Annotated in this window: 103 protein-coding genes and 1 other RNA gene (1 of these 104 running past the window's edge); 34 read left to right on the top strand and 70 right to left on the bottom strand. The window is 62.9% G+C overall.

Going from position 1 to position 114,646, the window contains the following annotated elements; translation table 11 throughout:
- The 4 genes from coaE to yidD all read left to right on the top strand — a co-directional run.
- Window positions 1-177, top strand: the end of a protein-coding gene (coaE, locus tag AC56LV_RS19515; protein ID WP_499560063.1) for a dephospho-CoA kinase. It extends 429 nt beyond the left edge of the window; 177 of the gene's 606 nt are visible here — the last part of the coding sequence; its start codon lies off the left edge, out of view; it ends in the stop codon at window positions 175-177.
- Window positions 178-264: 87 nt separating this feature from the next.
- Window positions 265-1,020: a cell division protein ZapD gene (gene zapD / locus AC56LV_RS19510; protein WP_258836503.1), complete on the top strand. Its 756-nt coding sequence runs from the start codon at window positions 265-267 to the stop codon at window positions 1,018-1,020.
- 22 nt (window positions 1,021-1,042) lie between these two features.
- A complete protein-coding gene (locus AC56LV_RS19505) occupies window positions 1,043-1,243 on the top strand; it encodes a DNA gyrase inhibitor YacG (protein ID WP_499560062.1) in 201 nt (66 codons plus the stop codon).
- A 1-nt stretch (window position 1,244) separates the two neighbouring features.
- Window positions 1,245-1,700, top strand: a complete 456-nt coding sequence (yidD, locus tag AC56LV_RS19500; RefSeq protein ID WP_499560061.1) for a membrane protein insertion efficiency factor YidD — start codon at window positions 1,245-1,247, stop codon at window positions 1,698-1,700.
- Between the two features lie 90 nt (window positions 1,701-1,790).
- Here yidD and AC56LV_RS19495 read toward each other — a convergent pair whose 3' ends face one another.
- Genes AC56LV_RS19495 through argJ form a run of 3 tightly spaced genes read right to left on the bottom strand, consistent with a single transcriptional unit; the run spans window position 1,791 to window position 4,335 of the window.
- The gene (locus tag AC56LV_RS19495) at window positions 1,791-2,210 is read right to left on the bottom strand and encodes an NUDIX domain-containing protein (RefSeq protein ID WP_499560060.1); all 420 of its coding nucleotides are present in this window, start codon (window positions 2,208-2,210) and stop codon (window positions 1,791-1,793) included.
- Window positions 2,207-3,097, bottom strand: coding sequence for an ATP-binding protein (locus AC56LV_RS19490; protein WP_499501023.1), 891 nt, complete (start codon window positions 3,095-3,097; stop codon window positions 2,207-2,209). Before AC56LV_RS19490 ends, AC56LV_RS19495 begins: the two co-directional genes overlap by 4 nt.
- Window positions 3,097-4,335, bottom strand: coding sequence for a bifunctional glutamate N-acetyltransferase/amino-acid acetyltransferase ArgJ (gene argJ / locus AC56LV_RS19485; RefSeq protein ID WP_499560059.1), 1,239 nt, complete (start codon window positions 4,333-4,335; stop codon window positions 3,097-3,099). The genes AC56LV_RS19490 and argJ overlap by 1 nt, the downstream gene beginning before the upstream one ends.
- Window positions 4,336-4,583: 248 nt before the next feature.
- Here argJ and AC56LV_RS19480 point away from each other — a divergent pair, with 248 nt between their 5' ends.
- From AC56LV_RS19480 to AC56LV_RS19465, 4 genes are all read left to right on the top strand, one after another.
- Complete coding sequence (locus AC56LV_RS19480; protein ID WP_499560058.1) at window positions 4,584-7,436, top strand: type VI secretion system Vgr family protein; 2,853 nt, start codon at window positions 4,584-4,586, stop codon at window positions 7,434-7,436.
- Complete coding sequence (locus tag AC56LV_RS19475) at window positions 7,436-8,989, top strand: hypothetical protein (RefSeq protein ID WP_499560057.1); 1,554 nt, start codon at window positions 7,436-7,438, stop codon at window positions 8,987-8,989. The genes AC56LV_RS19480 and AC56LV_RS19475 overlap by 1 nt, the downstream gene beginning before the upstream one ends.
- A 20-nt stretch (window positions 8,990-9,009) precedes the next feature.
- A complete protein-coding gene (locus AC56LV_RS19470; RefSeq protein WP_499560056.1) occupies window positions 9,010-9,984 on the top strand; it encodes a hypothetical protein in 975 nt (324 codons plus the stop codon).
- A gap of 357 nt (window positions 9,985-10,341) precedes the next feature.
- Window positions 10,342-11,181, top strand: a complete 840-nt coding sequence (locus AC56LV_RS19465; protein WP_499560055.1) for a hypothetical protein — start codon at window positions 10,342-10,344, stop codon at window positions 11,179-11,181.
- Between the two features lie 349 nt (window positions 11,182-11,530).
- Here AC56LV_RS19465 and secA read toward each other — a convergent pair whose 3' ends face one another.
- Entirely contained in the window at window positions 11,531-14,317 is a 2,787-nt protein-coding gene (gene secA / locus AC56LV_RS19460) for a preprotein translocase subunit SecA (protein WP_499560054.1), read from the bottom strand.
- A 279-nt stretch (window positions 14,318-14,596) separates the two neighbouring features.
- On the opposite strand from secA, the gene AC56LV_RS19455 reads away from it, so the two are divergent.
- Complete coding sequence (locus AC56LV_RS19455) at window positions 14,597-15,088, top strand: DciA family protein (RefSeq protein WP_499453511.1); 492 nt, start codon at window positions 14,597-14,599, stop codon at window positions 15,086-15,088.
- A gap of 28 nt (window positions 15,089-15,116) precedes the next feature.
- Here the strand turns inward: AC56LV_RS19455 and lpxC are convergent, their stop codons facing one another.
- From lpxC to mraZ, 18 genes are all read right to left on the bottom strand, one after another.
- Complete coding sequence (gene lpxC / locus AC56LV_RS19450) at window positions 15,117-16,052, bottom strand: UDP-3-O-acyl-N-acetylglucosamine deacetylase (RefSeq protein ID WP_499560053.1); 936 nt, start codon at window positions 16,050-16,052, stop codon at window positions 15,117-15,119.
- A gap of 51 nt (window positions 16,053-16,103) precedes the next feature.
- Complete coding sequence (locus AC56LV_RS19445) at window positions 16,104-16,946, bottom strand: DMT family transporter (RefSeq protein ID WP_499504300.1); 843 nt, start codon at window positions 16,944-16,946, stop codon at window positions 16,104-16,106.
- Window positions 16,947-17,173: 227 nt separating this feature from the next.
- A complete protein-coding gene (locus AC56LV_RS19440; protein WP_332533075.1) occupies window positions 17,174-17,677 on the bottom strand; it encodes a peroxiredoxin in 504 nt (167 codons plus the stop codon).
- A 126-nt stretch (window positions 17,678-17,803) separates the two neighbouring features.
- Entirely contained in the window at window positions 17,804-19,003 is a 1,200-nt protein-coding gene (gene ftsZ, locus AC56LV_RS19435; protein WP_499501015.1) for a cell division protein FtsZ, read from the bottom strand.
- A gap of 163 nt (window positions 19,004-19,166) precedes the next feature.
- Window positions 19,167-20,399, bottom strand: coding sequence for a cell division protein FtsA (gene ftsA / locus AC56LV_RS19430; protein ID WP_183557224.1), 1,233 nt, complete (start codon window positions 20,397-20,399; stop codon window positions 19,167-19,169).
- Window positions 20,400-20,412: 13 nt separating this feature from the next.
- Complete coding sequence (locus AC56LV_RS19425; RefSeq protein ID WP_183557221.1) at window positions 20,413-21,249, bottom strand: cell division protein FtsQ/DivIB; 837 nt, start codon at window positions 21,247-21,249, stop codon at window positions 20,413-20,415.
- Window positions 21,250-21,254: 5 nt separating this feature from the next.
- Complete coding sequence (locus tag AC56LV_RS19420) at window positions 21,255-22,244, bottom strand: D-alanine--D-alanine ligase (RefSeq protein ID WP_499560052.1); 990 nt, start codon at window positions 22,242-22,244, stop codon at window positions 21,255-21,257.
- Window positions 22,245-22,246: 2 nt separating this feature from the next.
- On the bottom strand, window positions 22,247-23,635 hold the full coding sequence (murC, locus tag AC56LV_RS19415; protein ID WP_499560051.1) for a UDP-N-acetylmuramate--L-alanine ligase: 1,389 nt from the start codon (window positions 23,633-23,635) through the stop codon (window positions 22,247-22,249).
- The gene (gene murG / locus AC56LV_RS19410; RefSeq protein WP_499560050.1) at window positions 23,632-24,717 is read right to left on the bottom strand and encodes an undecaprenyldiphospho-muramoylpentapeptide beta-N-acetylglucosaminyltransferase; all 1,086 of its coding nucleotides are present in this window, start codon (window positions 24,715-24,717) and stop codon (window positions 23,632-23,634) included. Before murG ends, murC begins: the two co-directional genes overlap by 4 nt.
- Window positions 24,714-25,931 (bottom strand): putative lipid II flippase FtsW, encoded by a 1,218-nt coding sequence (gene ftsW, locus AC56LV_RS19405; RefSeq protein ID WP_183557212.1) that lies wholly within the window; start codon window positions 25,929-25,931, stop codon window positions 24,714-24,716. Before ftsW ends, murG begins: the two co-directional genes overlap by 4 nt.
- The gene (gene murD, locus AC56LV_RS19400) at window positions 25,931-27,424 is read right to left on the bottom strand and encodes a UDP-N-acetylmuramoyl-L-alanine--D-glutamate ligase (RefSeq protein ID WP_499560049.1); all 1,494 of its coding nucleotides are present in this window, start codon (window positions 27,422-27,424) and stop codon (window positions 25,931-25,933) included. The genes ftsW and murD overlap by 1 nt, the downstream gene beginning before the upstream one ends.
- Window positions 27,424-28,593 (bottom strand): phospho-N-acetylmuramoyl-pentapeptide-transferase, encoded by a 1,170-nt coding sequence (mraY, locus tag AC56LV_RS19395; protein ID WP_499560048.1) that lies wholly within the window; start codon window positions 28,591-28,593, stop codon window positions 27,424-27,426. The genes murD and mraY overlap by 1 nt, the downstream gene beginning before the upstream one ends.
- A gap of 1 nt (window position 28,594) precedes the next feature.
- Window positions 28,595-29,965: a UDP-N-acetylmuramoyl-tripeptide--D-alanyl-D-alanine ligase gene (locus AC56LV_RS19390; RefSeq protein ID WP_499560047.1), complete on the bottom strand. Its 1,371-nt coding sequence runs from the start codon at window positions 29,963-29,965 to the stop codon at window positions 28,595-28,597.
- Entirely contained in the window at window positions 29,965-31,500 is a 1,536-nt protein-coding gene (locus tag AC56LV_RS19385; RefSeq protein ID WP_499560046.1) for a UDP-N-acetylmuramoyl-L-alanyl-D-glutamate--2,6-diaminopimelate ligase, read from the bottom strand. The genes AC56LV_RS19390 and AC56LV_RS19385 overlap by 1 nt, the downstream gene beginning before the upstream one ends.
- A complete protein-coding gene (locus AC56LV_RS19380) occupies window positions 31,500-33,275 on the bottom strand; it encodes a peptidoglycan D,D-transpeptidase FtsI family protein (RefSeq protein WP_499501008.1) in 1,776 nt (591 codons plus the stop codon). Before AC56LV_RS19380 ends, AC56LV_RS19385 begins: the two co-directional genes overlap by 1 nt.
- On the bottom strand, window positions 33,272-33,544 hold the full coding sequence (gene ftsL, locus AC56LV_RS19375; RefSeq protein WP_499501007.1) for a cell division protein FtsL: 273 nt from the start codon (window positions 33,542-33,544) through the stop codon (window positions 33,272-33,274). Before ftsL ends, AC56LV_RS19380 begins: the two co-directional genes overlap by 4 nt.
- Window positions 33,541-34,500 (bottom strand): 16S rRNA (cytosine(1402)-N(4))-methyltransferase RsmH, encoded by a 960-nt coding sequence (rsmH, locus tag AC56LV_RS19370; RefSeq protein WP_499560045.1) that lies wholly within the window; start codon window positions 34,498-34,500, stop codon window positions 33,541-33,543. Before rsmH ends, ftsL begins: the two co-directional genes overlap by 4 nt.
- 7 nt (window positions 34,501-34,507) lie before the next feature.
- Window positions 34,508-34,936, bottom strand: a complete 429-nt coding sequence (gene mraZ / locus AC56LV_RS19365) for a division/cell wall cluster transcriptional repressor MraZ (protein ID WP_499560225.1) — start codon at window positions 34,934-34,936, stop codon at window positions 34,508-34,510.
- A 504-nt stretch (window positions 34,937-35,440) separates the two neighbouring features.
- Here mraZ and AC56LV_RS19360 point away from each other — a divergent pair.
- The 5 genes from AC56LV_RS19360 to udk all read left to right on the top strand — a co-directional run bounded on the left by AC56LV_RS19360 (window position 35,441) and on the right by udk (window position 37,903).
- Window positions 35,441-36,076, top strand: a complete 636-nt coding sequence (locus AC56LV_RS19360; RefSeq protein WP_499560044.1) for a response regulator — start codon at window positions 35,441-35,443, stop codon at window positions 36,074-36,076.
- Window positions 36,077-36,133: 57 nt separating this feature from the next.
- Window positions 36,134-36,256, top strand: a complete 123-nt coding sequence (locus AC56LV_RS19355) for a hypothetical protein (protein ID WP_499560043.1) — start codon at window positions 36,134-36,136, stop codon at window positions 36,254-36,256.
- Window positions 36,246-36,635 (top strand): response regulator transcription factor, encoded by a 390-nt coding sequence (locus AC56LV_RS19350; RefSeq protein WP_499560042.1) that lies wholly within the window; start codon window positions 36,246-36,248, stop codon window positions 36,633-36,635. Before AC56LV_RS19355 ends, AC56LV_RS19350 begins: the two co-directional genes overlap by 11 nt.
- A 283-nt stretch (window positions 36,636-36,918) precedes the next feature.
- Window positions 36,919-37,176, top strand: coding sequence for a hypothetical protein (locus AC56LV_RS19345; RefSeq protein WP_499560041.1), 258 nt, complete (start codon window positions 36,919-36,921; stop codon window positions 37,174-37,176).
- Window positions 37,177-37,261: 85 nt separating this feature from the next.
- Window positions 37,262-37,903 (top strand): uridine kinase, encoded by a 642-nt coding sequence (udk, locus tag AC56LV_RS19340; RefSeq protein ID WP_499501002.1) that lies wholly within the window; start codon window positions 37,262-37,264, stop codon window positions 37,901-37,903.
- A gap of 32 nt (window positions 37,904-37,935) precedes the next feature.
- On the opposite strand, the gene AC56LV_RS19335 is transcribed toward udk, so the two are convergent.
- Window positions 37,936-38,343 carry a response regulator gene (locus AC56LV_RS19335; RefSeq protein WP_499560040.1) on the bottom strand — a complete coding sequence of 136 codons (408 nt, stop codon included), beginning with the start codon at window positions 38,341-38,343 and terminating at the stop codon, window positions 37,936-37,938.
- Window positions 38,344-38,503: 160 nt separating this feature from the next.
- Window positions 38,504-40,063, bottom strand: coding sequence for a diguanylate cyclase (locus AC56LV_RS19330; RefSeq protein ID WP_499560039.1), 1,560 nt, complete (start codon window positions 40,061-40,063; stop codon window positions 38,504-38,506).
- A 257-nt stretch (window positions 40,064-40,320) separates the two neighbouring features.
- Here AC56LV_RS19330 and AC56LV_RS19325 point away from each other — a divergent pair, with 257 nt between their 5' ends.
- Window positions 40,321-42,660, top strand: coding sequence for a putative bifunctional diguanylate cyclase/phosphodiesterase (locus AC56LV_RS19325; RefSeq protein WP_499560038.1), 2,340 nt, complete (start codon window positions 40,321-40,323; stop codon window positions 42,658-42,660).
- Here AC56LV_RS19325 and AC56LV_RS19320 read toward each other — a convergent pair.
- From AC56LV_RS19320 to rnpB, 6 genes are all read right to left on the bottom strand, one after another.
- Window positions 42,624-43,631, bottom strand: a complete 1,008-nt coding sequence (locus AC56LV_RS19320) for a Csu type fimbrial protein (RefSeq protein WP_499560037.1) — start codon at window positions 43,629-43,631, stop codon at window positions 42,624-42,626. The genes AC56LV_RS19325 and AC56LV_RS19320 overlap by 37 nt on opposite strands.
- A gap of 4 nt (window positions 43,632-43,635) precedes the next feature.
- Window positions 43,636-46,089, bottom strand: coding sequence for a fimbria/pilus outer membrane usher protein (locus AC56LV_RS19315; RefSeq protein ID WP_499560035.1), 2,454 nt, complete (start codon window positions 46,087-46,089; stop codon window positions 43,636-43,638).
- Between the two features lie 14 nt (window positions 46,090-46,103).
- Window positions 46,104-46,829, bottom strand: a complete 726-nt coding sequence (locus AC56LV_RS19310; protein WP_499560033.1) for a fimbrial biogenesis chaperone — start codon at window positions 46,827-46,829, stop codon at window positions 46,104-46,106.
- Between the two features lie 12 nt (window positions 46,830-46,841).
- On the bottom strand, window positions 46,842-47,351 hold the full coding sequence (locus tag AC56LV_RS19305) for a Csu type fimbrial protein (protein WP_499560031.1): 510 nt from the start codon (window positions 47,349-47,351) through the stop codon (window positions 46,842-46,844).
- Window positions 47,352-47,531: 180 nt separating this feature from the next.
- Entirely contained in the window at window positions 47,532-49,025 is a 1,494-nt protein-coding gene (glpK, locus tag AC56LV_RS19300) for a glycerol kinase GlpK (protein ID WP_499560029.1), read from the bottom strand.
- A 58-nt stretch (window positions 49,026-49,083) separates the two neighbouring features.
- Window positions 49,084-49,431: RNase P RNA component class A (gene rnpB, locus AC56LV_RS19295), an RNA gene on the bottom strand.
- Window positions 49,432-49,576: 145 nt separating this feature from the next.
- On the opposite strand from rnpB, the gene AC56LV_RS19290 reads away from it, so the two are divergent.
- From AC56LV_RS19290 to yghU, 6 genes are all read left to right on the top strand, one after another.
- Window positions 49,577-51,274, top strand: a complete 1,698-nt coding sequence (locus AC56LV_RS19290; RefSeq protein ID WP_499560027.1) for a thiamine pyrophosphate-binding protein — start codon at window positions 49,577-49,579, stop codon at window positions 51,272-51,274.
- Between the two features lie 99 nt (window positions 51,275-51,373).
- Complete coding sequence (gene ftsY, locus AC56LV_RS19285; RefSeq protein WP_499560025.1) at window positions 51,374-52,540, top strand: signal recognition particle-docking protein FtsY; 1,167 nt, start codon at window positions 51,374-51,376, stop codon at window positions 52,538-52,540.
- Window positions 52,541-52,563: 23 nt separating this feature from the next.
- On the top strand, window positions 52,564-53,235 hold the full coding sequence (locus AC56LV_RS19280; protein ID WP_499560024.1) for a cell division ATP-binding protein FtsE: 672 nt from the start codon (window positions 52,564-52,566) through the stop codon (window positions 53,233-53,235).
- Window positions 53,232-54,152: a permease-like cell division protein FtsX gene (gene ftsX / locus AC56LV_RS19275; protein WP_499560022.1), complete on the top strand. Its 921-nt coding sequence runs from the start codon at window positions 53,232-53,234 to the stop codon at window positions 54,150-54,152. The genes AC56LV_RS19280 and ftsX overlap by 4 nt, the downstream gene beginning before the upstream one ends.
- Window positions 54,153-54,738: 586 nt before the next feature.
- Window positions 54,739-55,629 carry an RNA polymerase sigma factor RpoH gene (gene rpoH / locus AC56LV_RS19270; protein WP_183557105.1) on the top strand — a complete coding sequence of 297 codons (891 nt, stop codon included), beginning with the start codon at window positions 54,739-54,741 and terminating at the stop codon, window positions 55,627-55,629.
- A 284-nt stretch (window positions 55,630-55,913) separates the two neighbouring features.
- Complete coding sequence (gene yghU, locus AC56LV_RS19265) at window positions 55,914-56,756, top strand: glutathione-dependent disulfide-bond oxidoreductase (protein WP_499560020.1); 843 nt, start codon at window positions 55,914-55,916, stop codon at window positions 56,754-56,756.
- A 55-nt stretch (window positions 56,757-56,811) separates the two neighbouring features.
- Here yghU and AC56LV_RS19260 read toward each other — a convergent pair whose 3' ends face one another.
- The 6 genes from AC56LV_RS19260 to pstS form a co-directional block, all read right to left on the bottom strand.
- A complete protein-coding gene (locus AC56LV_RS19260) occupies window positions 56,812-57,339 on the bottom strand; it encodes a hypothetical protein (RefSeq protein ID WP_499560018.1) in 528 nt (175 codons plus the stop codon).
- A 20-nt stretch (window positions 57,340-57,359) separates the two neighbouring features.
- Window positions 57,360-58,778 carry a hypothetical protein gene (locus AC56LV_RS19255; protein WP_499560016.1) on the bottom strand — a complete coding sequence of 473 codons (1,419 nt, stop codon included), beginning with the start codon at window positions 58,776-58,778 and terminating at the stop codon, window positions 57,360-57,362.
- A 5-nt stretch (window positions 58,779-58,783) separates the two neighbouring features.
- Entirely contained in the window at window positions 58,784-59,353 is a 570-nt protein-coding gene (locus tag AC56LV_RS19250) for a hypothetical protein (protein ID WP_499560014.1), read from the bottom strand.
- Window positions 59,354-59,479: 126 nt separating this feature from the next.
- Entirely contained in the window at window positions 59,480-62,167 is a 2,688-nt protein-coding gene (locus AC56LV_RS19245; RefSeq protein ID WP_499560012.1) for a bifunctional diguanylate cyclase/phosphodiesterase, read from the bottom strand.
- Window positions 62,168-62,188: 21 nt separating this feature from the next.
- Window positions 62,189-62,851, bottom strand: coding sequence for a winged helix-turn-helix transcriptional regulator (locus tag AC56LV_RS19240; RefSeq protein WP_499560010.1), 663 nt, complete (start codon window positions 62,849-62,851; stop codon window positions 62,189-62,191).
- A 90-nt stretch (window positions 62,852-62,941) separates the two neighbouring features.
- Window positions 62,942-63,970, bottom strand: a complete 1,029-nt coding sequence (gene pstS / locus AC56LV_RS19235; RefSeq protein ID WP_499560008.1) for a phosphate ABC transporter substrate-binding protein PstS — start codon at window positions 63,968-63,970, stop codon at window positions 62,942-62,944.
- A 177-nt stretch (window positions 63,971-64,147) separates the two neighbouring features.
- On the opposite strand from pstS, the gene AC56LV_RS19230 reads away from it, so the two are divergent.
- Both AC56LV_RS19230 and ggt read left to right on the top strand, forming a co-directional pair.
- Window positions 64,148-64,576: a hypothetical protein gene (locus AC56LV_RS19230; protein ID WP_183557095.1), complete on the top strand. Its 429-nt coding sequence runs from the start codon at window positions 64,148-64,150 to the stop codon at window positions 64,574-64,576.
- Window positions 64,577-64,578: 2 nt separating this feature from the next.
- Window positions 64,579-66,345 carry a gamma-glutamyltransferase gene (gene ggt, locus AC56LV_RS19225; protein WP_499560007.1) on the top strand — a complete coding sequence of 589 codons (1,767 nt, stop codon included), beginning with the start codon at window positions 64,579-64,581 and terminating at the stop codon, window positions 66,343-66,345.
- Between the two features lie 494 nt (window positions 66,346-66,839).
- On the opposite strand, the gene AC56LV_RS19220 is transcribed toward ggt, so the two are convergent.
- The 8 genes from AC56LV_RS19220 to AC56LV_RS19185 form a co-directional block, all read right to left on the bottom strand.
- Window positions 66,840-67,241, bottom strand: coding sequence for a hypothetical protein (locus AC56LV_RS19220; RefSeq protein ID WP_499560005.1), 402 nt, complete (start codon window positions 67,239-67,241; stop codon window positions 66,840-66,842).
- An 80-nt stretch (window positions 67,242-67,321) separates the two neighbouring features.
- Window positions 67,322-71,461: a CheR family methyltransferase gene (locus AC56LV_RS19215; RefSeq protein ID WP_499560003.1), complete on the bottom strand. Its 4,140-nt coding sequence runs from the start codon at window positions 71,459-71,461 to the stop codon at window positions 67,322-67,324.
- Between the two features lie 227 nt (window positions 71,462-71,688).
- Window positions 71,689-74,532: a PAS domain-containing protein gene (locus AC56LV_RS19210; RefSeq protein WP_499560001.1), complete on the bottom strand. Its 2,844-nt coding sequence runs from the start codon at window positions 74,530-74,532 to the stop codon at window positions 71,689-71,691.
- A 94-nt stretch (window positions 74,533-74,626) separates the two neighbouring features.
- Window positions 74,627-76,243, bottom strand: coding sequence for a methyl-accepting chemotaxis protein (locus AC56LV_RS19205; protein ID WP_499560000.1), 1,617 nt, complete (start codon window positions 76,241-76,243; stop codon window positions 74,627-74,629).
- 381 nt (window positions 76,244-76,624) lie between these two features.
- Window positions 76,625-77,209 carry a TerD family protein gene (locus tag AC56LV_RS19200; RefSeq protein WP_499453423.1) on the bottom strand — a complete coding sequence of 195 codons (585 nt, stop codon included), beginning with the start codon at window positions 77,207-77,209 and terminating at the stop codon, window positions 76,625-76,627.
- A 12-nt stretch (window positions 77,210-77,221) separates the two neighbouring features.
- Window positions 77,222-77,917, bottom strand: a complete 696-nt coding sequence (locus tag AC56LV_RS19195; RefSeq protein ID WP_499453422.1) for a TIGR00266 family protein — start codon at window positions 77,915-77,917, stop codon at window positions 77,222-77,224.
- Between the two features lie 63 nt (window positions 77,918-77,980).
- Window positions 77,981-78,556 (bottom strand): TerD family protein, encoded by a 576-nt coding sequence (locus AC56LV_RS19190; protein ID WP_367610557.1) that lies wholly within the window; start codon window positions 78,554-78,556, stop codon window positions 77,981-77,983.
- Between the two features lie 118 nt (window positions 78,557-78,674).
- Window positions 78,675-79,721: a DUF475 domain-containing protein gene (locus tag AC56LV_RS19185; protein ID WP_258836550.1), complete on the bottom strand. Its 1,047-nt coding sequence runs from the start codon at window positions 79,719-79,721 to the stop codon at window positions 78,675-78,677.
- Window positions 79,722-79,836: 115 nt separating this feature from the next.
- Between AC56LV_RS19185 and nhaR the strand changes: the two genes are divergently transcribed.
- The 5 genes from nhaR (at window position 79,837) to AC56LV_RS19160 (ending at window position 84,980) form a co-directional block, all read left to right on the top strand.
- Window positions 79,837-80,745: a transcriptional activator NhaR gene (nhaR, locus tag AC56LV_RS19180; RefSeq protein ID WP_499453419.1), complete on the top strand. Its 909-nt coding sequence runs from the start codon at window positions 79,837-79,839 to the stop codon at window positions 80,743-80,745.
- Window positions 80,746-80,804: 59 nt separating this feature from the next.
- Window positions 80,805-82,145 carry a hemolysin family protein gene (locus AC56LV_RS19175; protein ID WP_332533028.1) on the top strand — a complete coding sequence of 447 codons (1,341 nt, stop codon included), beginning with the start codon at window positions 80,805-80,807 and terminating at the stop codon, window positions 82,143-82,145.
- Window positions 82,146-82,231: 86 nt separating this feature from the next.
- The gene (locus tag AC56LV_RS19170; protein WP_499559998.1) at window positions 82,232-83,035 is read left to right on the top strand and encodes an alpha/beta fold hydrolase; all 804 of its coding nucleotides are present in this window, start codon (window positions 82,232-82,234) and stop codon (window positions 83,033-83,035) included.
- A 6-nt stretch (window positions 83,036-83,041) separates the two neighbouring features.
- Entirely contained in the window at window positions 83,042-84,592 is a 1,551-nt protein-coding gene (locus AC56LV_RS19165; RefSeq protein ID WP_499559996.1) for a hybrid sensor histidine kinase/response regulator, read from the top strand.
- A gap of 28 nt (window positions 84,593-84,620) precedes the next feature.
- Entirely contained in the window at window positions 84,621-84,980 is a 360-nt protein-coding gene (locus AC56LV_RS19160) for a hypothetical protein (RefSeq protein ID WP_499559994.1), read from the top strand.
- A 45-nt stretch (window positions 84,981-85,025) separates the two neighbouring features.
- Here the strand turns inward: AC56LV_RS19160 and AC56LV_RS19155 are convergent, their stop codons facing one another.
- The 10 genes from AC56LV_RS19155 to paoA form a co-directional block, all read right to left on the bottom strand.
- Window positions 85,026-86,708 (bottom strand): alkaline phosphatase D family protein, encoded by a 1,683-nt coding sequence (locus AC56LV_RS19155; protein ID WP_499559992.1) that lies wholly within the window; start codon window positions 86,706-86,708, stop codon window positions 85,026-85,028.
- Window positions 86,709-86,860: 152 nt separating this feature from the next.
- Window positions 86,861-87,889, bottom strand: coding sequence for a glycerophosphodiester phosphodiesterase family protein (locus tag AC56LV_RS19150; RefSeq protein ID WP_499559990.1), 1,029 nt, complete (start codon window positions 87,887-87,889; stop codon window positions 86,861-86,863).
- 372 nt (window positions 87,890-88,261) lie between these two features.
- Window positions 88,262-88,828, bottom strand: a complete 567-nt coding sequence (locus AC56LV_RS19145) for a DUF3617 domain-containing protein (protein ID WP_499559988.1) — start codon at window positions 88,826-88,828, stop codon at window positions 88,262-88,264.
- Window positions 88,829-88,988: 160 nt separating this feature from the next.
- Window positions 88,989-89,669 (bottom strand): carboxymuconolactone decarboxylase family protein, encoded by a 681-nt coding sequence (locus tag AC56LV_RS19140; RefSeq protein ID WP_499559986.1) that lies wholly within the window; start codon window positions 89,667-89,669, stop codon window positions 88,989-88,991.
- Window positions 89,670-89,802: 133 nt separating this feature from the next.
- Window positions 89,803-90,321 carry a (R)-mandelonitrile lyase gene (locus AC56LV_RS19135; RefSeq protein WP_499559984.1) on the bottom strand — a complete coding sequence of 173 codons (519 nt, stop codon included), beginning with the start codon at window positions 90,319-90,321 and terminating at the stop codon, window positions 89,803-89,805.
- Window positions 90,322-90,423: 102 nt separating this feature from the next.
- The gene (locus tag AC56LV_RS19130; protein ID WP_499559982.1) at window positions 90,424-92,868 is read right to left on the bottom strand and encodes a membrane-bound PQQ-dependent dehydrogenase, glucose/quinate/shikimate family; all 2,445 of its coding nucleotides are present in this window, start codon (window positions 92,866-92,868) and stop codon (window positions 90,424-90,426) included.
- Complete coding sequence (locus tag AC56LV_RS19125) at window positions 92,865-93,896, bottom strand: SMP-30/gluconolactonase/LRE family protein (protein WP_499559980.1); 1,032 nt, start codon at window positions 93,894-93,896, stop codon at window positions 92,865-92,867. Before AC56LV_RS19125 ends, AC56LV_RS19130 begins: the two co-directional genes overlap by 4 nt.
- Before the next feature lie 57 nt (window positions 93,897-93,953).
- Window positions 93,954-96,164: an aldehyde oxidoreductase molybdenum-binding subunit PaoC gene (gene paoC / locus AC56LV_RS19120; protein ID WP_499559978.1), complete on the bottom strand. Its 2,211-nt coding sequence runs from the start codon at window positions 96,162-96,164 to the stop codon at window positions 93,954-93,956.
- Complete coding sequence (locus AC56LV_RS19115) at window positions 96,161-97,120, bottom strand: FAD binding domain-containing protein (RefSeq protein WP_499559976.1); 960 nt, start codon at window positions 97,118-97,120, stop codon at window positions 96,161-96,163. The genes paoC and AC56LV_RS19115 overlap by 4 nt, the downstream gene beginning before the upstream one ends.
- Window positions 97,117-97,767, bottom strand: coding sequence for an aldehyde dehydrogenase iron-sulfur subunit PaoA (gene paoA, locus AC56LV_RS19110; protein WP_499560223.1), 651 nt, complete (start codon window positions 97,765-97,767; stop codon window positions 97,117-97,119). The genes AC56LV_RS19115 and paoA overlap by 4 nt, the downstream gene beginning before the upstream one ends.
- A 248-nt stretch (window positions 97,768-98,015) precedes the next feature.
- On the opposite strand from paoA, the gene AC56LV_RS19105 reads away from it, so the two are divergent.
- The 3 genes from AC56LV_RS19105 (at window position 98,016) to AC56LV_RS19095 (ending at window position 99,548) form a co-directional block, all read left to right on the top strand.
- On the top strand, window positions 98,016-98,972 hold the full coding sequence (locus AC56LV_RS19105) for an AraC family transcriptional regulator (protein WP_499559974.1): 957 nt from the start codon (window positions 98,016-98,018) through the stop codon (window positions 98,970-98,972).
- Window positions 98,973-99,002: 30 nt separating this feature from the next.
- Window positions 99,003-99,164 carry a hypothetical protein gene (locus AC56LV_RS19100; RefSeq protein ID WP_499559973.1) on the top strand — a complete coding sequence of 54 codons (162 nt, stop codon included), beginning with the start codon at window positions 99,003-99,005 and terminating at the stop codon, window positions 99,162-99,164.
- Window positions 99,165-99,302: 138 nt separating this feature from the next.
- The gene (locus tag AC56LV_RS19095; protein ID WP_499559971.1) at window positions 99,303-99,548 is read left to right on the top strand and encodes a glutaredoxin domain-containing protein; all 246 of its coding nucleotides are present in this window, start codon (window positions 99,303-99,305) and stop codon (window positions 99,546-99,548) included.
- 115 nt (window positions 99,549-99,663) lie between these two features.
- Here AC56LV_RS19095 and AC56LV_RS19090 read toward each other — a convergent pair whose 3' ends face one another.
- On the bottom strand, window positions 99,664-100,086 hold the full coding sequence (locus AC56LV_RS19090; RefSeq protein ID WP_499559969.1) for a hypothetical protein: 423 nt from the start codon (window positions 100,084-100,086) through the stop codon (window positions 99,664-99,666).
- Window positions 100,087-100,498: 412 nt separating this feature from the next.
- Window positions 100,499-100,798, bottom strand: a complete 300-nt coding sequence (locus tag AC56LV_RS19085; RefSeq protein WP_499559967.1) for a putative quinol monooxygenase — start codon at window positions 100,796-100,798, stop codon at window positions 100,499-100,501.
- 201 nt (window positions 100,799-100,999) lie between these two features.
- Here AC56LV_RS19085 and AC56LV_RS19080 point away from each other — a divergent pair, with 201 nt between their 5' ends.
- On the top strand, window positions 101,000-102,100 hold the full coding sequence (locus AC56LV_RS19080) for an NADH:flavin oxidoreductase/NADH oxidase (protein WP_499559966.1): 1,101 nt from the start codon (window positions 101,000-101,002) through the stop codon (window positions 102,098-102,100).
- A gap of 153 nt (window positions 102,101-102,253) precedes the next feature.
- Window positions 102,254-102,430 carry a hypothetical protein gene (locus AC56LV_RS19075; RefSeq protein ID WP_499453381.1) on the top strand — a complete coding sequence of 59 codons (177 nt, stop codon included), beginning with the start codon at window positions 102,254-102,256 and terminating at the stop codon, window positions 102,428-102,430.
- Window positions 102,431-102,497: 67 nt separating this feature from the next.
- Here the strand turns inward: AC56LV_RS19075 and budC are convergent, their stop codons facing one another.
- The 7 genes from budC to AC56LV_RS19040 form a co-directional block, all read right to left on the bottom strand.
- Window positions 102,498-103,259, bottom strand: coding sequence for a meso-2,3-butanediol dehydrogenase (budC, locus tag AC56LV_RS19070; RefSeq protein WP_499559964.1), 762 nt, complete (start codon window positions 103,257-103,259; stop codon window positions 102,498-102,500).
- A gap of 152 nt (window positions 103,260-103,411) precedes the next feature.
- Window positions 103,412-104,491, bottom strand: coding sequence for an AI-2E family transporter (locus AC56LV_RS19065; protein ID WP_499559962.1), 1,080 nt, complete (start codon window positions 104,489-104,491; stop codon window positions 103,412-103,414).
- Between the two features lie 29 nt (window positions 104,492-104,520).
- On the bottom strand, window positions 104,521-105,111 hold the full coding sequence (locus AC56LV_RS19060) for an SCO family protein (protein WP_332533013.1): 591 nt from the start codon (window positions 105,109-105,111) through the stop codon (window positions 104,521-104,523).
- Between the two features lie 13 nt (window positions 105,112-105,124).
- Window positions 105,125-106,018: a heme o synthase gene (cyoE, locus tag AC56LV_RS19055; RefSeq protein WP_258836573.1), complete on the bottom strand. Its 894-nt coding sequence runs from the start codon at window positions 106,016-106,018 to the stop codon at window positions 105,125-105,127.
- Window positions 106,018-107,175 (bottom strand): COX15/CtaA family protein, encoded by a 1,158-nt coding sequence (locus AC56LV_RS19050; protein ID WP_499559960.1) that lies wholly within the window; start codon window positions 107,173-107,175, stop codon window positions 106,018-106,020. Before AC56LV_RS19050 ends, cyoE begins: the two co-directional genes overlap by 1 nt.
- A 24-nt stretch (window positions 107,176-107,199) precedes the next feature.
- Window positions 107,200-107,808 carry an SCO family protein gene (locus AC56LV_RS19045; RefSeq protein WP_499559958.1) on the bottom strand — a complete coding sequence of 203 codons (609 nt, stop codon included), beginning with the start codon at window positions 107,806-107,808 and terminating at the stop codon, window positions 107,200-107,202.
- Window positions 107,786-108,511: an SURF1 family protein gene (locus tag AC56LV_RS19040; RefSeq protein ID WP_499559956.1), complete on the bottom strand. Its 726-nt coding sequence runs from the start codon at window positions 108,509-108,511 to the stop codon at window positions 107,786-107,788. The genes AC56LV_RS19045 and AC56LV_RS19040 overlap by 23 nt, the downstream gene beginning before the upstream one ends.
- A gap of 33 nt (window positions 108,512-108,544) precedes the next feature.
- Here AC56LV_RS19040 and AC56LV_RS19035 point away from each other — a divergent pair, with 33 nt between their 5' ends.
- Window positions 108,545-108,745 (top strand): twin transmembrane helix small protein, encoded by a 201-nt coding sequence (locus tag AC56LV_RS19035; protein ID WP_183557020.1) that lies wholly within the window; start codon window positions 108,545-108,547, stop codon window positions 108,743-108,745.
- Window positions 108,746-108,760: 15 nt separating this feature from the next.
- Here AC56LV_RS19035 and AC56LV_RS19030 read toward each other — a convergent pair whose 3' ends face one another.
- From AC56LV_RS19030 to AC56LV_RS19000, 7 genes are all read right to left on the bottom strand, one after another.
- Window positions 108,761-109,636: a cytochrome c oxidase subunit 3 gene (locus AC56LV_RS19030; RefSeq protein WP_183557018.1), complete on the bottom strand. Its 876-nt coding sequence runs from the start codon at window positions 109,634-109,636 to the stop codon at window positions 108,761-108,763.
- Between the two features lie 48 nt (window positions 109,637-109,684).
- On the bottom strand, window positions 109,685-109,894 hold the full coding sequence (locus AC56LV_RS19025) for a DUF2970 domain-containing protein (RefSeq protein WP_183557016.1): 210 nt from the start codon (window positions 109,892-109,894) through the stop codon (window positions 109,685-109,687).
- Complete coding sequence (locus tag AC56LV_RS19020) at window positions 109,881-110,462, bottom strand: cytochrome c oxidase assembly protein (protein WP_183557014.1); 582 nt, start codon at window positions 110,460-110,462, stop codon at window positions 109,881-109,883. The genes AC56LV_RS19025 and AC56LV_RS19020 overlap by 14 nt, the downstream gene beginning before the upstream one ends.
- Window position 110,463: 1 nt before the next feature.
- Window positions 110,464-110,571, bottom strand: a complete 108-nt coding sequence (locus AC56LV_RS19015) for a cytochrome oxidase small assembly protein (protein WP_332533005.1) — start codon at window positions 110,569-110,571, stop codon at window positions 110,464-110,466.
- A gap of 10 nt (window positions 110,572-110,581) precedes the next feature.
- Window positions 110,582-112,195 carry a cytochrome c oxidase subunit I gene (ctaD, locus tag AC56LV_RS19010; protein ID WP_482897439.1) on the bottom strand — a complete coding sequence of 538 codons (1,614 nt, stop codon included), beginning with the start codon at window positions 112,193-112,195 and terminating at the stop codon, window positions 110,582-110,584.
- 39 nt (window positions 112,196-112,234) lie between these two features.
- Window positions 112,235-113,428, bottom strand: a complete 1,194-nt coding sequence (gene coxB, locus AC56LV_RS19005; protein ID WP_499559954.1) for a cytochrome c oxidase subunit II — start codon at window positions 113,426-113,428, stop codon at window positions 112,235-112,237.
- Between the two features lie 298 nt (window positions 113,429-113,726).
- Window positions 113,727-114,641 (bottom strand): methyltransferase domain-containing protein, encoded by a 915-nt coding sequence (locus AC56LV_RS19000; RefSeq protein WP_499559952.1) that lies wholly within the window; start codon window positions 114,639-114,641, stop codon window positions 113,727-113,729.
- Window positions 114,642-114,646 lie beyond the last annotated feature (5 nt).

Here is a 114,646-nt window from a genome sequence, read left to right as displayed (position 1 = left end):
GTCATGCAGCGCAGCCATCTCTCCGCTGACGAGGTGCGCGCGATCATGGCGACCCAGGTCACGCGCGCCCGGCGCCTGGCCGAAGCCGACGACGTCGTCGACAACGACGCCGGCCTGGAGGCCCTGCAGGCGCAGGTACAGGCATTGCATGAACGGTATCTCGCGTTAAGTCTGTAACAATAGTGATGCAGGGTTTGTAATTTCGGCCCGCATGGTTCAGAATCACGCAGTTGCCTTCCAGCCTACATTCAGAGGAATGTCATTTTGATCGTCTACGAATACCCTTTCAACGAGCGGATTCGCACGTTGTTGCGGCTGGAAGACCTGTACGAGAAATTCAAGTTCTTCGTGCATCAGGAACACCCGATGCAGCACCATGTCGCGCTCGCGACGATCTTCGACATGCTGGAAGTGGCCGGCCGCGCCGACCTGAAATCCGACCTGCTGCAGGAACTCGAGCGCCAGAAGCAATCGCTGCTGGCCTACCGCAGCAATCCGGCGGTCGTCGCCGAAACCCTCGACGCCGTGCTGGCCGAACTCGATGCAGCCAGCAGCGCGCTGGTCGCGAGCCAGGGCAAGACCGGGCAGAACGTGCGCGAGAACGAATGGCTCATGAGCATCCGCGGCCGCACGATCATCCCGGGCGGCGCCTGCGAGTTCGACCTGCCGTCGTACTTCGCCTGGCAGAAGCGCCCGTTCGACAAGCGTTTTGACGACATCATGGGCTGGTTCGGCCCGCTTTCGCCGCTGCTCGAGGCGCTGTCGCTGGTCCTGCGCCTGCTGCGCAATTCAGGCGCGTCGGTCAAGATGTTCGCCGCCGCCGGCAGCTACCAGCAGATGTTGCAGGGTAAAATCTACCAGATGCTGCGCCTGACGCTCGACGAAACGACCGGCGCGATCCCCGAGATCTCGGCCAACAAGTACATGCTGTGGGTGCGCTTCACCAGCCAGGACGGCGATTGCAAGCCCAAGCCCCTCGAAGCCGATGTGCCGTTCGACCTGACGCTCTGTAACTTTTAACTGATTGGTAATTGACCGTACGATGACCGTTGTCTCCTGCCCTACCTGCAGCAAGAAAGTCGAATGGACCGAGGCGAACAAGTATCGCCCGTTCTGCTCCGAGCGCTGCAAGCAAATCGACCTGGGCGCCTGGGCCGAAGAAAAATTCGTCATTCCCGGCGCCGTGCCGGCCGACCCGCTCGATCCGTTCGACGAGCCGCCACCGCCGCCACCACAGCGCTGACATGGCGCGCGCGCCGCATTCCACCGGCACGCGCCTGGCGCTGTGGGCAATTCGCCTGTACCAGCGCCACCTCTCCCCCCTCAAGGGTTTTTCCTGCGCCTGGCGCGCCACCACTGGCCGCGCCAGCTGCTCGGGCCATGGCTACCGCGTCATTGCGCGCCATGGCTTGAGGCTGGGGTTGCCGCTCCTGCGGCGCCAGTTGCGGCGTTGTGGTGCTGCACACGACCGCGCGCTGGCTGCACGTGTGGTTGCGGCGCCCAATCCTGTCTTGCATTACCAGCGTGGGGAGTGCGACCTGTTGCCGTGCGATTGCTGCAGCAGGCCGCTGGGCAGTGCTCTGGCGAGCCTGGGTTGCCAGGCAGCGGGAGAATGCGCGTGCGACAAGGTCGACCGCTGGCTCACGCGCTGGCTGCGCGGCTGGGGCGACGCGCGCAAGAAGTCACGGCAGCAGCGCTGATTTGTCATCCTGACGCCGTCGCGGAACGACACACCCAAGACCCTTCGCCGGTTGAAGTCGGCGCTCGCAAGGGGCCTGCGCTACCGAACTTTACGTTATGCGATCCAGAAAACGGACACGGTCGAGCCATTCGAGCAGCGGGATGGTGGCCGGTAGCAGCGGGCTGACGCCATACGCGCCCTGCCAGGCAAACGCCTGCCCTTCCAGGCTTTGCGGCTCGCCGATCCACTCGCGGCAGATGTAGAAATGCAGGCGCACGTGGGCGTGCTCGTAGACGTGTTCGACGCAGCACCAGGCCTCGCCCTGGACAACCTGCACCCCGAGTTCTTCCATGAACTCGCGTTGCAGCGCCGCGAAGATGTCTTCGCCCGCTTCGACTTTCCCGCCCGGGAATTCCCAGTAGCCAGCGTAGGGCTTGCCGTCCGGGCGCTGGCCGAGCAGCACGTCGCCATTCGGGCGCATCAGCACACCGACGGCGACATCGACGGGTTTGGCTTTCACATTACTCATGCGGCTTGATCCGGCAACTTGCCTGCGTAGTCCTTCGCGAACTGCCAGGCGACACGGCCCGAGCGCGAGCCGCGCTGCAAGGCCCACTGCAGCGCTTCGGGCCGCGCCGCCGCGATCTGCTCCGGCGTGCAGCCGAAGCTGGCCAGCCAGTGGCCGACGATGCCCAGGTAATCATCCTGGCGGAACGGGTAGAACGACAGCCACAAACCGAAACGCTCGGACAGCGAGATTTTCTCTTCGACCGTCTCGCCCGGATGCAGGTCGCCATCCGCGCCATGCTGGTAGCCGGCGTTGTCCGACATTTTCTCGGGCATCAGGTGGCGCCGGTTCGACGTTGCGTAGATCAGCACATTGTCGGACTGCGCCGAGATGCTGCCATCGAGCGCCACCTTCAGCGCTTTGTAGCCGGCCTCGCCCTCTTCGAACGACAGGTCATCGCAAAAGATCACGAAGCGCTCGGGCCGGCCGGCGACCAGGTCGACGATGTCGGGCAAGTCGGCCAGGTCGGCCTTGTCGACTTCAATCAGGCGCAGGCCCTGGTCGGCGTAGCCGTTCAGGCAGGCCTTGATCAGCGACGATTTGCCGGTGCCCCGCGCGCCGGTGAGCAGCACGTTGTTGGCCGGGCGGCGCGCGACGAACTGGCGCGTGTTCTGCTCGATCTGGCGCTTTTGCGCGGCCACGTGGTGCAGGTCGTCCAGGTTGATGGTCGACGCGTGCAGCACCGGCTGCAGGTAGTTGCCGGCACCGCCCGCGCGCCGGCGCCAGCGGAAGGCCGTGCTGCGCTTCCAGTCGGGCTCGCGGGCATGCGCGGCCGGCAGCACCGCCTCGAGGCGCTCAAGCAGCCCTTCGGCGCGGCGCAGGAACTGGTCCAGTGGCGACGTCACCATCAGGACCGGTAGTCGGCGTTGATCGTGACGTAGTCGTGCGACAGGTCGCAGGTCCAGACCGTGGCCGTGGCGTCGCCGCGCGCGAGCTTGACGCGCACCGTGATCTCGGACTGCTTCATGATGCGCTGGCCGTCTTCTTCCCTGTAGTCGGGATTGCGCCCGCCCGCCTTGGCGACCCAGACGTCGTCCAGGTACAAGTCGAGCTTCGTGACGTCCAGGTCGTCCACGCCGGCATAGCCGACGGCGGCCAGGATGCGGCCCAGGTTCGGATCGGATGCGAAGAACGCGGTCTTCACCAGCGGCGAATGCGCGATCGCGTAGGCGATCTTGCGGCATTCCGCCACGTCGGTGCCTTCGTCGACGGTGATCGTCATGAACTTGGTGGCGCCTTCGCCGTCGCGGATGATCTGCTGCGCCAGGTTGCGCGAGATGTCGGTCACGGCATCCTTCAACGCTTCATAATCTGCGCCTTCGGCCTTGTCGATCACGAGCGAACCGGCGCCGGTGGCGACGATGATGAAGGAGTCATTGGTCGACGTGTCGCCGTCGATCGTGATTGCATTGAACGAATGGTCGGCCGCATGCCTGACCAGTTCATCGAGCACCGGCTGCGCGACCTTGGCGTCGAACGCCAGGTAGCCCAGCATCGTGGCCATGTTCGGCTTGATCATGCCGGCGCCCTTGCTGATGCCGGTCATCGTGACGGTGTGCCCGCCGATGGTGACGATGCGCGATGCGGCCTTCGGCTGCGTGTCGGTGGTCATGATCGCCTCGGCGGCGTTGTACCAGTTGTCCGCCTTCAGGTTCGACACGGCGGCCGGCAGGCCGGCGACGACTTTCTGCAGCGGCAGCTGTTCCAGGATCACGCCGGTCGAAAACGGCAGCACCTGGCCCGGCTCGATGTCCAGCAGCTTGGCCAGCTCGGCGCAGGTGGCCTGCGCATTGGCCAGGCCCTCTTCGCCCGTGCCCGCATTGGCGTTGCCCGTATTGACCACCAGCGCGCGGATCGGCGCGCCGCCATGCTTCACGGCGGCCAGATTGGCCTTGCTGACCTGGACCGGCGCAGCGCAGAAGCGGTTCAGCGTGAACACGCCGGCGACAGTGGCGCCTTCGGCGACGCGCATGACGAGGATGTCCTTGCGATTGGGCTTCTTGATGCCGGCTTCGGCGAAACCGATCTCGATGCCGTTGACGGGTTTCAGGTCGGCTGCGACTGGCAGGGGGGAATTGACGGCCATGGTGATCTCGTTGGAAAAATTGCGAATCTCTTATTGTAACGCCAGCGTCGCCGCCACGCGGCAAGCATGCGGCCGCAGGTGCGCATGGATTGAACATGCGACCGTCTTGGCTGCAGGGCATCTGCCCGTTCCTGCCCAGCCGGCTGTGGTATTTCCTCACAGCGATATCAAGGCAACGACAAAAGTCAAGGTTGGTGGATTCAGTGTCGGGCATGTTTATGAGCTAGTTCTTCAGCGAAAGATCTCATATGAACAGCCTGAATCTGAATGGAACCATATTCGAATACAGCCAGCGCAATCGAGCTATCCGTCTGCGTCTCGCCCACGGCGAAGTAGACATGGAGGATGTGCTTGTCGTGGCTCGTCTGAGCGGACAAGAAACACTGTGTGGAGGTCTTGAATACCGCGTGGATTGCTTCTCGACGAAGTCGAATCTTCCTCTAAAAATGTTGATTGCACTGCCCGCAGAGCTGCAATTCGTGACTGATCGCGGCACATTGCATTCGGTGTGCGGGATTCTCGCGCAGGTTTGCGCCGGACCGAGCGATGGTGGCCTGGCTACCTACCATTTGGTGATTCGCGATGCGCTGGCATTGATGGAGCAGCGCGTGAACTCGCGTGTTTTCCAGAACATGCACGAAGTCGATATCTCGACGGTGCTGGTACGCGAGTGGCGCCTGAACAATCCGGTGCTGGCGATGGCATTCGAGCTTGATACGACTGGCATCGCCAAGGAGGGTCCATCTCGGGAGCTGACGATGCAGCACAATGAATCCGATGCGGCGTTCCTGCGCCGTCTGTGGAAGCGGCGTGGCATTGCCTGGTTTTTTCGGCCAGGGAAGGCAGCCCAGCCCGCGTTCCCTGGCACACCCACTCATGTCCTGACACTGTTTAACAAACCACTCGCGCTCGCAGAAAATGCCGTGGGCATTGCGCGGTTTCATCGCGATGCGAGCACTGAAGAGCGCGACAGCGTCATCGGCTGGAGCGCTGTGCGTACGTTAAAGCCTGGCCGTGTTTCCCGCCAAAGCTGGAATCCCTTGCAGGGCCGGATGATGTACGCCTACTCTCCCACCCTCACGAAGCAGGGAACTGCAGGCACTCAATTTTCAGCCGGCCTTGAGGATTACCAGATCGATCCGCCCGGTATCGCGATGGATGCGGCCGACTATCGAACGCAGGGTGATTTACGCATTCAACGATTCGAATATGAGAGCAAGTGCTTTCACGGCGAAAGTGGCGTGCGCGATTTGCGTATCGGCGAGTGGTTTCGCCTCGACGGGCACCCCGAGATCGACCGTCACCCGGAAACCGAGCGGGAGTTCGTAGTCACAGACCTCTCGGTAGTGGCCGAAAACAACCTGCCCAAGGACGTTGATGAACGCATACGGCGTTTGTTCGCCGCCGATTTGCTGGCCAACGCGTCGATTCACAAAGGGTTGGAACAAGCAAGCCAAGAGCGTGACGTGAAATACACCAATCGGTTCACCTGTGTGCGACGCGGGATACCGATCGTCCCGGCCTACGATCCGCGTACCGATCTGCCCCGCATAAAACTGCAGTCAGCCCTCGTGGTTGGGCCTCCTGGTGAAGAAGTACATTGCGACACTCTGGGACGGATCAAAGTGCGGTTTCCCGGCAACCGGGAGCAAGACCATCAGGACCGCGGCGGCGCGAGCAATACCGACCGGGATTCCCCCTGGGTGCGTGTGGCCACTTCCTGGGCCAGCAACCACTGGGGTGGCATTAGCTTGCCACGCGTCGGCGATGAGGTATTGGTCGACTTTCTTGGTGGCGACCCGGATCGCCCCATCGTCGTCGGCCGGGTATTCGGTGGCGCTTCTCTTCCCCCTGCGTTCAGTCATTACGGCACATTACCTGGGAATCGGTTCCTGGCTGGCATCAAGAGCAAGGAGGTAAAAGGCACGCGCTATAACCAGCTCCGACTGGACGATACGCCCGGACAAATCAGCGCGCAACTGGCCAGCGAACATGGACATAGCCAGTTAAATCTGGGATGCCTGACCCATCCCAGGAACGATGGGAATGGCGAACCGCGGGGTGAAGGTGCGGAACTGCGCAGCGATCATTCGGTCGTCGTGCGTGCAGCGCAATTGATGTTACTGACCACACAGGCGATGCTTGGTGCGACCGGCAAGCAACTCGAGCGCGAGCCTCTGCTGGCACTGCTGGAAAGTTCACAGGCCCTGCTTAAGGAACTCGGAGAATTCGCTGCACAGCATCAGGCATTGCCAGTCGATCTGACATCCCATCAGCAGCTGGCGGATAGCCTCAAGAGCGCTGGCGGTGCGTCTGGTTCGGATGCGAATGGCACCAGACAAGCAGCAGGGCTGATCGCCCAATATGCCGATGGGGGTTTCGTCAACGCCACGCCGAAATCGACCGTCAGCTATAGCGGACGCCAACAGAATATTCTCGCGCAACAGCACATCCAGGTCGTTGCGGGCCAGCGGATCAATTTTAATGCCGGCAAAGGCATTTCGTTGTTTGCGCATCAGGATGGAATGAAGCATATCGCGCGCTCAGGAAAGCTCGAACTCCAGGCGCAGCAGGACAGTGTCGGCATTGCTGCTGATGTCGATGTCAGGATCACTGCCAGTCAGGGCGAAGTCGTCATCGCAGCAAAGAAAAGCCTGACGCTGCTATGCGGCGGTGCGTATATCAAAATCTCTGATGGAAAGATCGAGCAAGGCTGTGTTGGCGACTTTACCGTAAAAGCCGCCAATCATCGATTTAACGGCCCCGCACAACAAGAGGCGAAATTGCCTTTCTTCCCTGCTGCCGAGCACACCAACTGGCTGAAACTCGATCTGGACGGACACGAAGGCGCGCCAATGGCTGGTGTCCCTTACACCCTGTACATGGCCGGCGGCCAGCAAAAGGACGGGACGCTCGATGGCAACGGCATGGCCGAAGAGCGCAACCTACCGGACACCATCGACAAGGTGGTTTATCACAACGCACCATCAGCGCAGGATGAACCGCGCGCGCAGATCGACGAGTTGCTGGCGTCCATCGATCGACTGGTGAGCGAGGCGCCGCGCCTGACAGATGAGCAGCCAATCAGGGGAGACGCGTGATGGCCACCAGCGATCAAACACTGAGCGCCCTGAACGAAGTGCGCGGCTACCAGAAACCGGATGATGTGGGAATCGGCGAGTGGATATGGGGCGCATTGCAAGGGGATTTTAACCCGGACAGAACGAATGGACAGATCGGCTTCGACATGGGGGTGTCGCTGGTTCCGGTCGTCGATACGATTCTTGACCTGCGGGATCTGGTCGCAAATATTCGCCTCTACAGAAAAGACCCCGATAACAAAGTAACGATGTTTCTTATTGCAACAACGGCTATCGGCTTTATTCCCGAGATCGGTACCGTGGCCAAGAGTGGACTGCGCCTGGTGTGGGTCTATCTGAAGCCATTGATCAAACACGCAGACGATTTCACCAATGTTAGCAAGCTGGTCGCTTTGACGAATCGCGCGTGCGATCTTGCCCTGCCGAGGTTGACGGAATACCTCCAGCATAACCAGATTGCAAAATGGGCGACACGGGGGAAAATACCAGACGTTTACAAATTCATTTCAAAGAAAATCATAGAGGTTGCGGCGAGCATCAGTCCATCCGTCCTCAAAAATCTGATAAACGAGAAGTGCGATGCGCTGAAAGAACTTCTTAAAAAAATACGACTGATTGTTCCCACGGGTATTCGCGCGCTAGTGGATGACAATCTGAAAATGCTCGATGAGTTTCGGAAAGCAGTTGGTGAGTGCGTTGATGATTATGTGCAGCCTGTCAGAACCGTACTCAAAGTCGTTGCAAAGAGGCTTGATGACCAAGCATGGCGGGTGGAAATATATCGAACGAATCGCGGGTGGATTGCACCGATTTCAGAAGCTGGCTCCGCAAAACTGATCAATGCACAGCCTCCAGTTTGGGTTAAACCGTTTAAAAAAATCTTGGACTTTCCCCCGCTACAGTTAAGTGATGTAGAAGCTGCAAATCTGATGAAAATATATCCTAACCATCCAAAAATTACAGCCGGAAACGCGGCTACTTTCAGCAATATAGGTCCTGGAATGGAAGCAAAATATATTACTGGCCCAGAAAAATTGTATCGAATTGTCGACCCTTCCAATGAAGGTGCGGGCATTTTTTGGATCTCCGAAGCAGAGTTCAAAGCCACAAAAAGTCTCGCTGAGTGGCGCCGCCGTTTTGCAGTCAAGCCTGAATGGAATCAAAATGGTTGGTTTGTAGAATACGAGGTACAAGCCGGAGAAACTCTTGCAGTCTGGAGGGGGCCGGCTGCAAGTCAGGAACTAGGAGGAACAAACTATTATCTGGAAGGCGGAGCAGAGCAAATTTTATTTTTCCCAGGCAAACGGGATGAGATGCACAATATAATGCCAAGAGTAGATCCTAAAACTGGCGATGACATCATGGACTACGCTGGAAATTTGGATCGTCGTGTTGAATTTACCGACATTGCCGGTGAAAAAGCTCCTGCTAAATTGCGCAAGCGGATTGTCGACCCTCACATAAGGGGTCCAATTGAAACTGGCTGGGGCGCAACCCATTATTCCCCGGAAGAAGCGAAAAGAATTCTTCTCAACTTACCTGTAAAGCCATGAGTGAAAAAGAAAGGAATGTAATGAGAAATATCAACCTCGAAGCTGCAATCTGGTATTTATTTACATCGCCAGAATTTTTCGAGAAAGCAGCACTAGATACTGATTCCACATTGAGGTGGTTTGAGAATTTGGCCGTCTCTCGCAACGTTTCAAACTTTGGTAGAAATAATCAAATTTACGACACATTCAAATCTCTAGGTAATAATTTGAGAAGAGGATCAGCCTTAGCTAGACTTGGGGACTACCAACTCATTTTCGACACGGCGCGCTCATTCACGGGAAGTGCCCGAGGAATGCTTGAGCAGCCACTACATAGTTGGATGACAGAAAAGGAGCATCACGAGTTTGAATGGGTAAGGATTTCGAGGGCCACAGCATATACTAATCTAATAAAGATCTCGTTACATAACGCAATATGGGGCGCAGAAAGTTATTTTAGTCAAGATTTAACATGTCAAAATCGACGAAATGATGATAATGGTTTTCCCGGAAGAAAAATCGTGGATTGGTACAATGATGAAGCTAACTATTATGAAACTCCATTTTTCCCTCCGCTGCCAGATCCCGCTATCGAGTACGTCGTTGATAAATCAATTTCTTGCCATACTGGTGACGAGGTGCCATGGACAGGCGTATGGTATCCCGGCACAGGCTTACAAAATCACAGTCTCACCTTTGCAATTAAAGGAATGAGAATGCAGCCAGTGTATAAGGTGATTAAAACAACGGAAGAACTTAGAACAGAAACACGCATGTTTCCCCCGCCTGAAACAGTGGCGATCGCTACAACTTGGAACCCGGTCATTCCTGCCCCACCAAAAACGCACGTCCCAATCGAACTGTGGTCAAAAGCTGGCCAGCAATGTCCAAAGGAAGGCGTGTGGCAGCCGACCGACCCGGGTGCAGCGCAGCGGTATTATCGAGTCGGAGACGTGATGCTCAGCCTCGGCTCCACATATGGCTACACTGTCTGGCGCTGGGTATCGGAACGTTAGTATGCAGTTTCCGTCACTTCGCACCAATCGCAGATTAAACCGGCACAAGCCCACTTCACATTAACTCGAATCTAAATATATAACGGGCTTCCATGGCCAATTATTACATACCAGCACCAAGTAGATCCACGCGAGATTTTCGGGCACAAGGTATGAAACAATTTATCCAGCAAATAATTAAAAGTTTCAAAATTAAATCAGACCTAATTTTTCAGATGCATTTACCGAAAAATCACTTGCCAAGTTGCGCGAGAAAATTCCTAGTCGAAGCATAAAAAGGCAAATCGAAACTAGTTGGAGGGCAACCCACCATTCAGCTAAAAAAGAGAAAATAATTTTCAATCCGACGATTGGCTCATGAAAAAAATCGAAAGAAATAAAATGCGAAACATTAACTTGGAAGCTGCTATCTGGTATTTATTTGCATCTCCAGAATTCTATGAAAAAGCAGCGGAGGATGCAGATTCAACGATGAAGTGGTTCGAGAACCTGGCTAGCGCCCGTCAAGTGTCAAATTTCGGCAGAAACAATCAAATTTACGAGACATTCAAACGACTCGCCTCCAATTACAGACATGGGGCAGCGTTGTCAAGGCTAGGTGATTACCGATTGATTTTCGACACTGCCGGCTCAGTCGCGGGCAGTGCTCGAGGAATTATGGAACAACCATTGAATAGCTGGATGACCGAGAAGGAATTCCAAGAATTCGATCATGGCCGGCTTTCAAGAGCGATGGAATATTCAAACATAATAACGTCGACCTTGCACAACGCAATATGGGGCGCCGTTAGCTATTTCAGTGAGAATATAAAGTATCCAGAGCGGCGCAATGATGATGATGGACTTCCGGGCGATGATATTCTGGGGTGGTATGAGAGCTATATGAAGTGCAATGAAAATCCAGTGTTTGCGAGATTACCAGATCCTCTACGCAATTATATTATAGATGAATCGATTTCTTGCCATACTGGCGATGAAGTTCCATCGACCGGTGTATGGTATCCCGACACAGGCCTGGAGCATCATAGCCTTACCTTTGCAATCAAAGGGATGAGAATGCAACCAGTATATAAGGTGATCAAGACAACAGAAGAGCTGAGAACAGAATTGCAAATGTTCCCACCTCCACAAACAGTCGCAATCGCCACCACCTGGTACCCACTCAGAGTCGCACCACCTAGCACCGCCCCCAACTGAATAGTAGTCAAAAGCCGGCCAGCGATGTTCGACGAAAGGCGTGTGATAACCAACCGCCCCGGTGCAGCGCCGCGGTACTATCGAATCGGGAAAGTGATGCCCAGCCTCGGCTGCGCATATGGCTACACGGTTTGGCGCTGGATATTGGAAGGTTCAACACAATATCCAGCACTCTGCGCCCTTCTGCACGGCAGTAAACCATGGCTGCCTGACACTGGACGTGCGATAGAGTCGCCTTGATGCCCTGTCAGAAGCGATCAACTTTCATTAGGAAGAAAGCGAATCAAGCACCAAAAGAAAAACGGCCGGGTTTCCCCGGCCGCCTCTACATGCTACCTGCCTGCTGCGCTTACGCCAGCTTGCCGTGGCACTGCTTGAACTTCTTGCCGCTGCCGCAAGGGCATGGATCGTTACGACCGACCTTCACGCCCATGTAGCTGCTGTGGTCTTCCGCCGACACCGCGTCGCCTTCGCCGCCCTTGTTCGGGTTCGGATTGAACAGCTCTTCCGGCGCAGCCGACGGGTTGTAGTCGGCGTGCTGGTAGTTGACGTTCTCGAGCTGGGCTGCTTGCGCTGCCATCGCTGCTTCGGCTGCTTCGACTTCTTCACGCGACTGGATATGCACCGTCATGACGGTGCGGATCACTTCGTTCTTGATCAGATCCAGCATGTTCGAGAACAGCTCGAACGCTTCGCGCTTGTATTCCTGCTTCGGGTTCTTCTGTGCGTAGCCGCGCAGGTGGATACCCTGGCGCAGGTGGTCCAGCGCCGCGAGGTGTTCGCGCCAGTGGGTATCGACGCTTTGCAGCATGACGTTGCGCTCGAAACCACCGAACGATTCGCGGCCCACGATGCCGACCTTGCTGTTGTACGACGTTTCGGCCGCCGTCAGCACGCGCTCGAGCAGGTCGTCGTCGTTCAGGTTCGGCTCGTCCTGCAGCATCTGCTGCAGCGGCACGTTCAGGCTCCACTCGCCTGCCAGCGTCGTTTCCAGCGCCTTGACGTCCCACTGTTCTTCGACCGATTCGGCCGGCACATGGATGCGCACCTGGTCGGTGAACACGCCCACGCGCAGCGAATTGATCATCTCGCTGATGTCGGTCGCTTCGAGCAGTTCGTTACGCTGGGTGTAGATCACCTTGCGCTGGTCGTTGGCGACGTCGTCGTACTCGAGCAATTGCTTGCGCACGTCGAAGTTGCGGGCCTCGACCTTGCGTTGGGCCGACTCGATCGAGCGCGAGACGATGCCTGCTTCGATCGGTTCGCCTTCCGGCATTTTCAGGCGGTCCATGATCGCGCGCACGCGGTCGCCGGCGAAGATGCGCAGCAGCGCGTCGTCCAGGCACAGGTAGAAGCGGGACGAACCCGGATCGCCCTGACGGCCCGAACGGCCGCGCAGCTGGTTGTCGACGCGGCGCGATTCGTGGCGCTCGGTGCCGATGATGTGCAGGCCGCCGGCATTGACCACGTGGTCGTGCAGCGATTGCCATTCGTCGCGCAGCGTCTGCGACTGGGCCGCTTTCTGTTCCGGGCTCAAGCTGCCATCGGCTTCGATGAGCTGGATCTGCTTGCCCATATTGCCGCCCAGGACGATGTCGGTACCACGGCCGGCCATGTTGGTGGCGATGGTGATCATCTTGGGACGGCCCGCCTGCGCCACGATTTCCGCTTCGCGTGCGTGCTGCTTCGCGTTCAGGACGTTGTGCGGCAGGTTGGCCTTGGTCAGGATGCCCGACAGGAGCTCGGAGTTCTCGATCGAGGTGGTGCCCACCAGAACCGGCTGGCCGCGCTCGTAGCAATCGCGGATGTCCATGACCATCGCGTTGTACTTCTCGTCGGACGTCTTGTAGACCTGATCCTGGCGGTCCTTGCGCTGCGACGGCCGGTTCGGCGGGACGACGACGGTTTCGAGACCGTAGATTTCCTGGAATTCGAACGCTTCGGTGTCAGCGGTACCGGTCATGCCGGCCAGCTTGCCGTACATGCGGAAGTAGTTCTGGAACGTGATCGAGGCCAGGGTCTGGTTCTCGTTCTGGATGCGCACGCCCTCTTTCGCTTCGACGGCCTGGTGCAGGCCATCCGACCAGCGGCGGCCCGTCATCAGGCGGCCCGTGAATTCGTCGACGATGACGACTTCGTTGTTCTGCACCACGTAGTGCTGGTCCTTGTGGTACAGGACGTGGGCGCGCAGCGCCGCGTACAGGTGGTGGATCAGCGTGATGTTGCCGGCGTCGTACAGGGACGCGCCTTCGGGCAGCAGGCCCATCTCGGTCAGGATCGCTTCGGCGTGCTCGTGGCCCGATTCGGTCAGCAGCACGGTGTGCGCTTTCTCGTCCTTCAGGTAGTCGCCCGGGACTTCGATCTTGCCCTTGCCGTCCGGGGTTTCTTCGCCGATCTGCTGGACCAGCTGCGGCGGGACCGCGTTCAGGCGGATGTACAGGTCGGTGTGGTTCTCGGCCTGGCCCGAGATGATGAGCGGCGTGCGCGCTTCATCGATCAGGATCGAGTCGACTTCATCGACCACCGAGAAATTCAGGCCGCGCTGGACGCGCTCGCGCAGGTCGTAGACCATGTTGTCGCGCAGGTAGTCGAAGCCGAATTCGTTGTTGGTGCCGTACGTGATGTCCGAGCTGTAGGCTTTCTGCTTGCTGTCGTGGTCGAGCTGCGACAGGTTGACACCGGTCGTGAGGCCCAGCCAGCCGTACAGCTGGCCCATCTGGTCAGCATCGCGCTGCGCCAGGTAATCGTTGACGGTAATGACGTGCACGCCCTTGCCCGACAAGCCGTTCAGGTAGACCGGCAGGGTGGCCATCAGGGTCTTGCCCTCGCCCGTGCCCATCTCCGCGATCTTGCCCTGATGCAGGACCATGCCGCCGATCAGCTGGACGTCGAAGTGGCGCATCTTCATCACGCGCTTGGCCGCTTCACGGCAGACGGCGAATGCTTCCGGCAGGATCTCGTCGAGGGTCGTGCCCTTGGCCAGCCGGTCCTTGAATTCAGGCGTCTTGGCTTGCAGTTCCGCGTCCGAGAGCTGCTCCATCTGTGGCTCGAGCGCGTTGATGACACGCACGGTCTTTTGATATTGCTTGAGCAGTCGCTGGTTGCGACTGCCGAAAATCTGGGTCAGGAATGACATGCTTGGTTTCTAGTATTAAATACGCCGCAATAGACGCCAATGAGGGAGCCAAGATGATATCAACAGATTTCACCAAAGACCGCGTTAGGCAAATAACCACTGATTTTATCATGCGATTCGGCCACACTTGGGGATCGTGGGCAGGATAACAAGTCCCGCAGGGACAGAAACGTTATCAGACTGCCTCGTATGGCCTGCAAAATCCCACCCTGCATTGCCCGCGACCCGGCGCTGTGCCGGGGTTTCCCCATCTGCCGCGCGCTGTGGTATGTTCCGAGCATGCAGCAACCTCCCCCAAAGCGCCCGGTCCACATCTTCGGCACCAAGAACCGGCAGACCTCGCACGCCGCCACCGACTTCCTGCGCTCGAACGACCGCCTGGCCAGCCTGATGCCGGCCATCACGCGCATGGCGCGCCTGCAGGCCGATTGCGCCGCGGCGCTGCCGGCCGTGTTTCACAATTGCGATGTGCTGTCGTTCCAGGAAGGGGTATTGATTCTGGCTGTGCCCAGCTCGGCGCTGGCGGCGCGGCTCAAGCAGATGCTGCCCAAGCTGCAGAGCACGCTCATCGGGCGCGGCTGGCAGGTGGAGTCCACCCGCATCAAGGTGCAGGTCACGCGCGCGCTGCCCGACAAACCCGAGATGCGCACGCTGGAGCTGCCGCCGACGGCCGTGCGCGCGTTCGAGGAACTGGCCGCGTCACTGCCGGACGACAAGCACAATCACGATCTGGTGGCCGCGCTCAGGGCGCTGGCAGCGAAGAGAAAATAAGAGAAAATAAACGCAGGCAGCGCAGGGATCAGCTCTGCGCCCACTCCCGCGTCATCTGCTTGACGTACGACGGCGGCGCTGTATCGAGCGCATCGAAGCTGACGATCTCGTACGAATCCGGCTGCGCCAGCAAGGCGCGCAGCAGATCGTTGTTGAGCGCGTGGCCCGACTTGTGGGCCGTGTAGCTGGCCAGCAGCGGGTGGCCCACCAGGTACAGGTCGCCGATCGCATCGAGGATCTTGTGGCGCACGAATTCATCTTCGTAGCGCAGGCCGTCGGCATTGAGGATGCGGTATTCATCCATCACGATCGCGTTCTCGAACGAGCCGCCGCGCGCCAGTCCCATGCCACGCAGGCTTTCCACGTCCTGCATGAAGCCGAAGGTGCGCGCACGCGCCACGTCGCGCACATAGGTGATGTCGCCGAAGTCCACGCTCGCGCGCTGCATCGTGCCATCGACCGCCGGATGATTGAATTCGATGAAGAAGTCGAGCTTGTAGCCGTTGTGCGGCGACAGGCGCGCCCACTTTTCGGCCGCGCCGCTGCCCTGGCGCACTTCGACGTCCTTCAGCACGCGGATGAACTTGCGGGCCGACGACTGCTCTTGCACGCCGGCCTGCTGCAGCAGGAACACGAATGACGACGCCGAACCGTCCATGATCGGGATTTCCTCGGCCGTCACGTCGATGACGAGGTTGTCGATGCCCAGGCCCGCGCAGGCCGACATGACGTGTTCGACGGTCGAGACGCGCGCATCGTCCTTGATCAGGACCGACGCCATGCGCGTATCGCCCACGACGTGCGCGGAGCTTGGGATGGACACGATCGGGTCGAGATCGACCCGGCGAAACACGATGCCCGTGTCCGGACCGGCCGGGCGCAGCGTGAGTTCGACCTTGCGGCCCGAGTGCAGTCCGACGCCCGTGGCGCGGACCAGTTCCTTGATGGTTCGTTGTTTCAGCATGGATCGATTATAGCCCAGCGCTCCCGGCGCTGCTGCGCCCTCCCCTGCTCGTCAAGGATGCTCGGCTTCGACGTGCTCTTTCTCGTGGCGGATCAGATACAGGCCGCTGCCGATGATGATCGCCGCGCCCAGCAGCGTGTAGCTGTCGGGCAGCGCGCGCCACAGCAGCCAGTCCAGCCCCACGCCCCAGGCCAGCGCCGAATACTCGAACGGCGCCACGCTCGACGCCTCGCCGCGCGAAAACGCTTCGGTGATCGCCAGCTGGCCGATGAAACCCGACACCGCCAGGCCGCACAGGATCGGGATGTCACGGGCCGACATTGGTACCCAGTCGGGCGCGGCCAGGGCGCCGGCACCGATGGCGATCAGCACCATCAGCCAGAACACCGTGTGCTCGCTGCGGTCGGTCCGTGACAGCACGCGCACCGTGATCGCCGAGACGGCGTAGCAGGCGGCCGACCCCAGCACCGCCAGGCCGCCCACCGTCAGAAAACCCGCGCCGCTGGGACGCAGCACCACCAGTACGCCAATCAGGCCGACGCCGATCGCGAGCCAGCGCGCCAGGTCGACGCGCTCGCGCAGCAGCAGCACCGACAAGGCCGTAATCAGGGCCGGCGCAATGAAGAAGATCGAATAGGCTTCGGCCAGCGACAGCTTCTGCAGGCCGAAGGCGAACAGCGCCAGCATCAGGATGCCCAGTCCGGCGCGCAGCAGGTGCATCGGCCAGCGTACGCGCAGGATGCCGGCAAACGCGCCGCGCCAGGCCACGTACAGGGCAATCAGGGGCAGTGAACAGATGGCGCGCAATGCGGCGACCTGCAGCGCCGGATAGCGCGCCGACAGCAGCTTCATGGCCGTGTCCATCAGGGCAAACATGAAGACGGCAAGCAGCATCGCGTAGATGCTGTACAGGTTTCCTGATGGGCGCTTCACGGTGAGGTTGTCCTGGTTGGAGGTAAAAAAAAACGGCGCCGCGGCGCCGATGTCGTTCAGTCAGAGTTTGTTGAACGCGTGGACGGGAAACCCGTCCACCCTACGAACTGCCCTGCACCGTAGGGTGGATGGCTATGCCGTCCACGCGTTCAACGCACCGTGGCACGCCACGAAAAGGATGACCGGAATCAGCCCAGCTTTTCAAGCATCGCTTCGGCGCTCGAGGCTTCGACGCCCTTGGCATCCAGGTCCAGCGTCTTGACCACGCCATCCTCGACCAGCATTGCGTAGCGCTTCGAGCGCACGCCCATGCCGTGGGCCGAGTAATCGTTGTCCAGGCCCAGCGCCTTGGTGAACGTGGCGTTACCGTCCGCCATCATGCGCACGATGCCGGTGGCTTTCTGGTCGCGGCCCCAGGCGCCCATCACGAACGCGTCGTTGACCGAGATGCACCAGATTTCATCGACGCCCTTGGCTTTGAGCGCGTCAGCGTGCTTGACGTAGCCCGGCACGTGCTGCACCGAGCAACCCGGCGTGAACGCGCCCGGCAGGCCGAAGATCACGATCTTCTTGCCCTTGACCAGATCCGCGACCTGGAACGTGTTCGGGCCCAGGCTGCAGCCTGCGGTTTCGTTCTCGATGAATTCGGCCAGCGTGCCGTCGGGCAGGCGTTCGCCAATCTGGATGCTCATGTTCGCTCCTGTGAAGGTTGTGTGAATCCGGCCATTATCGCCGATCCGGGCCCCGGACGTAAAAAGGGCCAGCTCGCGCCGGCCCTTTCAACGGCAGCTGGCTCGCGCCAGCCGTCATGCCAAAACTCAATCCGCCTGCTTGCGCAGGAACGCCGGAATGTCGTAGGTCTCGACGCCATTGCGCTGCATCGCCTGCACCTGCTCGGATGCCTGCTCGCGGCGCCACACGGCCGGCTGCTTCATGCCGCCCAGCGCGTCGGCGCTGGCCTTGCCGGCGGTCAGGCCGCCCGGCACGGCTGCGGCGCCCTGCATCACTGGCGCGTCGTAGGTACCGGTGCGCATGACCTGCTGCGGCTGGACCAGCTGAATCGACTTCTTGTTCTTGCCCAGGCCCGTTGCGACCACGGTCACGCGGATTTCGTCGCCCATGCTGTCGTCGTAAGCGATACCCTGTGCGATCGACGCGTCCGGCGCGGCGAAGGCGCGCACGGCGGCCATGACTTCCTTGATCTCTTTACCTTTCAGGCCACGGCTTGCGGTCACGTTGACCAGCACGCCCTTGGCGCCCGACAGGTCGATACCGTCGAGCAGCGGCGAGGCGACAGCCTGCTCGGCGGCGATGCGCGCGCGGTCGACGCCGGCGGCAGTCGCGGTGCCCATCATGGCCTTGCCCTGCTCGCCCATGATCGTCTTGACGTCGTTGAAGTCGACGTTGATATGGCCTGGCACGTTGATGATCTCGGCGATACCGGCGACCGCGTTGTTGAGCACATCGTCGGCGTGCTGCATCCAGTCGAGCATGCTTTCGTCTTCGTAGATGTCTTCGAGCTTTTCGTTCAGGATGACGATCAGGGAGTCGACGTGCTTGGTCAGTTCTTCGAGACCCGCTTCGGCCACGTCCATGCACTTCTGGCCTTCGTACGAGAACGGCTTGGAAACGACAGCCACGGTCAGCGCGCCCATCGCCTTGGCCACTTCGGCCACGATCGGTGCGGCGCCGGTACCGGTGCCGCCGCCCATGCCGGCGGCGATGAAGACCATGTGCGCGCCGCGCAGTGCGTCTTCGATGCGCGAGCGCGATTGTTCGGCGAGCTGGCGACCGACTTCAGGACGCATGCCTGCGCCCAGGCCAGAGTCACCGATCTGGATGATGTTGCCGGCGCTCGATACGGCCAGCGCTTGCGCGTCCGTGTTCGCGGCGATGAACTCGACACCGGATACACCTTTATTGATCATGTGCTGAACCGCGTTGCCGCCGGCGCCACCGACGCCCACGACCTTGATCACGGTCCCCAGTGCTGCGTTATCGACCATATCGAACTCCATGATGTGCTCCCTAATTTTCAAAGTGCAGTTCCGGGAACGAGGCCTGTGCGTATCTGGTTCGCCGCCTCAAACCGGTATCTGCGATTGTATGTAAAAAACTGTAATTCGTGATGAAATTTCGCTACCTAATTTGTTACCAAGTGCTAGTGCGATTGCATGTGCGTCAGAAGTTCCCCGCGATCCACTCCTTCATGCGCTGCCAGACTGCCTTCACCGAACCATCCTGGCGCGTGACGATGTGCCCGCGCAGGTACTGTTTCTTTGCTTCGAGCAGCAAGCCAAGCACGGTGGCGTAGCGGGGGCTGCGCACCACATCGGCCAATTGCCCGCGGTAGTCCGGCGTGCCGAGGCGTGCCGGTTTGAGGAAGATGTCTTCCGCCATTTCGATCATGCCGGGCATGATCGCGCTGCCGCCAGTCAGGACGATGCCGGACGACAGCACGCCTTCGTAGCCCGATTCGCGCACGGCCTGGTGCACCATCGCGAACAGCTCCTCCACCCGGGGCTCGATCACGGCCGCCAAAGCCTGGCGCGACAGCGCGCGCGGGCCGCGGTCACCGAGACCTGGCACTTCGAGTGTCTCGCCCGGGTCGGCCAGCACCTGCTTGGCCACGCCGTAGCGGATCTTGATATCTTCGGCTTCGCCGGTCGGCGTGCGCAGTGCCATCGCGATGTCGCTGGTGATCTGGTCGCCCGCGATCGGGATCACGGCCGTGTGGCGGATCGCGCCGTCCGAGAACACCGCGATGTCGGTGGTGCCCCCGCCGATGTCGATCAGCACCACGCCCAGTTCTTTCTCGTCGACCGTCAGCACCGCGTCGGCGGACGCCATCGGCTGCAGGATCAGGTCCGAGACCTCGAGACCGCAGCGGCGCACGCACTTTACAATGTTTTGTACTGCGGAGACCGCACCGGTGACAATGTGCACCCGCACTTCGAGGCGGATGCCGCTCATTCCGATCGGCTCGCGCACGTCTTCCTGGTTGTCGACGATGAATTCCTGCGGCACCGTGTGCAGCAATTGCTGGTCGGTCGGGATATTCACCGCCTTGGCCGTCTCGATCACGCGCGCCACGTCGGTCGCCGTGACTTCCTTCTCCTTGATCGCCACCATCCCGCTCGAATTGAACGAGCGGATATGGCTGCCGGCGATGCCGGCGTAGACGTTGCGGATCTTGCAATCCGCCATCAGCTCGGCCTCTTCCAGCGCGCGCTGGATCGATTCGACGGTGGCCTCGATGTTGACGACCACGCCTTTCTTCAATCCCCTGGACTCGTGCTGACCCAGCCCGATCACCTCGTGGCGTCCGTCGGACATCACTTCGGCGACCACGGCCACCACCTTGGAGGTGCCGATGTCGAGACCGACGATCAGGTTTTTCGCGTCTTTTGTCATTGCTGTAGCCTGCTCAGATTTGCTTGGTTGTTGTATTGGTTTTTGTATTCGGTGCGGCTTTGGGCTTCTTGGCTGCCTTGACCGGCTTGGTCGCATCCAGCGGCACGTTCAGCGCCGCCGACGACAAGGCCAGTCCATTCGGATAGCGCATATCGATCGTATCGATACGGCCCTCCTGCAGCCGGGCCACCAGCTGCGGGTACACGCCGACCAGGCGCGCGACGCGCTTGTTCAACGTGTTGCGATCCTGTTCGCGTCCCAGTTCGACGCTCATGCCATTATCCAGCTTCACGGTCCATGCATAGCGATTCGATAGCGACAACGCGTGCGGCACCAGCGCCACCTTGGCAAACGCCGTGCGCAATTCGTTAAAGCGCGCCAGCACATCCTTCTCGCTGCCCACCGGTCCATCGAACTCCGGCAGCGTCTGTTCATCGTCGGCTTCGGCGATATTGGCCGTAAACACGTCGCCCTTGACCGACAGCAGGCGGCCTTCGTCGCCCCAGGTGCCGAGCGCCTCGTGTTCCTCGACCTCGACCACCAGCGCGTTGGGCCATTCGCGGCGCACCGTGGCGCGGCGTACCCAGGGCACGGTCTCGAACGTCGCGCGCACCTGCTCCAGGTCGGCGGTAAAGAAGTTGCCGCGAATTTTACCGACCACGCCGTTGCGCACGGTCAGTTCGTTCACGTGTTTCAGGTCGATCCCGTACATGCTCTCCACCGTCACCGAGCCCAGTGCGAACATCGGGCGCTGCGACAGCCACCAGACGCCGGTCACCAGCGCGGCGAGCACCGTCAGCGCCGTCAGGAAGCTGGCGGTTGCATTGAGGGAGCGGACGTCATGCCACATTGCGCTCAGTCCTTCACGTCGGGTTGCGCACCCCGGTTGCCCATCTTGAGCCGGGCCGAACGCAGGATCTCGACGCACAGATCCTCGTAGCCGATGCCCACCGCGCGCGCCGCCATCGGCACCAGCGAGTGCGTCGTCATGCCCGGGGACGTGTTCACCTCGAGCAGGAACGGGCGCATATCGCTCTCGCGCACCAGCACGTCGACGCGCCCCCAGCCTTCGCAGCCGAGCGCCCGGTAGGCATTCACCGCGTGACGCTGGATCTCCTGCGTCAGTTCTTCCGGCAACGCCGCCGGGCAGTGGTACTTGGTGTCGTCGGTGAAGTACTTGTTCTGGTAGTCGTACTTGCCTTCGGGCGCGACGATCTCGACGATCGGCAGCGCGCGGGCAGCGGCGCCCTGCCCCAGTACGGCGACCGTGAATTCGCGGCCGGTCACGAACTGCTCGATCAGCACCGCATCGTCCATGCTGGCCACGAGCGCGATCGCGTCCGCCAGCTGATTGCGGTCGGTGACCTTGGTAATGCCGATGCTCGAGCCTTCGAGCGGCGGCTTGACGATCAGCGGCAGGCCCAGTTCGGCCACCAGCGCATCCAGATCGGTGTCGGCGTCGACCGTCGCGTACTTCGGCGTTGGCACGCCTTCCATCAGCCACAGCTTCTTGGTGGTGATCTTGTCCATGCCGACGCTCGAGGCCATCACGCCGCTGCCGGTGTACGGAATGCCCAGCTGTTCGAGCGCGCCCTGCAGGCTGCCGTCTTCGCCGTAGCGGCCGTGCAGCGCGATGAACACGCGGTCAAAGCCCTGCGCAGCCAGGTCGGCCAGGCTGTGCGTGCCCGGATCGAACGGGTGCGCATCGATGCCGCGGCTTTTCAGCGCCTGCAGCACGCCGTTGCCGGAAATGAGCGAGATTTCGCGCTCGGCCGAGCGGCCGCCGAACAGGACGCCGACCTTGCCGAAGACGGTGGCATCGAGAAGTTGAATGGTCGTCGTCATGCTTAGCCTTTCGCGTTGGTCAGTTGTTGCGGGATGCCGCTGATCGAGCCGGCGCCCATCGTCAGCACGACGTCGCCGTCGCGCGCCACGTTCAGGATCGCGTCGCGCATCTCGGCAATGGACTCGACGAAGATCGGCTCGAGCTTGCCCGAGGTGCGCAGTGCACGCGCCAGCGCGCGGCCATCGGCGGCCACGATCGGCGCTTCGCCGGCCGGGTACACATCGGCCAGCAGCAGCACGTCCGGCGTGGCCAGCACCTTGACGAAGTCTTCGAACAGGTCACGCGTGCGGCTGTAGCGGTGCGGCTGGAAGGCCAGCACGAGGCGCCGGCCCGGGTAGGCGGCGCGCGCAGCGGCCAGCGTGACTTCGGTTTCCACCGGGTGGTGGCCGAAGTCGTCGACCAGCGTGAAGCTGCCGCCGGATGCCAACGCCACGTCGCCGTAGCGCGTGAAGCGGCGGCCCACGCCGCGAAATTCCAGCAGGCCCTGCGCGGTGGCTGCGTCGTCGATGCCGATTTCGCGCGCAATCGCAATCGCCGAGCAGGCATTGAGCACATTGTGCATGCCGGGCTGGTTCAGCACGAACTTGGTGTCGGCATAGCCTTCCTGGCGCACGGTGAAGTGCATGTGCGTGCCATCGGCGTAGGCATCAAAGGCGCGCACTTCGGCTTCTTCCGAAAAACCGTAGGTGGTGACCGGCTTGGTCACCTGCGGCAGGATCTCGCGCACGTGCTTGTCGTCGATGCACAGCATGACGCGGCCGTAGAACGGCAGGCGGTGCGTGAAATTGACAAATGCGCTCTTGAGCTTCTCGAAGTCGTGCTCGTAGGTTTCCATGTGATCGGCGTCGATGTTCGTGATCACCTCGATCATCGGCGACAGGTTCAGGAACGACGCGTCCGATTCATCGGCTTCGGCCACGATGTAGTCACCGCTGCCCAGCGCTGCATTGGCGCCGGCGGCGGTCAGGCGGCCACCGATGACGAAGGTCGGATCGAGTCCGCCCTGCGCCAGCACCGATGCGACCAGGCTGGTGGTCGTCGTCTTGCCGTGCGTGCCCGCAATCGCGATGCCGCGCTTTAAGCGCATCAATTCGCCCAGCATGATCGCGCGCGGCACCACTGGCACCTTGTTGGTACGGGCGGCCACCACTTCCGGGTTGGCTTCGTTGACGGCGGTCGAGGTCACGACGACGTCGGCGCCCGTGACGTGGTCTTCGTGGTGGCCCAGGTACACCCTGGCGCCCAGATCGGCCAGGCGCTGGCTGGCGGCATTGCTGCCCAGGTCCGAGCCCGACACCTGATAGCCGAGATTGAGCAGCACTTCGGCGATGCCGCTCATGCCGCTGCCGCCGATGCCCACGAAGTGGATGTTCTTGATCTTGTGTTTCATGCTGCTTTGACCCTTGCTGCCAGTTGTTCGAGTTCGCGCGCGATCGCCTCATTGGCGTCGCGCTGGCCGACGCGTGCTGCCGCCTGCGCCATGGCCAGGCACTGCTCGCGCGTCGTTTGCAGCAGACTTTGCAGCCGCTGTGGATTCAGTTCGCCCTGCGGCAGGTGCACGGCCGCGCCTTGCCCGTCCATCCAGATCGCGTTGTCGCGCTGGTGGCTGGTGGTGCTGGCCACGAACGGCACCAGCACGCTGGCCACGCCGGCCGCCGTCAGTTCGGACACCGTGATCGCGCCGGCGCGGCAGATCACCAGATCGGCGTCGGCATACGCCGCCGCCATATTGTCGATGAAGTCGACCACATTGGCCTGCACGCCTGCCTGCGCATACGCGGCGCGCAGCGCATCGATATTCTTCTTGCCCGACTGGTGCGTGACGATTGGCCTTGCCGCCGGGTCGATCAGGCTCAGCGCCGCCGGCACGCCATCGTTGAGCACCTTGGCGCCCAGGCTGCCGCCGACGACCAGCACGCGCAGCACGCCCGTGCGACCGGCGAAGCGTTCGGCGGGCGTGGGCAGATCGAGGATCTGCTGGCGCACCGGATTGCCGGTGACGACGGCCTTGCCGGCCGCCTTGCCGAAATCGGCCGGGAAGCCGAACAGCACGCGCTGCGCCAGCGGCGTGAGCGTCTTGTTCGACAGCAGCAGCGCGGCATCGGCATTGATCAGGGCCAGCGGGATGCCGGCGGCGCGTGCCATCATGCCGCCCGGCACCGTCACGTAACCGCCCATGCCCAGCACCACGTCGGGCCGGCGCACGGCCAGGTAGCGCCGGCAGGTCGCAAAGGCGGCTGCCATCTTGAGCGCGCCCTTGAGCGTGTGCGCCAGGCCCTTGCCGCGCAGGCCGGCGAAGTCGATCGTGTCCATGTCGATGCCGGCCTTCGGCACCAGATCGGTTTCCATGCCGTGGGCGGTGCCCAGCCAGCTCACTTCCCAGCCGCGCGCGCGCATCGTCTGCGCGATCGCGATGCCGGGGAAGATGTGGCCACCGGTGCCGGCGGCCATGATCATCAGCTTTTTGGTCATGTGCGGCCTCCGCGCATGCGCACGCGATTTTCATAATCGATGCGCAGCAGGATCGCCAGACCGACGCAGTTGAACAGCACGCCCGAACCGCCAAAGCTCATCAGCGGCAAGGTCAGGCCCTTGGTGGGCAACAGGCCCAGGTTCACGCCCATATTGATGAAGGTCTGCACGCCGATCCAGATGCCGATGCCTTTGGCGGCCAGGCCCGCGAACACCTGTTCGAGCGCGATCGCCTGGCGGCCGATGTCGAAGGCGCGCTTGACGAGCCAGTAGAACATCGCCACCACGACCAGCACGCCGACCAGGCCCAGTTCTTCGCCGATGACGGCCATGATGAAGTCGGTATGCGCTTCGGGCAGGTAGAACAGTTTCTCGACCGAGCCACCCAGGCCCACGCCAAAGATCTCGCCGCGCCCGAACGCGATCAGCGAGTGCGTCAGCTGGTATGCCTTGTCCAGTGCATTGCCCTCTTCCCACGGATTCAGGTAGGCGAACATGCGCGCCCGGCGGAATGGCGAGAGCGCGATGATCGCGCTGAAGATCACGACCAGCAGCGCGCCGATGCCGCCGAACCAGATAATGTTGATCCCGCCCAGGAACAGGATGCCCATCGCGATGCAGACGATCACGCCAAACGCGCCCAGATCCGGCTCCATCAGCAACAGGCCGCCCACGAGGCCAATGGCCACGACCATCGGCACGAAGCCCTTGGTCAGCTTGTGCATGTACTCTTGCTTCCTCACCGTGAAGTCGGCCGCGTACAGCACCACGGCGATCTTCATGATCTCGGATGGCTGCACCATGAACACCTTGAGCGAGAGCCAGCGGCGCGCGCCGTTGACCGACACACCCAGGCCCGGAATCAGCACCAGCACCAGCAGCACCAGCGTGCCGATGAAGATCATCGGCGCATGCCGCTGCCAGACCGCGATCGGCACGCGGAACACGACCGCGGCAGCCACCATCGAAACGAGGATGTAGACCGCCTGGCGGTACAGGAAGTATTCGTTGCGGTCTTGCAGATAGCGGAATTTCGGCGAATCGGGCAGCGCAATCGACGCCGAGTACACCATCACCATCCCGAACAGCATCAGGAGCAGCGTGACCCAGACCAGCGGCTGGTCGTAATCCATCATTTTCGACGGCCGGCTGCGCCCGTCGACGGTGGCGTCGACAGCATTGCCGGAAAACTTGAAGGGCAGCTGGAAGGCCATCAGATCTCCTGCCCTTTATCGAGTGCGATGTCGCGCACGGTCTCGACGAACACCTGCGCGCGGTGCGCGTAATTGGTGAACATGTCCAGGCTGGCGCACGCAGGGGAAAGCAGTACCGCGTCACCGGCACGCGCCAGACCGGCCGCGCGGCGCACTGCCTGCGGCAAGTCGTCGAGGTCGAACGCCGGCACGCCGGTCGCGTCGATCGCGGCGCGCACGGCGGGCGCATCGCGGCCGATCAGCAGCACGGCGCGGGCATACGCCGCCACCGGCTGGGCCAGCGGCGAAAAGTCCTGCCCCTTGCCGTCGCCACCGGCGATCAACAGGATCTGCTGGCCGGCGCCGGCGAAGGCCTTGCCCAGGCCCTGCAGCGCAGCGACGGTGGCGCCCACATTGGTGCCCTTGCTGTCGTCGTAATAGTCAACGCGGTCGATCGTGGCCACCAGTTCGACGCGGTGCGGTTCGCCCGCATACTCGCGCAAGCCGTGCAGCAGCGGCGCGAGCGGCAGGCCGCAGGCGCGGCACAGCGCCAGCGCGGCCAGCGCGTTGGCGGCATTGTGCAGGCCGCGAATCTTCAGGGCATCGGCCGGCATCAGGCGGCCCACGATGGCGTCGACTTTTTCGCGGGTTTCGCCGCGTTTGAGCTTCTTGTCGCTCGCCTCACCCGCCACGGAATTGGCCAGCCACAGCACGCCGCGTTCGTCGATCAGGCCGAAGCTGTCGGCGTCGACCGGTTCATCGGTCCCAAAGGTGAACAGCGGCGCATCGACCGCCATGCGCATCACGCGCGCATCGTCGCGATTCAGGACGCGCACGGTGTCCGGGCCAAAGATGCGGGCCTTGTCGGCTGCGTAGGCATCCATCGTGCCGTGCCAGTCAAGGTGATCCTGGGTCAGGTTCAGCACCGTGGCGGCGTCAGCCTTGAGACTGAACGTTGTATGCAACTGGAAGCTGGACAACTCGAGCACCCAGGCTTGTGGCAATTCGTTCGCATCGATCGACTCGCGCAGCACGTCCAGCGCGGCCGGGCTGATATTGCCGGCCACCCGCGTGGTCAAACCCGCGCGGCGGCACAGCAGGCCAGTCAGGCTCGTCACCGTCGTCTTGCCGTTGGTGCCCGTGATCGCGATGACCTTCGGCACATAGCCGTTGGTCTCGCGCAGGTGCGCCAGCGCCTGGGCGAAGAGTTCGATCTCGCCCCAGACGGGGATATCGCGCGTAGCAGCGGCCGGCATGATGGCGGCCAGTTCGCGATCCGGTGCAAGGCCCGGGCTGACGGCGACGAAGTCGACGCCCTCGAGCAGGTCGGCGCCAAATTCACCGGCGACGAACTGCGCATCCGGCGCGGCCGCGCGCAGCGCCGGCAGGCGTTGCGGTTCAGCGCGCGTATCGGCCACGCGCACGCGTGCGCCGCCCCGCGCCAGCCAGTGCGCCATCGCGAGCCCGGATTCACCGAGGCCCAGTACCAGTGCGAGTTTGCCGTCGTAGTTCATCAACGAAGTTTCAGTGTAGAGAGACCGACCAGGATCAGCACAATGGTCACGATCCAGAAGCGGACCACGACCTTGGTTTCGTTCCAGCCCTTTTGTTCAAAGTGGTGGTGCAGCGGCGCCATCAAAAACACGCGGCGGCCGGTGCCATAGCGCTTCTTCGTGTACTTGAACCAGGTCACCTGGATGATCACGGACAGCGTTTCGGCCACGAACACGCCGCCCATGATGAACAGGACGATTTCCTGGCGCACGATGACGGCGATCGTGCCGAGCGCGCCGCCGAGGGCCAGCGCGCCGACGTCGCCCATGAACATCTGGGCCGGGTGCGCGTTGAACCACAGGAAGGCCAGGCCCGCGCCGGCCATTGCGCCGCAGAAGATCAGCAGTTCGCCGGCGCCCGGGATGTACGGGATCAACAGGTACTTCGAGAACGTCACGCTGCCGGTCAGATACGCGAACAGGCCCAGGGCCGCGCCGACCATCACGGTCGGCATGATCGCCAGGCCATCGAGGCCGTCGGTGAAGTTCACGGCATTGGACGCGCCCACGATCACGCAATAGGTCAGCGCGATGAAGCCCCAGACGCCCAGCGGATAGCTGATGGTCTTGAAGAACGGGACGATCAGGTCGGCCTTCGGCGGCAGGCTCATCGAGAAGCCCGACTGCACCCAGGCGTAGAACAGCTGCGCGACTTCCCACGGGTTGGCGGCCGAGACCGAGAACGCCAGATAAAGAGCAGATGCGATACCTATGAGCGACATCCAGAAGTATTTTTCGCGCGAACGCATGCCTTCCGGGTCCTTGTAGACCACCTTGCGGTAGTCGTCGACCCAGCCGACGGCGCCGAAGCCCATCGTCACGACCAGCACCGGCCAGATCAGCCGGTTCGACAGGTCGCACCACAGCAGCGTCGAGATGCCGATCGCGATCAGGACCAGCACGCCGCCCATCGTCGGGGTGCCGTGCTTGGTCAGGTGGCTTTGCGGACCATAGGTACGCACGGCCTGCCCGACTTTCAGTTCGGTCAGTTTGCGGATGACGATTGGGCCGGCCACCAGGCCAATGGTGATGGCCGTGATGGTGGCGAACACCGCGCGGAACGTGAGGTAGTTAAACACGCGCAGCGGACCGATGTAGTCCTGGAAGTATTGTGCGAGCCAGAGAAGCATATTAGTGGGCGTCCTTGCCAAGGGGGGTTGATCCGGTCAGGTGCTGGACCACGCGTTCCATCTTCATGAAACGCGAGCCCTTCACCAGCACAGTCGCGTCCGTATTGCTGCCCAGTTTTTTATCCAGTGCTGCCAATAACTCGTCGAACTGCTCGTAATGCTGTGCTCCCGACGCGGCCAGATGGCGCGCCAGCTCGCCCGTCGCGAGCACGGTGTCGATGCCACGCGTGTGTGCGTAAGCCCCGATTTCTTCGTGAAATTCTTTTCCCTGCGCGCCGACTTCGCCCATGTCGCCCACCACCAGGATGCGCGGTGCGGGATACGCGGCCAGCACGTCGATCGCCGCGCGCATCGAATCCGGATTGGCGTTGTAGGTATCGTCAATGACGGTCGCGCCGCCCGCGGCCTGCTTGCGCTGCAGACGTCCGCCGACTGGCGCGAAGGCTTCGAGGCCGCGCACGATGGCGTCCGGTTTGACACCGGCGCCGACGGCGCAGGCGATCGCGGCCAGCGCGTTGCGCACATTGTGTTCGCCGGCCGCGGCCAGCTTGATGGTGAATTGCGCGCCGCGCGCGCTCACCTGCAGGTCGCTGCCAAAGCCGTTGCTCGTGTAGTCGGCGCGCACGTCGCAGGTGTCAGAAAGGCCAAACGTGATGACGTCGCAGGCAGCCAGGCCGCGCCACAAATCGGTGTACTGGTCGTCGCCCGGGAATACGGCCACGCCGTTTGGCGCCAGCGCTTGCAGCACGGCGCCATTCTCGCGCGCCACCGCTTCCACGGTATGCATGAATTCCTGGTGCTCGCGCTGCGCATTGTTCACCAGCGCGACCGTCGGCGCGGCGATGGCTGCCAGGCGGGCGATCTCGCCCGGATGGTTCATGCCCAGTTCCACCACCGCGGCGCGATGGGAGGCCGTCAGGCGGAACAGCGTGAGTGGCACGCCGATTTCGTTGTTCAGATTACCCTGCGTGGCCAGGCGCGCGTCCTCGCCCACTGCCGCCGCCAGGATAGCCGCGATCATTTCCTTGACCGTCGTCTTGCCGTTGCTGCCGGTGACGCCGATGACGGGCAGGTCGAACCCGGAGCGCCAGGCATGCGCGATGCGGCCCAGCGCAACCAGCGTGTCGGGCACGACGATCGCCGGCAGCGTCCAGCCGTCCGGCAGCGTCGACACCACGACAGCGGCCACGTCGCGCGCGGCGACCTGATCGAGGAAATCGTGGGCGTCGAACGACTCGCCGCGCAGCGCGACAAACAGCGCGCCGGCATCGACCTTGCGGCTGTCGGTCGACACGCCGCCAAAGGCGACATCCGCGCCGACGAGGCGCGCGCCGGGAATGGCCGCCACGAGTTGTGCAAGCGTACCGCGCATCAATGCGTCCTCAACATGGTAAGCCGCGCCGTCAATGCGAGCGAAGCGTGGTCCGTATCCGAAAACGGCATCTTGCGTCCCTTGATTTCCTGGTAAGGCTCATGGCCCTTCCCGGCCAGCAGGATCACGTCCTGTTTGGCCGCCTGTTTCACGGCCAGCAGAATGGCCGACGCGCGGTCTTCCACCGTCTGCAGGCGCGAGCCTGGGGCATTGGCATCCATCCCCGCCACGATCTGGGCGATGATGGCGCTTGGCTCTTCGCTGCGCGGGTTGTCGCTGGTGACGAGCACCTGGTCGGCGGCCTGCGCGATGCGGCCCATTTGCGGGCGTTTGCCCGGGTCGCGATCGCCACCGCAGCCAAACACGCACCACAGCTGGCCGCCGCGATCAGCCGCTACCTGGCGCAGCGCGTCCAGGGTTTTTTCCAGCGCGTCCGGCGTGTGCGCGTAGTCGATCACGACCATCGGTGCATCCTGCCCGCCCATCTGCTGCATGCGCCCTGGCGCCGGGACCAGCGATTCGATCGCCTCCACTGCGCTTTTGAGCGCCACGTCGCGCGCCAGCAAGGCGCCCAGCACCGCCAGCGTATTGCTCACGTTGTAGTTGCCCACCAGGCGGCTGCGAATGGTCGCGCTGCCCGCTGGCGTCTCGACCTGGCATTCGGTACCGGCGTTCTTGCTGCGCATGCCGCTCGCGCGCAGCACGGCCACACCTTCCGGCACAGCAGCATTGGCGTCCAGCGTATAGCCCGTCACGGCCAGTGCCGGGAAGTTCGCGCGCAGATGCGCCACCAGGCGCTGCCCGGCCGCATCGTCGAGGTTCACGATCGCGTGCTTCAGGCCCGGCCACTCGAACAGCTTGACCTTGGCCGCCTCGTAGCTGGCCATGTCGCCATGGAAGTCGAGGTGGTCGCGCGTCAGGTTCGTGAAGATCGCCACGTCGACATGCATCCCGGCCGTGCGCTGCTGCACCAGGCCGATGGACGAGGCTTCGATCGCCAGCGCCGTGACGCCCTTGCCATTCAGGTCCGCCAGCGTCTGCGCCAGCAGCACGGCGTCCGGCGTCGTGTAGCCGGTGACGTCGAACTGCGCTTCGGTCTTTGCCTTGGGCGCGATGACGCCCACGCCCAGCGTGCCGATCACGCCCGCGGTCTCGCCCAGGCGCGCCAGCGCTTGCGCGGTCCACAGCGCGCACGAGGTCTTGCCGTTGGTGCCGGTGACGGCGACGGTAAACATCGCGCTGTCCGGCTGGCCCAGCACCGCGTGCGCGATCGGGCCGGCCAGTTGCCTCAGGCCCGCCACGGCCAGGTGTGGCGTGGTGACTGTCTCGGGCCACGTGAAGTCCTGATCGTCATACACGATGGCGGCGGCGCCCGCGTCGGCAGCCGCGGGGATGAAGCGGCGGCCATCCTGCGCGTCGCCCGGACAGGCAAAGAACACGTCGCCCGGCTGCACGCGGCGCGAGTCGGAAACGAGACGGCCGCCCGGTGCGGCGGCGGCGATCCAGCTGCGGATGTCGTTCAGGCCTGGGCTCATCACATGCTCTCCTCTAATGGGACTTCCGGAATGATGATGTCCGTGATGGAGGAATCAGGCGGCACGTTGGCCGCGCGCAGCGCGCTGGCAAACAGGTCGGCGGCCGTCGGTGCGGCCACGCTGCCGCCGGTGCGCAGGGCGCCGCTCGGATCGTCGACCATCACGGCAATGATGAAGCGCGGCTTGGACATCGGCCCGATGCCGGCGAAATAGCCGATATTGTTGGTGCGCGAGTAGCGGCCGTTGACGATCTTCTCGGCCGTGCCGGTCTTGCCGCCGATGCGGTAGCCGGCCACCTGCGCCTTTGACGCCGTGCCTTGCGGGCCGACCACCGATTCGAGCATCGTGCGCACCTGCGCTGCGGTCTTGGGCGAAATCACCTGCTGGCCGACCGGCTCTTCGTTGACCTTCACGAATGACAGCGGAATGATGTCGCCGTTGCGGGCGAAGATCATGTACGAGCGCGCCATCTGCAGCAGCGAGACCGACAGGCCGTGGCCGAACGCCATGTTGGCGTACTCGATCGGGCGCCACGATTTCCATGGCCGCACGCGGCCGGCGGTCGCGCCAGGGAAGCCGAAGCGCGGCGCCTGGCCGTAGCCGACCTTGGTATACATCTCCCACATTTCCTGCGGCGGGATGCGCTGCGACACCTTGACGGCGCCGATATTCGACGACTTCTGGATGATGCCGCTGACCGTCTGCACGCCGTAGTTGTGCGTGTCGCGAATGCGCTTGCCCGTGATCGTCATCCAGCCCGGGTTGTTGTCGAACACCGTGTCTGGCGTGATGCGGCCCGTGTCCAGGCCCAGGCCGATGGTGATCGGCTTGATCGTCGAACCCGGCTCGAACGTATCGGTGATGACGCGGTTGCGCAGCTGCTCGCCGGTCAGCTTGGAGCGGTCATTCGGGTTGTAGGTCGGGTAGTTCGCCAGCGCCAGCACTTCGCCCGTATGGACGTCAAGCACCACGGCGGCGCCGGCCTTCGCATTGAACTTCTCGACGGCGTTCTTGATGCTGGTAAACGCAATGTACTGCAGCTTGCTGTCGACCGACAGCGTCAGGTCGCGGCCCTGGTGCGGTTCGCGGAACATGCCCAGATCTTCGGCGATGTGGCCCAGGCGGTCCTTGATCACGCGGCGGCTGCCAGGCACGCCCATCAGCGTTTTCTGGTGTTGCAGCTCCATGCCTTCCTGGCCCTTGTCTTCCACGTTGGTGAAACCGACCAGGTGGGTGACGACTTCGCCCTGCGGGTAGAAGCGCTTGTATTCCTTGCGCGTGTCGAGGCCATTGATCTTGAGCTTCTCGATTTCGGCGATGATCGGCATTTCGACCTGGCGTTTCAGGTAGACAAAGGTGCGGTCCGAGTCGAGCTTCTTGCGGATGTCGGCTTCGGGCATGCCCAGCAGCTTGGCCAGCGCCGTGATTTTTTCTGGCGGCGAGGCCAGCACATCTTCGGGGATCGCCCACACGGCGCGCACCGGCAGCGACGTGGCCAGCACGGCGCCGTTGCGGTCGAGGATGCGGCCACGCGTGGCCGGCAGTTCGAGCGTGCGCTCGTAGCGGCTCTTGCCCTGGCTTTGCAGGAACTGGTTCGATACGCCCTGCAGCCAGACGGCGCGCACGGCCAGCGCGGCGAACGACGCGAACAGGATGAACAGCATCAGGCGCGAACGCCAGTCGGGCAGGCGCACCGCAAGCACCGGACTCTTGGTGAATGCAACGCCCTTCGAGGCAGCAACGCGTGCGCCGGATTTGGAAGCACCGCGCGTCATGGGGCGCCTTCAGTCAGGTATTGGGTACGGGCGGGCGTGAGCGGCGCCATGTTCAGTTCGGAACGGGCGATCTGCTCGATGCGATCATTCTTGGCCAGGCGCGACTGGTCGAGCTGGAGCTGGTCCCAGTCGACGTCGAGCTGGCGCGCATGCTGCTGCAGGCGTTCGAGTTCGATCAGCAAGTGGCGCGCCTGGTAGCGGGCATTGACGACCGACAGCGCGCAGCCAACCAGCAGCGTGGTAAGAAGCACATTGACCTTCACGCTCATGTCGGCGTTCCCAGGCGTTCGGCGACGCGCAGCACGGCCGAGCGCGAGCGCGGGTTGTCCGATACTTCGGCATCCGATGGCTTGATCTTCGCGATCAGCTTCATCAAAGGCTGCGGCAGGTCGACTGCGCGGATCGGCAGGCGCCGGTCCGGTTGCTCGACATTGGCTTTGGATGCGAAGAACTGTTTGACCATGCGGTCTTCCAGCGAGTGAAAGCTGATCACCGACATGCGCGCGCCGGGCGCGAGCATGCTGTAGGCAGCCGTCAACCCCGCTTCGAGGTCTTCAAGCTCTTGATTGATGAAAATCCGGATAGCCTGAAAGGTCCTGGTTGCCGGATCCTTGCCTTTCTCCCTGCTTTTGACCGTGCTTGCCACGATTGCGGCAAGCTGTCGTGTGCTTGAAATTGGTTCGACTGCGCGGCGAGCAACAATCGCCTTTGCAATCTGAAAAGCAAACCGCTCTTCTCCATAATTGCGTATCACCTTTTCCAAATGGTTTTGCTCTGCCGTCGCGACCCATTCGGCCGCCGACATGCCGCGCGTGGTGTCCATGCGCATGTCGAGAGGACCGTCCTGGCGGAAGCTGAAGCCGCGGCTGGCGTCGTCGACCTGGGGCGACGAAATGCCCAGGTCGAGCAGGATGCCGTCGACCTGATGAATGCCGCGCGCGGCAAGCGCGTCGGCCATCGTGGCAAAGCTGTCGTGAACAATGCAGAAGCGCGGATCGTTGATCTGCTCCGCGGTTGCAATGGCTTGCGGGTCCTTGTCGAACGCGATCAGGCGCCCCTCGGGCGCCAGGCGCGACAGCAGCAGGCGGCTGTGACCGCCGCGACCGAAGGTCCCGTCTATATACGTACCGGAAGCACGTGCGCCGCTCAGCTCGAGCGCATCGACTGCTTCGTCAAGTAGCACCGTGCGATGCTGATAATCAGGCACCGTCAAAGAATCCGTCATCGGCGCCTCAGAAAGAAAAATTGGAAAGTACATCCGGCATGCCGCCAGCCACGGCTGCGGCCTCGTCCTCGGCCAGTTTGGCGGCGTTCCAGATTTCGAAGTGGCTGCCCATACCGAGCATCATCACTTCCTTCTCGAGCCCGACTGCAGCGCGCAGCTCGGGGGAGATCAGGATCCGTCCGGCGCTGTCAAGCTCGACATCGACGGCATTGCCAAGGAAAATACGCTGCCACGAACGGGCCGACATCGGCCAGGCGGCGATCTGCTTGCGATGCTCTTCCCACACCGGGCGCGGGAAAAACAACAGGCAACCCTGAGGATGCCTGGTCAGCGTGACCCGGCCTTCGCACTGAAGTGTCAGGGCGTCACGATGCTTGGCTGGAATGGACATCCGCCCTTTTGCATCGAGGTTGATCGCTGACGCGCCCTGGAACACGTAAATGCCTAGCTTGGAGAATTCGGTTGGTCGTTGTTGTCTGGCGCCGGGATCTGGATTTCTTCCCACAAATCGACACTTTTTCACACTGTTTCCCACTTTAGTGGAAGCAATGTTGACGGTCAAGCGAAATCCCAACCGTGCTTTCCTAATTTTGCCAATGAAACCAATGACTTAGGTGCATGTTTGGGGTACTCGACAATTCAAAATATTCCTTTAAATTAGGGACTTAGCCGTTACAGTGAAGGTCGGGCCTCATTCCGCAACAACATATTTACGTTTGTGCAAGCGCAAGGCAGAGAATAAAATTGACGTAAAGTAACAACCAGCGTGTGTTTGAAACCACTGTACGGGCATCCAGCACTCTGATGCACCCCAAGAACTTGCCAATGCGCTATGCTCCGATCTGACAGCACCGGATAACAACTTTTGGTTTAAGAAACTCTTCATTTATCTGGTTAACTATTTTGACTTTGGGAAACTTAAAACGTAACATCAGTAAATATGAAAAATTCTCCCGACCTGCAGCCGGCCGCACCGTACAACGCCGCTGACTATTGCTCGACCAAGGAGGCGGCTGCAGTCCTTGGCGTGTCGCATCGCACGGTGCAACTGTGGGTGGAGAGCGGTACGCTGCAAGCGTGGCGCACGGCTGGCGGCCATCGCCGCATCACGCTGGAATCGGTCAACCGCCTGGTCGAAGGGCGCCGCATTGCCATTGCCGCGCATGCGCCGCCACCGGCCGCGTCGGCCGCGTCCGCGTCATCAACGCGCCGCGTGCTCGTGGTGGACGATGATCCCCTGATGCTGCGCCTGTACGAACTCGAAATGGCCGGCTGGGGCATGGACCTGGACGTGGTCAAGGCCAACAACGGTTTCGAGGCGCTGATCCGCATCGGCGAAGAGCGCCCCGACCTGCTGGTCAGCGACCTGAACATGCCGGGGATGGACGGGTTCCGCATGATCCGCACGCTGCGCGAAGACAGTGGCAGCGCCGGCATGAGCATGATCGTGGTCAGCGGCCTGGACCGTGCAACGATCAAGGCGATGGGCTTGCCGGCCGATATTCCGGTGTTCCCGAAGCCGGTGCCGTTCGGCGAATTGCGCGCCGCTGTCGAACACGGTCTGGCGCGCGCTTGATCAGCAACTGAACTGCTATGCTCGGCGCACCGACGCGCCTTTCATGCCAGCCCATCCATGACCGCCACCCTGGCCTCCATGCCGATCCTGTCTACCCTGCCGATCCTGCCTGCCCTGCGGTTCGACCAGGCTGGCGCCATCCGCCTGCATTCACGGCAGGAGCACGGCGATGCCCGCTAACACCATTCTTGTCGTCGATGACCAGGACGAGCTGCGCCTGCTTATCTCGCTGAGCCTGCAATCACTGGGCCGCATCGTCGAAGCGGCCAACGCCGAACAGGCGCTCGCCCTGTTTGCGGCCGAGCGGCCCGACGTCGTCATGCTCGACATCTGGCTTGGTCCCGGCGACAGCGGGCTCGACGTCTGCGCACGGCTGCGGCAGGATCCCGCCAACGCCGGCGTCAAGATCGTGCTCTTGTCGGCCTGCGGCCAGCAAAGCGATATCGCAGCCGGGATGGACGCTGGCGCCGATCTGTACATCGTCAAGCCGTTCAGCCCGATCGAATTGATCGATGCAGTGTCCGGATTGCTGGCGAGTTTGCCTGAAAACACGGCCTGATATTTCTTATTTGAAACTAATGTTGCTTTTAGAGACTATTCTCTAATTCGTTAAAAATCCGCAAAATCGACAATTTTTTTTATCTTTATAGCAATTATCTCAGGTGTGGTCGCCGGCCTGCGAAACATATCCCGTCGTACCGGTAAGTAAATACCGCCAAACCAGAAATACCGCTAAATTCCCTCTTCGCTTCGTTGCACACTGTGTTCGCACACGGCCCCGCCGATATGGCTATGATGGTCTTCATCGATCATCTACCGGCTGTCTGCCAAGACCACAAAGCATGTCGCGCTCCCTCCGTTTCCTTGCTGCTCTGCTCGCCACCGCCACCCTGACCTTGCCGGTCGGTGCGGATGCGCACGTGGTGTCGGCAAGCTTCGAAGCGCGCCTGACGATCGTGGCGACCTGCTCGATCAATGCCGGCGCCGCCGTGCAGGTGCAATGCGCCAGCGCGGCCACGCCGTATCGCCTCGACGCCCCGGCAGCGCCATCGCTGCGCAGCGCCGGCCCGGACGCCGGCCGCGTCACCGTCTACTTCTGATTCACTGATCATCGAGCAAGGTCAGAGCCAAATCAGCGCCAGGCCCGCCCTGTCGGCCTGCGCGCCTCTCCGGTATCATGCAGGGATGAATTCCATTCCTTTCATGCCGTTCGTCATCGGGGTCGCCGGTGGCAGCGGCAGTGGCAAGTCCACGGTCTCCCAGCAGGTACTGGCGTCGTTCGGCGCCGACATGGTCTCGATCGTGATGCAGGACGATTACTACCGCGACCAGTCCGACCTGCCCCCTGAAGTGCGCCGCAAGCAGAACTACGATCATCCGCACGCGTTCGACTGGCCGTTGCTGATCCAGCACGTTCAGGCGCTGCGTAATGGCGAGGCAATCGCGATGCCCGAGTACGATTTCACGATCGACAACCGCTCGGACAAGACCATTCCCGTCAAGCCGGCGCCCGTGATCGTGGTCGAAGGGCTGTTTGCGCTGTACGACGCCGATTTGCGCGACATGATGTCGCTGAAGATCTTTGTCGATACGGCGTCCGACGTGCGCTTCATCCGCCGCATGCAGCGCGATATTGCCGAACGTGGCCGTTCATTGGAGAGCATCGTCAGCCAGTACCTGGACACCGTGCGGCCGATGCACAAGCAGTTCATTGAACCCACCAAGCGCAATGCCGATGTGATCCTGCCCCATGGCGCAAACGGCCCGGCGGTCGACATGATCACCACCAAGGTAGCGAGCATCATCGGCCGGTCGAAGCGGCCCTGAATACAGCGCGGCTCGCGGCGCACACGAATAACTCAGGCGCGCATATGCTTTTCGACGGTGGCCTGCAGCGCGGACCTGAACCGGGCCAGGTCGCCCGACTTGTGGACATAATCGACGGCGCCGAGCTTGCGGGCACGCTCGCGGTCGGCGTCGAGATCCGAATTGCTCAGGATGATCAACGGCACGTCGTGCTGCAGCTGGTAGCCCCGCATCAGGATCATCGTCTCGAAGCCATCCATCCGGGGCATCTTCAGGTCCATCAGGATCAGGTCGAAATGGCGTTGCTTCATCAGGACCAGTGCATCCCAACCGTCGCGCGCGACGTCGACGTCGAATCTGCCTTCAAATTTTTCCAGTGCCTGCAGCGTGAATTCGGCGTCGAACGGAAGGTCTTCGACGACCAGGATGACTTTTTGGGCAGCATTGTCTGTCTTGATCATTGCACAGTCTGGCTTCCGGTGAATCGCTTCGTTGGGGGTCCTGCTGGTCGTCGGCATCATCAATACAGTATAGACGAGCTACTGCCCTGGCGTTGTGCCATGTCCGGCGGATGTCCCGCCAATCTGAGGCGATCGTCCAGCCCCACGCTGCCGGCCGCTGCTACGGACCGGCAACCAGGCGATTGCGCCCGTCCATCTTCGCCTGGTACAACAGGCGGTCCGCGGCTTCGATGGAGGCCAGCGGCGCCGCGCACGTGCCATCGGCCTGGTTGCAGGTATGGACCCCGAGGCTGACCGTGACATGGCCGTACGAACTGCCCTGGTGCGCCAGGCCGAGCGCCTGCACGGCGGACCGGATGTTCTCGGCCACCGCGCGGGCGCCGTCGCTGTCGGTATCCGGCAGGATGATGGCGAATTCTTCGCCGCCATAGCGCGCCGTCAGGTCGGTCGGCCGCCGTGGGCCCGAGGCAATCGCCCCCGCGACCCGGCGCAGGCAGTCGTCGCCGGCGACATGGCCATAGCAGTCATTGAACTTCTTGAAGTGGTCGACATCGAGCAGGATCAGCGAAAACGGCAGGCCGCTCCGTCGGCCCCGTTCGTATTCGATGGCCAGCACTTCGTCGAAGCGGCGCCGGTTGGCCAGCCCGGTCAGGGCGTCGACATCGGCCAGGTGGCGCAGCGATACATTGTGCAGCTCGAGCGCGCTGCGCGCCGCGCGCAATTCGGACTCCAGCGCCTCGCGCAAGCGCAACTGGCTGATCATGCGGTGCCCTCCCCAGCCGAGCATGCACACGGCGAACACGACCACGCAGCTCATCTTGATCACTGCCATCCACCAGCCATCCAGGATTTCGTCCTTCGCCTGGGCCGTCGCCACGAGCAGCGGAAAGCCGTCCAGGTGGCGGTAACTGTAGAGGCGCTCGACGCCATCGATCCTGGCCACCATCATCGCCGTGCCAACGGGGCCGGATCTGGAATAGGCCTGGAACACGGGACCGTTGCGGATGCTCGTCCCCACCATCGCGGCGCTGAACGGACGGCGGTACAGCAATGTGCCGTCATCGATGGCCAGAATGATCGTGCCGGTGCGGCCGACGTCGAAGCTGTCGTAGAACTTGCCGAAGTAATCGAGATTGAGCGAAGCCATCGCGACGCCGCCGAAACTGCCATCGGGGCGGTTGATCCTGCGTGACACGGGAATCGTCTGGATGCCGGTGGAACGGCTGAAGATCGGCTTGCCAATGCGCGTCCCCAGGTCGGTATGGGTCATGTGGTAACGAAAATATTCGCGGTCCATATTATTCCCCGGCAGCACCGATGGCAGCGAGGTCGCCAGACGCGCGCCGTCAGCGCCATAAATGTACAACTCACGCACCTCTTCGCTGGTGCGGGTGATGCGCGCCATCCGTGCATGCAGGCGCGGTATGTCCAGCGGCTGTGTTGCTGACTGCTCGACCCGCTCGACCATTTCTGCCAGTACCGAATCGGCCACTGTCAGCGAGCGCTCGGCGTGCGAGGCCAGCGCGCGCGCCATGTTTTCGGTGCTGATTGCCGTCTGGTCGAGTTCACCCTGGCGCGACGCCCACAAGCTCCACCCATGCAGGCCGATCAGCAACAGGCAGAAGCCCGCCATCAGAATGATCGACCGCACGACCAGCGGTCTGCGCCGCTCGTCGAGATGTTGCAGGCGGAGCAGGTTCAGATCGGTGGAAGGCGGCATGGCAAGAATGGCAACAAGGAATGAGAAAGATTCCCGACAGCTTAATAGTTCCCATCGGAAATGTATTGCCGATTAGAACGTAAAGCCTCGCTCTGTTCATCGCTTAGATACCGTGCCGGACGGGCGAGCATGGCAATCTGCGCCAATGGTCGCGTGCACGCAACAAGGACGGATCAAACGGTGTGATCCGATACAAACTGATAGAATGTTTCCCCATGGAAATTAGAAGATGATTGCTACACTTTTGGACAGCCTGGATGCCTCATAGAATCAATCGGGATCTCTTCCGGTGGCGCGTGCGCGCCTTCGCCAGGCTGATGTCGGCAGTGCTGGTGCTGGCGCTGGTCGTGGCCGTGCCCAGCGCCCTGGTTGCCGCGTACCAGGGCTATCCGCAAGTCGCCCTGATGGACACGCTCGCACTGGCGTGGATCCTGGCGATCTGGCGTTTCGACCGCTGGTCGCACATGACCCGCGTCGTCAATTTCCTGGCCATGCTGTTTTTCGTTGCCGTCGGTTCAATCGTCTCCGTTGGTGCAGTCGGCCTTTGCTACCTTCTCGCGATACCCGTCATCGCCGTGATCCTGCTGGGACAGCGCGCGGCGTATGCCACGATCGGGGCCGGCGCCCTGGCCATGATTGCTCTGGGCCTGGCCGGCTACAGCCAGCTGACCATGGGCGACCTCGCGCGCGACTCGCCCGTGGGCGCGCTGCTCTTCGCGCTCAACTATGCATGTGTCGGCACGCTGGGCACGCTGACCGCAGGCAGCGTGCTCAGGGGCTTGTCGCGTTCGCTGAACAAGGCGGACGCCGTTTCCACGTCCCTCGAGCAGGAGCGCACCACACTGCGCGTCGTCAATCAGGAACGGCGACTGACCTCGGCAGCGCTGGCGGGCCTGCACGACATGGTGCTGATCGTCCAGGCCGTTCCCGGAAAAACCTCGCATCAGCCGATCATCTTCGCGAATGCCGCGTTCGAGCGCCACAGCGGTTATCGCATCGACGAAATCATCGGGCAAAGCCTGAATGCCCTGCACGGACCGGAAACCTGCGCCGACACCGTCGCGGCCCTGTCGGACGCGATGGCGCGCTACGAACCGGCGTCGGCGCAACTGGTCAATTACACGAAAACAGGCGAACCGCGCTGGGTGGAAGTCGATATCGTGCCGTTCGCCGGCGAAGGCGGACCGATCACGCACTGGGTTGCCGTTGGCCGCGACATCACCGAAAAGCGGCAGTCCGCCGAATCGATCCGCAAGCTGGCGTTCTACGACGTGCTGACCGAATTGCCGAACCGCCGGTTGCTGATGGAGCGCCTGGGCACCCTGGTCGACAAGGCGCAGCGTGGCGAAGGCATCGGGGCCGTGCTGTATCTCGACCTGGACAACTTCAAGAGCGTCAACGATGCGCGCGGCCATGCGACCGGGGACGCCCTGCTGAAACACGTGGCCGGCATCCTGCGCGATACCGTCCACCGGCGCGACACCGTGGCGCGCCTTGGTGGCGACGAATTCGTCGTGCTGGCCGAGCATCTTGGCGACGACGCCAGCGCGGCCACCGCCGCTGCAGTGGCGCTGGCCGAGCGCGTCGGCACCGCCCTGCGCCGGCCCATCGACATCGATGGCCAGGTCTACCAGTCGTCGGGAAGCGTCGGCATTTCGCTGCCGACCCGGCTGGAGCAGACCGCCCAGGACCTGCTGCGCGAAGCCGATACGGCGATGTACCATGCCAAGGCTGCGGGGCGCAATAGCGCGGCCCTGTTCGAGACGACCATGCTGGCCGCCGCCGAAAATTCACTGATGCTCGAACGCGACCTGGGCAATGCCCTCGACAACGACGAGTTTGCGCTGCACCTGCAGCTGCAGGTCAGCCCCGACGGCCAGCCGATCGGCGCCGAATCGCTGTTGCGCTGGCGCCGTGCCGACGGCGTGCTGGTACCGCCCGACGTGTTCATTCCGATCGCCGAAAAAACCGGCCTGATCGTCCAACTGGGAACCTGGGTGCTGCGGCAGGCATGCCTGTCCTGGCTGCGCCTGTCGCGCGCCGGCCACGCGCTGCCGCTGTCGGTCAACGTCAGCCCGCGCCAGTTCCAGCAAGCCGACTTCGTCGACGTGGTGCGCTCGATCCTCGCCGAGACGGGCGTGCCCGCCACCCAGCTGATCTTCGAACTGACCGAAGGCCTGCTGGTCGAGAACATGGACGCAACCGTCGCCCGGATGCATGTGCTGGCCGGGCTGGGCATCCGGTTCTCGATCGACGACTTCGGCACCGGCTATTCGAGCCTGGCCTATCTGCAGAAAATGCCGTTGTACGAACTGAAGATCGACAAGGGCTTCATGCGCGACATGCCGCACGACGTGAATGGCACGGCGCTGGTCAAGTCCATTCTCGCCATGGCTGGCCAGCTCGGCCTGCGCGTGGTCGCCGAAGGCATCGAAACCCGCGAGCAGGCGCAGTTTCTCGCATCGCACGGCAAACCGTGCATGCAGGGCTTCCTGTTCTGCCGCCCGATGCCGCTGGGCGAACTGATCAGCCAACTCGAAGCCGCCCTCCCGTCACACCATCAGAACATCAGCAACACCGTCACCGTGTCACGGTAGTCGCCCGGCGTCGGGGCGCGCTGGCTTGGCACGATCCCGTACATCATGACGTTCTGCGCGCTGCCGGTGCCGATGCCGCTGTAGACCGTGGTGCCGGCCGTGCCGTCGCCCCAGGCCGCGCCGTCTGGTGTCGATGAAATCCGGTAGCCGATCGTCTCGCCGGTCACGCTGTTCTTCATCGTGCGCGCCCCCGGATTGCCGGACACGCCGCCGTTCAGCGCGATCTGGTAGGTGCTGTCGGCCGTGCACGCGACGCTCAACGGCGCACTGATGCGCTGGTCGTTGATCGGGCTGCCGCTGGCAAAGGCCAGGTTGCTGGTGCTGATCAGGCAATTATTGACCGCCGTGGCGCGTGCCTGGAACGAGAATGCCGCGCTGGCGCCGGCCGTGCACGGCACGCTGCCGAAGCCGTACTGCACGGTGCCGTGGCCGGCGAAGCTGGCGCCATACACCGTATCAGCATTGCCGACCGTGGCCACGCCCACCAGGCTCGCCGCCGGAATTTTTCCGTACACGGTGAAGCTGCGCGTCACCCCGCCCAATCCCAGCAAGCCCGCCAGTGTTGCGGTGACCGGCCTGGCGCCGATGGTGCTGGCGGTGCTGCCCCAGATCTTGGCCGCCGTGTACGAGCTGTCGGTGTAGAGGTTATACGACAGGCGGTTGCTGCCGTTGAGCAGGTAGCGCGGGGCGCCCGTGCCGCCGCCCGGGCCCACGCCCAGGTTGACGCAGACGTTCGCCGCCGGCAGCAGCAGTGCGTTGGTCCCGATGGTCCAGTAGCAGGTCACGTTCAGCGTGCCGCTGGCCGTGACATCGCTGCCCGCGATGGGGCTGACGATACCGAAGTCGACATCGGTCATCGTGGCCACGCAGTTGTCGGCGCGCGCCGCGGTGGCGGCCAGCAACCACAGCGTGACAGTCATCAGGATCAGGCGGCACAGGCGTGGCGCGAGTGGGCGGCAGATTGCGGTCATTTGGTCATTTTCCTTGCAGGGGCTGGCAAACCAGCGGTCCGATCACGGGCAGTTCGCCCGCCACCGGCTTGTAGTCGAAACGCACTTCGCACTCATCCTTGCCGCTGCCGATGCGCACGCGGTTTTGTGCGCGCAGGCCTTCGATGAACAGCACGCCATCGTACCCGACCATCGCCGTCGATTCGCTGCCGTCCAGGCGTGCCAGCGTGCCAACGTCGGGCACCGTGCCATCGGCGCGCACCAGCGTGAGCGTTGCGGCTGCGTAGCGTTCGATCGCGAAGCGCGCCACCACGCCGGCATTCTGGCGCGGCACGATCTCGAGGACCGTATTCGGGATGCGGGTATCGGACGGCAGCGACGACGGGTCGATCGCGATCCGGCTCGCGGCGTACGGTTGCAGGTCGGGCACCAGCAGGCGCCCGTTGCGGTCGGTGCGACCGATCGGGCGATTGTCCTGCAGCACCGGCAGGTCGGGCGCGCCGCTCGAGACGAGCGCGAAACCACGTCCGACATTGCGCGCCGTGATCAGTGCGCCATCCATCGCGACGATGGCGCCGCTGACATCCAGGCTCGTGTTGCGGCTCTCGCCCACGCGCTGCGTCGAGACGATCGCGCGGCCATGCGCGCCCAGGTATTGCACCTGGGCCTGGTCGTAACGCTGCGCCCCCGTCTTGCCTGACTGGACGGCCCAGCCGAGGCCACCGTCGAAGTCCGGCGCGCGCCCCATCGACACCGACGCCACCTGCTCGCCGCGCTGGCGCCCCGCATTGGCATTGACCGCCACGCGCGAATCGAAGGCCATGCTGAAGGTGGCCGTGATGCCCCGTTCGGCACGCCGTTCGAGATCCTGGAACGCCCCCAGGCTGAAGTAGCCGCGCAGGCCGACGCTGCGCGACCAGGCCAGCGACACGGTGCGCGTTACCTGGGAGGGCGTGGCCTGCGCGGTCAGTCTGCTCAGCGGATTGCCGAACGGATCGGGCAGCGGCGCGATGCCCGCCACCAGCGGCGTGCGCAGCTGGATCAGGTTCATGCTGAAGCTGTTGCCGGCGAACGCGGTGCTGATGCTGGCCCGGTCGAGTGCGCGCGGCACCGGCGTGCCTTCGAGCGTGCCCAGGTCACCGAAGCCGGCGCTGGCGCGGGTCGATTGCAGGTCGAGCGCGAAGCGTGGCGACACGTACTGGTAGCCGAGCGTGGCTTGCCAGCCACGATAATGGCCGGCGCTGGCCGCCAGCGCGCCGCTGGCCACGCCGGCGCCCGGCACGCGCGCAAGCACACCGCCGCCGAGCAGCACCTGGCCGCTGCCGGCTTCGGCATGCCCTTCCAGCGTCAGGCGATCGGTCCAGCCATGGCGCACCGAACCCACTGCCGCCGGGCCGCCGTAGCGGAACGATGCCACGCCGTAGTCGCGCCGCAGCGCGCCAAGGGAGACGGCGAAATCGGTCAGGCCGCGCGCCAGCAGGCGGGTGTCGACGTACAACGGCAGCGTGGTGGCGACTTCGCGCCCCAGCGCATCGCGCGTGATGACGGTGGCCTGGCCAGCGCCGTTCAGGCCCGCCACCTGGTCAACCACGAACGGGCCGGTCGGCACGCTGGTGCTGAACTGGCGCACGTTGTTGACGAACAGGTCCACGCTCGTGGGGACGACGGCCGAACCGGCAATCGAGGCCACCGGATAGGTCACCAGGTCCGGGCGCAGCTCGAAGTTGCGGCGCCACTCGATGCCGCCCAGGCGCAGCGCGCGCGACCAGCTCAGCGCCGGGGTGACGGTGTCGCCCAGTTGCACGGTGGTCAAGCGGTCCTGGTTGGCGTAAGTCCAGGTGGTGTCGTAGCGCGTATAGCCGCGCTCTTCGCCGCGCAGGATGGCCGCGCCGGTGCTGCTCAAGCTGCCGCGCGGATCGAAATAACGCAGGTCGAGATTGCTGGCCACCGAGCCACCGCTGCTCTGGGCAAACACGTTGTAGTTCAGGAGCATGCCGCGGCTGGCCTGGCCGGCGCCGCTGGCGCGCACCGTGCGCGCACTGATCACGCGCGCGACGCGCAGGCGATCCGACAAGGTCAGCGCCAGCGTCTGAGCGGCGCTGTCGTAGCGCCAGCTCATGCCGTCGATCTCGTCGAGCAGAAAATCGGCGCGGTCGGCCACGCCGAAGCGCGCCGGGTCCAGGCCCAGTTCGCGCAGGCTCTCGACCGTCATGCGCAGACTGGCGCCCTGCTGCATCACGGAGACGAGCAGGCCCGTGGGCTGGCCGTCGATCGACACGTCCAGATACAGTTCGGTGGGCTGGGCGGCCACCAGGCCGGCCTGCGCCTCGAGCGCGGCCAGCGAGGCCGACGCCGGCGCGGCAGCGACCATGGCGGCCGCAGCCGCGATGGGCGTGGCAGGTGTGATGGCGAGGGCCAGCAGGCAGGTGGGCAGGGACGATGACCGCAGGGCCCGCCACGCCCGGTGGCGTGTGTGCATGGCTGCCCCGGTCGTCAGTCGCGCGCGACGGCCGCCTTGGCGGACTGCGGCTTGGCGTTGACGCTGGTGTCGATGGCGAGCGGCGCCGGCAATGCCCCGGCGACGTCGGCGGGCAAGGCCCATTCGCGCGTTCGGCCCGGCAGCGCGTAGCCCAGCAAGCCTTTGCTGAGCACGACGTCGCGGCTGCCGACCGTCACACTGGTGGCGCCGATCTGCGCATGCAGCGCGCCGGTATTGCGGGCGCGCAGGTGCCAGGCGCCGGCGCGCTGGAAGGTGCTCCATTCGAGCTGCGGGGCAGCTTGCGTATCGCTTGGCAGCACGAAGGCCGGGACCGAATACTGCAGGCGGATCGCGACATTGGCCTGCTGAGGGTCGCCGCGCGGCAGTTCATCGATCAGGATGCGGTAGGTCTGTTCGGCGCCGCCCGGCATCGCGGGGGTGCCGGCGCGGCGCACGAGGCGGATCGTCTGGGCGCTCTTGCCCGCGATCTCGATGATCGGCGGGCTGGCCACGAGCTGCGTGGTCGGGGTCAAGGCATCGATGCCGTCACGCTGGTCCCAGGCGTACACCCGGACCTGGCCGTACAGCGGCGTGTCGCCATTGTTCTGCAACTGGATGCCGGCCGAATTCTGGCCAGGCTGGAAGCTGATCGACACCGGTGAAATCTGCAGGTTGGCGCCGTGCGCCGCCGTACCGGAACACAGTGCCGCCGCCAGCGCGATGGAGAAGAAGCCCCGCATGCACGACTCCGATCAGAAGTAGATGGTCGCAGTGATCGTCGATTTGTAGTTGTCCGGCGTCGGCGACTTCTGGACCGGGATTTCACCGTACACGGTCAGCGTCTGCGCAGTACCGGTGCCGGTGCCGGCCAGCGTGTCGGTGCCCTGGGTATTGCCCCACAGGCTAGAGCCGGCGCTGCGGTACAGGTTGACGGCGACGGTGTCGGCGTTGGCGCCGGTGCCGCTCAGGAAGCGCGTGGTGCCAGTCGAACCGGCGCCGGTGCCGGCGTCCAGACCCACGTTGTAGGGCGTGGTGTTGGTGCAGGTCACATTGATGTTCGACGAGCCGGTGAGCGCGGAGGTGATCACGCCGGTCTGGCCGAAGTCGATGCCGTTGGCAGCGATGGTGCAGTCGGCCACGACGCGCATCGTGACGTCGAAGGTGCTGCTCTTGCTCTTGGAGTACACCGCGGCGCCCGTGGTGAAAGGCATGACAGCAGCCAGGACAGCAGCCATGACACGGATACGTTTCGAAGTGGTCATCATCATATTCTCCAGATTCAAGGGCGCTGTCACCGCGACGCGCATCGTCTTGCTCAACTCAGAAAATATGATACATGTGTTTCCATGTGGAATCAAAGCGCTTTTTTCAATTCTGCTGAATCTGCGCACTTTGCTGGTTTTTTGCAACACTCGTTGCATCGTTGTCATCCGGCAGCGGATTTATTCCTCCGGCTCGGCCCAGGAACGTGCATGCGCAACGGCCCGCGCCCAGCGCGCCATCAGCGCCGCGCGGCGCCCGGCCGCCATCCGGGGCTCGAAACAGGTGTCGACCTGCCACTGGTGCTCGAGTGCTGCGGGCGATTCCCAGACACCGCACGCCAGGCCGGCAAGCCAGGCGGCGCCCAGCGCCGTCGTTTCGGTCACGCGCGGGCGCACCACCGGGATGCCGAGCAGGTCGGCCTGGAATTGCATCAGCAGGTCGTTGCGCGCTGCCCCGCCATCGGCGCGCAGTTCGGTGACGGCGCAGGCAGCATCCTTCTGCATCGCGGTGAGCAGTTCGGCGCTCTGGTAGGCGATGGCCTCGAGCGCGGCGCGCGCGATATGGGCGGCGGTCGTGCCGCGCGTCATGCCAAGGATGGTGGCGCGTGCGTACGGATCCCAGTGCGGTGCCCCCAGGCCGGTGAATGCCGGCACCAGCATCACGCCGCCGCTATCGGGCACGCTCGTGGACAGCGCCTCGACCTCGCGCGACTGGCGGATGATGCCCAGGCCATCGCGTAACCACTGTACCGTGGCGCCACCCATGAAGACGCTGCCTTCGAGCAGGTAATCACTGCGCCCGTCGATCGTCCAGCCAACGGTCGACAGCAGGCGGTGATGCGATACCGGTGGCGTGGCGCCGGCATGCATCAGCATGAAGCAGCCGGTGCCATAGGTATTCTTGACCATGCCCTTGCGGTGGCACGCCTGGCCGAAGGTGGCTGCCTGCTGGTCGCCGGCAATGCCGGCAATCGGGATCGGGTGACCGAACCATTCGGCGGCGGCATGCCCGACCAGGCCGCTGCTGGGCACGATCTCGGGCAGCACCGCGCGCGGGATGTCGAACAGCGCCAGCAAGGCGTCATCCCAGGCCAGCGTGTGGATGTTGAAGAGCATCGTGCGCGCCGCGTTGCTGGTGTCGGTCACGTGCCGCCCGCACAGGCGGTACACCAGATAGCTGTCGACGGTGCCAAAGGCCAGCTCACCCCGCTCGGCCCGCTGGCGGGCGCCCGGGACATGGTCGAGCAACCATTGCAGCTTGGTGGCCGAAAAATACGCGTCGAGCTCCAGACCCGTCAGTTCGGCGATCATGGCTGCCCTGCCCGCTTCGCGCAGCCGGTCGCAGGCGCCGGCCGTGCGCCGGTCTTGCCAGACGATGGCGTTGGCCACGGGTTCGCCGGTAACGCGGTCCCACAGGAGCGTCGTTTCACGCTGGTTGGCGATGCCGATGGCGGCAATGCGCGCAGGGTCGATGCCGCTGTCGGTCAGCGCAGCGCGCGCGCAGGCAAGCTGGCTGGCCCAGATGTCCGCCGGATCATGCTCGACCCAGCCGGGTTGCGGGAAATGCTGGGGAAATTCGCGCTGGCAGCTGGCCACGGCCGTACCGGCGTCGTCGAACACGATCGCACGCGAACTGGTGGTGCCCTGGTCGAGGGCGAGGATGTAGTGGGTCAATGCGGTCTCCGGAACGACCGGGGAAAACGCGCACCGAGCGGTGCGCGTCATGAATTATGTGTAAAGCAGGCCGATAGGCCGGATTCTGTGTAGCGCCACCTTGCGGCGACACTTGGACAATCATTCCTCTAGGCGCTGAATTACTCCAGCGCTCAAGCTTCCTACCCGCACGCTCCGCGAGCAACATCAACGCGTGCCTATTTGGAATTGCTCCGAGTGGAGGTTACCGCGTTTCACCGTAACTAAATACGCTCGTCTCTGTGGCCCTGTTCCTCGCCTTGTACCACTGGCTTGCGCCAGCGGATTTCGGCGGACGGCCGTTAACCGTCACCCTGCTCTATGGAGTCCGGACCTTCCTCCCGTCCACGACCTTGCGGCGTGGACCAGCGACTGCCTGGCCTGCTTCACGGGGGCATTGTAACCGATATCCCTCTGGCCAAGCCCGGCACCGCGCCCGTGTTTTCTGAAATTTGATGTCGCCATTCCAAAAGCCGCGTGCAAGCCGCTCACTTAGAATACTTGCAAGCGAACCCTATAAGGACGACCCTTCCATGACGCACCCTTCCCGCACCGGCGGCCAGATCCTGGTCGATGCCCTCTCCATTCACGGCGTCGATACCGCCTTCGGTGTCCCGGGTGAAAGCTACCTGGACGTGCTCGACGCGCTGCACGATTCGAACATCCGGTTCGTGATCAACCGCCAGGAAGGGGGCGCGGCGTTCATGGCCGAGGCCTACGGCAAGCTCACCGGCAAGCCGGGCATCTGCTTCGTCACGCGCGGGCCGGGCGCCACCAATGCGTCGATCGGCGTGCACACGGCGTACCAGGATTCCACGCCGATGATCCTGTTCATCGGCCAGGTGGGCAACGACTTCGTCGACCGCGAAGCATTCCAGGAAATCGACTACCGCCGCATGTACGGGCAGATGGCCAAGTGGGTCGCCCAGATCGACCGCGCCGACCGCATCCCCGAATATCTGGCGCGCGCGTTCCAGGTCGCCACCAGTGGCCGTCCGGGCCCGGTGGTGCTGGCACTCCCCGAAGACATGCTGGTCTCGCTGGCGGAAGTCGCCGACACGCGTGCCTATACGCCAGCGCACGGGGCGCCATCCGCCGACCAGATAGCGCAACTGCGCACGATGCTGGCCGGGGCCAAGCGCCCGGTCGTGCTGCTTGGCGGCGGCACCTGGACCGCGCAGGCGTGCGCCGACCTGGCGCAGTTCGCCGAGCGCAATCACCTGCCGGTGGGCTGCACGTTCCGCTTCCAGGACCTGCTTGACAACGCGCATCCGAACTACATCGGCGACGTGGGCATCGGCATCAATCCGAAGCTGGCCGCCCGCGTGAAAGACGCGGATCTCGTCATCGCCATCGGCCCGCGCCTGGGTGAAATGACGACCGGCGGCTACACCTTGCTGGCCGCGCCCGTGCCGGCCCAGCGCCTGGTGCACATCCACCCCGACCCCGAAGAACTGGGCAGCGTGTACCAGGGCGAACTGATGATCGCGGCCGGCATGCCGCAGGCGTGCGCCATGCTCGCCGCAATGGACCCGGTCGAGGCCACCTGGCAGGACAGCGTGACGCAGGCCAAGGGGGAGCTTGCCGCGTGGCAGGCGCAACCTGCCCTGCTGCGCGAAGGCGTCCCGCTCGATCTGTGGCAAGTGGTACAGGATCTGCAAAGTGCGCTGCCGGCGGACGCGATCATCACCAACGGCGCCGGCAATTACGCGTCGTGGGCGCACCGCTTCTATCGGTATGGCGGCATGCGCACCCAGCTGGCGCCGACCAATGGCGCGATGGGGTATGCGGTGCCGAGCGGCGTCGCGGCCAAGATCGTGCATCCCGAGCGGGCCGTGGTGACCTTTGCCGGCGACGGCGAATTCATGATGACGGGCCAGGAACTGGCCACCGCCGTGCAGTACGGCGCCGGCGTCGTGATCCTGGTCTTCAACAACAATATGTTCGGCACGATCCGCATGCACCAGGAGCGCACCTATCCGGGCCGCGTGTCGGGCACCAACCTGCACAATCCGGATTTCGCGGCGCTGGCGCGCGCCTATGGTGGCCATGGTGAAGTGGTCGACCAGACCGCCGACTTTGCACCGGCCCTGGCGCGCGCGCTGGCCTACACGGCGCAGGAACAGCTGCCGGCCGTGATCGAGCTGCGTTACGACGGCAATCTGATCACGCCGAACGCCACGCTCGAGATGATGCGTGCACAGGCCGAGGCCGCAAAAGGAGCACGCTAACGCGCAAAGCGGGAACGTATTGCTGCTCTGGTAAAATATTCGCACGTTTTTTCATCGCCGGCCCCGCCGGCGTTCGCACGAAGTCCCCCACCAGACACTATGTTCAGCTTCTTCAAAAGAAAGAAAGCGCCCGATACCCCGGCGCCGGAACCTGTTGTACCTGCTGCACCCGCGGCGCCTGTCGCCAGACCGGCGCCACCGGCGCCCGCCGTGGCCAAGCCCGATATCAAGAAGGACGTTAAGCCCGAGGTCAAGCCTGACCTCAAGTCCGAGATCAAGACCGAGATCAAGACCGAGGTCAGCGTGCTGCACGAAGGCGGCAACCTGTTCCCGGAAACCGCCGAGCGCCCCACCACCGAGCTGGAAAAGAAGCAATCGTGGATGGCGCGCCTGAAGGCCGGCCTGTCCAAGACCTCGAGCAACCTGTCGCTGCTGTTCGTCGGTGCGCGCATCGACGAAGACCTGTACGACGAACTCGAAGCGGCGCTGCTGATGTCCGACGCCGGCATCGCCGCCACCGAACACCTGCTCACCGAGCTGCGCCGCAAGGTCAAGGAAGACAAGCTGCTCGACGCGCCCGCCGTCAAGACAGCGCTCAAGAGCCTGATGATCGAGATGCTGCTGCCATTGCAAAAGCCGCTCGAACTGGGCCGCCACGACCCGTTGGTGATGATGATCGCAGGCGTCAATGGCGCCGGCAAGACCACCACCATCGGCAAGCTGGCCAAGCACATGCAAAGCTTCGACCAGTCGGTGCTGCTGGCTGCCGGCGACACGTTCCGCGCCGCCGCGCGCGAGCAATTGATGGTCTGGGGCCAGCGCAATAACGTCACCGTGATTTCGCAGCAGTCGGGCGATCCGGCCGCCGTCGCGTTCGATGCGGTCCAGTCGGGCAAGGCGCGCGGTACCGATGTCGTCATGATCGACACGGCCGGCCGCCTGCCGACCCAGCTGCACCTGATGGAAGAGCTGAAGAAGATCAAGCGCGTGATCGGCAAGGGCATGGCGGGTGCACCCCATGAAATCCTGCTCGTCATCGACGGCAACACGGGCCAGAACGCGCTGGCGCAGGTCAAGGCGTTTGACGATGCACTGGGCCTGACGGGCCTGGTCGTCACCAAGCTCGACGGTACCGCCAAGGGTGGCGTGCTGGCTGCGATCGCCCAGAACCGTCCGATTCCCGTGTACTTCATCGGTGTGGGCGAAAAGCTGGAAGACCTGCAGCCATTCAATGCCGAAGAATTCGTCGACGCGCTGCTCGGCTGAGCGGCTGATCGAACAAGGACACCATGATTGCATTCCAGTCAGTATCGAAGCAGTACACGCACGGCGACGCGCAGGGCAGCTATGCGCTGCACGACGTCACGCTCGCCATCGCCAAGGGCGAGCTGGTCTACCTGGCCGGCCCGTCGGGCGCGGGCAAGTCGACCCTGATGAAAATGGTCGCCGGCGTCGAGCGGCCCACCAGCGGCAAGGTGATCGTCAGCGGGCATGACGTCGGCCGCATCAAGCCGGCCGGAATTCCTTTCCTGCGCCGCAATATCGGCATCATCTTCCAGCAACAGCGCCTGCTCAACGACCGTAATATCCTGGCCAATACGATGCTGCCGATGCTGGTGACCGGCGCGCGCACGGCGGAAGCCGAGCAGCGCGCCCGCGCCGCGCTCGACAAGGTCGGCCTGCTCGACCGCGCGCGCGCGATGCCGCTCGAACTGTCCGGCGGCGAGCAGCAGCGCGTGGCCGTGGCCCGCGCGATCGTCAACCGGCCGCAGATCATCCTGGCCGACGAACCCACCGCCAACCTCGACCGCGTCGCGGCCGACAAGGTGCTCGATGCGCTGCGCTCGTTCCATGCAGTGGGCGTCACGTGCGTGATCTCGACCCACGACGATTACGTGCTGGAGCGCGCCGAGCGCGTCATCCGCCTGGAAAATGGCCAGCTGGTCGGAGGTGCAGCATGAGCCCGTGGTTGCGCCAGCACCGTTTCGCCCTGGTGGCCGCGCTGTCGACCGTGCGCAAGTCGCCCGGCAGCTTCCTGTTCAACGTGCTCGTCGTCGCGCTGGCGCTCACGCTGCCGTTCGCCGGCCTGACCCTGCTCGACAATGTACGGCCACTGTCCGAGCAATTGTCGGTCGATCCCGAGATCAGCCTGTTCATGCGCGAGGATGTCAGCCGCCCCGATGCACAGGCATTGCTGCCGCAGATTCGCCAGATCGTCGCGCAGGGCAAGGGCGAAGTCACGTTCGTGCCGCGTGAAGAAGCGCTGGAATCGCTCAAGGCACGCAGCAGCCTGGGCGGCGTGCTGGAAACGCTGGGCGAGAACCCGCTGCCGGACAGTTACGTGATGAAGCTGGGCGGCTTTGCCAGTGCCGGCGCCGCCGCGCAGGTCGACGCCATCACCGAGCGCCTGCGCGCCCTGCCCGGCGTCGAGACGGTGCAGGTCGACTCGGCCTGGGTCAAGCGCCTGGCCGCGCTGCTGGGCATCCTGCGCCTGGCCCTGCTGCTGCTGGCCGGTACGCTTGGCATCGTCGTCATCGCGGTAGTGTTCAATACCATCCGCCTGCAGGTGCTGACGCAGAAAGAAGAAATCTCCGTCTCGCAACTGCTGGGCGCGACCAATGACTTCATTCACCGCCCGTTCTTCTATACGGGCGCCCTGCTCGGCCTGTGCGCCGGCGGCGTCGCCCTGGGCGTGGTGGCGTTGGCGTTGCAACCGCTCAATGGCGCCATCGCTGAATTTGCGCGGCTATACGGCTCGCAATTCCAGCTGGCGCCGCTGGGCGGGCTGGAAATCGCGGGCTTGCTGGCCGTCAGTGCCGGCCTGGGCCTGATCGGCGCCATGCTGTCGGTACGGCGTCACTTGGCGCGGGGGCGCTGACGGGCTGCAGGGGTGCCGGCAGCGGCACTCCTACAAGATTGCTGAATAAAAAAGATTGATTCAGGGTGTTGAAAATACCGGAAGTGGCACCACTTCCACAGCAGGGCGAGGCGGCCGTTGTGCTGCCTCCCCAATTACCTGGCTGTCGGAATGCGCCGTAGTGCGCCCATACTCCTACGGTCACGTCGCACTTCCCTACGCTGTCTTGCGTAGAACTCCTACAGGCCGTCCCAGTCGTACGTGCGCCATTCAACAGAGAGCTTGTCTGTCGCGCCTTAATCTGAACCTGTACGCGATTTCCAGTGTTTATCGGCTCGGTTCTGAGCTGAATCAAACGAATATTCAAGTGCTGTTCTACAGTAAGTTTGCTTGCGGATTTAATTCCCATAGGCAATACTTTAGACAGTCTTAAGTTCTGGCCACGTTCTGGCACTCTCTTTGGGGGAGTGCTAATATATGGTCCAAGGCAATCAAATTTCAAGCAAAAGTATCCGCATGACGAAGCGATGTTCGCTTCAGGATGGCGTCACCGGCATGAGGCCGAGGCCCGTCAGGATGCAGCAAGATTATTAAAAGGGAAATAAACATGTCCGCACAATCCGCATTGGTCCCGACCGGCAATCGTGCTCTGGGACTAGGTTTCACCGGCAATCTCGGCAATATCGATGCGTACATCTCGGCAGTGAACCGCCTGCCGATGCTCACGCACGAAGAAGAGATGTCGTTGGCAAAGCGGCTGCGCGACGATAACGATCTCGACGCAGCGCAAAAGATGGTGCTGTCGCACCTGCGCCTGGTGGTGTCGATCGCGCGTGGCTATCTGGGCTATGGCCTGCCACACGCCGACCTGATCCAGGAAGGCAATATCGGCCTGATGAAGGCAGTCAAGCGTTTCGACCCGAACCAGGGCGTGCGCCTGGTGTCGTACGCCATGCACTGGATCAAGGCCGAGATGCATGAGTACATTCTCAAGAACTGGCGTCTGGTCAAGGTCGCGACGACCAAGGCGCAGCGCAAGCTGTTCTTCAACCTGCGCAGCAACAAGGTGGGCCTGGATGCGATGTCGCCGGGTCAGGTCGATGATCTGGCCAAGCTGCTGGGCGTCAAGCGTGAAGAAGTGATCGAGATGGAAACCCGTCTGTCGGGCCGCGATATCGCGCTCGAGTCGCCAACCGACGATGAAGACGACAAGTTCTCCCCGATCGCCTACCTGTCGTCGGAACAGCAAGAGCCGACCAAGGTGCTCGAAGCGCAGCAGGTCACGCGCCTGCAGTCCGAAGGCCTGGAATCGGCGCTCGGCAAGCTCGACCCGCGTTCGCGCCGCATCATCGAAGCGCGCTGGCTGGCCAACGACGACGGTTCGGGCGCCACGCTCCACACGCTGGCAGAAGAATTCAGCGTGTCGGCCGAGCGGATCCGCCAGATCGAGTCGGCTGCACTCAAAAAGATGAAGGGTGCGCTGACGGCGTTTGTCTGAGCCGCCCTGCCATCTCCAGAACCCCGCCCCGGCGGGGTTTTTTCTTATGCGGCTTTGCTTTTTCCAACGCCCCCTTGGTGGATTTTTGTTGCGTTGAACGCGTGGGCGGCACAGCCGCCCACCCTACGGTATTTTTGTAGGGTGGACGGGTTCCCCGTCCACGCGTTCAACAACACGTGGCCGCCACGAAACCAGGGTAACTTGAACGCGTGAAGCCGCAGCCAACACGTTTGTCGCCCATTGGCTAGAATGGTTCTTCTGACACGTCAGCTCAAGGAAAAGCCATGCCTGATTCAACGCCGTATGTCCCACCAACTGTCTGGACCCCGCCCGCCACCCCGGGCGGCGCATTTGCCAATATCAATCGCCCCGTCGCCGGACCGACGCACGACCAGGCACTGCCAGTGGGTGAGCACCCACTGCAACTGTATTCGCTGGCCACGCCCAATGGCGTGAAGGTCTCGATCATGCTCGAAGAACTGCTGGCCGCCGGCCATGCGGGTGCCGAGTACGATGCCTGGCTGATCCGCATTAACGAAGGCATGCAGTTCTCGAGCGGCTTCGTCGATGCCAACCCGAATTCGAAGATTCCCGCCCTGGTTGACCGAAGTGGCGCCGAGCCCGTTCGCGTGTTCGAATCGGGGGCGATCCTGGTGTACCTGGCCGAAAAATTCGGCGCGTTCCTGCCGACAGATGGTGTAGCGCGCACCGAGACGATGAACTGGCTGTTCTGGCAGATGGGTTCGGCACCATTCATGGGCGGCGGCTTTGGCCACTTCTATGCGTATGCGCCGGAAAAGCTGCAATACCCGATCGACCGCTACGCGATGGAAACCAAGCGCCAGCTCGACGTGCTGGATCGCCATCTGGCCGACAACCGCTACATGGCCGGCGACGAGTACACGATCGCCGACATGGCCATCTGGCCCTGGTATGGCGGCATGGTGCTCGGCCAGCTGTACGACGCCGCCACATTCTTGTCGGTGCACGAGTACAAGCACGTCAAACGCTGGGCCGATGCAATCGCGGCGCGGCCCGCCGTGGTGCGCGGACGCAAGGTCAACCGGTCGTTTGGGCCGGCAGAAGACCAGGTGCTGGAACGCCACAGCGCTGCCGACCTCGACTGATCACCCTGCCCTGGGCGTGCTACGCAGTATGCCTGCCCATCGGGCGCGCCTTGCCTCATGATCCGGGCGTGCGCTGCCCGTCCTGGCGCTTCGTCGCACGCGCCTTGTGCTGCTCCCACCGGGCAGCCGGCAGGCGCCCATCTTGCAGCGCGCTGGCGCGCGTGTCCTGGTAGTACGGCACGTCGGCCCACGCCACTTCGACCACGACTTCACGCACGTCAGACAGTTGCTGCGTCTCGAACGCCAGCTCGCCGGATTCGGCAGACCCCACAGAGCGCGACAACTTGACGATCTTGTCGGGGACGCTCAGGTGGATCTCGGCTTCGCTGCCCGGGTCGACATGCCGGAACCGGGGCAACTTGCCCGCCAGGCCAAGAATGACTTCCCGGCCTTCATCGGACAGCGACAACGTCAGGGTGCGCGTGGCTGCGTCGTAGCGTGTTGCGCGCACGTCGGCCACATAATGCAGCGCCCGTGTTGCCTTGTTCTGCAACCGCACGACGACCTCGAGGCGTGTATCCAACGGCGCCACCGACTGGATGAATGCAGTCAGGTCGTCGGGGTTGCTGTCGTCGCCTGCCATGTAGCCTCCTTGGCCATTGTCTACAATCGGCCCAGCACACCAGCGACGGCCGTGATATCGGGAAACCGCTCGCCCAATCGCTGCCGGAAGCGGGTTTTACTCTTTGTTGTCTGCAGCAGTGCGCGCTCGCAGAACGCCAACTCGCGGCGCACCTGCGCAGCTGGCAGCGCGGCCCACAATGTGCTGATCGGCACCTCGGGCGCCCATGCATCGAGCGCCTCGCTGAACGTGCGGCCAATGGACTGGGCGTCGGCGCCGGCCAGGTACCGGGTCAGCAGCGAGTGCATCAGCCTGACTGGCGCGACCAGCGCCCACTGCATGTAGGGGCTGGGCCAGGCACGTTCGCGCAGCAACGCCATCAACCGCGCCGGCGCCTCGGTAGACTGCCCGTCCCCGCTTTCCCAATAGGCGCTGGTACGAAGCAAAGCAGCGTGGCGCAGCTCGGCGTGACCACGATCGGGGTGCAGCGCAATGAATGCAGCGCCCAATTGCGTGCTGCTCATTACGCGACGGCCCCGCTCGACCATGACGTTCCAGAAGTCGAGCAAAGGCTCGACGAAGCCCTCGAGCAGCTGACGTCGCAGCGACTGGTCGCCGGCCATGAGTGTGCAGGCCTGTGGTGAAAACGCGTAATAGTCGTGGAAAAAATGATCGAAGAACGCATGCCCGACCTCGGTCCCGCGCACGAAGTGGTCGCGCGCGCAGCGCAGCATCTGCACTTGCCGCGAACCGGGCGACCTGGACACCAGCGTGGCGATGATGCAGCAGCTTTCGCAGTCCGAATCGATCCTGCCGCAATGATTGCCGGGGTCGCGCAGCGTAGCAGCCGCGCCCTGCCGGCTGGCCAGGTCAGTACGCAGGTCATTCTCGTCGATGATGGCAGCGCGTTCTTCGGGCGCCGACGGGTCGCAGATGCCCGTCACGGCCTGCAGCGTATTGTTGACGATCCGAAAGGCATGAGAGAACTCGTGATACAGCGCTACCGGCGGGGATATTGGCAAATCAAGCGAGCCGCCCGAACCTTCTCTGGCCACGCAGATGGTCAGCTGCGTATCGTAAATGACGAGGCATTGCTCGGTGGGGTTGAGGCTGGCGCCGGGCAGGCCGCTCGACCTGGGCGGCAACGCAGTGCCGTTGTTGGCCATCGACGAGCCATCGTCGAGCACCAGTGTCTTCAGGCCGGCGATGACGATCGTGTCGACATTGTTCGCGCCGCTGCCATAATTTGGCGAGAACACCGTGTTGATCATGGCGTCCAGACGCAGCTGGGGCGGGCTGTTGCCGGTCCGGGTGTAGGTCATGCGCTGCCTGCCCGCTGCCGGATCGGCCATGCCGAGACCGGTATCGTTGGCGATAATCGTCATGTCGATGAAGCCCTGCGCCGGATTGAGATCGTCTGACCCGATACCGGTCGCATCCTGCAGGATGAACGTGGCCATGACGGCTACCCGATCGGCCGTTGCGGCGGCGGCAGCGGCTTCCAGTCCTGCCCCGTCGGCTGACGGTCGCGGTACACCGGTGGCGGGCACATGTCGGGGCAAGGCTCTTGCGGCGCGGGTTCGGGCGGACAACAGGCCTGAACCTGTTCGCGCAGTTCGCGCTGACGGTCGACATCGCCGGCTTCGGGCGCATGGACGCGCTCGCTGATGCCTTCGATGCGCGCCAGCGATGCCTGGGCCGCCTCGCTGCTGCGTAGTTGCCGGGCCAGCTTGCGCAGGATGCTGCACAGCAGCGTGTTGCTGTTGGCCAGCTCGCAGATGATCGTGTCGTTCTGCTTGCGGTTGTGGTCGAGCAGGCCGGCGGCAATGATCTGTACCTGGATCAGCGCGAACAAACCCTGTGACAAATTGGCGAAACCGTTCACCAGCGTGGCGTCGATTTGCAGCAGGCGGCTGTTGGTCTGCACCAGTTCATTGCGGATGTCGGCCGTGTTACCCGCCGTGCTGGCAGTGTTGGTCGAGATCTGGTCGAGTCGCGCGTTGATCTGGTCGGCGACATCCTGAAGGTTCGGCATGGGATCCTTTCACACCGGGCATGTCCGGTGCAGCCACTCTATGCCCACCTTGCATCGCCAGACCAATGCCGCTCAATCGTCAGTACGGAACTTCCCTGCTCCCTCGCTCACGCCGCCGCTGCTATCTCAAGCCGCTGCTATCTCCAGCAGGTAACGCTGCGCCATCAGCACCGCCATCTCGTGCGCCGGCATCGGGCGCGCGATGAAGTAACCCTGCACTTCATTGCATTCCAGGCCGCGCAGGATGGCCAGCTGCTCGGCGGTTTCCACGCCCTCGGCCACGACCGACATCCCCAGCGCGTGCGCCATCGACACGATCGCCTGGAAGAACACCTTGCCCTCTTTCGACCTGGCCAGCTCGTTCGTGAACGCGCGGTCGACCTTCAGCACGTCCATCTTCAGGCGCTGCAATTGCGACAGCGACGAGTAGCCCGTGCCGAAGTCGTCCACGTGCAGCTTCACGCCCAGCGCACGCAGCGCCGCCAGTTCGGCCAGGATGTCGTCCTGGTCGCCCATCATCGCCGACTCGGTGATTTCCACTTCGATCAGGCTGGCCGGCACGCGGTGATGCGTCATCGCCGCGCGCAACTGCCGCTGCACGCCGCCGCGCAAGAACTGCTTGGGCGAGACATTGATCGACACGGGCACCAGCGCCACGCCGGCTTCGCGCCAAGCGGCCAGTTGTGCGCACGCCTTGTCGATCACGGCTTCGCCGATGCGCACGATGAGGCCAGTCGATTCGGCCAGCGGAATGAAGTCGCCCGGCGCCACGATGCCCAGCGTCGGATGGTGCCAGCGCACCAGCGCCTCCATGCTCAGCAACTCGCCGCTGCGGGCATCGACGCGCGGCTGGTAGTGCAGCACGAACTGGTCGCCCTCGAGCGCCTCGAGGATGTGCTGCTTGAGGCGCGCGCGTGAATTGAGCGTCGTCGACAGCGACGGATCGAAGAAGCGGTACTGGCCCTTGCCGTCGTTCTTGCCGACATACATGGCGATATCGCTGTGGCGCACCAGCGTCTCGGCATCGGCGCCGTCGCGCGGGTACATGCTGATGCCGATCGATGCGCCCACCGCGTGCAGCTCGTCGCCCAGCAGGAACGGCACCCCGAACGCCTCGACGATGCGCGCCGCGACCGACGCGGCCTGGCGCTCGCCATCGCAGGGCGTGAGCAGGACGACGAATTCGTCGCCGCCAAAGCGGGCCACCTGGTCCGACGGCCGCAGCAGCGACAGCAGGCGCTGGGCCGCGCACTTGAGCACCCCGTCTCCGGTGGCGTGGCCATGCGAATCGTTGATGTGCTTGAATTCGTCCAGGTCGATGAACAGCAGCGCCGCCCCCATGTCGGCGGTGTGCGCCTGCGCCAGCATCGCCGGCATGCGTTCCAACAACGCGTGGCGGGTGGACAGGCCGGTCAGCGAATCCACGTTGGCCAGGCGCTCGAGCTGCGACTCGTGGGCCTTGCGTTCGCTGATGTCCTGCAGCGTAACGGCCAGGCCGTGACCGACCCGCACCAGGCGCCGCCGGCCCCAGCTGATGTTCAGGCGATTGTCGCTCGGCATCATGCGGTCGTCCTCATGGAAGCCCGTCTCCATTGCCTTGCGGTAGGTGGCCAGCAAGTCTTCGCCGAACAGGCCGGCGTCGATCTCGGCCAGGCTCGCGCCGACCAGGTCGTCGCGCGTCATGCCATAGAAGAAGGCGCCCCGCTCGTTGCAGTCGACGATGCGGAAGTCGACGATCTGCCCATCGCGCCCGCGCACGGCGGCCGCCATGTAAAAGCCGTCGTTGCCACTCTCGGTGGCGGTGCGGTAGGCGCGCCGCACGTCGTCCTGTTCGGCGCCGCGCTGCAGCGCGCGCTGCGCCAGCACGGCGCCGACCGCACCCAGCAGCATCAGGCACAGCGTAGCGGCGATGGCGCGGTCGCGGCTGTCGGTCCAGTAGGTATTGGTTGCGGCCAGCGTATCGGCGCGTGGCAGGCCGACCAGCGCGACCAGCGGATAGACCGGCGACTGGCGCCAGCCCAGCACGCGCGACTGGCCGTCGGCAAAGCCATTCGCCCCATCGACCTCGCGCACGCCCTGCTCGCCCGACCAGGCGGCGCCGCGGCGCGGCAGCGTGGCCGTGTCGAAGAACGCGGCGCCGTCGCTGCGCTGTTCGACGCGCAGGCGCCCTTCGCTCCCGGCCAGCGCGACGATGCCGCCGGCGCCAAGCGTGGCCGGGCTGACGAACGACGTGAAGTAGCGCGCATCGACCGCCATCATGATCACGCCGTCGAACTCGTCCTCATGGTCGTCGAGGCGGCGCGTAAACAGCACCACGTCGTCGGCCGCGCCGAACTGCACCGGCGTGGTGCCCAACCGCAGCGCCGTCGAATTGTTGTCGCGGTCGCGCGAAAAATACGGACCGTCCGCCAGGTTTGCGCCAACCAGGCTGGGGCGCGTGCTGGAACGCACGATGCCGCGCCGGTCGAGCACGGCGACCACGTGGAAGGCACTGTCCGTAAACATGCCGTCGCGCCGCATGTCAGGCAGGAGTTCCGGCTTGCGCGAATTCTCCCAGCTGAACTTGAGCTGCATCGTGATCTGGTCCATCTGCGCAACCGAGCGCGTGATGTACTGCTCGTAGGCTTCGGCGTAGGCGGCGGCGTCCTTGCGGATCTGGCCGGCAACGCGATCCTGTTCGGCGTCCACCCGTACCAGGGTCGCGCCCCACAGCGCCATGCAGAGCAACAGCGCAAGCAGCGGCCATGCCAGCACCAGGTAGCGCTTGCTGCGGTGGGGCGTGATGGAAGGGGCGATACGGGGGTGGTGGCTCATGCTGCCGGCAAACACTGCATGTCAGGTCGGCGCCAGCATGTAACCGGCGCCACGCACGGTCTTGATCAGCGATTTCGCGCGGCCCAGCGCCTTGCGCAGGCGCAGCACGTGCACGTCGACGGTACGCTGGTCGAGCGACTGGTGCGCATCCCAGAGCTGTTCGAGTAATTGCGAGCGCGAGAAGACCTGGCCCGGGTGGCACAGCAAAAAACGCAGCAGGCGATATTCGGCGTGGCGTACTTCGACGCGGGTGTTGCCGACCCTGACGCTGCAGCTGAGCGGATCGAGCACCAGGCGGCCCGAACGCAGCACCCGCGATTCGGGCGACAGTTCGCGCGCCTCGCCGATCGGCGCCTGCGGGATGAATTCGGGATGCGCGACCGCTGCCGGCAATGCAGACGGACGCTCGCCTTCGGCACATTCGGCCGCCAGCAGGATGACAGGCTGTTCGCGCAGGCGCCGGTCGCCGCGCAGGCGGGCCAGCAGGCGCATGCCGCCTTCGTTGCGCAGCATCGATTCCTGCAGCAGGAGTTCGGGCCGTTCGCGCCCGATGAAGTCCCAGGCTTGCGCCAGGCTCGGCACATTGTGCCAGACCCACTCGTCCTCGTGCAGTGAAAATTTGAGCAGTTCGGCGATGGCCGGCTTGTCGTCAATCACCAGGACGATCGTGTTCGCCATTGTCATGGGATACCCAGTCTGTGAGATGCCGAGGTTGGATGTGCTGATAAAAAAATCCGGCAGTCAAGCTGCCGGATGGTTACTTCACCTGCCTGATTACATGATCGCTTTGCCGGAAGCGTCTTTCAGGTTGGCTTTCCAGGCATCCTGCACTTGCTTGACGACGCTCGCTGGCATCGGGACGTAGTCCAGTTCAGCCGCTGCAGGTGCGCCATTCTTGAAGGCCCAGTCGAAGAACTTGACGACTTCCTTGCCCTTGTTGGCATCAGCCTGTGCCTTGTGCATCAGGATGTACGACACGCCAGTGATCGGCCAGCTTTGCTTGCCAGCGCCGTCGGTCAGGACCACGCCGAAGCCTGGGGTCTTGGTCCACTCGGCGTTCGCGGCAGCTGCCTTGAACACGTCGTCGCTTGGCTGCAGGTCGACGCCTTCTTTATTGCGCAGCTGGGTATGCGCCAGCTTGTTCTTTTTCGCGTAAGCCCACTCGACGTAGCCGATCGAACCCTTGATACGCTGCACGTTGGCGGCGACGCCTTCGTTGCCCTTGCCGCCCACGCCCACGGCCCACTTCACGGTGGTGCCCGAGCCGATGCTTTCTTTCCAGGCCGGGCTGGTTTTCGCCAGGAAGTCGGTCCACAGGAACGAGGTGCCCGAGCTGTCGGCGCGGTGCACGACGGTGATGTCGGTATCCGGCAGCTTGACGCCCGGGTTCAGCGCGGCGATTGGCGCAGCGTTCCACTTGGTGATCTTGCCCATGTAGATGTCGGCCAGCACCGGACCGGTCATCTTCAGCTGGCCTGGGGTCACGCCGTCGACGTTGACCACGGCAACCACGCCGCCCATGATGGCCGGGAACTGCATCAGGCCTTCCTTGTCCAGTTCATCTGCCTTGAGTGGCATGTCCGACGCGCCGAAGTCGACGGTCTTGGCCTTGATTTGCTTGATACCGGCGCCCGAACCCACCGACTGGTAGTTCAGGCCATTGCCGGTCGCTGCCTTGTAACCCTCGGCCCACTTGGCGTAGATCGGGTACGGGAAGGTAGCGCCTGCACCGGTCATGTCGGCGGCAAACGAGGTCGTCATCACGAGTGCGGCAGCGGCGCCGGCGAGGATCTTTTTGAACATTGTTATTCCTTAGTTGAGGGATATGTTTTGCACTACGGGACAAAGAATAGCCTGCGAATATGACCTGTTTATGACTTCACAATCGCCGTGTTCATGACGCCCGGGCGCATCATGCCGCGCCGCTGCGCTTGCGCTTTTGCTATCATGGGTTTTCCCTGCCAAACACTGGATGACACCATGCGCCCCTCGATCTTCCGTCCGGCCCGCGTCTTCTGCACCGCCGCCGTCTGCCTCGGCGCTGGCCTGTTATCCGGCTGCGCCGCGCCCGAGCGCCTGCCGGACGCGCAATACAACCTCAGCGAAAGCCAGAGCCTGCTGCTGGCGCCCGAGCAGCGCCTGAGCCTGACGTATGAAGGCGCCGACGACACCCGCTGCCCGGACAATGCACGCTGCATCGTGGCCGGGCGTGTCGCCTACCGCTTCACGCTGCGCATCCAGAACGTCGCGCAGGCATTCTGGCTGGTGCCGGGCAAACCGGGCTTCACGTCCCCGGCCTTGCGCGGCGCGCGCGTCGAGCTCGACCGATCGTTCGAGCCGCCGGCGCGCGGCATGATCGAGGCGAAGCCGGCGTCGTATCCGGTGGTGCTCAATATGTACGGTACGTAATCGTGCCGGCCCGCTCGCCGGTTAATGCCGCACTGGCCTGCGGGCTGGTCCTGTCGATCGTCGTCGCCCCGGCTACCGGCGCGCCCGTTGCCACCGGTCACGGTGGCGCCGTCGCCACCATCAGCGCGCAGGCTTCGCAAGCCGCGCTGACCATCCTGAACAACGGCGGCAATGCGGTCGATGCAGCCGTTGCCGCGGCTGCCACGCTGGGCGTGACCGATCCGTTCAGCTGCGGCATCGGTGGTGGCGGTTTCATGGTCATCTATCTGGCCAGGGACAAACGGGTGATCACGATCGACCACCGCGAGACCGCGCCAGCCAAGGCCGGCCCCACGCTGTTCGAGCGCGATGGCAAGCCGGTTGACTTCGAGACAGCTGTCGCCAGCGGCGCGGCAGTGGGCGTGCCGGGCACGGTACGCGGCTGGCACGAGGCGCTCGAACGCTACGGCAGCATGCGCTTCGCGCAGGTGCTGGCGCCGGCCATCGCGGTGGCCGACACGGGCTTCCGGGTCAACGCCACGTTCAATGGCCTGGTCGACCAGAACCTGGCCAAATTTCGCCAGTTCACGCCGACCAGCGCGCTGTACCTGCACGACGGCAAGGCCATCCCCACCGGCACGCTGCTGCGCAATCCGGACATGGCACGGGCCTACCGCGCCATCGCGTCGGGCGGCGTCAAGGCATTCTATGAAGGCCCGATGGCGCGCGCGATCGTCGACACCGTCAACCGCCCGCCCGTGGCCAGGGGCGTCAATGTGCGCGCCGGCACGATGACGCTGGCCGACCTGGCCAACTACGAGGCGCGTATCCGCCCCGCCCTGCGCAGCACCTACCGGGGCTATGAGCTGTATGGCATGCCGCTGCCCAGCAGTGGCGGCGCGACGGTCGCGCATGCACTCAACATCCTCGAAGGCTACGACCTGAAAGCCCTGCCGCGCGCGCAGGCCGAGCACCTGTACATCGAAGCGAGTCGCTTCGCATTCGCCGACCGCAACGCATATCTGGCCGATCCCGAATACATCGACGCACCGCTGGCCGGCTTCCTGTCGAAGGACTTCGCCGCCACGCGCCGCGCGCTGATCTCGCTGCAGAAGGCCGCGCCGGGGGCGGTGGCGGCAGGCAATCCGTATGCATTCCAGAATGATCCCAGCGTGCCGCTGCTGCCACCGGTGCGCGCCAGCATCCGGCCTCCACCGGAGAGCCTGCACACGACGCACCTGACAGTGTCGGACAAAGATGGCAACGTGGTCGCGTACACGTTCACGATCGAATCGTGGGGCGGCAGCGGGATCGTCGTGCCGGGCTACGGCTTCCTGCTCAATAACGAGATGACCGACTTCGACTTCGCCGGCCCGCACCCGAACGTGCCCGAAGCCGGCAAGCGGCCCCGCTCCAGCATGGCGCCGACGATTGCGCTCAAGGATGGCAAGCCGGCATTTTCGGTGGGCAGCCCGGGCGGCGCGACCATCATCACGACCGTGCTGCAAACAATCGTCAACCACGTCGACTTCAACATGCCGATGAACCAGGCACTCGACGCACCGCGCATCAGCCAGCGCAATGCGCCGGCCACCTCGGTCGAGCCTGGCTTTGCAGGCAGCGCGCAGGCAACGGCGCTGGCCCGCTTCGGCCAGCGCTGGGAATCACCACCGGAAGAAATCGGCGCGGCCAATGCGCTGGTGTTCAACCCGGATGGCACCGTAACCGCGGTCACCGAAAGCAAGCGCCATGGAGCAGGTACCGCACTGGTACAGCGGCGCGGACACTAACGCAAAAGCCGGGGTCAGGTCTGACATTCGGACACGATCACATCAGTAGCCATGGTGCGGAACGGCAGCCGTGAGATTCGACGCGAGGGATGTGACGAACTAATGTAGAGGCCGTGTCCGAATGCCAGACCTGACGCTGCCCGTGGACCCTGCCCGTGCGGGTCAGAAAGCCGGGGTCAGGTCTGACATTCGGACACGATCACATCAGTAGCCATGGTGAGGAACGGCAGCCGTGAGATTCGACGCGAGCGATGTGGCGAACTAATGTAGAGGCCGTGTCCAAATGCCAGACCTGACCCTGCCCGTGTGACCCGACGCGAGCGATGTGGCGAACTAATGTAGAGGCCGTGTCCAAATGCCAGACCTGACCCTGCCCGTGTGACCCTGCCCGTGTGACCCTGCCCATGCTGCCTGACCCTGCCCGTGCTGCCCGCGTGCCATGTCGTCGATCAGCAGCACAGTCCTGAAATAAAAATGAAGAACGTGCCGACTTATCAGGTTGTGACCCTGGTCTTGCATCGTAGTTGACGAGGCCCCACCGCCAGGATTCGGATGGCAACACTGTCTGGCACCTGCTCGTTGCGAAGAAGCGCTAGCGCCCATTCTCGGCCGAGTTTTCGTTCGATTTTCAGCGCCGCTTCAACGATAGCATCGTGCAGTTGGTTACGACGTCTGCAAAATTCGAATTGCGTGCCGGATGCGACAGGACTGCCTGCGGGCGTTTCCACCCGACTGCGTGTATGCCCGTTTCCCAGTACGCGCAGTGCGATCGATTCAGGGACATTTTCCCGTTGCAGGTAAGCCAGCGCCTCATCCATCCCGAGCATGCTTCTATAGACCAATGCGACCTCCACACGTTGCGAAATCAGCGTATTCTGGCGTACAACAACACTCATAAGATCCCCTGGTATTCCCTGCATTCCCACTGGCCGTGACCGTTATCGACGATCAGCCCCGTCACGCATCCGCTGCCGGATCAGGAATGTTCTTGCAGCAAATGACGTACTGTAGCGCTCAGCTCTTCCACCGACATCGGTTTGCCGAGTTGTACTGAAAATCCGGCGGCAATGGCTGCTGCAATATTGTCAGCGCGCTGCATGCTGCTCACGGCGATGGCAGGCAACGTCACAAACTGCTCCTGCGCACGCACTCGCTGCATGAGGCCAAGACCGTCGGCGGTGTTTGTCGATATGTCCGCAATCAAGAGGTCGACAGTCTCCTGGCCCAGAATGCGCAGCCCCTCTTCGGCACTGATAGCGGCAAATACGGTCGCCCCGCTCACCTCCAGCAGGGACGTGAACACGTCGAGCATGTCACGCACAGGGTCGATCACCAGGATGCGCCGCCCTGCGAGGGCCTCGTCCATGCTGCGCTGACCTTGCTGTGGTGACGACTCGGCACTTGCCGCCAGCGGAAGCCAGACGCCGAAGCGCGCGCCTTTGCCCACCCCGTCCGAAAATGCTTCGACACGACCGCCATGCAATTTCATGATGTCGCAGACCAGCGCCAGGCCGATACCGAGGCCGCCATTTGCACGGTGTATCACCGCGCCGCTCTGTCCATACATATCGAATACATGGGGTAAAAATTCCGGCGCGATACCTTGTCCGTTGTCGACCACGTCCAGCCGTACCCATGCATCCTCGCGCACGATCGACACCTCGACATGGCCGCCCGCGGGCGTGAATTTCATTGCATTGCTCAGCAAATTCATCACAACCTGTTCGATGCGTACCTTGTCGGCCAGTACCATTGCACCTTCCCCGTTATCGGAGAAACCGATCGCCACTTCGCTGGCAGCATCCCCGGCGCGCGCAGTGTCGATGAGTTCGCAGACGACACGTCCTATATCAAGGGGCACTTTCGCCAGAGACAACTTGCCTGTTCGTATGCGCGACATATCCATCAAATCATCAATGATTTTTGCCTGGCTTGTCACCGCGTTGCGAATCCCCTTGGCGATACGGGGGAAGCCGGGCGCCTCCCGCACCACGGGCATCCGTGAAAGCAGTTCGACATTGATGTTGATCATGTTCAAGGGATTACGCAGTTCGTGCGCCATCACCGACAGGAACTCTTCTTTCAGGGCTGAGTCTTGCTGCGCTTCCGAACGGCTGACCTGCTCCCGGCCAAGTGCCTGCTCGCGTTCGTTCTCGTGGCGCACGCGCACTGTCGCGTCGCGCGCAATCTTGGCATAGCCGTAAAAAGCATCGTCAAACAGCGGCGTCGTGACCCCGCTGCAGTAGAAACGCGAGCCATCCTTGCGCACGTGCCACCGTTCGTCCTCGGCCCTGCCATCGAGAAGTGCGCACCGCAACTCGTCGGCCGGCACGCCATTGGCGATGTCTTCCGGAACGAACAAACGCTCCAGCGTCTGCTGAGCCATTTCTTGTGCGCTGTAGCCAAACACGTATTCCGCTCCCCTGCTCCAGCTTGTTACTCTTCCCTCCGCGTCGAGCGTGATGATGGCGTAATCGCCCGCGCTCTCGGCCACGAGGCGCATGCGCGCTTCGCTGGCGCGCGCCTGCTCTTCGGCCTGACGTCGCAGCGTAACATCGAAGAACGTCATCACCGCACCTTCAATCCGATCCTGGTTGGTCCGGTATGGCAGCAAGCGCACGATGTAGCAACGCCCTTCATTGCTGCGCACTTCACGTTCTACCAGGCGCAGTGTCTCGAACGTCGCATTGACGTCTTCCGGCAATTGCTCGTAATCGAGTTTATGGGTCAGGTCGAGCAGCGAACGACCGACGTCGGACGCGATGATCGAAAACAGATCTGCCGCGCGCGGCGTGAAGCGCTTGATGCGCATGCCGCCGTCGACGAAGATGGTCGGGATGTCAGTCGAGGCGATCAGGTTGTTCAGGTCATCGTTGGCCTTGCCTGTTTCCTCGACTTTCACCTTCAGCTCATAATTAACGGTGACCAACTCTTCATTGACGGATTGCAGCTCTTCCTTGCTGGTCTCCAGTTCTTCGGTCGCCGAGCGCAGCTCTTCATTGATGGCCTGCAGCTCTTCGTTCGACGCGCGCAACTCTTCGGTCGACACCTCGGAGCTTTCGATCGTCTCTTGCAACTGTTCACGCCTGCGCTGGAGTTCAGCCTCGAGCTGGGCCAGCACCACATCGTGACTCCCGCTGGGGTGCTTTTCGACCAGTGACCCTGACGTCTCCTCGGCTTGCCTGAACAACACCAGCACGAAATCGTTCTCGGCCTCTTCGTCGCGAAACGGTTGCAGCGTCATCGCGATCGGGTAAGGTGCCAAGTGGCTGGCCAGCGCAATCGGGCGGCAGGTAATCGCCGCATTGCCCTGGGTAACCTGAAACAGCGCCGAGCGCAATTCGAGACGTAATTCGGGCAGGATCAGATTGAGCAAACTGCGTGACGGCTCGCCGCCGGTCATCCGCACGAATTGCCCGGCATGCTCGGACAGATGAACAATATTGCCGTCGCGGTCGATGATGGCTGAAGGCGGGGCAATCTGCGCCAGCGCGCGCTGGTGCAGTGCGCCGTAGGACAAGGCGCGCTTCAGCGGTACCCGGCTGCGGAGACTTTCCGGCATGCGTACGCCAAAACCGGCTCTGCCGGGACTTTGATATTGCACCTGGGGAATATCAAAACGCGCGCGGTAGATGCGGTTTTTCTTGTCGACCGGGATGAAATAATCGGCGACCGCATCGGCCGATTCAGAACTGCCCAAAAACAGGAACCCGCCGGGTTTGAGCGCAAAGTGAAACATTTGCAGTACCTTCGACTGCACATCCCGGTTCAGGTAAATCAGCAGGTTGCGGCAAGTAACCAGGTCGAGCCGCGAGAAAGGCGGGTCGCGCAGGAGATTATGCGCTGCGAACAAAATCCGGTCGCGTACTGACTTTCGGATACGGTAACGCTCATCTTCTTTTGTGAAATATTGCCGCAGTCGCGCCGGTGCCACGTCGGTGATGATCGCGCCTGGATAAATACCTGCGCGCGCCGTATTGATGGCGTGCTCGTCAATATCCGACGCAAACACCTGAAACGGCGGCGCGTTGTCATTCAGCGCTGCCTGTTCGGTCAACAGGATGGCCAGCGAATAGGCTTCCTCCCCACTGGCACAGGCCGCTACCCACGCGCGGACCTCCCCTGGACCTTTGTCCTTGAACAAATCGGGAATGACATCACGTTCAAGTGCTTCGAAGGCTTCACGGTCGCGGAAGAAGTTGGTCACCCCAATGAGCATGTCATCGAGCAAGGCCTTGAATTCGCCAGGATCGGCCTCGAGGACTTCGCTGTATTCCGGCAGCGTACGCACGGCGCGCACCTGCAGGCGCCGTTCAATGCGACGCAGCACCGTGGCACGTTTGTAGTGCCGAAAATCGTGGCCCGTGTGGGTAAACAGCTGACCGATAATCTGCTGCAAGGCCTCTTCGGCAACTGCCGCTTCGACCGGGCCGGGAAGCAGGGCAATTGGCGCCTCTCCATCGCCCGGCAATGGCAGCTCGATGATCCTGGCGTTATCCCACAACTCGATGAGCTTTTGCGGAATATCGATCACCGGGAGGACGAAATCGACGGCGTTCGTACGGATCGCAGCCAGCGGCATGCCCTCGTACTCGGCATCATCGGGCGCCTGCGCGAGGGTAAGTCCGCCATTCTCCTTGATACGGGCCAGCCCCACGGCGCCATCGCTTCCCGTACCCGACAATACAATGGCGATCGCGCGCTCCCGGTGCACCTCCGCCAGCGTGCGAAAGAACAGGTCAATGGCGACATGCTTGCCGCGCGGCCGTTCCAGCTCGCTGACCACTAAAAAACCATCGAACATGGATAGTTGATGGTTTGGAGCAATGACATAGATGTGGCTTGGTTCGATCTTTACCTTGGCGGTAACTTGTACTACCGGCATGCGTGTCGAACGCTGAAGAATGGCGGCAGCCGAACTGGGGTGCGTTGGCGACAGGTGCAGGATTACCACGAAGGCCATATCGTGTGATACGGGCATGTGCTCGAACATATTGAGCAAGGCTGCCATGCCACCGGCAGAAGCACCAACGCCGACGACCGGGAAATCCAACGTCGATGGGACGCTTGCCTGGTCGGCGAGGAGCGCACTTGGAAGTTTCCCAGGATTCGTCATGATGTAACCAAGTGTTAAGTCGTGGGTATTCTAGATTACCGCACATTGATTCGAGTCAAATCAGGGGCAATTAGCGCAATATTTTTAAGAAATTAACGAAAAGTCCAACAATTTCAGGACCAGAATTTCTACGCTTATACTGAAGCTGCGATACATAAATATTGGTTTTTCTGATTTCCGACCTGACCCACCTGCAGTCCTTGCAAGAATGCGGTTCATCGATCACATCAAGCTCGTCGGGCCACCATCTCCCGCACCCGCTGCGCCATCATGTCGATCGAAAACGGCTTGGTAAGGATCGCCATGTCGGGCCCTAGCTGCCCGTTGTCGAGCAAGGCGGTTTCGGCATAGCCGGTGATGAAAAGCACTTTCAATTCAGGCCGTCCCACCCGCGCGGCATCAGCCATCTGTCGCCCGTTCATCCCGGGCAATCCGACATCGGTGATCAGGAGATCGATGCGCGCGGCCGATTGCAGCAGGGTCAGGCCGCCGGCGCCATCTTCGGCGTTCAGTACGTGGTATCCCAGGTCTTCGAGCAGATCGACCACCAGCATGCGCACGCTTGGCTCGTCGTCGACCACCAGGATCGTCTCGCCGCGGCCGTCCGGCGACGCCAGCGCCACCGGTGCCGTGGCATCGATGCCCTCGGCCTGGCCGCGGTGGCGCGGCAGGTAAATGCTCACCGTGGTGCCCCGCCCTACCGCCGAATCGATGTGTACCTGGCCGCCAGACTGCTTGGCGAAGCCGTAGATCATCGACAGGCCCAGCCCAGTGCCCTGCCCGATCGGCTTGGTTGTGAAGAACGGGTCGAACGCCTTGGCCACCACGTCCGGCGCCATGCCGGTACCGGCATCGGACACCGACAGCGTCAGGTAGTCGCCAGGCGGCAGTTCGAGCGCGCGGGCGGCAACGGGGTCGACCTGGCGATTGGCGGTTTCAATGGTGATCGAGCCGCCGGCCGGCATGGCGTCGCGCGCGTTGATGCACAGGTTCAGCAGCGCGTTTTCGAGCTGCGACTGGTCCACCAGCGCCGCCCACAGCGCGCGCTCGGCGTGCGGCTCCACCTGCACGCCGGGGCCGACCGTGCGCCGGATCATGTCGAGCATGCCATCGACCATCGCGTTGACGCAGATGGCCGTCGGTGCGAGCGTCTGGCGACGCGAGAACGCCAGCAGGCGATGGGTCAGCGCCGCGGCGCGCCGGGTTGCGCCCTGCGCCACGCCGATGTAGCGGTCGACATCGCCCACGCGGTCTTGCGCAATGCGGATCTTGACCAGGTCCAGGCTGCCCGCGATGCCGGCCAGCAGATTGTTGAAGTCATGCGCCAGGCCGCCGGTGAGCTGGCCCACCGCTTCCATTTTCTGCGAATGGCGCAACTGCTCCTGGGCCCGCTCGAGTTCGGCCTGGCGCTCGCGTTCGACCGTGATGTCGCGGCCGGTCGCATACGTCACGCTGCCCGCGGGCGCCGCGACCCACGAAATCCAGCGTGTCGAGCCATCCTTGTGGCGATAGCGGTTGACCAGGCGCGGCCGCTCCCCTTCGGCCGCGGCGATGTTGGCATCGACGGTCGGGGCGTGGTCCTCGGCCACGACGAATTCGGTGGCATGATGGCCGACGAGCTCGTCGGGCGTGTAACCGAGCAGATGGGTCCAGGCCGGATTGACGCGCCGGAACACGCCATTGGCATCAATGGTAAGCAACAGGTCGGGCGATGTGTCCCACATGCGGTCGCGTTCGGCCTGGGCTTCTTTTTCGAGGGTCACGTCACGCGCAGAGCAATACACCTTGCCGTCGTCCGGGACCGCCACCCACGACAGCCAGCGCCAGCCGCCGGCCTTGTGGCGGTGGCGGTTTTCGAATCGCAGCGCCGGGATGTTGCGCTCGAGTGCATCACGCCACACGGCCCGGGTCAGCGCGTGATCGTCGGGATGGATGAACTCCATGAAGTGCGTGCGGGCGATTTCTTCCTCGGTCCAGCCCAGGCTGGCTTCCCAGGCCGGGTTCGACGTCTCGACGAAGCCGTCGGCATTGAGCACGCCCAGGATGTCAGGGCTGACCTGCCAGGTGCGGCCGCGCGCCAGCGCCTGGGCAATGACTTTCTGCTCGAGCTGCTCGTTGAGGGCGCGCAGCTTGAGGATCGCCTGGTCGCGTTCAGCCTCGACCGCGCGCCGGCCCTCGACGTCGATCAGCACGCCCGGGAACAGCAGCCCGGTGCCGTCCGGCGCCAGGTCGACCCGGCCATTGGCCTCGATCCAGTAGTAGCGCCCATCGGTGCGCTTGACGCGGTACTGGTGGGCGTAATGGCCGCCGCGCGCGATGACGGTGTTGATCGCCTGCGCCAGGCCGGCCTGGTCGTCGGGATGGACCGTGGCAACGATCTGGGCCAGGCTCAGGCCGACGCGCCCGAGCGCCGGGTCGAGGCCGAAGGCGCGCGCGAACGCCTCGTCGACCGTGAACCGGTCGGTCGGCAAATCCCAGAACCAGGTGCCGATGATGGCGCCGGCAGCCAGCGCCAGCTGCACCCGCTCGGCATCGATGCGCGAATTGCTTTCGTGCTCGCGCAGCACCGCCTCGTCGGCTACCTGGCGGCGCCGGGTGAGGATGGTGTCGGTGGTTTCGATGCAGGTGCATAAGAGGCCAAGAATCTCGCCGTCGTCGCCGCGCACCGGGCCGTACGAAAACGTGAACCAGGTGTGCTCGGCGTAGCCCTTGCGCTGCATGACCAGCGGCAGGTCGTGCATCTTGTACGACTCGCCGCCCACAAGCGTGCGCTCGACCAGTGGGGCGAGCACGTCCCAGATTTCGGGCCACGCGGCCTGGAAGCTGCCGCCCAGCGCGCGCGGATGCTTGTCGCACAGGATCTCGGCATAGGAATCGTTATACAGGAGGGTTTGCCCGGCGCCCCAGACCAGAAAACTGGGAAACGCCGAACCGAGCACGATGCTCGCGCCGGTGCGCAGCGTAGCGGGCCAATCCTCGATGGGCCCCAGCGGCGTGGCGGCCCAGTCATGCTCGCGAATCGCAGCGCCGAGCGCCCCGCCGTCGATGGGAAATGCGTTTGGATCACGCATGGGATCGACAGGCTGCGGGGCCGGCTGTCAGCGGAAAGGGGGTACGCACACTCATGATGCCGGCATTATGGCATGGGCAATGCGTCCCATTGCACTACGCTGCGATGGCGATGCGCTGCTGGGCCTTGTGTCCGAGCGCGCGCCCGTGCTGCTGCCCGCTCGCCTGTGCGTCGACCTTGAACACGCTCACCATCTGCTGCAGCGCCTGGGCCTGCTCCTGCAGCGCGCCGGTGGCGGCCGCCGCTTCTTCGACGAGCGCCGCGTTCTGCTGGGTTGCCTGGTCCATCAGGCTGACCGCTTCATTGATCTGGCCAATGCCCGACGTCTGCTCTTCGCCGGCAGCCAGGATCTCGGCCATGATGTCCGAGACCCGTTTTACACTCGAAACGATCTCGTTCATCGTGGTGCCGGTGCTGTCGACCAGGGCCGTACCCGCCTCGACATTGGTCACCGACGTGCCGATCAATTCCTTGATCTCTTTTGCTGCCGCTGCCGAACGCTGCGCCAGATTGCGCACTTCACTGGCGACGACCGCAAAGCCGCGGCCCTGCTCGCCGGCGCGCGCTGCTTCGACGGCCGCATTGAGCGCCAGGATATTGGTCTGGAACGCGATGCCGTCAATGACGGAAATGATGTCGACGATGCGCTTGGACGACGCATTGATGGCGCTCATGGTCTCGACCACGTCCCCGACCAGCTTCCCGCCGCGGATGGCCACTTCGGATGCCGAGCGCGCCACATTGTTGGCCTGGCGGACGTTGTCGGCATTGTGCTGCACGGTGCTGGTCAGTTCTTCCAGCGAGGACGCGGTTTCTTCCAGGCTGCTGGCCTGCTGCTCGGTGCGGCCCGACAGGTTCATGTTGCCGGCGGCGATTTCGGCGCTGGCGGTGGCGATCGACATGCTGCTGTCACGCACGCTGCGCACGGTGCCGGACAACTGCTCCTGCATCGAGGCCAGGCCCTTGAGCAGCGCGCCCATTTCATCCTGGCGATCGACGACGACCGTCGTCGACAAGTCGCCGTGGGCCATCGCGTCGAAGTGAGCGATCGCTTGTTCGAGCGGTCGCATGATTGCGCGCAGCAAGTACACCGACGACACGATTGCCAGCACGAGGCCGAACACCACACTTAGACCCGCCGCCCACATCAAAGTGTTGAACAGTGCCAGGCTGGCCTCGAACCCATGGCGGGCGGTGGTCAGCTGGTAGTCGTCCAGCGCCACCGACGCCTTGTCGAAGATGCCGTACAGCGCCGTCATTTCCTTCATCGACAACGCCTCGACACGCTCGACGTTGCCCTGCTCGATGGCGGTGGCCAGCGCCAGCATGCCATCGTTGATATAGCGTGTGCGTTCGGTTTCCAGGGTCTTGGCCAGTGCTGCCTCTTCACCATTGCGCGGCATGGCCAGATAGGTTTGCCACGATTTGTTGGCGTCGTCGATGAAGCCCTTGGCGCGCGCGATCGTCTTGGCGACGTCGGGCGCGTCCGGATGGAACACGGCGCGATCCAGGCCGAAACGGGCGCGGTTCAGGAAGTTCTTGGAGTTGTTGATTGCAATGCTCGAGGCGAGCTGGTTGCTGTACACCTGCTCGAGCGCGGCATGATTCGAACGCATGCCATAGATGCCGAGTACACCGATGGCGGCAATGAGAAGACCGAGGACTGCCAGCGTGGCGATCAGTCGGAAACGCAATGTTAATTTGGAAAGCATGGAGGCCCTGGATAAAGTTTTCTTGCGCGGAGTGAATACCGCAACGGAAAGACGATAGCCCGGAAGTGACTACTTCCCGTCAAAAAATAGAGTCTGACGTTCAATATCCTGAAAAGTAGTTGTCTATGAGCAACAGCGCGCAGATCTGCTGATCCTTTTTGGCTGCAAGCTTGTTCATTTGAAAAGTGTACCTATATCCCTGTGCACATAAGGTTTCCCACCTATCTTGAACTCGACATCGCAAAAGCACTGAGCGAGGTTGGTTTGAACGCGTGGACGGCGTAGCCGCCCACCCTATAACTGCAATCCACCCTATTTTCACCAAGCCATAAAAAAACCGGGGCACTTGGCCCCGGTTCTCTGGTCAAACAATCCCGCCGATTACAGGTGCACTGAAATCTGCGGCATCAGATCATCAAACGTACGGCCACTACCGTTCTCGCCGATCGCGTGCATCTTCCACTCGCCACCATGGCGGTACAGCTTGGCCATGATCTGCGCCGAGTGCGATCCCGTCACCGACAGGTTGAAACGCGCGACTTCCTGCTGGTTGCCTGCATTGATCAGGCGGCAGTAGGCGTTTTCCACCGTGGCGAAAGTCTGCCCGGTGAAGCTGTTGACCGTGAAGACCAGCGCCTTGACCGATGCCGGCACGGCGTTCAGGTCGACGGTGATCTGCTCGTCGTCGCCATCACCGGCGCCGGTGCGGTTGTCGCCCGTGTGCACGATGCTGCCGTCCTTGCTCTTGAGCTGGCGGAACCAGATCACGTCCACCGGCTTGTTCGACTCGTCGAACATGACCACCGATGCGTCCAGGTCGACTGCGTCCGACTTGCCGCCACCGAAGCCGAAGAAACCCTTCGACTTGATCGCATCCCAACCCAGACCCATGGTCACGCGGGACAGGCCGCCACCGGCTTCCTTGTCCAGAGAGATCTTCTGGCCTTTTTGCAGATTGACTGACATTGTGTTCCTCCGTTATTTCGCTGGCTGCTGCATCCAGGCTTTGAATGCAGTGCGGTTGCGCGAACATACATACACCTTGCCACGACCCGAGAAGCGCAGGACCATGCCCTCGCCACTGGTCTGGCTGTTGATCAGGTTACCCAGGAAACCGCCGCTGGTGCCGGTCGTGATCGAAATTTCGTAGCGCAGCGTGCTGTCCCAGCACACCACGTGCGAATTATCAATGATCGCGTCCTTGCCTGGCTCGACATCCAGCACCGACATCGACCCGAAGCCCGACACCACTACCTGGCCCTGGCCGCCTGTCTCGGTAACGAAAAAGCCGCCACTGTTGGCGAAGATCGCATTGCCCAGACTTTGCGTGCGCACCTTGAGGTCGACACCGGACGTGGCCGCGACAAATGCGCCATCGCTGATGATGTAGTGGTTCGGACCGACATCGACCGTCTGCATCGCACCCGGCAGGGTTGGCGACAGCAGGCAGTCGCCATCGCCGCGCGTGGCTTCGATGTGCTGCTGGAAGAACGACTCGCCGTTGGCAAAGGTGCGCATCAGCGCACTACCGAGCCCGCCCTTCATCTTGCCTTTGAGGTCGAGGGTCGATTCCATCATCACCATTGCGTCGGATTCGCAATAGATGGTCTCGCCCTGCTTCATCGACACATGAAGGAAAGGATCGACGTCCCCGGTCACGGTAAATACTGGCATTTGGCTTCCTTAGAATGAGGTTCCACGCAGGGCGCCCCCGCAGAAGCGCCCTGGCTTGATTGATTAAACGTTGACGCCGTAGTTGCGGGCGAGTGGGCCCAGGCCGCCGGCAAAGCCCTGGCCGATCGCGCGGAATTTCCAGTCCGCGCCATTGCGGTAGACCTCACCGAAGATCATGGCCGCTTCGGTCGAACCGTCTTCCGACAGGTCGTAGCGCGCGACTTCGGCGTTGGTGGCGTTGTTGACGCAGCGGATGAAAGCCTTGCCGACCATGCCGAAGTTCTGGCGACGGGTTTCGGCGTCGTGAATGGTCACGCCCAGGACGACCTTGTCGACGTCAGCCGGGACCTTGGTCAGGTCGATGGTGACGAATTCATCGTCGCCATCGCCGGCGCCGGTCGTGTTGTCGCCCGAGTGGACGATCGAACCGTCGGCAGACTTGAGGTTGTTATAGAAGATGAAGTCGCCATCCGAACGGACCTTGCCGGACGAATTGAGCAGGAACACAGCGCCGTCGAGGTCAAAGGCTGCGCCATCGGTGGCGCGAATGTCCCAGCCGAGTGCGACTTTCAGTGAAGTCAGGCCTGGTGCTTCTTTCGACAGGTTGACGTTGCCGCCTTTTTGCAGACTGATTGCCATGATGAGAATCTCCTAAATTGTGAACACCGGGTTGCAAGCGCCGCGAGCTGGTGTTCTGCCACTCGCAGCGAATTCTGTACTGCAGGGCCGGCATGCATGCCGCCGGCCCGGTTACCGCTTACGCGCCGCCCAGTGCGGCGTGCTTCTTCTTGTACTGAATCGAGCTCCACAGCGACGCCAGGATGAAGGCCACGCCCACACCGCCGGTGATCAGCTCTGGCACGTGCCACTTCATGCTGGCCAGCATGATCACGGCCAGGATACCGATCGCGTAGTGCGCGCCGTGCTCGAGGTAGACGTATTCATCAAGCGTGCCCTTGCGCACCAGGAACACGGTCATCGAACGCACGAACATCGCGCCGATTGCCAGGCCCAGCATGATGATCACGACGTCGCTGGTGATCGCGAACGCGCCGATCACACCGTCGAACGAGAACGACGCATCCAGCACTTCGAGGTACAGGAAACCACCGATACCGCCTTTTTTGACCGCGTCACCGACAGCGCCCTCGCCCGATTCGCTCTTTTCCAGCAGGCTGCTAAGCATATCGACAGCAACATAGACCAGGATGCCCCACATACCGGCGATCGCAACGACCATCTTCTGCGCTTCATCAACATACGTCAGGCTGAACAGCAGCGCGGCGATGGCGATCATGACGGCGATCGACGACACCTTGCCGAGCGAACCCAGTTTTGCTTCGAAGTTGCCCAGCCAGTGGGTTTCCTTTTCATCGTCCAGCATGAAGTTCAGGAACACCAGCAGCAGGAACATGCCGCCGAATGCCGCCACTTCAGCGTGGTGGTTGGTCAGGTGCATCGAGAACGCTTTTGGATTGGTCAGCGCCAGGTTCCAGACTTCTGCCGCGCCCAGGTCGGCAGCCACGGCCACGATGACCAGCGGGAACACCAGACGCATGCCGAACACGGCGATGATGATGCCGACGCCCAGGAACAGCTTGATCCAGAACTCGTCCCAGGTCTTGAGGACCGAGGCGTTGACCACCGCGTTATCGAATGACAGCGAGACTTCCATGACGGCCAGAATGGCCGCCACGCCCAGCGCGGTAATCATGCCCGACGTTCCACCATGATCGAATCCCCACCAGGCCGCAAGGGCAAGACAGACCGCGGTCACGATGAATGACCAGGTAAAGTACTTCATTAATATTTCCCCTCTTATGATTTATGAAAAACGGTGCTGACGAACAATTGTAAAGGTTGCCAAGCGATTGAAAAAGCGAAGATAATTGGAAGATTACTTCCGAAAAACAGAAGCCATGAGCCACGCACTCCCCAACTTTCGCCACCTCTATTACTTCTGGGTGGTTGCCAAGGAAGGCAGCATCACGCGCGCCGCCGAGCGCCTTGGCCTGGCCATCCAGACAGTGAGTACGCAGCTTACCTTACTTGAACAGGCGTTCGGCAAGGCACTGTTCACCCAGCAGGGCCGGCGCCTGACGCTGACCGAAGCGGGCCGCCTGGCGCTGTCGTATGCCGACCAGATATTTCTGCTGGGCGAGCAGATGCAGGAAGCGCTCGATGCGTCCGACAGCACGCGCATCCGCCTGGCGGTGGGCATTTCCGATTCGCTGCCCAAGTTCACCGCCTACCGCCTGCTCGAGGTCACGACCCGGCTGGCCACGCCGGTGCGCCTGGTGTGCCACGAAGACCAGTACGAGGCGCTGCTGGGCGACCTGGCGCTGCACAAGCTCGATGTCGTGCTGACCGACCGCGCCGTGCCCACCGGCACCACGCTGCGCGTGTTCAGCCACCTGCTGTCCGAAAGCGAGATGTTCGTCGTCGGCGCCCCGGCCCTGGCGCACGCGTACCGCGATGATTTTCCGGCGTCGCTGCACGGGGCGCCGTTTTTGCTGCCCACGCGCAACAATGCCCTGCGCGGCAAGATCGACGACTGGTTCGAGCGCCATGCGATCCGGCCCGATGTGGTCGGCGAGTTCGAGGACAACGCGTTACTGAATACCTTCGGCCGGCGCGGCCTGGGCCTGTTCTTCACGCCGGCTGCGCCCGCTGCCGACATCGACTACCAGCTCGGCGCTGAGCTGGTCGGCCGGGTGCCGGAGGTGCGCGAACACTTCTATGCGATCTCGAACGAACGCAAGATCAAGCATCCGGCGGTCGAGGCAATCCTGTCGGCCGTGCACAAAGGCGCGTTATCAGACGGATAAGGGCCGTTTTGGGTTGTACAATGCCCTCTTGCTTTGCCTTTTGTTAATACATCTCCAGCATGGAAAATATCCTCTTCCTCGTTCTCGCCCTGTTTCTGGTCGCGCTGAACGGCCTGTTCGTCGCCGCCGAATTCAGTATCGTCACGCTGCGCAAGACCCGCGTGAACGCCATCGCCAGGACCACCGGCCTGCGCGGACGCATCCTGGAGAAAGTCCACGGCAAGCTCGACGCCTACCTGTCAGCCTGCCAGCTGGGCATCACGCTGGCGTCGCTGGGTCTGGGCTGGGTCGGCGAGCCGGCCTTTGCCAGCCTGCTCGAACCGGTCTTCGCGTTTGTTGGCGTGACGTCCGAAGAACTGATCCACAGCATTTCGTTCATCGTCGCGTTCTCGGTGATTTCGTTCCTGCACATCGTGGTGGGTGAACTGGCCCCGAAAACGCTGGCGATCCGGCTGCCGGAATCGGTGGCGCTGTGGTGCGCCATCCCGCTGTATGCGTTTTACTGGGCCATGTACCCGGCAATCGCCCTGCTCAATGCCAGCGCCAATACGCTGCTGCGCGTGGCGGGCCTGGCCGGCAAGGGCGGGCACGACCATCACTACTCGCTCGACGAACTCAAACTGATTCTGCGCACCAGCAACCCGGCCGAAAAGATCACGCAGGACGACCGCAATATCCTGGCCCAGTCGCTCGACTTCAGCCAGCTGGCAGTGTCCGAGCTGATGCGCCCGATCAACGAAGTCAGCGCCCTGTACGCCAGCCGCTCGCTCGAGCAGAACCTGGAAACCGTGCGCCGCAACCGCTTTTCGCGCTACCCGTATTTCGACAAGGACGGCGAGGAAGTCATCGGCATCGTCCACCTGAAAGACCTGTATTTTGCGCTGCAGTCGGGCCGGCCCATCGGCGACCTGACCCAGTTCCTGCGGCCGGTCGAATCGATTTCGGCGCGCACGCCGGCGCAGGACATCTTCCGGCGCTTCCGCGGCGGCGCGCCCCACTTCGCGCTGATCGGCGAAAAGGGCAAGCGCCCGGTCGGCTTCGTCACGCTCGACAACCTGCTGGGCGCGATGGTCGGCGAGATCCGCGATGAATTCCGGATGAACGAAAACGACTGGCTCAAGCAGGCCGACGGCACCTGGATCGGCAAGGCCAGCCTGCCGATCTTCTCGCTCGAACGCCTGCTGGGCATCGATATCGACAACGAACAAATGGGGCTGGACGATGTCGAATCGGTCGGCGGCCTGTTGATGGCCAAGCTGGGCGACATCCCCAAGCAGGGCCAGCGCATCGGCTTCCCGCAGTTCGATGTCGTGGTCAAGAAGATGAATGGACCGCGCATCCTGCTGGTCAAGGTGATCCCGCAACTGACCCGTGCCGGCGAGAACGACGACCACGACTAACCGCCTTTTACATCGGCATTGCTGACATTACACAAGAATGATGCTATTTTTTGTGTATATCTGCGTGAACCGACGAGAGGCATTCAATGTCCGCCCAGCTTCGCCATAACGTTCACCTCGCCGGCCAGGGCGCCGCCACCATGGTGTTTGCCCATGGTTTCGGTTGCGACCAGACGATGTGGCGTCACCTCGCCCCTGCCTACCAGCACCGGTATCGCGTCCTTACCTACGATCTCGTCGGCTCCGGCGGCTCGGATCTTTCGGCCTATGACCGCGCCCGCCATGCGACGCTGCAGGGTCATGCCGACGACCTGCTCGCCATCATCGACGCCCATGCCAGCGGTCCGGTGGTGTTTGTCGGGCACTCGGTCGGCGCGACGATCGGCATGCTGGCCACGATCGCCGCACCCGAGCGCTTCGCGGCCCAGATCATGGTCAGTCCGTCGCCCTGCTACATCAACGACGGCGACTATACCGGGGGCTTCACGCGCGACGACATCGACGAACTGCTCGAGACGATGGAGACGAACTTCATCGCCTGGTCGCACAGCCTTGCACCCACCATCATGGGCGCGCCCAACCAGCCCCACCTGGCCTCCGGGCTGACGGCCAGTTTTTGCCGCAACGATCCCGAAATCGCCCATCACTTTGCCAGCGTCACGTTCCGCTCGGACCACCGCCTTGATGTGCCCAGATCCACGACGCCCGCGCTGATCCTGCAATGCAGCGACGACCTGATCGCGCCGCGCACGGCCGGCCAGTGGCTTCACCAGAACCTGCCCGGCAGCACGTTCGCGATGGTACCGAATGTCGGCCACTGCCCGCACATGAGCGCCCCGACCGCCGTCTCGGCCGCCATCGACGCCTTCCTCACACAGCCGCTACGCTGACCGTCCATGAACGCCGCCCTCACCGCGACCGACCTGTTCTTCGACCAGGCTGCATGCGGCCTGATGGCAACCGATGCACACGGCATGATCCTCGCGGCCAATGCCAGCCTGCATGCATGGCTCGGGATGCCCCCCGGCGCGCTGGTGGGCGCGCGCCTGCACGACCTGCTGCCGGCCAGCGCCCGCCTGTTTCACTACACGTGCTGCGTGCCGCGCCTGCAGAGCGAGGGCGCGGCGCATGACATCCAGATCGACCTCCTGATACCAGGCGGCGCGCGGCTGCCGGTACTGATCCAGCTCGTGCGCCAGCGCGATGGCGATCGCGAGATCGACCACTGGGCCCTGTTTCGCGATGGTGGCAGGCACGCCTACGAAAACGCGCTGCTGTGCAGGTCGGAGGCCGCCGACGCAATCCGCGAGGCGCAGCGCCAGCGCGACCTGCAACTGCAGGCGGTGAACACGCAGTTGTCGGCGGCCGACCTGCGCAAGGATGAATTTCTCGCCACGCTGTCGCACGAGCTGCGCAATCCGCTGGCCCCGATGCGCAGCGCGCTCGACGTTCTCAAGATCAAGCATGGCAATGACGAGGATGCGCGCGTGATCGGCGCGTTCGACCGCCAGCTGCGGCACCTGACGCGGCTGGTGGACGACCTGATGGAAGTCTCGCGCATCACCCAGAACCGCATGCAGCTGCGGCGCGCGCCGGTCGACATGGCGGCGCTGGTGCGCGGCGCGGTGCACGACATGGCGCCGGTGATGACTGCGGCACGCCACACGCTGCGCCTGGCCCTGCCCGATGCGCCGCTGACCGTCGATGGCGACGCCACGCGCCTGGCGCAGGTGGCGATCAACCTGCTGGGCAACGCGGCCAAGTACACGCCCGATGGCGGGCTGATCGATGTCGAACTGGCGGGCCAGGCCGGTCACGCCGAACTGCGCGTGCGCGACAACGGCATCGGCATTCCGGCGGGCGCGCTGGGCACGATCTTTCAGTTATTCACCCAGCTGGAAACAGGACTCGACCGCGCCTGCGGCGGCCTGGGGATCGGCCTGGCACTGGCGCGCGGCATCGTGGAGCTGCATGGCGGCGAGATCCTGGTCGAGAGCGACGGGCCGGGCCGCGGTAGCCAGTTCACCTTGCGCCTGCCGCTGATCGCGGGTTGCGCGGCGGCCGAGCCAGCATTGGCGGCACCTGGCCAGCCGGCGCCACTGCGGGTGCTGGTGGTGGATGACAATGTCGATGCGGCCGAGACGATGGCGACCATGCTCGAACTGTTCGGCTGCACGACGCTGCTGGCGCATACGGCGGCCGGCGCACTGGCGCTGGCGCCGGACTTCCTGCCCGAGGTCGCGCTGCTCGATATCGGCCTGCCCGACTTCAATGGCTACGAACTGGCGCGCCGCCTGCGCGGGCTGGATGCCTGCGCCAGCACCAAACTGATTGCGGCCACCGGTTGGGGCCAGGAGCGCGACCGGCAACTGGCGCGCGATGCGGGGTTCGATCATCACCTGACCAAGCCGATCGATATCGAGCGGCTGCGCTTGCTGCTACAGTAAGCACCTGTTTCTTATCGACATCCAAAACATGACCCGCGCCTTGTCCCTGAACCTTCTCGCAGCAGGCTTGCTGTCACTGTCCGCGCTCGTCGTGGTGCCAGCGCCCGCCCATGCGTGCGAGCGCGTCTACCCGCAGGCCAATGGCGACGACCGCACGCGCCACGTGCGCCTGTCGGCCGGCTGGCCAGATGCGCAAATCCTGCAGAACCTCAAGCTCAATGTCGACCGGGCCGATGTGAAGCGCACCGAGAGCGCGGGCACGGTCAGCGTCCAGTACACGTACTTTCACAAGACGGTCGTGATCACGCGCTCGGCCAGCAAGGGAGTCGAGGTGCAGCTGCTGGAAAAGGATCGGGAGAAACTCGTCTGGCAGCTGGCAATGTGTTGATGTTCCGGAGCGGAGCGAGGCCAGGGGCCTCGCTCTGTACGCCCGTCAGGCGGCGACGATCTTGCGGTTTGCTGCGCCCGGCAACATGCGCAGCGTCTTGCCGACGACCGCCTTGTACGTTTTCGACGTGATCGTATCGACGTAGCGGTACTCGGCCCGTGTTTCGGTCGGGGTGACCGTCAGCACGACGAAGCCGCGCGAGGCCGTCTCGGCGTATTGCAGCGGCCCGATCAGCTGCTCCATGCCGCCCGCCACGGTGGCCGGCGCGACAGTCGGGAAATAGCTTTCGAAACCGGGCGAGGTCACAGCCGGCACGCCGAATTCAACGCCCACTGCCCGCCCTTGCTGGTCGGCCAGGTCGCTGGCCCAGGCATTGTGGGTGTCGCCCGCCAGCACCACCATGTTCTTGTTCAGCGCCTGCGCCATGTTCAGCACCGTCTCGCGCGCGGCATGGTAGCCATCCCAGGCATCGAGGTTATACGGCACCGGCGTGGCCGCCAGTTGCTGCTGCTCTGCGGCGCTCAGCGCCACGCCGGCCTTGACCTTGGCGGCAATCGCGAAGTACGCCGCATAGCCCGTCGTGCCCAGCACCATCGGCGCCGGCAGCAGCATGCGCGCCATCAGTACCTGCTGGCCCAGGACCTGCCAGGTGGCCGTCGACTTGCTCATCTGGTTGCGCAGCCAGGCGGTCTGCTCCGTGCCCATCAGCTGACGCGCCGGGTTCGTCACGTCGGCAGTGAAGGCCGCGCTGTTGAAGCTGCGGTCGGCGCCGACATAGCTGGCGTAGGCCAGTTGCTTGTCGCGGCCGATCACACGGGTGTCGAGCATGTGCAGCGACAGCAGGTTGCCGAAATCGAACGAGCGGTAGATCTTGTCCGGGCGCGCGGCGTCCGGTACGCGGATCGGCATCCACTCGTGATAAGCCTGGATTGCCATCTGGCGCCGCGCCGACCACAGGCCTTCCGTGGCCGGGTCGTGGTTTTCGGCGCCGCCGCTCCAGGTGTCATTGGTCAGTTCATGGTCATCCCAGACGGCGATGAAGGGCATGCGCGCATGCACCGCCTGCAGGTCCGGGTCGGTGCGGTATTGCTGGAAGCGAACCCGGTAATCCGTCAGCGTGATGATCTCGGTGGCCGGCTTCGACACGCGCCCCAGGGTGCCCGCGTTCTGCGATGCATAGCCGCCGGCGGCGTATTCGTAGATGTAGTCGCCCAGGTGCAGGCCGACATCGATGTCGTCGAACCTGGCGGCATCGGCATACACGTTGAAGTAGCCGGCCGGGTAGTTCGAGCAGCTGAACACGGCAAAGCGCACGCGCGAGACGCTGCCCGTTGGGAGCGTCTTGGTACGCCCCACCGGCGAGAGCTGGCCGTAGCAGCCGAAGCGGTAGAAATAGCTGCGGTTTGCCGTCAGGCCGGTCGCATCCACTTTCACCGTGAAGTCGCTGGCGCTGCCGGTGCGCAGGCTGCCCGAGGCCACCGTACGTGAAAAATCGCTCGTCTCGGAAATCTCCCAGCCGACATCGATGTCGGCGGCGCCGGTGGCCGTGATGCGCGTCCACAGGATGACGCGGTCGGCCAGCGGATCACCACTGGCCACGCCGTGCGCGAAGCTGACGGTGCGGTCGTCGCCGTCACCGCCGCAGGCCGCGAGCGGGAGCGTGGATACGGCGACGGTGCCGAGGGAGAAGGTACGAATGAAATTGCGACGCGAATGCGATTGGTTCATGGGATGGCAATTGGTAAAAGTGAAAGACGGCAAATCTTAGCCAGTGCCGATGACGCTCTGATGACGCGGACGATGCATGGGGCATGAAGTGCCGGGCATGATTTGCACGCCCGGCCGGACATGCCGGCCGGGCGTGCAAATCACGTGCGTGATCAAGCCTGCTTGCGCTTTTTCAGTCCGACGATGCCGGCCAGGCCCAGGCCCAGCAGCGCCAGTGAATGCGGCTCCGGCACTGGCGTGGCCGGACCGAACACGGCGTCGCGCGCGGTGACGGCGATGTCCGGATAGTTGGTGAAGACACCGTCGACACCAAGGTTATAGGCCGCCTCATAGGTGGCCGGGTTGCTCAGGAAGGTGTACGGCGTGACCGTCATCCCGGCGTCGTGCGCGGCCTTCACGCAGGCTGCGCTGAGCAGGCCTGCCGAAGGGCCAATCCCGTCGGCGATGGCGGCGACCGCAGCCGCCCCTGCCGCCGTGGTAGGGCAGACGCCCAGATAGCTGACCGGGATGGACGAGTTGGTGTTCAGGTATTCCACCTGCGCTGCGTTGAAGGACTGCGTCAGGGCGCGGCCCGCCGTGGTGAAGTACCCGTTGTACTTCGCATTGGTCAGGCCCGCCAGGATGGCTTCAGCTACCTCCAGCCCGGTTTGCTTGGCTTCCGGGAAGACGCCGATCGCGACACCGGTTTCCAGGAAATGGTTGTAGGCCAGGTCGAGAAAAGCGTCGTAGGACGTGAAGCTGTACGAGATGGCCGGGTTGAAATAGGTCTTGTCGGTGCAGTAGCCATTGGCGTTGCGGCACGTCACGGATAACTTCTCGAGCTGCGCCAGCGTGAATTTGCGCACATCGTAGGTCCCGTTGCTGGAACGCAGGGCGGCGATCTCGGGATGCGTCGCCGCGAATGCGACGACATTCGTCGTGGCATTCAATGTGCCGTCGTGCAGCATCACGGCCTTGTTGTCGGCAGTCAGGTAGACATCGCCTTCGATATAGTCGGCGCCCATCCGCATGGCGAGCTGATAGGACTGCACCGACTCTTCCGGCAGGTACCCGCTGGCGCCACGGTGGGCAATCACCAGCGGACGTTCACCGGTGAGGGTCGACACGGGCATGGCATGGGCGGCGACCGGCGCGAACAGCATGGCCGCGAGCGGCAACAGTCCGAGATACGACGTTTTCATAAAAGCAAACCCTCTTCAAGTGTTATGAGTTATTTCGCGCCACGCATGACGGGCGAGCGCATCAGAAGTTGTCAGCGCCATATTGGTGGGGCGAACGAGGGGATGCTAATTCGGCATGATGACAGTGGCATGAATTCGCGCGCCGATGTGTTGTTGAGGCGGCCACATTTTGCAAGGATTGCCAGGCAGCACGAATGGGTGGGTCGATCGACAAACGGTCAGCGCACGGCGACGGCCGTCATGTCGATCAGGTACTGGTTTTTTATTGGAAGATGGCCTGCATGACAACGGGGTGCTGCAGTAGCGCCCGATGCCTGTTGCAGCTGGCGCCTGCCAGGCCGCCCTTTGCTGCGCTGATTCGCACCCTGCCCGTTACCGCCCAACCGCTGCTGCAGCGGTCTTTCCACAATCGCTTCCCAGCCATTTTCCGGTGCCGCTTGATTTCTGGCTGATGTCTGCGCCGCCCGGCCCCGGTAAGGTAGTGACTGAGTCAAACCGGTACGATGTTTCACTCTCGGCCTTCAGGACGGCGTCGACCTTCATCCGGGGCTGGGAGCAGGTCATGCTCACATTCATTCCGCCTGCGGTAGGTGTCATCTTCTTGGTGCAGGAATCCCCGCCTTTTTTACCGAACAAATCGAAGTCGTTGATGTTTTGCCGGGTAATGCACTGTCTCGTGCGCAAACCATCGCCATTGAGTTCGGTGCCATTCGCAGCCAGCATCTTGTCGATCTGTGCGCGCTGCTCGGGCGTCATCAGGGCCATCTGGCTTTTCATCAGTTCAAGATAGCCCCCCAGCGGGTTGCCACTTGCCTGGTCGGACAGCGTCATATCGATCTGCCACAGCCCGGGTTTGATGACCGGTTGCTGCGCGAATGCCTGTCCTGCACAGAGGCTGGCGAGGGCAAAGACGATCTGTGTGGCGTGTTTCGTGCGCATACTGGCTCCTGATAGGTGGGGTGTTTCAGTGTATGCGATTCGGGCAGAGAGCGAATTCTGAGGTTGTGCAATCGATGCGATACAAGTAACTCAATGTCGGGGGACAGGCAACGCATGCCTTCGATCCGATGTCCTGGGCGGCGCCAGGTCCCGGTGAGAATTACTTGCCCACGGTCCCTGCGCGCTTGCTGAACACGTCCTTAAAAACGGGCATCGCGGAGAACACGTTTGGCCAACCGGCATAGAACGCCAGTTGCGTGAGCATTTCCCCCGCTTCTTTTTCGGTCAGCCCATTGTCCATGGCGCGGTTCAGGTGGTAGGTGATCTGCGCTACCTGGCCGGATGTCACCAGGGCGCTGACCGTGACCATACTGCGATCACGCGGTGCAAGCCCCGGACGCAGCCAAAGGTCCCGGAACAACGCCTCGGTCGTGTACTTCACCACGCCTGGCGAAACCTGCCCGAAGTTCTCTTCGACTGTCCTGGCGCGCCTTTCCTCTGCTTGTTTGTCCAGAGGCAGCAACGCGACCGTTGCCGGAGGCAGTTGCGAAACATCGATCTGGCGTTGGGCAAACACGGCTTGCGCGGCACTTGCGGCCCCGCTTGCATTGGGCCAGCCCGAATAGAAAGCGAGGTGGGTGATGATCTCCGCTATTTCGCCAGGCTTGACCCCGGCGTCGAGAGCCCGGGCCAGGTAGGAAGGCAGTTCCGCTGTCGCGTTTCTGGAAACGAGTACGGCAATGGTGACAAGCGACCGATCGCGCTGCGACAGGTCCGGGCGCTTCCATACGTCGTCAAATAACAGTTTTTGGGTGTAGTTGTCGAATGCTGGTGCAGCCATGAGTACTCCTTTGGTTGGCGGTGTTGAACTGGGCGCACTCGTGCGCGGCTGTGCACTTGCATCGCCCGACATGGCGAACAAGCTTGCGCAGCCAAGCAATGCAAGAGCGAGCCCGCTGTTTGGCATGACGGACTTATTGCGCGTACTGTTCATCGCTGACTTTCTCCAGCCACTCGACGGTTTTGCCACCCACCGCATCCTGGATGGCGATATGGGTCATCGCCGTGGTCGGTGCAGCGCCGTGCCAGTGCTTGACGCCTGGCGGGGTCCAGATCACGTCACCGGGACGGATATCTTCCGCTTTGCGGCCCCACTGCTGAATCCGTCCCACGCCGGATGTCACAACGAGGACCTGCCCTGCAGGGTGGGTATGCCAGGCCGACCGGGCGCGTGGTTCGAACGTGACTGCGCCGGCCGAGGTGGTAACCGGCGGGTGTGCGCCAAACACCGGGTCGACCCGGACGTTACCGGTAAAGTTTTCCGCTGGCCCTTTGATTGATGCCTGGCTGCCGGCGCGGGCAATCGTCATTTCGCCGGGTCTGGCGTCGGCGCCTTGCGCTGCGGTCCCTGGCTTGCCCTGTCCTGTCGCAGTTTGCGAGAAAGCAGGTGCGGCAAGAAAGAGCGATAGTGTTGCTGCGATGATAGGTTTCATGGATTTCCTGTGACCCGTTAATGCTGTTAAAAATCGGCTTGCCTGCTTCAGTCCTTTGATTCTGCATCGACGCCCGAATGCCAACGACGTCGTAAAAGGTGCTCATCTGCCGACGTTGGCAGAGGCCGGTGCAGGACCTGAACTGGGCAGCGCGAACGCCACGATGCTGTTGCCGAGCTTTGTTTTCAGCGCCACTTTCCCGCCTGCGGCGATGACCACGAATTGACGGCCACTACGCGGCCCCCGATATGTCATGGGCGACGCGTTGGCGCCAGCTGGCAGCCGTGCCTGCCAAAGCTCGCGCCCGGTACGCAGGTCGATCGCCCGGAGCGTTTTTTCTGCGGCTGCGCCAACGAATATGAGGCCGCCGCGCGTCGTGACGGTGCCACCCGTGAGTGGCGTCCCGATCGTCAACGGCACCATGGATGGGATGCCCAATGGACCGGAGTCGCGCGCCGATCCCAGCGGCTTGTGCCAGAGCAGCGCACCGGTTGCCAGATCGACAGCGCCGATCTGCCCCCAGGGTGGCGCATTGCAGGGAACGCCAAGCGGCGAAACGAACGTTGTCCCATAGGAGGCATAAGGGGTATTGAGCATGGGGCGCTCTGCATCGCCGCCCGAACTCTGACCGTCCATCAGTTTGAACTTGCGTCGTATTGCCTCGGCACGCGTCAGAATTTCGACCAGGTCGGCAGTCTGCATCCACGTCACCACCATGACGCCACGATCGAGGTCGATCGAGACACCGCCCCAGTTGATGCCGCCTGCAGAGCCGGGATCGAACAAGGTTGGCGTGTCGAGCGTGGATGGCGTCAGGTGGCCTTCGTAGCGCGATTGACGGAACTGCAAGCGGCACAGCATCTGGTCGATCGGCGTGACCCCCCACATGTTTTTCTCCACCAGCGTCGCCCCTCTGAACGCCGGCAACCGGATGGAAGCAGGTTGCGTCGGTGACAAGCGCTCTCCGGGAGCAACGGAACCCTGCAATGCAGCCTGCTCTTCGACCGGGAAAATCGGCTTGCCATTGGTACGATCAAGAACGAAGACCTCGCCACGCTTGGTGGCCTGGATCAGCGCATGGCGCACACCGTCGGGGCCTGGCAGGTCAACCAGGGTCGGTTGGGCCGGTACATCGTAGTCCCAGATGTCGTGGTGCGTGGTCTGGAAACTCCAGCGCGGCCGGCCTGTCTCGGCGTCCAGGGCAAGGACGGCGTCACCATACTGGTCGTCGAGCACGCGGCGCTGTCCGCCATAATTGTCCGGCGTGGCGCTTCCCATCGGCAAGTACACCAGACCAAGTGTTTCGTCAGCACTGATCGGCGCCCAGCTGTTGGGTGACGATGGGGTATAGACGTCGCCCTCGGGCGGTGCACCGATACGCTCGGGATGCCCGGGATCGAACGCCCACGCCAGTTGTCCGGATACGGCATCGAATGCACGGATGACGCCCGAAGGACCGCCCCAGAACTGACCGTCCGGTATGCCGCCGCCAACCACGATGTTGCCGCGGATGATCTGGGGCGCCGAGCTGACATAGAACTGCCCGCGCGGATACTTGCTGATGTTTGCGTTCAGGTCGACGAAGCCTTGCTTGCCGAAGCCCGTGCACGCCTTTCCGGTGTGAGCGTCCACCGCGATCAACGCTGGCGTCTGGCTGGCGGCAATGATGCGTTCCGCACAGGCGCCTGTCGCATTCGGTATCCGGTAATACGAAACGCCGCGGCACGGTTTGCCTGACGCAGGCACGCCACCAGACATGTCGTAGCTCCACCGTTTGGTGCCATCTTCGGCGTCGAGCGCCACGACCTGATTGAATCCGCTACAGGCATACAGCATGTCGCCCACCATGATGGGGACCGTTTCCAGGCCATTTTTCGGTCCTGGCGACATGGGGCCCGTATCGGCTGTCCACGCGACCTCCAGTTTGTCGACATTATCGACGTTGATCTGGGACAAAGGGCTGAAGCGGGTACCGGCCTGGTCGTTGCCGAAAGCCAGCCAATCCGTACGGTCGGCTGCGCCCGTTGCCTTGGATGCAGCGGAAGGTACCTGGGCCTGCATTCCCCGACGCATCCAGGGTGGCGCGGGATCCGGCCCTGCAGCGGCGTGGATTGCCGTCCCGGCAACTGCGGCAATGGCAAAGACGCCGACGCCTACCAATGCACCACGGCGTCCTGATGTGGCAGCCGTCACCGCTGCCATGTCGGGAGACCGCCGTACGGCCGGCAACAGCAGGAGCAGGCCCATGGCAAACGGCGCGCCCAGCCGTGGGACCAACGCCCACCCATCGAAGCCGACTTCGCCGATACTCCACGCCAGCGTCAATGCCAGGACAAGCCCATAAGCGCGGATTGCATGGGGATGACGCCGCGCCACCATCCAGCCAATTGCGACGAGTGCAACCCCGCTCAGGGCGTAATAAGCTGAGCCGTTGGCCATCAATAAACGGACCCCGCCGATCAGCAGTACGAATCCGATGAGTGCAAACAGGATTGCCATGCCATGACGAATCCAGCTGTTCAATCTTGGTTCCTTGGGTAGGGTCATGATCGCTTCCCTGCCTGCTGCGGTTTGGGAAGTGCCTGCGCCGTGACGAACGTGCGCGCACGGAAGACGGCGCCACCCTGCCCGCCTGCACCGTCGCTGGCGACGATATACACCTCGTTCGTTCCAGGCTTGAGGGCCAGACTCGCCGATTTGAGGTAATGGCCTGCATCGCGCCCCGGCAGCAGGATCTGGCCGATCGGAATGCCGCCCTGACTGAAAACGAGTACCCTGCCCTGGCCATTGAGCGCCACGTAGAGGTTGCCCTCGACGTCGACCCGCATCGAGTCGGGAGCCGGCCCGATGAAGCGATACACCACTGCTACCCCGAGACTGGACACGGTTGCAGGCGTTTCCAGGGTAATGCGCAGAAGGCGGTTCTGGCCAAATTCCGTTACCCACAGATACTTGCCGTCCGGGCTCAGCGCGATGCCGTTGGCCAGTGCAAGGCGTTGCACGATGGGCGTGACGGTACGCATGTCCGGTGCCACGTAATAGACCCCGCCAGTCGGATCGAACGCCGTGCCTTTGAAGTCGGTGAAATAAAATCCGCCATGCCGATCGAGTACCACGTCATTCGGCACGTAGGCATCGGCCGTCACCGCTATTTTGTTGAATTCATCGCGGCCAGGTTCGATCACACCCAGCATCCCGCGCTTGCGGTCTCCCGCAGCTGCAACGAAAATGCGCCCGTCCGGATGGATGGCCAGGCCACCCGCGTGCAATCCGGGTTGATGCAGCAATACCGAGATGCGCCGATTGGCGTCCAGGCGCACGATCCTGCTGCCGCCGACATCGCACACGAGCAGGTTGCCTTCGGTGTCGAACAGCGCGCCTTCAAGCGCCGTGTCGGTGTCGATGACGTCTGCCCACTTTTCCGCAACCGCGCTCGGTATGTCGCGTTCTGCGGAAGGAATGGGCACCGGGCCCGTCATGCGCGGATCTCGGCGCAACGCAAGCGGGTCAGGGGCGTTTTGCGCAAGCGCGGGACAGGAGACGACAACCAGGCCACCCAGCGCGCCAAGCAGCATGGATCTTTTTTTCAGAGAGCAATGTATAGGCATCATTTCACTTCGAAGATGGGCTGCTTACGCCACAGGCGGCAAACCATCAAGCAGTTTGTCCAGCGTGACCGGATATTCCCTGACCCGTACGCCAGTCGCGTTGTAGACGGCGTTGGCGATCGCAGCAGCAACCCCACTGATGCCAAGTTCGCCCACGCCTTTTGCTTTGAGCGGCGCAATCGTGGGGTCTGTTTCATCAAGGAAGATTGCATCGAGGTGAGGCACATCGGCATGCACCGGCACTTCGTAGCCTGCAAGATCATGGTTGACAAAAAAACCGACGCGTTTGTCGACGACGAGTTCTTCCATCAAGGCGGCCCCGATACCCATCGTCATGCCGCCGATCACCTGGCTACGCGCGGTCTTCGGATTGATGATCCGACCTGCCGAGCAAACAGCAAGCATGCGCCGCACGCGGATTTCGCCGGTGGCGGCATCGACGCCCACTTCCACGAAGTGGGCGCCGAACGTCTGGATTGCATAGCGCTTGGCCAGGTCACCGTATTCCATGACATCTTCCCCGACCAGATCGCGCCACCTTGCAGCATGGGTCAGTGGCACGCTGCGATTGCCGGCGCGTACCAGGCCACCGGCAAACTCGGAGGTCGCAGGATCCAGTTCCAGTTGTTTTGCCACTGCTTCGCGCAATTTGACACAGGCGGCATACACGCCTGCCGTGGAAGACGCTGCGCCCCATTGCCCCCCTGAACCGGCAGACTCCGGGAAGTGCGAATCGCCCAGGCTGACGCGCACCTTGTCGATGCCGACGCCCATCATCTCCGCTGCAGTCTGGGCGATGATCGTGTAGCTGCCCGTGCCGATATCGGTCATGTCGGTTTCCACCGTGACGATGCCGCGGTGGTCGAGGCGGACCCGTGCTGCTGACTTCGTAACGGGTGCACCGCGGATGGCAGAGGCCATGCCGATGCCAACCAGCCAGCGACCGTCACGCCGGCTGCCCGGTCGTGCATTGCGTTCGCTCCAGCCAAACTGCTTCGCCCCGGTTTCCAGGCATTTGACGAGCTGTCGCGTTGAAAATGGCCGCTTCGGGTCTTCCGGATCGACCTGGGTATCGTTGAGGATCCGGAATGCCACGGGATCCTGACCGAGTTTCTCGGCCATCTCATCCATCGCAATTTCAAGTGCCATCATGCCGGGCGCCTCGCCGGGCGCACGCATCGCACTTCCCTCGGGCAGGTCCAGATGCGCAAGCCGCAGGCGCGTCATTCTGTGCGGGCCGGCATACAGCAGCCGGGTGGCTGCGGTGGCCGCCTCCGGCCTGCCGCCTTCGATGTTGCCAGACCAGCTTTCGTGTCCGATGGCATCGATCTTGCCGTCGCGAGACGCGCCGATCCGTACGCGCTGGATCGTGGCTGGCCGGTGTGTCACATTGTTGAACATGAGGGCGCGCTGCAGCGTTACCTTGACTGGGCGCCGCACCTTGCGCGCGGCGACGGCGGCAAGAACTGCATCCGACAGAATCGTTCCCTTGCCGCCGAACCCGCCGCCGATGTAGGGTGTAACGATGCGTACGTCTTCCTTGGCAATGCCAAGTGTTTTCGCGAGATCGCGTACGCCCCAATTGACTTGTTGAACCGAGGTCCACAGCGTCAGCTTTTGTCCCTTCCAGACAGCGATAGTCGCATGGGGTTCCATCATTGCATGTGACTGGTCCGGCGTCGTGAAATGCGCGTCGAGCTTGACGGCCGCCCTGGCGAAAGCGCCTTCGAAATCCCCCACGGACGTTTCGGCCGGCGGTGAATACGGGCCTGGCTTCGGGGGCGGTGCGCCATCTTTCGCAGCGGCCAGATCGAATACGCCATTGCCACGTCGGTATTGCACCCGCACCAGTTGCGCAGCTGACCGCGCCTGCTCGAAGGTCTGCGCGACAACAATGACGACCGCCTGGTGGTAATGATCCACATCAGGCCCGGCCAAAGCCCGCGCTGCGTAAAACTCGCCCTTGTCCAGCTGGCCTGCGTTGTCGGCGCTGATTACGGCCAGCACTCCCGGCGCCCGGCTGGCCGCCCGCGTGTCGACCGCCTCGATCGTTCCCTTCGCAATCGCTGCGCCAATGACGTAGCCGTACACGGCGTCCGGCGTAGCCTCGTGCTGTTCGTAAGCATAGGTAGCGGTGCCAGTGACCTTGCGTGGGCCATCTACCCGATCGGCTGGATGACCAACGACCTTCATCTGGTCGATGGGATTGGTTGTAGCGGGGTTATCGAATTTCATGACTGTGTGCTCCTTGCTTGCGCCAGCACCGACGCGAGGGTGCGCTCGGCCAGTGTCAACTTGAATGCGTTTTCAGGGGTCGTCCTGGCGCCTGCCAGCAGCTGGGCCATGCCGGCCTTGTCGCCACTGGACATGGCGCGTTCGGCTGCCTCTACTCGCCATGGCATGTGAGCCATTCCTCCCAGTGCAATGCGCGCAGTGCCATCCGCTTGCACGATGGCGCCGACCGAAATCAACGCAAACGCATAGGATGCGCGGTCGCGTACCTTGCGGTAGATGTGCGTGCCCCCAATCGGTGGTGGAAGCGTGACGGCAGTGATCAGTTCACCGGGCTGTAGCGTGTTTTCGACATGGGGCGTGGTACCGGGCAACCGGTAGAAATTTGCGATAGGGATCGTGCGGCTCGCACCGCCTGCGTTGACTGTCTCGACCGTCGCGTCCAGTGCGCGCATGGCCACCGCCATGTCGCCCGGATAAGTTGCAATGCATGCGTCGCTCACGCCCAGCACGGCATGCTGACGGCTGTATCCACCGATCGCGCTGCAACCGCTGCCGGGACGGCGTTTATTGCATGCCTGATTGGTATCGTAGAAATACGGGCACCGCGTCCGCTGCAGCAGATTGCCGGCTGTCGTCGCTTTGTTGCGCAGTTGCGCGGATGCACCGGCAAGCAGTGCGCGGGACAGCAGCCCATAGTCGCGCCGCACTAGCTGGTGGGAGGCCAACGCCGTGTTGCGTACCAGTGCGCCAATGCGCAGTCCGCCATCGGCCATGGGTTCGATCTTGTCGAGTCCCAGTCCATTCACGTCGATCAGGTGAACCGGCGTTTCAATCTCCAGCTTCATCAAATCGAGCAGATTCGTTCCGCCTGCAATGTATTTTGCGCCAGGGTGTCGGGCAGCTGCAGATGCCGCTTCGGCTGCAGAATGGGCGCGCTCGTAGGTAAAGGCTTTCATGGCTGCCCTTTCACGACCGTTGCACCGGCGACTTCCGTGATGGCGTCGATGATGTTCGAATAGGCGCCGCATCGGCAAATATTGCCGCTCATACGTTCCCGCAGTTCGTCTGCGCTCAGCACCGGCCTGGTGGTGAGATTGGCCGTTACATGGCTTGGAATATCGGCGTTGATTTCGTCGAGAACTGCCACGGCCGAACAGATCTGGCCTGGCGTGCAATAGCCGCACTGGAAACCGTCATGCTTGACGAAGGCTTGCTGCATGGCGTGCAGGCGCTGAGGCGTCCCCAGCCCTTCAATCGTGGTGATACTGTCGCCATCGTGCATGACAGCAAGCGTCATGCACGAATTGATGCGCTGTCCGTTGACGAGTACGGTGCATGCCCCGCACTGCCCCTGGTCACAGCCTTTTTTCGTGCCAGTCAGGTGCAGGTGCTCACGCAGCGTATCGAGCAGCGTGGTACGTGTATCGAGTTCGATGCGGTGTTTCGTGCCGTTGACCTGGATCGCCACCGTTGCCGGCGTACCTGACCCGGTATGTTGTGCCTGCGCGTTGGCCTCGATCGGCAGCATGCTGACCGCAGCGGCGGCCGAGCCGGTGACAAGAAATTCTCGACGTGAAACTGCCAGCTGTTCTGGATGGTTCATGGGTTCGGTATCCAATTCGTTTTGCGTGTTCAATGATTGGGAGCCGTGATCGTTTCATCGACGATGCATTCAATTCCCCTGGCAAGGCAAAGTACGTTTGTACGAATATGACCAGCTTGCGGGGCGCACGATTCAAACGGTATCCTCATCCTCCTGATTTATTGCCTGATCCTCTGACGAGCGTGAATTCGGTAGGCATGGCCAGTCCCACGTCTTATCCTTGAATAAAATAAATCCAGTAAAGAACCATGAATTCGTCCGCTCAAACGCCTGTTCTCTCCCCTGATTCTTCACCGAGCCGACGTGACACACTCAGAATGCAGTTGGTCGACCGCGTCATACCACTGGTTGGCGCCGAGCCGAGTTTTTCGACGTCGATTCCTGGTGTGACGCTGTATCGCTATATCGCGCCGACGGTGCCAGACTCCGTTACGTATGAGCCGAGCGTGGCTGTGGTCCTGCAGGGGAAGAAACGGGTGATGCTGGGGCCCATCCGCTTTGATTACGATGCGTCGCATTTTCTGATTACCTCGATCGATCTGCCGGTGACGAGCCAGGTTGTAGAGGCCAGCCCGGAAGCACCTTATTTGTGTATCAGGCTCAAGTTGGACATGGGCGTTGTCCGGGAGATGCTCGCAGGGGTGTCGGCGACTATTGCGGGAATGAACAACGGCGAACCGGGCATGACGACGGCGGAAACGACCGCAGAAATGCTTGATGCCTTTTTGCGGCTGATCGACCTGCAAAGTGTGCCGGCTGAAATCCCTTTCATGAGCGCGTTGATTGAACGTGAGATTATTTTCCGCATTCTTCAAAGCGCCGAAGGGCAACGCCTTCGCGCGATTGCGACATCAGGCGACAACAGTCAGCAGACAGCCAAAGCGGTCGAATGGATCAGGGATCATTTCACTGAACCTCTTCGTATCGAAGAGCTTGCGCAAATCGCCTGCATGGGCGTGTCTACGCTGCATCATCACTTCCGCCTCATGACCTCGATGACGCCACTTCAGTACCAGAAAAAACTGCGTCTGCACGAAGCGCGGCGGCGCATGCTGACAGACGGCATGGATGCTGCAAGTGCAGGTTTCGTCGTGGGGTATGAAAGTGCCAGTCAGTTCAATCGCGAATACAGCCGTGCTTTCGGCAAGCCGCCGCTGCGCGATGTCCGGTCATTGCTGGCAGCCGGCGATGGCCTCGCCACCTGATCGAATCGTCTTTACCACCAAGGGGCAGACATGACAGTCATGACCAATTCTTTTGAGCGAACTGGCGCCAATCTGCACCGGATTTCCTTTGGAGGAATCATGGTTAAGTCGCTGAAATTAGTCGATATGCAGGCGATCGATGCTGAGACCATGGCCCGCGTGTTTACAAAGATGAAGGTCATCGCCAGGTAATCTCACCCGCGTGTTTTATGGGTATGCGTGCGTTGACGCACGGCGCGGCGCGTACCACACGCCTAATCTCGATCTTCCGATGTCACCGCCCGTCGCGTTGCCACAAGCAACCGGGCCATTCAAGAAAGGTTATTTTCAATGGAATCGAAGCAAGCAACACTGCACCGCATGGTCACCCCTGAACATACTTGTCCGTTCGGCGTCGCATCGCTCGACCTATTGCAACAGGCGGGTTACCAGGTCGAGGATCATCAGTTGACGACCCGGAGCGAAGTCGATTCGTTCATGCAGGCCGAGGGCGTTGAGACGACGCCGCAGACTTATATTGACGGCAAGCGCATTGGCGGGCATGAAGAACTCGCCGCTTTCTTGAACGAGAAGTGAAAGCCAGCCGCGTTGGCACCAGCATCATGGATGTCCACTGGTAGCCGAACGAGGCAGTTCGCAATCCATCATGTCCAGGAAGCAAACACACTGAACACCGGCCGTAAAGACGAGCCTACATTAAAGCATCGAATGCATAGATGATCCGGGGGCCTGATTCTTCCCGAAGCAGCTCATAATTGTCGATAGTCAGCGCATCGCCGCCTTCCGTAAAAATCAGCGTCGCGCCGCCTCTGCTCACAAACTGGTCGGAACTGGAAGGAAGGATTTCTATGCGTTCGTAGCCTTTGATCGACACATAGAAACGTCCTACCCGGCGGCTGAAGCGAACCGTTTCGCCATTGCTGAGCGTATAGGCGTATTCGTAGTTTGCAAACTCGCGCGGTTCGACATGAAAGCGGCGCGCGCTGACGATCACGTTCTGTGCGGATTCCAGCGACTCTGCGGCGCTGGTGACTGGCGCCGAGTCCTGAACCTGGGCGAATGAAGAGGCAGACAAAGCCACGGCAGCGGCGAGAATCGATTCAGTGATTTTCATGCAATTCTCCAATGCGTTACAAAACGACTGAAAAAAATCCAAGACCGGACGAAAGCAGTGCCTTGGCGAGAAGTGAGTTGAGGCACGCGCCGTTGGAGTAAACTGCGGGCGGTTTATTTGCACGCAGGCCTTTAATCCAGCTTCACTGTTGTGTCAGCTTAGCAGGTTGCCAGGCCAGAAAAGTCACCAACTATTTCGACGAGCATTTGCCGACCCGGGGGACGTGCCAGCGGTGACTCCACGCTGTATCGCCTTCACGCCCTCCTTAAACTGATCAGACATGGCTAAATGCCGAACATCGCCAGGCCGGCGTCCGATTGGTGTTTTCAAGCCGCCTGGGCCAGTAACCACCCCTGCAAGTTCATTGCCCAATAGCGCCTGGATTCCTGGAATGTACACATTGGCAACCAGTTTATGCCGCACCGCCGACAAGCTTCGCCAGCAAGAACACATCGCTGGATTCGATGAGTTCAGGTACCTGCTGCGACAGCATCCGCAGATGTGGCGCTGCAAGATGCCGGTCCAGGTCAGCTTTGCTCTGCCATTCCTCAGTAAATACGAAGCGCCGTGGATTGGCGATATCGCGGTTCACCTGATAGCTGATGCACCCTTCCTCGCGCAGCGTCGGTTCGACAACGCTGCGTAACAGTGTTTCCAGTTTTTCTTCCAAACCGGGCTTGGCAACAAAAATAGCAACGACGGGCAAGGTCATGGTGGTCCCTGAAAGTGAGCGACCGACAAGATTATCACAATGGCGCTGGCGGAAAGTTCCGCGACGGGCGCTGGGCACAAATCGACGGTCCAACTGCAAAACGCTGGCCTCGCCAGCACGTTTTGCGCCTTCCTTCTATACTGGCCGACCGCCGCGGCGCAGACCGCGGCTTGACCCCTACGTTAAGAAAACGAAAAATCCATGGCAGCCTTGTTTACCCCGTTCACTCTCAAAGACGTCACGTTGCGCAACCGTATCGCGGTGCCGCCAATGTGCCAGTACACCGCCAATGACGGCTTCGTCAACGATTGGCATCAGACGCATTACGCCAGCATTGCCCGCGGCGGCGCCGGCCTGGTCATCGTGGAAGCAACCGCAGTCTCGCCGGAAGGCCGGATCACGCCGGGCTGCACCGGCCTGTGGAACGATGCACAGGTCGAGGGCATGGCCCACATTGCTGCCCGTATCAAGGCCGCAGGTTCGGTCGCCGGCATCCAGATCGGCCATGCCGGCCGCAAGGCCAGCGCCAACCGTCCGTGGGAAGGCGATGACCATATCCCGTCGGACGATGCCTACGGTTGGGACACCATCGCACCGTCGGCGATTGCCTTCGGCAAGAACCTGCCAAAAGTGCCGAAGGAAATGACGCTGGACGACATCGCGCGCGTCAAGGCCAATTTCGTCGACGCTGCCCGTCGCGCGCTTGCTGCCGGCTTTGAATGGCTCGAACTGCACTTTGCCCACGGTTACCTGGGCCAAAGCTTCTTTTCGCCGCACTCCAACAAGCGCACGGACCAGTACGGCGGCGATTTCACCGGCCGCAGCCGCTTTTTGCTCGAAACCCTGGAAGCCGTGCGCGAAGTCTGGCCAGCGAACCTGCCTCTGACCGCACGCCTTGGTGTCATTGAATACGATGGCAACGATGAGCAAACCGTCAACGAGTCGATCGAACTGATTCGCATGATGCGCCAGCGCGGCCTGGACATGCTGAGCGTCAGCGTCAACTTCACGATTCCGGATGTGAATATCCCGTGGGGTCCGGCATTCCTGGGTCCGGTGGCCAAGCGCGTGCGTGACGAAGCCGGCATCCCGGTGGCATCGGCATGGGGCTTCGATGGTCCGCACCTGGCAGAACGCGCCGTGGCTGACGAACAGCTGGATCTGGTCATGGTCGGCCGCGCTCACCTGGCCAATCCGCACTACCCGCTGGAAGCGGCCAAAGAGCTGGGCATCGAGCGTCCGACCTGGGTGCTGCCGGCGCCGTATGCGCACTGGCTCGAGCGTTACAGCATGCAGAAGTAAGCCATGTTTCGGCAGGCAGGAAGCGTTGCCCTGACTGCCGAACCCTTGTCCGGCAAGCGAGTCGGGCGCGCGCGTTTCCTGCAGCGCCTGCCTCGCGCCACCCGCTCGAAAACCTCACTACAATCGGTTGACCGATCAGCAACGAGGACCATCATGAGCATTCATCCCGAACACGACCTCAATCCCGGCGACGATGCAGAACCCGGCACGCCCGGTACCGGCGAGGACGTCTGTGACGCCTGTGCCGGCAAAGGCACACTCCCGGACGGCAAGGCCTGCCCGCAATGCGGCGGCAGCGGGCATGTGACTGTGGGTATTGGCGGGGGCTAAGCGCCTCGCCTGACATAACCTTGCAGCGCGGGGCGTGCCAGACGCATCGCCCCGTGCTGCCAGTGTTTTACTGCGGTGGCTGACCGTTCGACGCCATCAAGCCCGCATCCACCGGCAAGTTCACACCAGTAATAAGGCGCGCATCGTCGCTCGCCAGGAACGCCATCGCGGCTGCAACGCCATCCGGATCTTCCGGCGCGCCCAGCGGCATGCGCTCATTGAACTTGGCGACCAGCTCGGGCTTGCTGACCATATCCTTCGTCAACCCGGTGTCAGTAAAGCTTGGATTGACCGCGTTCACGCGCACCCCGTCCTTGGCCGCATCCATCGCCATTGCGCGCACCATATTGCTGACCGCGCCTTTCGACGTGTTGTAGGCAAACATTTCCCAGTCACCACCCAGTCCCGACACCGACGACGTCATGACGATCGATCCGCGGGTCTTCACGAGCTCAGGCATCGCTGCCTTGGCCATGTGATAGTAGCCGGTGACATTGACGGCCATGACGCGCGCGAAGTCTTCTTCGCTCGTGGCCATGATGTCACCGTCCGTCGCAATGCCGGCATTGTTGATCAGGATATGCAGGCCGCCGAAGCGCTCGACGGCAGCCTTGACGGCGGCTGTTGCGGTGGCCTTGTCGGCGGTGTCGCCGACCTGCACGAGCACGCGATCCTGGGGAAGGCTGGCGGCGGCCTTGTCGAGTTTGTCGCCGTCGATATCGAGCATGACGACACGGGCACCTTCATCCAGAAAGCGGCGGGCAGCGGACAGGCCGATGCCGGATGCGGCGCCGGTGACGAGGACGGTTTTATCATTGAAACGGTTCATTGAATTCCTTTCGAGCAGGCAGAAGCAGCCCGGTTGCGCGCAGCAAGCGGGCCATTCATGAGGCCTTGTTGGTTCACGAGAATGTGCTGTCGACGATAGCACAGGGGTTCGTACACCTCTCTTACGGTTCCATCAGGAAAACTCCGGTGCACCTACCCGACGATGCGTTCTTCGTCGTGCTTGACGATCGGATCTTCGGTGCCGGTCCACTCGCTCATCAGGGAGTAACCCACCGCCAGCAGCACCGGCCCGATGAACATCCCGATGAAGCCGAACGCGATCAGGCCGCCCAGTACGCCGAGCAGCGTGAGCAAAAACGGCAGGCTGCTGCCGCGGCTGATCAGCATCGGGCGCACGACGTTGTCGACGCCGCTGATCAAGACCGCGCCCCACACCGTCATAAAGATCGACCAGCCCGTCTCGCCTTGCGCGAACAGCCAGAGCGCCGCCCCGCCCCAGACCAGCGGCGGGCCGAACGGAATCAGCGACGTCAGGAAGATCAATACCGACAGCAGCGGCACGGCCGGCACGCCGGCAATCGCAAAGCCGATGGCGGCGACGATCGCCTGCGCCAGCGCGGTGCCGAGCAGGCCGTACATCACGCCGCGCACCGTCTGGCTGACGGTGGCCTGGATCGATTCGGCGCCCTCGCCCATCACCTTGCGCATCGTGACTTCGATGATCGAAAGCAGGCCATTGCCGTCGCGGTACAGGAAAAAGCTCACGAACGCGGCCAGGCTCATTTGCACGACGCCGGTGCCCAGCATCAAGCCGCCCTTGACGAGCCAGTGGCGCGCCGGCTCGAGCATGCGCTGGGCCAGCGCCAGCATCTGCTCGCGGCTGGCGATCAGGTTGTTCAGATAGGTCTCGACCGACGGGCCGACCAGCGGGATGTCGCGCAGCCAGGTGGGCGGCGCCAGTTCGCGGTGCTCGATCAAGAGGCGCAGTTCGCCGAAGCCGCGCGCGACATCGTCGCCCAGGTTGTAGGCGACCATCGACAGCGGAATGATGAACAGCAGCGTGAGCGAAAGCGTCATGGTCAGCGCCGCAATCGTGCGCTGACCATTCAGGCGCGTGAGCAGCCGCAGGTACAGCGGCCAGCTCGAGATGGCGACGGCGGCGGCGAACAGGATCGCCGGCAAAAACGGGCGCAGCACATAGAGGCAGCCCAGCGTGAGCAGGATGACCATGGCGATGCGGGTGTAATTTCTGCCGGGTCGTTGCTGCTCCATGCTGCCTCAGGAAAGTGGTATTTACGGCATCATAGCAGTTGGCGCAGGTCGTGGGCGATCAGGCCCGGCCCCTGGCCGTGGCGTACGAACAGGCGCAGCTGGCCCTGCTTGTCGAACACGAAGCTGCCAGCGGTGTGGTCGACCGTATAGCTGCTCGCGTCGGCGCCCGGCGCCTTGGCGTAGAACACCTTGAATTCCTTGGCCACCTTCGCAGTCGCGGCGGCGTCGCCGTACAGGCCGATGAAGCGCTTGTCGAACGCCGGCACATAGTGCGACAGCAGTTCCTGCGTGTCGCGCTCGGGGTCGACCGTGACGAACAGCACCTGGACTTCGTCGGCCGACGGGCCCATTTCTTTCAGCACGGTCGCCATTTCGGCCATCGTGGTCGGGCAGACGTCCGGGCACTGGGTATAGCCGAAGAACATCACGACGATCTTGCCGCGGAAGTCTTCCAGCGTGCGCACCTTGCCGGTGTGGTCGGTCAGCGTGAAGCCCTTGGCGTAGTCGACGCCCGTCACGTCCGTGTTATGGAAGGCCGGGGCTTTGTCGCGCAGCTTGTCGCAGCCGGTGGCAAACAGCGCCACGGCCGAGAACGCCGCGATGGTCAGCAGTCGTTTCATCTTGAACCCAATATCAGAACTTAAAATAGTGGTCGACCAGCAGCGCTGCGAACAGCAGCGACAGGTAGACGATCGACCACGTGAACGTCTTGCGCGCCTGCGCATCGCTGTAGTTGCGGTGCACGCGCCACGAGTGGCGCAGGAAGACCGCATTGAGCGGCACGGCCGCCGCCAGGTAGATCAGGCCGCTCATGCCGACCGCGAACGGCAGCAAGGTGGTGGCGGCCAGGCCGATCGTGTACAGCCACACCTGCAGGCCGGTGAATTTCATGCCGTGCGTGATCGGCAGCATCGGCAGGCCCGAGCGCGCGTAGTCTTCGCGGCGATACATCGCCAGCACCCAGAAGTGTGGCGGGGTCCACATGAAAATGATCAGGACCAGCAGCCACGCTTCCATCGGGACCTCGTTGGCCACGGCCGCCCAGCCCAGCGCGGGCGGCATCGCGCCCGACAGGCCGCCGATGACGATGTTCTGCGACGTGTTCGGCTTGAGCAGCAGCGTGTAGATGAAGGCGTAGCCGACGAACGTGACGAAGGTCAGCCACATGGTCAGCGGATTGACCAGCGTGTACAGCACCAGCATGCCCAGGCCGCCGATGATCGACGAAAAGACCACGGTCTGCGTCGTGCTCAGTTCGCCCGAGGCCGTGGCGCGGCGCGCAGTGCGCGTCATGCGCGCATCGACACGCGCCTCGACCAGGCAATTGACAGCGAATGCGGCGGCAGCCAGCAGCCAGATACCGGCCGTGCCGGCGATCAGCGTTTGCCAGCCCGGGAAGCCGTCCGTGGCGAGGAACATCCCGATCACGGCGCAGAATACCGCCAGCTTCGTCACGCGCGGCTTGGTCAGGGTCCAATACTGCGAGAAACGGCTCTGGGGTTTGGGGATGGCTGTCTGGGTTGTCATCAATGGGTGCTTGCGGACGCGGCGAGTCCGGGCGCTGGGACAGCGCAGGCCGCGTCGAGTTGGAACTTCACCCGGTAGTTTAACATGGTCACCAGGATCACCAGCAGCGCCGCCCCGGCGTTATGCATGACGGCAATCGCCAGCGGAAAGCTGAAATACACGGTCGCGATGCCGGTGAACAGCTGCGCCACCATGACCAGCACCAGCAGGCGCGCAGTCTTGCCCAGCGCCGGCAGGCGCCAGGCGCGCCACGCCGCCAGACCCAGCACCAGCACGACAGCCAGCGCGAAGGCGCGGTGTACCCAGTGAATCGCGACCAGGGCCGAGAACGGCAAATAATGCCCTTCCATCGTCTTGCCCAGCTCGCGCCACAGGTGGAATCCGTGCTCGAAGTCGAGCTCCGGCACGAGCGCGCCCTGGCACAGCGGGAATGTATCGCAGGCCATGGTTGCATAGTTAGTGCTTACCCACCCGCCCAGCGCGATCTGGACGGTGAGCACGACGGCGGCGAGGGGCGACAGCCAGCGCAGGCTGCGCAGCCGCGCGATCATTCCAGGCCCCTGCAACAGCGCCGGCCGCTTGAGCAGCGCGTCTTCGCGGCACCCCATCCAGACCAGCATCGCCAGGAGCGTCATGCCCAGCAGCAGGTGGATCGTGACGATCACCGGTTGCAGCTTGAGCGTGACGGTCCAGGCGCCGAACGCGCCCTGCACCAGCACCGAGGCCAGCAAGGCGATCGGCATGGCCGGCTGGAACACGGCGTCGTGCGTACGGCGCCACTGCTTGACCGACGTGAACAGCAGCGCCAGGATCAGTGCGCCGATGCCCATCGCCAGGTAGCGGTGGATCATCTCGATCCAGGCCTTGGCCACCGTGACCGGGCCGGTCGGCATCGCCGCTTCGGCCGCAGCGATCTGCTCGTGCGCCAGGAACGGGTTGGCTTCGCCATAGCAGCCCGGCCAGTCCGGGCAACCCAGTCCCGAGTCGGTCAGGCGCGTGAAACCGCCGAACACGATCAGGTCGAACGTCAGAAACACCATCACCCAGACCAGCTTGCGGTATTTGTGGGCGTCGGACGACATCCAGACGATCGCCAGCGGCAGGCTGGCCACGAGCAGGCCCATCAGGCCAAGGTGTATGAGGGAAGACAGGTCCATGTGATTCTTTACCGGTGACGTGGTTCAGCCAATGGCCGATGCCTTGAGCAGTTTGGCAATGTCCTTGTAGACGCGGCCCGGTTCGGGCTGGAACGGGAAGCGCATCATCAGGTTGCCCAGCGGGTCGATCAGGTAGATATGGTCGCTCGGGGCGCGGCCCGCTTCGGTCGGTAGCCATTTGGCCACGGTGGCGGCCGGCGCGCGCAGCAATTCCATGCCGTCGTATTCGCGCATCATGACGGTGTCGAGCGGTTCGCTATCGGTGATCAGCCACACGCGTTCCATGCGTTCCATGTTCTTGCCCTGCATCGTGCGCCACTGGCGCATCGCGTACAGCTGGCGCATGCATTCATCGTTGCACTTGCCCCCGCCCATGCGCAGCATGACCCATTTGCCTTTCAGGTCGGCGAGCGTGCGCGGCTGGCCGTCGAGCGTGGTCGTGGCCATCTGCGGGATCGGCAGCGTGCGTGCATCGAGGATGGTGCCGTAGTTGGTGCGATCGGTCGGCTTGACGATGTAGAAGGTAATGTACGACACGATCAGCGGCGCGGCGCAGATGAGCAGCACCACCAGCAGCTTGAGGCGGCCGCGGCGGCGCGCGGTGTCAGGGTCAGCGAGTTGTTCTTGAGCCACGTCGAAATCCCGTCATCACATAAAAAAGAAGGGCCAGCGCCGCCAGTGCGTACCACTGGAAGGCATAGCCGCGGTGTTTGTCGATCCCTGCTTCAGGCAGCGGCCAGTCACGCGCCATCAGGTCGGCCGGCGTGGCCGGCAGCGTCTGCTGCACGAGAAATGGCAGCAAGCGCAGGCCGCTTGCCTGCGCCAGCGCTTGCGGCGTCAGGTTCTGCACCGCCACGCCCGGCGCCAGCGGCGGGCCGTCGCCCAGTTCCATCACCTTGCCGGAGGACAGGACGAGCCGTCCTTCGAGCGTGACCGGTCCGGCTGGCGTCGCAAATGTCGGCAGCTTGTCGAACTCGGCCTGGCGCGGCAACCAGCCACGCAGCACCAGGACGTGCTCGTCGGCACCCGCTATTTTAAACGGCATTGCGAGATAGAACCCGGACTGGCTCCCGCGCGGGCGGTTCGCGAGCAGGACGGGCCAGCCGGCGACGAATTCGCCGTGCACGCGCACGCGGCGAAATTCAAGATCCGGGGATGGGGCGATGGTGGGACCGAGGGTGAACGGTGGCTCGGCGGCGCGCGCCAGCTGGCGCGCCTGCAGGCCGGTCTTGTAGGCGGCCCGGTCCTGTTGCCAGTTGCCGAGCATGATGCCGATGAGGGCCACAATCAGTGCTGCAATCAGGGCGATGGGGCGAAATCGGAAGGCGAAGCGCATTACAATGAATTCTCAACCTTTCGCGGGTCCATCATGAAAATCTTCGTTGCCATCGCCTTCGTCCTGATCCTGGCCAGCCTGGCGTCGGCCCTGTTCTTCATGATGCGTGACAAGGGGCGCACCAACCGCACCGTCAATGCGCTGGCGCTGCGGGTGGGCTTGTCGATCGTGCTGTTCCTGTGCCTGCTGGCGGCGCACCAGATGGGGTGGATTGCGCCGACCGGGTTGCGCTGATCGGGTTGTGTTCGCTTACAGCCAGTACACCACGACGTACAGACCCAGCCACACCACGTCGACAAAGTGCCAGTACCATGCGGCCCCTTCGAAGCCAAAGTGGTGCTCGGCCGTGAAATGCCCGCGCAGCACGCGGTACAGGATCACCGACAGCATGATCGCGCCCATCGTCACGTGAAAACCGTGGAACCCGGTCAGCATGAAGAAGGTCGAACCGTAGATACCCGACGTGAGCTTAAGGTTCAGGTCCTGGTAGGCGTGCATGTATTCATACACCTGGAAGCCCATGAACACGGCGCCCAGCAAAATGGTCGCGGCCAGCCAGAACGCCGTCTTGGCGCGGTGGCCGGCGCGCAGGGCGTGGTGCGAAATGGTCAGCGTCACGCCCGACGTCAGCAGCAGCGCGGTGTTGATCGTCGGGATCGGGAACGGCCCCATCGTGCGGAAGCCCTCGACGATGCCGGCCGGCCCGGTATTGCCCCAGTGCGCCGAAAAATCAGGCCACAGGATCTGATGATCCAGGTCGCCCAGCCACGGCATCGAAATCACGCGTGCATAGAACAGCGCGCCAAAGAACGCGCCAAAGAACATCACTTCCGAGAAAATGAACCAGCTCATCGACCAGCGGAACGACAAATCGATGCGCTTGCCGTACAACCCCGATTCGGATTCCCCGATCGCTTCGCCGAACCAGAAGTACAGCACGACAAGCATCGCGACGATGCCCGTCAGGCACACGGGCATCGCAAACGGCAGCCCGTTGACCCAGCCAGACGCGCCGGCCATCGTCACCAGCATCGACAGGCCGGCCAGCAACGGCCAGCGCGAGGGGCCGGGAACGAAGTAATAAGGCGCAGCGGTCTGTGGCGATGCTGGTTGTGACGAACTCATCTTTATCTCCTCGGGCGATGCTGTTGATTGTTGCGTCAAAATGGGAAACTAGGCCACCGCGAAACTTACCGCCAGCATGATCAGGCCGATGAAGATCGCCACCCCGATCAGGCCGGCGACGATCACGTGGACCGGGTTCAGGCTGGCTGCATCGTTCTCGTAATCGGCGCGCTTGCGCACCCCGAAGAACGACCACAGCACGGCCTTCATGCTGGCCAGAAAACTCCCCTTGCGCTGATGGGGCTTATCCGTTTGCATCGCCTTCTTTCGGCGCGGCGGCGGCCTTGAACGCCCCGCCAATTTCAAAGAACGTGTACGACAGCGTGATGTTCTTCACTTCGCGCGGCAGCTTGGGGTCGATGAAGAACACCACCGGCATCTGGCGCGCCTCGTTCGGGGCCAGCGTCTGTTCGCGGAAGCAGAAGCACTCGACCTTCATGAAGTGCGGCGTGGCCGACTGCGGCGCGTAACTGGGAATCGCCTGCGCTTTCACCGCCCTGCCCTGCGTGTTGACGACTTCGTACATGACGGTGGCCAGTTCGCCCGGATGCACGTCGATGCTGCGCGTGGTGGGCCGGAAGCGCCACGGGCCCTGCGAATTGCCGTCAAGCTCGATCGTGATCGTGCGCGACTTGTCGACCTGGCTGTTGGTCGGCGCCGCGACAAACCCATCCTGCTGCGTGAGCACATTGATGCCCAGCACCTCGCAAATCTGCCGGTACACGGGCACCAGCGCATAGCCGAAGCCAAACATCGCCACCGCTACGACCACCAGCTTGCCGAAGGTGCGGCGGTTCAGGCGCAGCAGTTTGACGCCGGTGGCCATATCAGCTCAGCAGCGTGAACTTGACGAACACGCTGATGAAGAAGAACAGCGCCAGGCCGGCCAGCCACAGCGCGGTTCTCAGGTTATTGGGTTTGCGTGGCGCGGTCATCGGATTGTCCTTACTTCACCAGCGGCGGCGTTTCGAAGGTGTGGAACGGCGCCGGGCTCGGCACGGTCCACTCCAGGCCTTCGGCGCCTTCCCACGGTTTCGCGGGCGCCTTGGCGCCGCCGCGGATCGTCGGCAGCACGACTGCGAACAGGAAGTACACCTGGCTGAAGCCGAAGCCGAAAGCGCCGATCGAGACGATCATGTTGAAGTCGGTGAACTGCACCGCGTAATCGGCATAGCGGCGCGGCATGCCGGCCAGGCCCAGGAAGTGCATCGGGAAGAACGTGATGTTGAACGTGATCAGCGAGAGCCAGAAGTGCATCTTGCCGCGCGCCTCCGGGTACATGTGCCCGGTCCACTTCGGCGCCCAGTAATAGAAGCCCGCGAACAGCGCGAACAGCGAGCCGGCCACCAGCACGTAATGGAAGTGGGCGACCACGTAATAGGTGTCGTGCACCTGGATGTCAATCGGCGTCACCGCCAGGATCAGGCCCGTGAAGCCGCCGATGGTGAACACGAAAATGAAGCCGACCGCGAACAGCATCGGCGTCTCGAACGTCATCGAGCCCTTCCACATCGTGGCGACCCAGTTGAAGATCTTCACGCCGGTCGGCACGGCAATGAGCATCGTCGCGTACATGAAGAACAGCTGCGACGTGACCGGCATGCCGGTCGTGAACATGTGGTGCGCCCAGACGACGAACGACAGGATCGCGATCGAGGCCGTCGCGTAGACCATCGACGCGTAGCCAAACAGCGGTTTGCGGGCAAACGCCGGAATGATCTGCGAGACGATGCCGAACGCCGGCAGGATCATGATGTAGACCTCGGGGTGGCCGAAGAACCAGAAGATGTGCTGGTACATCACCGGGTCGCCACCGCCGGCGGCATTGAAGAACGAGGTGCCGAAGTGGCGGTCGGTCAGTGTCATCGTGATCGCGCCGGCCAGCACCGGCATCACGGCGATGAGCAGGTAGGCGGTGATCAGCCAGGTCCAGCAGAACATCGGCATCTTCATCAGCGTCATGCCGGGCGCGCGCATGTTCAGGATGGTGACGATGATGTTGATCGAGCCCATGATCGACGAGGCGCCCATGATGTGCATCGCGAAGATCGCCATGTCCATGCCCAGGCCCATCTGCGTCGACAGCGGCGCATACAGCGTCCAGCCGGCGGCGGTGGCGCCGCCCGGCACCAGGAACGACGTGGCCAGCAGGATCGCCGCCGGTGGCAGCAGCCAGAACGAGAAATTGTTCATGCGCGCAAACGCCATGTCGGATGCGCCGACCTGCAGCGGCAGCATCCAGTTGGCAAAGCCCACGAAGGCCGGCATGATCGCGCCGAACACCATGATCAGGCCGTGCATGGTCGTGAGCTGGTTGAAGAATTCAGGGCGCACGAACTGCAGGCCCGGCTGGAACAGCTCGGCGCGGATCATCAGCGCCAGCACGCCGCCCGAGAGCAGCATGATGAACGAGAACCACAGGTACAGGCTGCCGATGTCCTTGTGGTTGGTGGCATACACCCAGCGGCGCCAGCCGTGCGGATGGTCGTGGTGTTCGTCGTGTGCGTGGCCGTGCTCATTGCCGTGACCCGGTGCGTGGTCGATCGTCGTGGTGCTCATGGCGTTACCCCTGCTCGTTACGTGCGTTGGTGGCGGACATTATTTGCGGGCGGCCAGGACTTCGGCCGGCTGGACGATATTTTCCGCAGCCTTGTTCGACCAGGAATTGCGGGTATAGGTGATCACGGCGGCGATCTCGGTGTCGGACAATTGAGGCCATGCCGGCATCGCAGTGGGGAACTTGCCGCTCTTCTGGCCGTGCAGCAGGATGTCGATCTGGTGCGCCTTGTTGCCCAGGACATTCGGCGAGCCGTCCAGCGCTGCGAACGCGGCCGGGATGCCCTTGCCATTGACCTGGTGGCAGGCCACGCAGTTGGCGGTGTAGACGGCTTCGCCACGGGTTTTGAGTTCGTCGATGGTCCAGACCTTGGTCGGGTCGTCGGCCAGCGCCGCCATCTCTTTTTTCTTGCCCGCGACCCAGGCGGTGTAGTCGGCGTCGGACACAACGCGCACGACGATCGGCATGAACGCGTGGTCCTTGCCGCACAGCTCGACGCAGTTGCCGCGGTACACGCCGATCTGCTCGGCCTTGAACCAGCCGTCGCGCACGAAGCCGGGGATGGCATCCTGCTTGATGGCGAACGCCGGCACGGTCCAGGCGTGGATCACGTCGTTGGCCGTGAACACCATGCGGATCTTCTTGTTGACCGGCACGACCATCTCGTTATCGACTTCGAGCAGGTAGTTGGCAGTGCGCGCTTCGGTCGGCGCCACGCCGGGCTCACCGATCTGCGACCGTGGCGTGGCCAGGTTCGACAGGAACGAAATGCCCTCGCCCTCGCCTTTCAGGTAGTCGTAGCCCCATTTCCACTGCATGCCGGTGGCCTTGATGGTCAGGTCGGCATTGGACGTGTCTTTCAGCGCGACGACGGTCTTGGTGGCCGGCAGCGCCATCCCGATGACGATCAGGAACGGCACGATCGTCCAGGCGATTTCGACGGCGGTGGATTCGTGGAAGGTGGCCGGCTTGTGGCCCAGGGATTTGCGGTGCTTGAACACCGAGTAGAACATGACGCCGAACACGGCAACGAAGATCACCAGGCAGACGATCATCATCCAGGTGTGCAAGCCGTAGATGTCGGCGCCGACGGCGGTGACCGGGGCCTGCATATTGAGCTGGTGCTCCTGAGGCCGGCCCGTCAGTTGCTGCGCCCAAGCCGGCGCAGAGCCAGCGGCGGCGCCGAGTACGGCACAGCCGTACAGCACGGCCCGAAGTCGCGTTGCATATGTCATGTATGTCCCCAACCACCCAAAAAATAAGAATTATTTTTAAACGGTCAGCCATTCCACGAACGAACGACGCCGCTCCGTGCTGGCCGCAGAACACCGATGCCGTGCCGGGGCATCTCTGCGGCTGCTGCAATTCTTTTTCTGTTTCTGTTTTGACGCTGTCTCGCGGCTTGCGATGCCGCTTTTTCAAGCGATTCTATCGGCTAGACGTGAAAAATAGCAATTGATTATATCTAAAGCACTAATTTTTATTCAAGGAATATTGGCCCGCCCGCCAATCTGCCCGTGCACGGTGACGACGTTACGGCTTGCGTGGCTGGAAGCGGACGATCGATTCACCAGCTGCCGTCTGGCGCGGCGCCGGGCGAAACGCGTGGCCGTAGATCACTTCGAAGGTCAGGCCCAGCTTGCCGTCGGGGAGGCGCTGCGCCTCGAGCGCAGCGAGCACACGCTGCCAGGCTGCGCGGCCGATCAGGCCGCGCCGGCGCGATTCGAGCGGATTGCCGCCCAGCGCGCGCACGTCGCGCAGTAGCGCCTGTGGCGTGTCGTAGGTGACCGTGATGCGCTCCATGTCCATGACCGGTGTCGAAAAGCCCGCCTCGACCAGTTGATCGCCGAAATCGTGCATGTCGACAAATGGCAACGTGTGCGGATACGCATCCAGCGCGGCAAATGCCGTGCGCAGTTCGGTGAACGTGTCGGGGCCGAAGCTGGAAAACATCAGCAAGCCCTCGACGCGCAGCACGCGGCGCCATTCGGCAAACACGCGGTCGGGCAGCGGATGCCAGTGCAACGCCAGGTTCGACCACAGCAAATCGACCGAGTTCGGGCCAAGCGGCAGGTTGCCGTAGTCACCGCACAGGACGTCGACGCCCGCCTTGGCCGGCATCAGCCGGCTCAATAACTGGTTGAGCGAACCCGAGGCGCCCGGCTTTTTCGCCGCGCGCGCCATGGCGCCGGCGCCGTCCAGGCCGACGATCTGCGCCGATGGATAGGTCTTTTGCAGCAGGGCCAGGTCGCCCCCGGGGCCGCAGCCGGCGTCAAGTACCTGCTTCGGGATGATCTTCACCAGGGCCAGGCGCTCGTGCATGCGCGCGGCGATTTCGCGGCGCAGGAAATCCGACGATGCAATGCGTTCGGGCCGCGCGAACAGGTTGCGCACACGCGACAAGTCAATGGGCGCGCTCAGCTTGGACGGGGATTGAGGAGATGCCATGGGAT

This window comes from Telluria sp. RB2R28, from assembly GCF_059685835.1.
The sequence above is the reverse complement of the archived record's forward strand: the minus strand, read 5'-3'. Positions and strand labels throughout refer to the sequence as shown.

Bases quoted from the DNA above. Each gene is read 5' to 3' on its own strand.
- AC56LV_RS19505 (WP_499560062.1), top strand. From the start codon at position 1,043: ATGACCGTTGTCTCCTGCCCTACCTGCAGCAAGAAAGTCGAATGGACC.
- yidD (WP_499560061.1), top strand. From the start codon at position 1,245: ATGGCGCGCGCGCCGCATTCCACCGGCACGCGCCTGGCGCTGTGGGCA.
- AC56LV_RS19495 (WP_499560060.1), bottom strand. From the start codon at position 2,210: ATGAGTAATGTGAAAGCCAAACCCGTCGATGTCGCCGTCGGTGTGCTG.
- AC56LV_RS19490 (WP_499501023.1), bottom strand. From the start codon at position 3,097: ATGGTGACGTCGCCACTGGACCAGTTCCTGCGCCGCGCCGAAGGGCTG.
- argJ (WP_499560059.1), bottom strand. From the start codon at position 4,335: ATGGCCGTCAATTCCCCCCTGCCAGTCGCAGCCGACCTGAAACCCGTC.
- AC56LV_RS19480 (WP_499560058.1), top strand. From the start codon at position 4,584: ATGAACAGCCTGAATCTGAATGGAACCATATTCGAATACAGCCAGCGC.
- AC56LV_RS19475 (WP_499560057.1), top strand. From the start codon at position 7,436: ATGGCCACCAGCGATCAAACACTGAGCGCCCTGAACGAAGTGCGCGGC.
- AC56LV_RS19470 (WP_499560056.1), top strand. From the start codon at position 9,010: ATGAGAAATATCAACCTCGAAGCTGCAATCTGGTATTTATTTACATCG.
- AC56LV_RS19465 (WP_499560055.1), top strand. From the start codon at position 10,342: ATGAAAAAAATCGAAAGAAATAAAATGCGAAACATTAACTTGGAAGCT.
- secA (WP_499560054.1), bottom strand. From the start codon at position 14,317: ATGTCATTCCTGACCCAGATTTTCGGCAGTCGCAACCAGCGACTGCTC.
- AC56LV_RS19455 (WP_499453511.1), top strand. From the start codon at position 14,597: ATGCAGCAACCTCCCCCAAAGCGCCCGGTCCACATCTTCGGCACCAAG.
- lpxC (WP_499560053.1), bottom strand. From the start codon at position 16,052: ATGCTGAAACAACGAACCATCAAGGAACTGGTCCGCGCCACGGGCGTC.
- AC56LV_RS19445 (WP_499504300.1), bottom strand. From the start codon at position 16,946: ATGCTGCTTGCCGTCTTCATGTTTGCCCTGATGGACACGGCCATGAAG.
- AC56LV_RS19440 (WP_332533075.1), bottom strand. From the start codon at position 17,677: ATGAGCATCCAGATTGGCGAACGCCTGCCCGACGGCACGCTGGCCGAA.
- ftsZ (WP_499501015.1), bottom strand. From the start codon at position 19,003: ATGGAGTTCGATATGGTCGATAACGCAGCACTGGGGACCGTGATCAAG.
- ftsA (WP_183557224.1), bottom strand. From the start codon at position 20,399: ATGACAAAAGACGCGAAAAACCTGATCGTCGGTCTCGACATCGGCACC.
- AC56LV_RS19425 (WP_183557221.1), bottom strand. From the start codon at position 21,249: ATGTGGCATGACGTCCGCTCCCTCAATGCAACCGCCAGCTTCCTGACG.
- AC56LV_RS19420 (WP_499560052.1), bottom strand. From the start codon at position 22,244: ATGACGACGACCATTCAACTTCTCGATGCCACCGTCTTCGGCAAGGTC.
- murC (WP_499560051.1), bottom strand. From the start codon at position 23,635: ATGAAACACAAGATCAAGAACATCCACTTCGTGGGCATCGGCGGCAGC.
- murG (WP_499560050.1), bottom strand. From the start codon at position 24,717: ATGACCAAAAAGCTGATGATCATGGCCGCCGGCACCGGTGGCCACATC.
- ftsW (WP_183557212.1), bottom strand. From the start codon at position 25,931: ATGGCCTTCCAGCTGCCCTTCAAGTTTTCCGGCAATGCTGTCGACGCC.
- murD (WP_499560049.1), bottom strand. From the start codon at position 27,424: ATGAACTACGACGGCAAACTCGCACTGGTACTGGGCCTCGGTGAATCC.
- mraY (WP_499560048.1), bottom strand. From the start codon at position 28,593: ATGCTTCTCTGGCTCGCACAATACTTCCAGGACTACATCGGTCCGCTG.
- AC56LV_RS19390 (WP_499560047.1), bottom strand. From the start codon at position 29,965: ATGCGCGGTACGCTTGCACAACTCGTGGCGGCCATTCCCGGCGCGCGC.
- AC56LV_RS19385 (WP_499560046.1), bottom strand. From the start codon at position 31,500: ATGAGCCCAGGCCTGAACGACATCCGCAGCTGGATCGCCGCCGCCGCA.
- AC56LV_RS19380 (WP_499501008.1), bottom strand. From the start codon at position 33,275: ATGACGCGCGGTGCTTCCAAATCCGGCGCACGCGTTGCTGCCTCGAAG.
- ftsL (WP_499501007.1), bottom strand. From the start codon at position 33,544: ATGAGCGTGAAGGTCAATGTGCTTCTTACCACGCTGCTGGTTGGCTGC.
- rsmH (WP_499560045.1), bottom strand. From the start codon at position 34,500: ATGACGGATTCTTTGACGGTGCCTGATTATCAGCATCGCACGGTGCTA.
- AC56LV_RS19360 (WP_499560044.1), top strand. From the start codon at position 35,441: ATGAAAAATTCTCCCGACCTGCAGCCGGCCGCACCGTACAACGCCGCT.
- AC56LV_RS19355 (WP_499560043.1), top strand. From the start codon at position 36,134: ATGACCGCCACCCTGGCCTCCATGCCGATCCTGTCTACCCTGCCGATC.
- AC56LV_RS19350 (WP_499560042.1), top strand. From the start codon at position 36,246: ATGCCCGCTAACACCATTCTTGTCGTCGATGACCAGGACGAGCTGCGC.
- AC56LV_RS19345 (WP_499560041.1), top strand. From the start codon at position 36,919: ATGTCGCGCTCCCTCCGTTTCCTTGCTGCTCTGCTCGCCACCGCCACC.
- udk (WP_499501002.1), top strand. From the start codon at position 37,262: ATGAATTCCATTCCTTTCATGCCGTTCGTCATCGGGGTCGCCGGTGGC.
- AC56LV_RS19335 (WP_499560040.1), bottom strand. From the start codon at position 38,343: ATGATCAAGACAGACAATGCTGCCCAAAAAGTCATCCTGGTCGTCGAA.
- AC56LV_RS19330 (WP_499560039.1), bottom strand. From the start codon at position 40,063: ATGCCGCCTTCCACCGATCTGAACCTGCTCCGCCTGCAACATCTCGAC.
- AC56LV_RS19325 (WP_499560038.1), top strand. From the start codon at position 40,321: ATGCCTCATAGAATCAATCGGGATCTCTTCCGGTGGCGCGTGCGCGCC.
- AC56LV_RS19320 (WP_499560037.1), bottom strand. From the start codon at position 43,631: ATGACCGCAATCTGCCGCCCACTCGCGCCACGCCTGTGCCGCCTGATC.
- AC56LV_RS19315 (WP_499560035.1), bottom strand. From the start codon at position 46,089: ATGCACACACGCCACCGGGCGTGGCGGGCCCTGCGGTCATCGTCCCTG.
- AC56LV_RS19310 (WP_499560033.1), bottom strand. From the start codon at position 46,829: ATGCGGGGCTTCTTCTCCATCGCGCTGGCGGCGGCACTGTGTTCCGGT.
- AC56LV_RS19305 (WP_499560031.1), bottom strand. From the start codon at position 47,351: ATGACCACTTCGAAACGTATCCGTGTCATGGCTGCTGTCCTGGCTGCT.
- AC56LV_RS19290 (WP_499560027.1), top strand. From the start codon at position 49,577: ATGACGCACCCTTCCCGCACCGGCGGCCAGATCCTGGTCGATGCCCTC.
- ftsY (WP_499560025.1), top strand. From the start codon at position 51,374: ATGTTCAGCTTCTTCAAAAGAAAGAAAGCGCCCGATACCCCGGCGCCG.
- AC56LV_RS19280 (WP_499560024.1), top strand. From the start codon at position 52,564: ATGATTGCATTCCAGTCAGTATCGAAGCAGTACACGCACGGCGACGCG.
- ftsX (WP_499560022.1), top strand. From the start codon at position 53,232: ATGAGCCCGTGGTTGCGCCAGCACCGTTTCGCCCTGGTGGCCGCGCTG.
- rpoH (WP_183557105.1), top strand. From the start codon at position 54,739: ATGTCCGCACAATCCGCATTGGTCCCGACCGGCAATCGTGCTCTGGGA.
- yghU (WP_499560020.1), top strand. From the start codon at position 55,914: ATGCCTGATTCAACGCCGTATGTCCCACCAACTGTCTGGACCCCGCCC.
- AC56LV_RS19260 (WP_499560018.1), bottom strand. From the start codon at position 57,339: ATGGCAGGCGACGACAGCAACCCCGACGACCTGACTGCATTCATCCAG.
- AC56LV_RS19255 (WP_499560016.1), bottom strand. From the start codon at position 58,778: ATGGCCACGTTCATCCTGCAGGATGCGACCGGTATCGGGTCAGACGAT.
- AC56LV_RS19250 (WP_499560014.1), bottom strand. From the start codon at position 59,353: ATGCCGAACCTTCAGGATGTCGCCGACCAGATCAACGCGCGACTCGAC.
- AC56LV_RS19245 (WP_499560012.1), bottom strand. From the start codon at position 62,167: ATGAGCCACCACCCCCGTATCGCCCCTTCCATCACGCCCCACCGCAGC.
- AC56LV_RS19240 (WP_499560010.1), bottom strand. From the start codon at position 62,851: ATGACAATGGCGAACACGATCGTCCTGGTGATTGACGACAAGCCGGCC.
- pstS (WP_499560008.1), bottom strand. From the start codon at position 63,970: ATGTTCAAAAAGATCCTCGCCGGCGCCGCTGCCGCACTCGTGATGACG.
- AC56LV_RS19230 (WP_183557095.1), top strand. From the start codon at position 64,148: ATGCGCCCCTCGATCTTCCGTCCGGCCCGCGTCTTCTGCACCGCCGCC.
- AC56LV_RS19220 (WP_499560005.1), bottom strand. From the start codon at position 67,241: ATGAGTGTTGTTGTACGCCAGAATACGCTGATTTCGCAACGTGTGGAG.
- AC56LV_RS19215 (WP_499560003.1), bottom strand. From the start codon at position 71,461: ATGACGAATCCTGGGAAACTTCCAAGTGCGCTCCTCGCCGACCAGGCA.
- AC56LV_RS19210 (WP_499560001.1), bottom strand. From the start codon at position 74,532: ATGCGTGATCCAAACGCATTTCCCATCGACGGCGGGGCGCTCGGCGCT.
- AC56LV_RS19205 (WP_499560000.1), bottom strand. From the start codon at position 76,243: ATGCTTTCCAAATTAACATTGCGTTTCCGACTGATCGCCACGCTGGCA.
- AC56LV_RS19200 (WP_499453423.1), bottom strand. From the start codon at position 77,209: ATGTCAGTCAATCTGCAAAAAGGCCAGAAGATCTCTCTGGACAAGGAA.
- AC56LV_RS19195 (WP_499453422.1), bottom strand. From the start codon at position 77,917: ATGCCAGTATTTACCGTGACCGGGGACGTCGATCCTTTCCTTCATGTG.
- AC56LV_RS19190 (WP_367610557.1), bottom strand. From the start codon at position 78,556: ATGGCAATCAGTCTGCAAAAAGGCGGCAACGTCAACCTGTCGAAAGAA.
- AC56LV_RS19185 (WP_258836550.1), bottom strand. From the start codon at position 79,721: ATGAAGTACTTTACCTGGTCATTCATCGTGACCGCGGTCTGTCTTGCC.
- nhaR (WP_499453419.1), top strand. From the start codon at position 79,837: ATGAGCCACGCACTCCCCAACTTTCGCCACCTCTATTACTTCTGGGTG.
- AC56LV_RS19175 (WP_332533028.1), top strand. From the start codon at position 80,805: ATGGAAAATATCCTCTTCCTCGTTCTCGCCCTGTTTCTGGTCGCGCTG.
- AC56LV_RS19170 (WP_499559998.1), top strand. From the start codon at position 82,232: ATGTCCGCCCAGCTTCGCCATAACGTTCACCTCGCCGGCCAGGGCGCC.
- AC56LV_RS19165 (WP_499559996.1), top strand. From the start codon at position 83,042: ATGAACGCCGCCCTCACCGCGACCGACCTGTTCTTCGACCAGGCTGCA.
- AC56LV_RS19160 (WP_499559994.1), top strand. From the start codon at position 84,621: ATGACCCGCGCCTTGTCCCTGAACCTTCTCGCAGCAGGCTTGCTGTCA.
- AC56LV_RS19155 (WP_499559992.1), bottom strand. From the start codon at position 86,708: ATGAACCAATCGCATTCGCGTCGCAATTTCATTCGTACCTTCTCCCTC.
- AC56LV_RS19150 (WP_499559990.1), bottom strand. From the start codon at position 87,889: ATGAAAACGTCGTATCTCGGACTGTTGCCGCTCGCGGCCATGCTGTTC.
- AC56LV_RS19145 (WP_499559988.1), bottom strand. From the start codon at position 88,828: ATGCGCACGAAACACGCCACACAGATCGTCTTTGCCCTCGCCAGCCTC.
- AC56LV_RS19140 (WP_499559986.1), bottom strand. From the start codon at position 89,669: ATGGCTGCACCAGCATTCGACAACTACACCCAAAAACTGTTATTTGAC.
- AC56LV_RS19135 (WP_499559984.1), bottom strand. From the start codon at position 90,321: ATGAAACCTATCATCGCAGCAACACTATCGCTCTTTCTTGCCGCACCT.
- AC56LV_RS19130 (WP_499559982.1), bottom strand. From the start codon at position 92,868: ATGACCCTACCCAAGGAACCAAGATTGAACAGCTGGATTCGTCATGGC.
- AC56LV_RS19125 (WP_499559980.1), bottom strand. From the start codon at position 93,896: ATGCTGCTTGGCGCGCTGGGTGGCCTGGTTGTCGTCTCCTGTCCCGCG.
- paoC (WP_499559978.1), bottom strand. From the start codon at position 96,164: ATGAAATTCGATAACCCCGCTACAACCAATCCCATCGACCAGATGAAG.
- AC56LV_RS19115 (WP_499559976.1), bottom strand. From the start codon at position 97,120: ATGAAAGCCTTTACCTACGAGCGCGCCCATTCTGCAGCCGAAGCGGCA.
- paoA (WP_499560223.1), bottom strand. From the start codon at position 97,767: ATGAACCATCCAGAACAGCTGGCAGTTTCACGTCGAGAATTTCTTGTC.
- AC56LV_RS19105 (WP_499559974.1), top strand. From the start codon at position 98,016: ATGAATTCGTCCGCTCAAACGCCTGTTCTCTCCCCTGATTCTTCACCG.
- AC56LV_RS19100 (WP_499559973.1), top strand. From the start codon at position 99,003: ATGACAGTCATGACCAATTCTTTTGAGCGAACTGGCGCCAATCTGCAC.
- AC56LV_RS19095 (WP_499559971.1), top strand. From the start codon at position 99,303: ATGGAATCGAAGCAAGCAACACTGCACCGCATGGTCACCCCTGAACAT.
- AC56LV_RS19090 (WP_499559969.1), bottom strand. From the start codon at position 100,086: ATGAAAATCACTGAATCGATTCTCGCCGCTGCCGTGGCTTTGTCTGCC.
- AC56LV_RS19085 (WP_499559967.1), bottom strand. From the start codon at position 100,798: ATGACCTTGCCCGTCGTTGCTATTTTTGTTGCCAAGCCCGGTTTGGAA.
- AC56LV_RS19080 (WP_499559966.1), top strand. From the start codon at position 101,000: ATGGCAGCCTTGTTTACCCCGTTCACTCTCAAAGACGTCACGTTGCGC.
- AC56LV_RS19075 (WP_499453381.1), top strand. From the start codon at position 102,254: ATGAGCATTCATCCCGAACACGACCTCAATCCCGGCGACGATGCAGAA.
- budC (WP_499559964.1), bottom strand. From the start codon at position 103,259: ATGAACCGTTTCAATGATAAAACCGTCCTCGTCACCGGCGCCGCATCC.
- AC56LV_RS19065 (WP_499559962.1), bottom strand. From the start codon at position 104,491: ATGGAGCAGCAACGACCCGGCAGAAATTACACCCGCATCGCCATGGTC.
- AC56LV_RS19060 (WP_332533013.1), bottom strand. From the start codon at position 105,111: ATGAAACGACTGCTGACCATCGCGGCGTTCTCGGCCGTGGCGCTGTTT.
- cyoE (WP_258836573.1), bottom strand. From the start codon at position 106,018: ATGACAACCCAGACAGCCATCCCCAAACCCCAGAGCCGTTTCTCGCAG.
- AC56LV_RS19050 (WP_499559960.1), bottom strand. From the start codon at position 107,175: ATGGACCTGTCTTCCCTCATACACCTTGGCCTGATGGGCCTGCTCGTG.
- AC56LV_RS19040 (WP_499559956.1), bottom strand. From the start codon at position 108,511: ATGCGCTTCGCCTTCCGATTTCGCCCCATCGCCCTGATTGCAGCACTG.
- AC56LV_RS19035 (WP_183557020.1), top strand. From the start codon at position 108,545: ATGAAAATCTTCGTTGCCATCGCCTTCGTCCTGATCCTGGCCAGCCTG.
- AC56LV_RS19030 (WP_183557018.1), bottom strand. From the start codon at position 109,636: ATGAGTTCGTCACAACCAGCATCGCCACAGACCGCTGCGCCTTATTAC.
- AC56LV_RS19025 (WP_183557016.1), bottom strand. From the start codon at position 109,894: ATGCAAACGGATAAGCCCCATCAGCGCAAGGGGAGTTTTCTGGCCAGC.
- AC56LV_RS19020 (WP_183557014.1), bottom strand. From the start codon at position 110,462: ATGGCCACCGGCGTCAAACTGCTGCGCCTGAACCGCCGCACCTTCGGC.
- AC56LV_RS19015 (WP_332533005.1), bottom strand. From the start codon at position 110,571: ATGACCGCGCCACGCAAACCCAATAACCTGAGAACCGCGCTGTGGCTG.
- ctaD (WP_482897439.1), bottom strand. From the start codon at position 112,195: ATGAGCACCACGACGATCGACCACGCACCGGGTCACGGCAATGAGCAC.
- coxB (WP_499559954.1), bottom strand. From the start codon at position 113,428: ATGACATATGCAACGCGACTTCGGGCCGTGCTGTACGGCTGTGCCGTA.
- AC56LV_RS19000 (WP_499559952.1), bottom strand. From the start codon at position 114,641: ATGGCATCTCCTCAATCCCCGTCCAAGCTGAGCGCGCCCATTGACTTG.